Origin of the sequence: Streptomyces sp. SudanB52_2052, from assembly GCF_964272415.1 — a bacterium.
GTDB lineage: Bacteria > Actinomycetota > Actinomycetes > Streptomycetales > Streptomycetaceae > Streptomyces > Streptomyces olindensis.
On sequence record NZ_OZ186796.1, the window covers coordinates 5,517,501 to 5,632,843 of the forward strand.

The 115,343-nt window shown below is 72.2% G+C and carries 85 protein-coding genes, 2 rRNA genes and 1 other RNA gene (1 of these 88 only partly in view); 55 read left to right on the forward strand and 33 right to left on the reverse strand.

All coding sequences use genetic code 11. The annotated features are described in order from the left end of the window. Together ACSUPV_RS24695 and rrf are read left to right on the forward strand one after the other, a co-directional pair. Positions 1-2,030 (forward strand): 23S ribosomal RNA (locus tag ACSUPV_RS24695); it begins 1,094 nt to the left of the window's first position. A gap of 85 nt (positions 2,031-2,115) precedes the next feature. Next, a 5S ribosomal RNA gene (rrf, locus tag ACSUPV_RS24700) occupies positions 2,116-2,232 on the forward strand. A gap of 90 nt (positions 2,233-2,322) precedes the next feature. Here rrf and ACSUPV_RS24705 read toward each other — a convergent pair. From ACSUPV_RS24705 to ACSUPV_RS24725, 5 genes are read right to left on the reverse strand one after another with little or no spacing between them, the layout of a single operon-like run. Further along, positions 2,323-3,633, reverse strand: a complete 1,311-nt coding sequence (locus ACSUPV_RS24705) for a DUF58 domain-containing protein (RefSeq protein ID WP_436948569.1) — start codon at positions 3,631-3,633, stop codon at positions 2,323-2,325. Then, positions 3,633-4,622, reverse strand: a complete 990-nt coding sequence (locus tag ACSUPV_RS24710) for an AAA family ATPase (RefSeq protein WP_359791889.1) — start codon at positions 4,620-4,622, stop codon at positions 3,633-3,635. The genes ACSUPV_RS24705 and ACSUPV_RS24710 overlap by 1 nt, the downstream gene beginning before the upstream one ends. After that, positions 4,622-5,818 (reverse strand): DUF4350 domain-containing protein, encoded by a 1,197-nt coding sequence (locus ACSUPV_RS24715; RefSeq protein ID WP_436948570.1) that lies wholly within the window; start codon positions 5,816-5,818, stop codon positions 4,622-4,624. The genes ACSUPV_RS24710 and ACSUPV_RS24715 overlap by 1 nt, the downstream gene beginning before the upstream one ends. Beyond that, complete coding sequence (locus ACSUPV_RS24720; RefSeq protein WP_031113025.1) at positions 5,815-6,582, reverse strand: DUF4129 domain-containing protein; 768 nt, start codon at positions 6,580-6,582, stop codon at positions 5,815-5,817. Before ACSUPV_RS24720 ends, ACSUPV_RS24715 begins: the two co-directional genes overlap by 4 nt. Before the next feature lie 4 nt (positions 6,583-6,586). Beyond that, positions 6,587-7,963, reverse strand: a complete 1,377-nt coding sequence (locus tag ACSUPV_RS24725; protein ID WP_436948571.1) for a glycerophosphoryl diester phosphodiesterase membrane domain-containing protein — start codon at positions 7,961-7,963, stop codon at positions 6,587-6,589. A 140-nt stretch (positions 7,964-8,103) separates the two neighbouring features. Between ACSUPV_RS24725 and mtnA the strand changes: the two genes are divergently transcribed. The 7 genes from mtnA (at position 8,104) to ACSUPV_RS24760 (ending at position 17,177) form a co-directional block, all read left to right on the forward strand. Next, positions 8,104-9,252 carry an S-methyl-5-thioribose-1-phosphate isomerase gene (gene mtnA / locus ACSUPV_RS24730; protein ID WP_037766872.1) on the forward strand — a complete coding sequence of 383 codons (1,149 nt, stop codon included), beginning with the start codon at positions 8,104-8,106 and terminating at the stop codon, positions 9,250-9,252. A 191-nt stretch (positions 9,253-9,443) separates the two neighbouring features. Next, positions 9,444-10,133, forward strand: a complete 690-nt coding sequence (gene mtrA, locus ACSUPV_RS24735) for a two-component system response regulator MtrA (protein WP_003990656.1) — start codon at positions 9,444-9,446, stop codon at positions 10,131-10,133. Between the two features lies 1 nt (position 10,134). Next, on the forward strand, positions 10,135-12,336 hold the full coding sequence (mtrB, locus tag ACSUPV_RS24740; RefSeq protein ID WP_436948572.1) for an MtrAB system histidine kinase MtrB: 2,202 nt from the start codon (positions 10,135-10,137) through the stop codon (positions 12,334-12,336). After that, positions 12,326-14,158 (forward strand): LpqB family beta-propeller domain-containing protein, encoded by a 1,833-nt coding sequence (locus tag ACSUPV_RS24745; RefSeq protein ID WP_031113033.1) that lies wholly within the window; start codon positions 12,326-12,328, stop codon positions 14,156-14,158. Before mtrB ends, ACSUPV_RS24745 begins: the two co-directional genes overlap by 11 nt. Before the next feature lie 168 nt (positions 14,159-14,326). Then, complete coding sequence (locus ACSUPV_RS24750; RefSeq protein WP_031113034.1) at positions 14,327-15,217, forward strand: ComF family protein; 891 nt, start codon at positions 14,327-14,329, stop codon at positions 15,215-15,217. 312 nt (positions 15,218-15,529) lie between these two features. Further along, entirely contained in the window at positions 15,530-16,225 is a 696-nt protein-coding gene (gene hpf, locus ACSUPV_RS24755) for a ribosome hibernation-promoting factor, HPF/YfiA family (RefSeq protein WP_031113035.1), read from the forward strand. A gap of 205 nt (positions 16,226-16,430) precedes the next feature. Beyond that, positions 16,431-17,177: a response regulator gene (locus tag ACSUPV_RS24760; RefSeq protein WP_031113037.1), complete on the forward strand. Its 747-nt coding sequence runs from the start codon at positions 16,431-16,433 to the stop codon at positions 17,175-17,177. A 27-nt stretch (positions 17,178-17,204) separates the two neighbouring features. Here the strand turns inward: ACSUPV_RS24760 and ACSUPV_RS24765 are convergent, their stop codons facing one another. After that, positions 17,205-18,377: a winged helix-turn-helix domain-containing protein gene (locus tag ACSUPV_RS24765; protein ID WP_359791872.1), complete on the reverse strand. Its 1,173-nt coding sequence runs from the start codon at positions 18,375-18,377 to the stop codon at positions 17,205-17,207. 159 nt (positions 18,378-18,536) lie between these two features. Further along, positions 18,537-19,103, reverse strand: a complete 567-nt coding sequence (locus ACSUPV_RS24770; protein ID WP_031113040.1) for a GNAT family N-acetyltransferase — start codon at positions 19,101-19,103, stop codon at positions 18,537-18,539. Between the two features lie 279 nt (positions 19,104-19,382). Between ACSUPV_RS24770 and secA the strand changes: the two genes are divergently transcribed. Next, complete coding sequence (gene secA, locus ACSUPV_RS24775) at positions 19,383-22,229, forward strand: preprotein translocase subunit SecA (RefSeq protein WP_031113041.1); 2,847 nt, start codon at positions 19,383-19,385, stop codon at positions 22,227-22,229. Between the two features lie 108 nt (positions 22,230-22,337). Here secA and ACSUPV_RS24780 read toward each other — a convergent pair whose 3' ends face one another. Next, positions 22,338-23,312 carry an Rv3235 family protein gene (locus ACSUPV_RS24780; protein ID WP_436948573.1) on the reverse strand — a complete coding sequence of 325 codons (975 nt, stop codon included), beginning with the start codon at positions 23,310-23,312 and terminating at the stop codon, positions 22,338-22,340. 331 nt (positions 23,313-23,643) lie between these two features. Between ACSUPV_RS24780 and ACSUPV_RS24785 the strand changes: the two genes are divergently transcribed. The 5 genes from ACSUPV_RS24785 to ACSUPV_RS24805 all read left to right on the forward strand — a co-directional run bounded on the left by ACSUPV_RS24785 (position 23,644) and on the right by ACSUPV_RS24805 (position 32,439). Continuing rightward, positions 23,644-24,159: a DUF6912 family protein gene (locus tag ACSUPV_RS24785; protein WP_382609858.1), complete on the forward strand. Its 516-nt coding sequence runs from the start codon at positions 23,644-23,646 to the stop codon at positions 24,157-24,159. 102 nt (positions 24,160-24,261) lie between these two features. Then, positions 24,262-24,927, forward strand: coding sequence for an HAD family hydrolase (locus ACSUPV_RS24790; protein ID WP_031113046.1), 666 nt, complete (start codon positions 24,262-24,264; stop codon positions 24,925-24,927). Between the two features lie 492 nt (positions 24,928-25,419). Then, complete coding sequence (locus ACSUPV_RS24795; RefSeq protein WP_436948574.1) at positions 25,420-30,381, forward strand: NAD-glutamate dehydrogenase; 4,962 nt, start codon at positions 25,420-25,422, stop codon at positions 30,379-30,381. Positions 30,382-30,518: 137 nt separating this feature from the next. Next, complete coding sequence (locus tag ACSUPV_RS24800) at positions 30,519-30,977, forward strand: GtrA family protein (protein WP_436948575.1); 459 nt, start codon at positions 30,519-30,521, stop codon at positions 30,975-30,977. Then, a complete protein-coding gene (locus ACSUPV_RS24805) occupies positions 30,961-32,439 on the forward strand; it encodes a membrane protein (RefSeq protein ID WP_031113051.1) in 1,479 nt (492 codons plus the stop codon). Before ACSUPV_RS24800 ends, ACSUPV_RS24805 begins: the two co-directional genes overlap by 17 nt. Here ACSUPV_RS24805 and ACSUPV_RS24810 read toward each other — a convergent pair. From ACSUPV_RS24810 to ACSUPV_RS24830, 5 genes are all read right to left on the reverse strand, one after another. Next, complete coding sequence (locus ACSUPV_RS24810) at positions 32,421-32,939, reverse strand: hypothetical protein (RefSeq protein ID WP_031113052.1); 519 nt, start codon at positions 32,937-32,939, stop codon at positions 32,421-32,423. The genes ACSUPV_RS24805 and ACSUPV_RS24810 overlap by 19 nt on opposite strands. A gap of 190 nt (positions 32,940-33,129) precedes the next feature. Then, on the reverse strand, positions 33,130-34,776 hold the full coding sequence (locus ACSUPV_RS24815; RefSeq protein WP_436949938.1) for a glycosyltransferase family 2 protein: 1,647 nt from the start codon (positions 34,774-34,776) through the stop codon (positions 33,130-33,132). A gap of 14 nt (positions 34,777-34,790) precedes the next feature. Then, positions 34,791-36,986 carry a CDP-glycerol glycerophosphotransferase family protein gene (locus ACSUPV_RS24820; RefSeq protein ID WP_436948576.1) on the reverse strand — a complete coding sequence of 732 codons (2,196 nt, stop codon included), beginning with the start codon at positions 36,984-36,986 and terminating at the stop codon, positions 34,791-34,793. 78 nt (positions 36,987-37,064) lie between these two features. Further along, positions 37,065-37,889, reverse strand: a complete 825-nt coding sequence (locus tag ACSUPV_RS24825; protein WP_037766889.1) for an ABC transporter ATP-binding protein — start codon at positions 37,887-37,889, stop codon at positions 37,065-37,067. After that, a complete protein-coding gene (locus tag ACSUPV_RS24830) occupies positions 37,882-38,808 on the reverse strand; it encodes an ABC transporter permease (RefSeq protein ID WP_031113058.1) in 927 nt (308 codons plus the stop codon). Before ACSUPV_RS24830 ends, ACSUPV_RS24825 begins: the two co-directional genes overlap by 8 nt. 185 nt (positions 38,809-38,993) lie before the next feature. On the opposite strand from ACSUPV_RS24830, the gene ACSUPV_RS24835 reads away from it, so the two are divergent. Next, positions 38,994-39,620 (forward strand): TetR/AcrR family transcriptional regulator, encoded by a 627-nt coding sequence (locus tag ACSUPV_RS24835; RefSeq protein WP_359791854.1) that lies wholly within the window; start codon positions 38,994-38,996, stop codon positions 39,618-39,620. 38 nt (positions 39,621-39,658) lie between these two features. Here the strand turns inward: ACSUPV_RS24835 and ACSUPV_RS24840 are convergent, their stop codons facing one another. Continuing rightward, a complete protein-coding gene (locus ACSUPV_RS24840) occupies positions 39,659-40,342 on the reverse strand; it encodes a Crp/Fnr family transcriptional regulator (RefSeq protein ID WP_031113061.1) in 684 nt (227 codons plus the stop codon). A 95-nt stretch (positions 40,343-40,437) separates the two neighbouring features. Between ACSUPV_RS24840 and ACSUPV_RS24845 the strand changes: the two genes are divergently transcribed. After that, positions 40,438-40,746, forward strand: a complete 309-nt coding sequence (locus ACSUPV_RS24845) for a YciI family protein (RefSeq protein WP_031113063.1) — start codon at positions 40,438-40,440, stop codon at positions 40,744-40,746. Here the strand turns inward: ACSUPV_RS24845 and galE are convergent. Next, positions 40,691-41,671: a UDP-glucose 4-epimerase GalE gene (gene galE / locus ACSUPV_RS24850; RefSeq protein WP_037766896.1), complete on the reverse strand. Its 981-nt coding sequence runs from the start codon at positions 41,669-41,671 to the stop codon at positions 40,691-40,693. The two genes, ACSUPV_RS24845 and galE, sit on opposite strands and share 56 nt — an antisense overlap. 90 nt (positions 41,672-41,761) lie before the next feature. After that, on the reverse strand, positions 41,762-43,354 hold the full coding sequence (locus ACSUPV_RS24855) for a glycosyltransferase family 2 protein (RefSeq protein ID WP_436948577.1): 1,593 nt from the start codon (positions 43,352-43,354) through the stop codon (positions 41,762-41,764). Between the two features lie 166 nt (positions 43,355-43,520). On the opposite strand from ACSUPV_RS24855, the gene ACSUPV_RS24860 reads away from it, so the two are divergent. Beyond that, positions 43,521-45,122, forward strand: a complete 1,602-nt coding sequence (locus ACSUPV_RS24860) for a glycosyltransferase family 39 protein (protein ID WP_436949939.1) — start codon at positions 43,521-43,523, stop codon at positions 45,120-45,122. On the opposite strand, the gene ACSUPV_RS24865 is transcribed toward ACSUPV_RS24860, so the two are convergent. Next, on the reverse strand, positions 45,052-45,540 hold the full coding sequence (locus ACSUPV_RS24865; RefSeq protein WP_436948578.1) for a MarR family winged helix-turn-helix transcriptional regulator: 489 nt from the start codon (positions 45,538-45,540) through the stop codon (positions 45,052-45,054). The two genes, ACSUPV_RS24860 and ACSUPV_RS24865, sit on opposite strands and share 71 nt — an antisense overlap. Positions 45,541-45,662: 122 nt before the next feature. Here ACSUPV_RS24865 and ACSUPV_RS24870 point away from each other — a divergent pair, with 122 nt between their 5' ends. After that, complete coding sequence (locus ACSUPV_RS24870) at positions 45,663-46,076, forward strand: organic hydroperoxide resistance protein (protein WP_031113075.1); 414 nt, start codon at positions 45,663-45,665, stop codon at positions 46,074-46,076. A gap of 11 nt (positions 46,077-46,087) precedes the next feature. On the opposite strand, the gene ACSUPV_RS24875 is transcribed toward ACSUPV_RS24870, so the two are convergent. The 9 genes from ACSUPV_RS24875 to ACSUPV_RS24915 all read right to left on the reverse strand — a co-directional run bounded on the left by ACSUPV_RS24875 (position 46,088) and on the right by ACSUPV_RS24915 (position 64,428). Continuing rightward, positions 46,088-47,647 carry a hypothetical protein gene (locus ACSUPV_RS24875; protein WP_436948579.1) on the reverse strand — a complete coding sequence of 520 codons (1,560 nt, stop codon included), beginning with the start codon at positions 47,645-47,647 and terminating at the stop codon, positions 46,088-46,090. 109 nt (positions 47,648-47,756) lie between these two features. Then, positions 47,757-49,562: a hypothetical protein gene (locus ACSUPV_RS24880; protein ID WP_436948580.1), complete on the reverse strand. Its 1,806-nt coding sequence runs from the start codon at positions 49,560-49,562 to the stop codon at positions 47,757-47,759. Continuing rightward, positions 49,559-51,799, reverse strand: a complete 2,241-nt coding sequence (locus ACSUPV_RS24885; protein WP_436948581.1) for a bifunctional glycosyltransferase/CDP-glycerol:glycerophosphate glycerophosphotransferase — start codon at positions 51,797-51,799, stop codon at positions 49,559-49,561. Before ACSUPV_RS24885 ends, ACSUPV_RS24880 begins: the two co-directional genes overlap by 4 nt. Before the next feature lie 8 nt (positions 51,800-51,807). Then, positions 51,808-54,009, reverse strand: coding sequence for a CDP-glycerol glycerophosphotransferase family protein (locus ACSUPV_RS24890; protein ID WP_436948582.1), 2,202 nt, complete (start codon positions 54,007-54,009; stop codon positions 51,808-51,810). Between the two features lie 193 nt (positions 54,010-54,202). Beyond that, positions 54,203-56,464 carry a bifunctional glycosyltransferase/CDP-glycerol:glycerophosphate glycerophosphotransferase gene (locus tag ACSUPV_RS24895; RefSeq protein WP_436948583.1) on the reverse strand — a complete coding sequence of 754 codons (2,262 nt, stop codon included), beginning with the start codon at positions 56,462-56,464 and terminating at the stop codon, positions 54,203-54,205. Positions 56,465-56,606: 142 nt separating this feature from the next. Beyond that, on the reverse strand, positions 56,607-57,521 hold the full coding sequence (locus tag ACSUPV_RS24900; protein WP_031113087.1) for a carbohydrate ABC transporter permease: 915 nt from the start codon (positions 57,519-57,521) through the stop codon (positions 56,607-56,609). Then, complete coding sequence (locus ACSUPV_RS24905) at positions 57,518-58,864, reverse strand: carbohydrate ABC transporter permease (RefSeq protein WP_436948584.1); 1,347 nt, start codon at positions 58,862-58,864, stop codon at positions 57,518-57,520. Before ACSUPV_RS24905 ends, ACSUPV_RS24900 begins: the two co-directional genes overlap by 4 nt. A gap of 4 nt (positions 58,865-58,868) precedes the next feature. Next, positions 58,869-60,272, reverse strand: coding sequence for an ABC transporter substrate-binding protein (locus ACSUPV_RS24910; protein ID WP_436948585.1), 1,404 nt, complete (start codon positions 60,270-60,272; stop codon positions 58,869-58,871). Positions 60,273-60,450: 178 nt separating this feature from the next. Continuing rightward, entirely contained in the window at positions 60,451-64,428 is a 3,978-nt protein-coding gene (locus tag ACSUPV_RS24915) for an FHA domain-containing protein (protein WP_436949940.1), read from the reverse strand. Between the two features lie 362 nt (positions 64,429-64,790). Here ACSUPV_RS24915 and ACSUPV_RS24920 point away from each other — a divergent pair, with 362 nt between their 5' ends. From ACSUPV_RS24920 to ACSUPV_RS24935, 4 genes are all read left to right on the forward strand, one after another. Further along, complete coding sequence (locus ACSUPV_RS24920; protein ID WP_436948586.1) at positions 64,791-66,482, forward strand: serine/threonine-protein kinase; 1,692 nt, start codon at positions 64,791-64,793, stop codon at positions 66,480-66,482. A gap of 122 nt (positions 66,483-66,604) precedes the next feature. Continuing rightward, entirely contained in the window at positions 66,605-67,852 is a 1,248-nt protein-coding gene (locus ACSUPV_RS24925; RefSeq protein ID WP_436948587.1) for a serine/threonine-protein kinase, read from the forward strand. Positions 67,853-67,923: 71 nt separating this feature from the next. Next, entirely contained in the window at positions 67,924-69,030 is a 1,107-nt protein-coding gene (prfB, locus tag ACSUPV_RS24930) for a peptide chain release factor 2 (protein ID WP_031113100.1), read from the forward strand. A 289-nt stretch (positions 69,031-69,319) separates the two neighbouring features. Then, positions 69,320-69,958, forward strand: a complete 639-nt coding sequence (locus ACSUPV_RS24935; RefSeq protein ID WP_436948588.1) for an LPXTG cell wall anchor domain-containing protein — start codon at positions 69,320-69,322, stop codon at positions 69,956-69,958. Between the two features lie 145 nt (positions 69,959-70,103). Here ACSUPV_RS24935 and ACSUPV_RS24940 read toward each other — a convergent pair whose 3' ends face one another. Then, positions 70,104-70,295, reverse strand: coding sequence for a hypothetical protein (locus tag ACSUPV_RS24940; protein ID WP_031113103.1), 192 nt, complete (start codon positions 70,293-70,295; stop codon positions 70,104-70,106). A gap of 237 nt (positions 70,296-70,532) precedes the next feature. Between ACSUPV_RS24940 and ftsE the strand changes: the two genes are divergently transcribed. The 5 genes from ftsE to ssrA all read left to right on the forward strand — a co-directional run bounded on the left by ftsE (position 70,533) and on the right by ssrA (position 74,436). Beyond that, the gene (ftsE, locus tag ACSUPV_RS24945) at positions 70,533-71,222 is read left to right on the forward strand and encodes a cell division ATP-binding protein FtsE (protein ID WP_003990615.1); all 690 of its coding nucleotides are present in this window, start codon (positions 70,533-70,535) and stop codon (positions 71,220-71,222) included. A 41-nt stretch (positions 71,223-71,263) separates the two neighbouring features. Continuing rightward, entirely contained in the window at positions 71,264-72,181 is a 918-nt protein-coding gene (gene ftsX / locus ACSUPV_RS24950) for a permease-like cell division protein FtsX (RefSeq protein WP_031113105.1), read from the forward strand. A gap of 68 nt (positions 72,182-72,249) precedes the next feature. Further along, a complete protein-coding gene (locus ACSUPV_RS24955) occupies positions 72,250-73,419 on the forward strand; it encodes a S41 family peptidase (protein WP_436948589.1) in 1,170 nt (389 codons plus the stop codon). A gap of 46 nt (positions 73,420-73,465) precedes the next feature. Next, positions 73,466-73,948, forward strand: coding sequence for an SsrA-binding protein SmpB (gene smpB / locus ACSUPV_RS24960; RefSeq protein WP_037767664.1), 483 nt, complete (start codon positions 73,466-73,468; stop codon positions 73,946-73,948). A 99-nt stretch (positions 73,949-74,047) separates the two neighbouring features. Then, positions 74,048-74,436, forward strand: a transfer-messenger RNA (tmRNA) gene (ssrA, locus tag ACSUPV_RS24965). 47 nt (positions 74,437-74,483) lie between these two features. On the opposite strand, the gene ACSUPV_RS24970 is transcribed toward ssrA, so the two are convergent. From ACSUPV_RS24970 to ACSUPV_RS24980, 3 genes are all read right to left on the reverse strand, one after another. Continuing rightward, on the reverse strand, positions 74,484-75,455 hold the full coding sequence (locus ACSUPV_RS24970; protein WP_436948590.1) for a LacI family DNA-binding transcriptional regulator: 972 nt from the start codon (positions 75,453-75,455) through the stop codon (positions 74,484-74,486). Then, a complete protein-coding gene (gene yicI / locus ACSUPV_RS24975; RefSeq protein WP_436948591.1) occupies positions 75,455-77,704 on the reverse strand; it encodes an alpha-xylosidase in 2,250 nt (749 codons plus the stop codon). Before yicI ends, ACSUPV_RS24970 begins: the two co-directional genes overlap by 1 nt. A 78-nt stretch (positions 77,705-77,782) precedes the next feature. Continuing rightward, a complete protein-coding gene (locus ACSUPV_RS24980; protein WP_436948592.1) occupies positions 77,783-78,991 on the reverse strand; it encodes an MFS transporter in 1,209 nt (402 codons plus the stop codon). A gap of 274 nt (positions 78,992-79,265) precedes the next feature. Here ACSUPV_RS24980 and ACSUPV_RS24985 point away from each other — a divergent pair, with 274 nt between their 5' ends. From ACSUPV_RS24985 to ACSUPV_RS25055, 15 genes are all read left to right on the forward strand, one after another. After that, complete coding sequence (locus tag ACSUPV_RS24985) at positions 79,266-79,511, forward strand: hypothetical protein (protein ID WP_031113114.1); 246 nt, start codon at positions 79,266-79,268, stop codon at positions 79,509-79,511. Positions 79,512-79,524: 13 nt separating this feature from the next. Then, positions 79,525-80,352: a hypothetical protein gene (locus ACSUPV_RS24990; protein ID WP_436948593.1), complete on the forward strand. Its 828-nt coding sequence runs from the start codon at positions 79,525-79,527 to the stop codon at positions 80,350-80,352. A gap of 95 nt (positions 80,353-80,447) precedes the next feature. Continuing rightward, a complete protein-coding gene (locus ACSUPV_RS24995) occupies positions 80,448-81,470 on the forward strand; it encodes a LysR family transcriptional regulator (RefSeq protein WP_436948594.1) in 1,023 nt (340 codons plus the stop codon). Positions 81,471-81,580: 110 nt separating this feature from the next. Beyond that, a complete protein-coding gene (locus tag ACSUPV_RS25000; RefSeq protein ID WP_436948595.1) occupies positions 81,581-82,576 on the forward strand; it encodes a hypothetical protein in 996 nt (331 codons plus the stop codon). 225 nt (positions 82,577-82,801) lie between these two features. Then, entirely contained in the window at positions 82,802-84,994 is a 2,193-nt protein-coding gene (locus ACSUPV_RS25005; protein WP_436948596.1) for a glycosyltransferase, read from the forward strand. After that, positions 84,991-86,172 (forward strand): acyltransferase family protein, encoded by a 1,182-nt coding sequence (locus ACSUPV_RS25010; RefSeq protein WP_031113122.1) that lies wholly within the window; start codon positions 84,991-84,993, stop codon positions 86,170-86,172. The genes ACSUPV_RS25005 and ACSUPV_RS25010 overlap by 4 nt, the downstream gene beginning before the upstream one ends. A 140-nt stretch (positions 86,173-86,312) precedes the next feature. Beyond that, a complete protein-coding gene (locus ACSUPV_RS25015) occupies positions 86,313-87,389 on the forward strand; it encodes a hypothetical protein (protein ID WP_436948597.1) in 1,077 nt (358 codons plus the stop codon). After that, positions 87,386-88,771, forward strand: a complete 1,386-nt coding sequence (locus ACSUPV_RS25020; RefSeq protein ID WP_031113125.1) for a nitrate/nitrite transporter — start codon at positions 87,386-87,388, stop codon at positions 88,769-88,771. Before ACSUPV_RS25015 ends, ACSUPV_RS25020 begins: the two co-directional genes overlap by 4 nt. Positions 88,772-88,888: 117 nt before the next feature. Beyond that, positions 88,889-90,040, forward strand: coding sequence for a uroporphyrinogen-III synthase (locus ACSUPV_RS25025; RefSeq protein WP_031113127.1), 1,152 nt, complete (start codon positions 88,889-88,891; stop codon positions 90,038-90,040). A 174-nt stretch (positions 90,041-90,214) separates the two neighbouring features. Continuing rightward, complete coding sequence (locus ACSUPV_RS25030) at positions 90,215-90,808, forward strand: CGNR zinc finger domain-containing protein (RefSeq protein WP_436948598.1); 594 nt, start codon at positions 90,215-90,217, stop codon at positions 90,806-90,808. A 352-nt stretch (positions 90,809-91,160) separates the two neighbouring features. Beyond that, positions 91,161-91,682: a sigma-70 family RNA polymerase sigma factor gene (locus ACSUPV_RS25035; protein WP_010039908.1), complete on the forward strand. Its 522-nt coding sequence runs from the start codon at positions 91,161-91,163 to the stop codon at positions 91,680-91,682. Then, complete coding sequence (locus tag ACSUPV_RS25040; protein WP_359793676.1) at positions 91,682-92,515, forward strand: anti-sigma factor family protein; 834 nt, start codon at positions 91,682-91,684, stop codon at positions 92,513-92,515. Before ACSUPV_RS25035 ends, ACSUPV_RS25040 begins: the two co-directional genes overlap by 1 nt. Before the next feature lie 60 nt (positions 92,516-92,575). After that, complete coding sequence (locus ACSUPV_RS25045; RefSeq protein ID WP_359793677.1) at positions 92,576-94,861, forward strand: HelD family protein; 2,286 nt, start codon at positions 92,576-92,578, stop codon at positions 94,859-94,861. A gap of 331 nt (positions 94,862-95,192) precedes the next feature. Continuing rightward, positions 95,193-96,626: an NAD-dependent malic enzyme gene (locus ACSUPV_RS25050; protein WP_037767457.1), complete on the forward strand. Its 1,434-nt coding sequence runs from the start codon at positions 95,193-95,195 to the stop codon at positions 96,624-96,626. A 365-nt stretch (positions 96,627-96,991) separates the two neighbouring features. Further along, positions 96,992-97,273, forward strand: a complete 282-nt coding sequence (locus ACSUPV_RS25055) for an HU family DNA-binding protein (protein WP_003990598.1) — start codon at positions 96,992-96,994, stop codon at positions 97,271-97,273. A 163-nt stretch (positions 97,274-97,436) separates the two neighbouring features. Here the strand turns inward: ACSUPV_RS25055 and murA are convergent, their stop codons facing one another. After that, positions 97,437-98,777 (reverse strand): UDP-N-acetylglucosamine 1-carboxyvinyltransferase, encoded by a 1,341-nt coding sequence (murA, locus tag ACSUPV_RS25060; RefSeq protein ID WP_031113138.1) that lies wholly within the window; start codon positions 98,775-98,777, stop codon positions 97,437-97,439. Positions 98,778-99,030: 253 nt separating this feature from the next. Between murA and ACSUPV_RS25065 the strand changes: the two genes are divergently transcribed. The 11 genes from ACSUPV_RS25065 to ACSUPV_RS25115 all read left to right on the forward strand — a co-directional run bounded on the left by ACSUPV_RS25065 (position 99,031) and on the right by ACSUPV_RS25115 (position 113,073). Then, complete coding sequence (locus ACSUPV_RS25065; protein WP_031113139.1) at positions 99,031-99,603, forward strand: YqgE/AlgH family protein; 573 nt, start codon at positions 99,031-99,033, stop codon at positions 99,601-99,603. Positions 99,604-99,632: 29 nt separating this feature from the next. Next, a complete protein-coding gene (locus tag ACSUPV_RS25070) occupies positions 99,633-99,914 on the forward strand; it encodes a DUF3039 domain-containing protein (protein ID WP_031113140.1) in 282 nt (93 codons plus the stop codon). Positions 99,915-100,125: 211 nt separating this feature from the next. Continuing rightward, complete coding sequence (locus tag ACSUPV_RS25075) at positions 100,126-101,424, forward strand: extracellular solute-binding protein (RefSeq protein ID WP_037767454.1); 1,299 nt, start codon at positions 100,126-100,128, stop codon at positions 101,422-101,424. 341 nt (positions 101,425-101,765) lie between these two features. Next, positions 101,766-102,704, forward strand: a complete 939-nt coding sequence (locus tag ACSUPV_RS25080) for a carbohydrate ABC transporter permease (protein WP_037865458.1) — start codon at positions 101,766-101,768, stop codon at positions 102,702-102,704. Further along, positions 102,701-103,546 (forward strand): carbohydrate ABC transporter permease, encoded by an 846-nt coding sequence (locus ACSUPV_RS25085; RefSeq protein ID WP_436948599.1) that lies wholly within the window; start codon positions 102,701-102,703, stop codon positions 103,544-103,546. Before ACSUPV_RS25080 ends, ACSUPV_RS25085 begins: the two co-directional genes overlap by 4 nt. Position 103,547: 1 nt before the next feature. Continuing rightward, entirely contained in the window at positions 103,548-105,173 is a 1,626-nt protein-coding gene (locus ACSUPV_RS25090) for a beta-N-acetylhexosaminidase (protein WP_382609762.1), read from the forward strand. A 260-nt stretch (positions 105,174-105,433) separates the two neighbouring features. Next, the gene (locus ACSUPV_RS25095; RefSeq protein ID WP_031113147.1) at positions 105,434-106,327 is read left to right on the forward strand and encodes an FAD binding domain-containing protein; all 894 of its coding nucleotides are present in this window, start codon (positions 105,434-105,436) and stop codon (positions 106,325-106,327) included. Beyond that, entirely contained in the window at positions 106,324-108,891 is a 2,568-nt protein-coding gene (locus tag ACSUPV_RS25100; protein WP_436948600.1) for a 2Fe-2S iron-sulfur cluster-binding protein, read from the forward strand. Before ACSUPV_RS25095 ends, ACSUPV_RS25100 begins: the two co-directional genes overlap by 4 nt. Next, positions 108,888-111,197 (forward strand): xanthine dehydrogenase family protein molybdopterin-binding subunit, encoded by a 2,310-nt coding sequence (locus ACSUPV_RS25105; protein WP_359793688.1) that lies wholly within the window; start codon positions 108,888-108,890, stop codon positions 111,195-111,197. Before ACSUPV_RS25100 ends, ACSUPV_RS25105 begins: the two co-directional genes overlap by 4 nt. Beyond that, positions 111,197-111,736, forward strand: a complete 540-nt coding sequence (locus tag ACSUPV_RS25110) for an AAA family ATPase (protein ID WP_031113152.1) — start codon at positions 111,197-111,199, stop codon at positions 111,734-111,736. Before ACSUPV_RS25105 ends, ACSUPV_RS25110 begins: the two co-directional genes overlap by 1 nt. Positions 111,737-111,906: 170 nt before the next feature. Continuing rightward, complete coding sequence (locus tag ACSUPV_RS25115) at positions 111,907-113,073, forward strand: SUKH-4 family immunity protein (RefSeq protein ID WP_436948601.1); 1,167 nt, start codon at positions 111,907-111,909, stop codon at positions 113,071-113,073. A gap of 18 nt (positions 113,074-113,091) precedes the next feature. On the opposite strand, the gene ACSUPV_RS25120 is transcribed toward ACSUPV_RS25115, so the two are convergent. Continuing rightward, positions 113,092-113,865: a MerR family transcriptional regulator gene (locus tag ACSUPV_RS25120; protein ID WP_037767437.1), complete on the reverse strand. Its 774-nt coding sequence runs from the start codon at positions 113,863-113,865 to the stop codon at positions 113,092-113,094. Beyond that, positions 113,859-114,632, reverse strand: coding sequence for an alpha/beta fold hydrolase (locus ACSUPV_RS25125; protein ID WP_436948602.1), 774 nt, complete (start codon positions 114,630-114,632; stop codon positions 113,859-113,861). The genes ACSUPV_RS25120 and ACSUPV_RS25125 overlap by 7 nt, the downstream gene beginning before the upstream one ends. A 122-nt stretch (positions 114,633-114,754) precedes the next feature. Between ACSUPV_RS25125 and ACSUPV_RS25130 the strand changes: the two genes are divergently transcribed. Beyond that, positions 114,755-115,243 (forward strand): DUF6083 domain-containing protein, encoded by a 489-nt coding sequence (locus ACSUPV_RS25130; RefSeq protein ID WP_037767431.1) that lies wholly within the window; start codon positions 114,755-114,757, stop codon positions 115,241-115,243. The last annotated feature ends 100 nt before the right edge of the window (positions 115,244-115,343 follow it).

Below are 115,343 nucleotides of genomic sequence, written 5' to 3' on the forward strand. Positions count from 1 at the left end.
ATCGACTAAGGCCCCTAAGCGTACGCTAAGTGGGAAAGGATGTGGAGTCGCAGAGACAACCAGGAGGTTGGCTTAGAAGCAGCCACCCTTGAAAGAGTGCGTAATAGCTCACTGGTCTAGTGATTCCGCGCCGACAATGTAGCGGGGCTCAAGCGTACCGCCGAAGTCGTGTCATTGCGATATATACCCCCAACGGGGATCGTGATGGGTAGGGGAGCGTCGTCTGCCGGGTGAAGCAGCCGCGTAAGCGAGTTGTGGACGGTTGACGAGTGAGAATGCAGGCATGAGTAGCGATTCACACGTGAGAAACGTGTGCGCCGATTGACTAAGGGTTCCTGGGTCAAGCTGATCTGCCCAGGGTAAGTCGGGACCTAAGGCGAGGCCGACAGGCGTAGTCGATGGATAACCGGTTGATATTCCGGTACCCGCTGTGAAGCGTCAAACATCGAGCATCGTGATGCTAAGGCCGTGAAGCCGCCGGTGATCCCTTCGGGGTGAGTCGGAGTGGTGGAGCCGCTGAACCAAGCGGTTAGTAGGTGAGTGATGGGGTGACGCAGGAAGGTAGTCCATCCCGGGCGGTGGTTGTCCCGGGGTAAGGGTGTAGGCCGGACGGTAGGTAAATCCGCCGTTCATTAAGGCTGAGACCTGATGCCGAGCCGATTGTGGTGAAGTGGATGATCCTATGCTGTCGAGAAAAGCCTCTAGCGAGTTTCATGGCGGCCCGTACCCTAAACCGACTCAGGTGGTCAGGTAGAGAATACCGAGGCGTTCGGGTGAACTATGGTTAAGGAACTCGGCAAAATGCCCCCGTAACTTCGGGAGAAGGGGGGCCACATCCGGTGACGGCACTTGCTGCCAGAGCTGGGGGTGGCCGCAGAGACCAGCGAGAAGCGACTGTTTACTAAAAACACAGGTCCGTGCGAAGCCGTAAGGCGATGTATACGGACTGACGCCTGCCCGGTGCTGGAACGTTAAGGGGACCGGTTAGCTCTGATTCGTCAGGGCGAAGCTGAGAACTTAAGCGCCAGTAAACGGCGGTGGTAACTATAACCATCCTAAGGTAGCGAAATTCCTTGTCGGGTAAGTTCCGACCTGCACGAATGGCGTAACGACTTCTCGACTGTCTCAACCATAGGCCCGGTGAAATTGCACTACGAGTAAAGATGCTCGTTTCGCGCAGCAGGACGGAAAGACCCCGGGACCTTTACTACAGTTTGATATTGGTGTTCGGTTCGGCTTGTGTAGGATAGCTGGGAGACTGTGAAGCGCTAACGCCAGTTAGTGTGGAGTCGTCGTTGAAATACCAGTCTGGTCGTGCTGGATGTCTAACCTGGGTCCGTGATCCGGATCAGGGACAGTGTCTGATGGGTAGTTTAACTGGGGCGGTTGCCTCCTAAAGGGTAACGGAGGCGCCCAAAGGTTCCCTCAGCCTGGTTGGCAATCAGGTGTTGAGTGTAAGTGCACAAGGGAGCTTGACTGTGAGACCGACGGGTCGAGCAGGGACGAAAGTCGGGACTAGTGATCCGGCGGTGGCTTGTGGAAGCGCCGTCGCTCAACGGATAAAAGGTACCCCGGGGATAACAGGCTGATCTTCCCCAAGAGTCCATATCGACGGGATGGTTTGGCACCTCGATGTCGGCTCGTCGCATCCTGGGGCTGGAGTCGGTCCCAAGGGTTGGGCTGTTCGCCCATTAAAGCGGTACGCGAGCTGGGTTTAGAACGTCGTGAGACAGTTCGGTCCCTATCCGCTGTGCGCGTAGGAGTCTTGAGAAGGGCTGTCCCTAGTACGAGAGGACCGGGACGGACGAACCTCTGGTGTGCCAGTTGTTCTGCCAAGGGCATGGCTGGTTGGCTACGTTCGGGAGGGATAACCGCTGAAAGCATCTAAGCGGGAAGCCTGCTTCGAGATGAGGACTCCCACCCACTTGATGGGGTAAGGCTCCCAGTAGACGACTGGGTTGATAGGCCGGATATGGAAGCACGGTAACGTGTGGAGTTGACCGGTACTAATAGGCCGAGGGCTTGTCCTCAGTTGCTCGCGTCCACTGTGTTGGTTCTGAAACCACGAACAGCCCCGTCATTGTTGGCGGTGTGGCGTTCACAGTTTCATAGTGTTTCGGTGGTTATAGCGTAGGGGAAACGCCCGGTTACATTCCGAACCCGGAAGCTAAGCCTTACAGCGCCGATGGTACTGCAGGGGGGACCCTGTGGGAGAGTAGGACGCCGCCGAACAATTATTGAGAAAACCCCCGCATCGTTTGATGCGGGGGTTTTCTGCGTTCGGGCCCCTATCCCGGTCCTTTCTCCGGGGCCCTTCGTTCGTTATAGGCGTCCTGCTGCCTTCAGTGCCAAATACGCGTCCGCCAGTGCCGGTGCGAGGTCGTCCGGTGTGGCGTCCACGACCGTGACGCCATGGCGGCGGAGTTGTTCTGCGATGCGGTGGCGCTCTGATTGGGCCTGGGCGGCTGCGGCGGCCTCATAGACGGCGTCGACGTTTCCGCGGGCTTTCGCCATTTCGGTGATGTGCGGGTCCGCTACCGATGCCAGCAGGACCGTGTGCCGCTGAGTGAGCTGGGCGAGGACCGGGAGCAGGCCCTCTTCGATGGGGGCCGCGTCCAGCGTGGTCAGCAGGACGATCAGGGAGCGTCGGGGGGACGTACGCAGTGCCGTGGCCGTGAGGCCCCGGGCGTCCGTCTCGACGAGCTCGGGTTCGAGCGTGGCCATCGCGTTCACCAGGGACGGCAGGACATCGCCTGCCGTGCGGCCCTGGACAAGGGCGCGGACCTTGCGGTCGTAGGCGAGGAGGTCGACGCGGTCGCCGGCGCGGGACGCGAGGGCCGCCAGGAGCAGAGCCGCGTCCATGGAGGCGTCGAGGCGGGGGGCGTCGCCCACGCGGCCCGCCGAGGTGCGGCCGGTGTCGAGGACCAGGAGGATGTGGCGGTCGCGCTCAGGACGCCATGTACGTACCGCGACGGCGGACTGGCGGGCCGTGGCGCGCCAGTCGATGGAGCGGGTGTCATCGCCGGGGACGTACTCGCGCAGGCTGTCGAACTCGGTGCCCTCGCCGCGGGTGAGCACGCTGGTGCGGCCGTCCAGTTCACGCAGGCGCGCCAGCTTGGAGGGCAGATGCTTGCGGCTGGTGAACGGGGGCAGGACCCGTACCGTCCACGGGGCCCTGTGCGTGCCCTGGCGAGAGAAGAGGCCCAGAGGGCCGTAGGAGCGGATGGTGATCCGGTCGGCCTGGCGGTCGCCTCGGCGGGTGGGGCGCAGGCGGGTCGTCACGCGGCGGCGTTCGCCCGGCGGGACCGTGAGGCGGTGGCGGGAAGCCGTCGTTTCCGTGCCGGACTGCCAGCTGCTGGGCGGCCAGGCATCGCGGAGCCGGGCGCGGAGGGGACGGCGGGACGGGTTGATGATAGTGAGGGTCACGTCCGCCGTGTCCCCGAGGCGTACGGAGGTGTCGCCGGAGCGGGTCAGGCCCAGGCGTCGTACGGGGGCGGCCAGGGCGAAGTCGCAGGCGCAGGCCACGACCAGGGGTGCGTTGACCGCCAGGATGCCCGTCCAGCTGGGCTCCCAGATGCCTACGGGGAGGGAGCCCAAGGCCGCGAGGAGGGCGGCGCGTCCGGTGAGTGCCATCAGCGGGGAACGGGGACGTGGGCGAGGATCGCGTTGATGACGGAGTCGGCCGTCACGCCTTCCATTTCGGCCTCCGGGCGGAGCTGGACGCGGTGGCGGAGCGTGGGGAGGGCGAGGGCCTTCACGTCGTCGGGGATGACGTAGTCGCGGCCGGTCAGCCAGGCCCAGGCCCGGGCGGTGGCCAGGAGGGCCGTGGCGCCCCGGGGGGAGACACCCAGGGTCAGGGACGGCGATTCGCGGGTGGCGCGGCAGATGTCGACGACGTAGGCGGTGATCTCCGGGGAGATCGTCGTCTTGGCGACCGCGGCGCGGGCGGCTTCCAGATCGGCCGGGCTCGCCACGGGGCGTACGCCGGCGGCGTGGAGGTCGCGTGGGTTGAAGCCCTCGGCGTGGCGGGTGAGGACGTCGATCTCGTCCTGGCGGGAGGGGAGGGGGATGGTGAGTTTGAGGAGGAAGCGGTCCAGCTGGGCTTCCGGGAGGGGGTAGGTGCCCTCGTACTCGACCGGGTTCTGCGTCGCGGCGACCAGGAACGGGTCGGGGAGGGGGCGGGGGGTGCCGTCGACGGTGACCTGGCGTTCCTCCATGGCCTCCAGGAGGGACGACTGGGTCTTGGGAGGCGTGCGGTTGATCTCGTCCGCGAGGAGGAGGTTGGTGAAGACCGGGCCGGGCTGGAAGGAGAACTCGGCGGTGCGGGTGTCGTAGACCAGGGAGCCGGTGACGTCGCTCGGCATGAGGTCGGGGGTGAACTGGACGCGCTTGGTGTCGAGTTCGAGGGCGGAGGCGAGGGCACGGACCAGGAGGGTCTTGGCGACGCCGGGGACGCCTTCGAGGAGGACGTGGCCGCGGCAGAGCAGGGCGACGACGAGGCCGGTGACGGCGGGGTCCTGGCCGACCACGGCCTTGGCGATCTCGGCGCGCAGGGCCTCCAGGGAGGCGCGGGCGGCGCCCGGGTCCCCGGTCTGCCCGGCGTTGTCAGTGGTCGGGTCCATCATGGACGGCGTACCTCTCTTTCGAGGGCGTCGAGTCGGTCGGCGAGTGCGATGAGTGCTGCGTCGTCGCTGGGCGGTGGTCCGAAGAGGAGGGCGTGCAGGTCCTGGCCGTCGCCGTGGATGTGGGCGGACAGGGCGGGGATCAGGGCCTCGGGCGTGTGCGCCTGGGTGACGGGGACGCCGGTGAGGGGGGCGAGGCGGGTGCGGGTCGTGGAGCGAAGAGCGTTTGCCGCGCGGTCGCGGGCGTCGGCCTTGCGGTAGAGGCGGGCGCGGCCTTCGGCGGTTTCCGAGGCGCGGATCGCGACGGGGAGTTTTTCGGGCACGAGGGGGCCGAGTCGGCGTGCCCTCCAGAGGGCGGCCAGGGCTGCGGCGAAGAAGAGCTGCAGGGTGCCCCAGAGCCAGCCCGAGGGGAGCAGGTCGAAGAAGCCGCGTTCGTCGTCGGCGCCGGTGGCCGACGCGTCGGAGAGCGAGGGGAGGTACCAGACCAGATGGGGGCGGGAGCCGAGGAGTTGGAGGGCGAGCGAGGCGTTGCCCTGCTCGTCGAGGCGGTCGTTGAGGAGGATGTCGGGCGCGCCGAGGACGACGGTGTCGCCGTCCCCGCGGTCGGCCGGGATGCGCAGCAGGGTGGACAGGCGCTCGCTGGGGTAGCACTCGTCGGCGTCGAGGTGCGTGGTGGTGTAGCGGACGCCGCCCGTGTCGGCGGTGCCGGCGCGCCGGGCGGCGGGCAGGTCGCAGTCGGGGGAGAGCGTCGAGTCGAGGCTGGTGGCGGGGTCGGCGGTGACGCCGGGGGCGAGTCGTTCGACGGACGCGCTGCCGGAGGCGACCAGGACGGTACGGCCTCCCGCGTCGGTGAAGGCGTCGTGCAGGCGGGACTGCTGACTGCGGGTCAGCAGGTCGGGGACGGCGACCAGGAGGGTCGTGTCGGGGCCGGCCGCGGTGGCGGCCTCGTCCAGGGTGGTGACCACGCGGGTGTCCACGCCCCGGTCCGCGAGGAGCTCGGCGACGGCGCGGCTGCCGTTGGGGTCGACGGAACGCGGGTCGAGTTCCCCGTGCCGGGCGTCGGAGCGGATCACGGCGATGGCGATGGCGCCCGCGAGGAGCACCACGAGAGCGAGCGCGATACCGCGCGCACGGGTCCAGACCTGGCGTGCGGTGGGCGAGGCCGAGGTGGACGGGAGCGTGGCCTCGGTGGTCATTCGGCGGCTCCCTGGCGGGTGTTGGGGGCCGTGTTGGCGCTGCTGGCGGCGAGCTGGGGCTTGGTGCGTTCCAGGTCGCGGTCGAGTTCGGCGATGCGGTGGTACGACTGCTCGGTCGCGGACCGGCCGCCGTATGTGACGTCGTCGAAGTCGCGGGCGGCGGTGCGCAGTCGGTCGGTGTGGGCGGGCAGGGCGCGGCCGGCTTCGGCGGCGGCCTCGTCGGCGGTGCGGCCGGGGCGGGCGTCGAGCAGGGCGCGTTCCTCCAAGGCGCGGACGAGGGCGCGCATGCGTTCCTGGACGGCCTGGTTCCAGTGGCCCTGGGCGGCGTGTGCCTCGGCGGCGGCGCGGTGGTCGGCGGCGCTGCGGGGGCGGTCGTCGAACAGGGCGGCGGACGAGGTGGGTTGGCGGCGCGGGGTGCCCAGGCGCCACCACAGGGCGCCCAGGACCGCGAGGACGGCCAGGATGATGACGACCAGGCCGAGTGTGCCGCCGGGTGTGGCGGTCGAGGCGGCGTTGAAGAGTTTGTCGAGCCAGTCCCAGAAGGCGTCGAGGGCGCGTTGGAACAGGCTGGGGTCGTCCTCGTGGTACATCCGCTTGGACAGCTCGCGCCGGGCCGCCTCCCGTGCGGGGTCGCGCGGGATGGTGAGCGGCGGCTCGTCGGCGGAGCGGGCCGGCGACAGCACGGAGGTGTCGCCGGCGCGCAGCAGCGTTCGTATGGCGGCGCCGGGCAGCGCCGTTGTGAGCAGTTCCCCCGCCGGGCTCACCGCATCAGCTCCCCGGTGTGGCGCCGGGGGCGGTGGGGCCGTAGCCCTGGACACCGGCGGCGCGGGCCAGTTCGAGGTCGAGGGCCTCGCGGCGGATGCGCTGGTCGATGTAGAGGAGCACGGTGACGCCCGCCGTGATCGGGAACGTGATCATGGAGCCGATCACCGAGCCGATGCCGCTGACGATGAGGAACGTCCAGCCCAGGCTGGCCACACCGGTGTTGAGCCAGCCGGTGATGCCGTCGCCGCTGAGGGCCGCGGCGAGGAAGGTGAAGGGGATGACGATGATCGAGGCGACGACGTTCGCGATGATCGTGGCGAGCAGCTGGATGCCGAAGATCCGCCACCAGGTGCCCCGGACCAGCTTCGCGGAGCGGCTCATCGCCTTCTTGATGCCCTGCTTCTCCAGCATCAGGGCGGGCGAGGCCAGGGAGAAGCGGATCATCAGCCACAGGGCGACGATGCCGGCGCCGATGACGCCCAGGACGGTCAGGGCGACGCCCGGCCCGGTGCTCCCGGCGGCGGCGATGAGGATGCCGGGCAGGGTGCCCACGGTGACGATGCCGGCGGTGATGAGCAGCAGCAGGCAGATGAGGCCGAACAGTTTGAGGACCTGAGGGCGGGCGTCCCGCCAGGCCTCGCCGATGGTGACCGACTTGCCGAGCACGGCGCGGCTGGTGACGGTGGTGAGCAGGGCGGTCGCGATGACGGTGCCGACCAGGGAGATCACGAAGATCACGCTGGAGTTGAGCAGCGCGTCGCCCATGGCGCGGCTCAGCTCGCTGAGGGTGGCGCTCGGGTCGTCGAGGGCCTCGGTGCTGGAGTCGTCCAGGACGAGGCCCTGGAACAGCACGACGATGACCTCGGTGAGGACGGCGACGGTCAGGGAGATGCCCAGGACCGTGCGCCAGTGGGTGCGCATGGTGGAGACGGCGCCGTCGAGGATCTCGCCGACGCCGAGCGGGCGGAGGGGGATGACGCCGGGCTTGGCGGCCGGCGGGGGGCCGCCCCAGCCGCTTCCCCAGCCGCCGTAGCCACCGGGGTGTCCGTGGTTGCCGGGGCCGCCGGGGCCGTAGCCGCCAGGGCCACCGGGGCCGTACCCGCCGGGCGGCTGGGTGTCCCAGCCCGGGCCGGGCGGCGGGGGCGGGGGAGCCTGGCCGGGGCCGGCCGGGCCGCTCGGGGCGGACCACTGGGCCGGTGGCGGCTGCTCCTTGGACCACTGCGGGCCGGGGCCCTGCGGGGTCTGGCCCGGCTGGCCCGGCTGGTCGGCGGGCTGTGCGGGACCGGGGCGGTCTTCGGGCTCGGCAGGGCCGGACGCGTCAGGCTTCTGCCCGTCGGACGGGGCGGATCCGGGCGAGGCCCAGCCCGGAGTGTCGTTCATCGTCGCTCCTTCACGGTGCCCGTCCGCGGTCGCGGCGGCAGGTTGGCAGCCATCGTGCCATGGGGTGGTCTTGGTGTGACCGGCCGCGGTATGGGCTGCGTACCTTCAATTGTCCGCTCGAAAGGGGGCAGACTGACCGCATGGCTGATCAGTACGCGTACAGCGGCGATGACAAGCGGCCGACCGAGATCCCGGCGATCCGCTGGGAAGAGCCACCGGAAGGGCCCGTTCTGGTTCTGCTGGACCAGACGAGGCTGCCCGCGGAGGAGGTCGAACTGGTCTGTACGGACGCGCCCGCGCTGGTGGAGGCGATCCGCTCGCTCGCCGTGCGCGGGGCGCCCCTGCTCGGCATCGCGGGGGCGTACGGCGTCGCGCTCGCCGCCGTGCGGGGCTTCGACGTGGACGAGGCCGCGGCCGCGCTGGCGAGTGCCCGGCCGACCGCGGTGAACCTGGCTGTCGGGGTGCGCCGGGCGCAGGCGGCCCACGAGGCCGCGCTCGCCAAGGGAGGCGACGTCCGGCAGGCGGCCGCGGCGGCGCTGGCCGCGGCGCGGCAGCTGCACCGGGAGGACGCCGAGGCCAGTGGGCGGATGGCCGAGCACGGGCTGGCGCTGCTGGACGAGCTGCTGCCCGGTGGTGGGCACCGGATCCTCACCCACTGCAACACCGGTTCGCTGGTGTCGGGCGGTGAGGGCACGGCGTTCGCGGTGGCGCTCGCCGCGCACCGGGTGGGCCGGCTGCGGCGGCTGTGGGTGGACGAGACGCGTCCGCTGCTGCAGGGCGCGCGTCTGACGGCGTACGAGGCGGCCCGCAGCGGGATGGCGTACACGCTGCTCACCGACAACGCGGCGGGGTCGCTGTTCGCCGCGGGTGAGGTGGACGCGGTGCTGATCGGGGCGGACCGCATCACGGCGGACGGTTCGGTGGCGAACAAGGTCGGGAGTTATCCGCTGGCGGTGCTGGCGCGGTACCACCATGTGCCGTTCATCGTGGTGGCGCCGGTGACGACCGTGGACCTGGACACGGCGGACGGGGCGTCCATCGAGGTGGAGCAGCGTCCTGGGCACGAGGTGACGGAGGTGGTGGCGCCGCAGGTGCCGGTGGCCGGTGCGGAGGCGGGCGGTGGGATTCCGGTGGCGCCGCTGGGGACGCAGGCGTACAACCCGGCGTTCGACGTGACGCCGCCGGAGCTGGTGACGGCGATCGTCACCGAGGAGGGTGCCGTTTCGCCCGTCACGGCCGAGGCGCTCGCCGAGGTGTGTGGCCGGTCGCGCCGGGTGGCGTCGGGCTGAGTCGAGCGGCTGCCGGAGCGTGTGCCCGGGGGGTGCGGGCTCCGGCGTGCCTGCCCGTCATGCCGTGGCCGCGGAGGTCGTCGAAGATCGGCGGCGGCGGGAAGGAGGGCAGACAGTGGCGCTCCCTGCGACTATGGTCACTGGCCGGTGACCTACCTCACCACTGCCTTCGCCACTGTTATGAGAATGGGATGATGTCGTTTATGAAGGGACGAGTCCTTGTCGTCGACGACGACACCGCACTGGCCGAGATGCTCGGCATCGTGCTGCGTGGTGAGGGTTTCGAGCCGTCTTTCGTGGCCGACGGCGACAAGGCGCTGGCCGCCTTCCGCGAGTCCAAGCCCGATCTGGTGCTGCTTGACCTGATGCTGCCCGGCCGGGACGGGATCGAGGTGTGCCGTCTGATCAGGGCGGAGTCCGGGGTGCCGATCGTGATGCTCACGGCGAAGAGCGACACGGTCGACGTCGTCGTGGGCCTGGAGTCGGGCGCGGACGACTACATCGTGAAGCCGTTCAAGCCGAAGGAGCTGGTGGCCCGGATCCGGGCGCGCCTGCGGAGGTCGGAGGAGCCCGCTCCGGAGCAGCTCGCCATCGGTGACCTGGTCATCGACGTGGCCGGGCACTCCGTGAAGCGGGACGGGCAGTCGATCGCGCTGACGCCGCTGGAGTTCGATCTGCTGGTCGCGCTGGCGCGCAAGCCGTGGCAGGTGTTCACGCGCGAGGTGCTGCTGGAGCAGGTGTGGGGTTACCGGCACGCGGCGGACACGCGTCTGGTGAACGTGCACGTGCAGCGGCTGCGCTCCAAGGTCGAGAAGGACCCGGAGAAGCCGGAGATCGTGGTGACGGTCCGTGGTGTCGGGTACAAGGCAGGGCCGAGCTGACATGTCCGGCGACAGTGCCGCTTCGGCGCCCGGCCGGTCCGGGGCCCGCCCGGGGCGGCCTGTCGGGCGGAAGAAGCCCGGCTCCCGCTGGGCGCGGTTCCTGGAGAGCGGGCTGCTGCAGGGCGGCGTCCAGGGCAGTCCGGTCATCCGGCTGTTCATGCGGTGGGTGCGTCGGCCGTTGCTGCCCGTCATGCGGCTGTGGCGGCGCAACATCCAGCTCAAGGTCGTCGTCACCACGCTGCTGATGTCGCTGGGCGTGGTCCTGCTGCTGGGCTTCGTGGTGATCGGGCAGGTACGCAACGGCCTGCTGGACGCCAAGGTGAAGGCGTCCCAGAGCCAGGCCACGGGCGGGTTCGCGGTGGCCAAGCAGCGGGCCGAAGAGGCGCCGAGCGGCTCCGGCGACGATGTGACCACGGTGGACGGCCGTCCCGCGCAGAACGTCATCCAGTGGATGAGCGACCTGGTCTCCTCGCTGTCCAGCGGCGGTCAGGGTGCCTTCGACGTGGTCACGCTTCCGGCCTCCGACGCGGACGGCACGGGCGGACGCGGGCCGCGTGCCTCCGGTGAGGTCGACTGGAGCAAGAGCGTGCCCGCCGACCTGCGCGAGCGGATCGGCAGCAGTACGACGGCCGCGCAGAGCTACACGCGGATCACCTACAACAACGCGACCAAGGACTCCCAGCCGGGCCTGGTCATCGGCAAGCAGGTCAACGATCCGAACGGCGACCCGTACCAGCTGTACTACCTCTTCCCGCTGACGCAGGAGGAGAAGTCGCTGAGCCTGGTCAAGGGCACGCTGGCGACGGCCGGGTTGTTCGTGGTGGTGCTGCTGGGGGCCATCGCCTGGCTGGTCGTGCGGCAGGTCGTCACGCCGGTGCGGATGGCGGCGGGGATCGCGGAGCGGCTGTCGGCCGGGCGGCTCCAGGAGCGGATGAAGGTCACCGGCGAGGACGACATCGCGCGGCTCGGCGAGGCCTTCAACAAGATGGCGCAGAACCTCCAGCTGAAGATCAGCCAGCTGGAGGACCTGTCGCGGATGCAGCGCCGGTTCGTCTCGGACGTGTCGCACGAGCTGCGCACGCCGCTGACGACGGTGCGGATGGCCGCGGACGTCATCCATGAGGCGCGGGAGGACTTCGACCCGGTGACCGCGCGGTCGGCGGAACTGCTCGCGGACCAGCTGGACCGGTTCGAGTCGCTGCTCGCGGACCTGCTGGAGATCAGCCGTTTCGACGCGGGCGCCGCGGCGCTGGAGGCGGAGCCGATAGACCTCAGGGACGTCGTACGGAGGGTGGTCAGCGGGGCCGAGCCGCTCGCGGAGCGCAAGGGCACGCGGATCCGCGTCCTCGGCGACCAGCAGCCCGTCGTCGCCGAGGCCGACGCCCGGCGCGTGGAGCGCGTGCTGCGCAACCTGGTCGTCAACGCCGTCGAGCACGGCGAGGGCAACGACGTGGTCGTCAAGCTCGCCGCGGCCGGCGGCGCGGTCGCGGTCGCGGTGCGGGACTACGGGGTCGGACTCAAGCCGGGTGAGGCGACCCGGGTGTTCAGCCGCTTCTGGCGGGCCGACCCGGCACGCGCGCGTACCACGGGCGGTACGGGGCTGGGGCTGTCCATCGCCCTGGAGGACGCGCGGCTGCACGGCGGCTGGCTGCAGGCGTGGGGCGAGCCGGGCGGCGGCTCGCAGTTCCGGCTGACGCTGCCCAGGACCGCCGACGAGCCGCTGCGGGGCTCCCCGATACCGCTGGAGCCCAAGGACTCACGGCGGAACCGGGGGTTCGACGACGCGGGACTGCCGTGCGGCGGCGGGGACGGCGAGAAGCGGGCGACCGTGCCGGCGCAGCCCGCGAACGGGCCGGTGCCCCCGCGGGCGAAGCAGGACCCCATACCGCCGCGGGCGGCTGCCGCCGCGGCCGATCCGACGGCCCTGCCGGGCAACGGCGCGCGCGTGGTGCCACGGCCCGCCTCGGGGACGCGACGGCAGGACGACGCGGGGGCGGCGGAGCCGTCGACGCGTGACAGGGATGTGAGTGGTCCGGCGGGGGCCACCGGCGACGGCGTGGCGGGCGACCCGGCCGGCGCCGAACGGGGACCTGTCGTGAACGGGCCCCGGGAAGCGCACCGGGACGAGGAAACCGCAGCCCCGGGCGGGGAGACCGAGCCGGGGGACGCGAAGAGGCAAGGGGAGGCATCACGTGGGCGCTGACCGCGAGGGGCGCGGCAGGCGTACGCCCGCGCGTGTGATGGCGTACGCCGCCGGCGGCGTCCTGCTGCTGGCGGGGTGTGCCTCGATGCCGGACGGCGGGGACCTGCGCAGTGTGGAGTCCACCCCGCGCCAGGAGAGCCAGGTGCGGGTGTTCGCCGTCCCGCCCGGCGAGGACGCGCCCCCCTCGGAGATCGTGCAGGGCTTCCTGGAGGCGCTCACCAGCGACGATCCGGACTACAAGACGGCACGCCAGTACCTGACGGGCGAGGCCGCGAAGACCTGGCGGCCGGAGCTGTCCGCGACGGTGCTGAAGGATGGGCCGGGCGCCAAGCCCGAGGGGACGGGTGGCCGGGAGGACACCGGCGACATCACGTACCGGCTGACCGGTACCAAGGTCGCCACCGTGGACGCGCAGCAGGCGTACGCGCCCGCCACCGGGGAGTACGGCAGGACCGTGCACCTGACGCAGGACGACAAGACCGGGCAGTGGCGGATCGACGTGCTGCCGCAGGGCGTCGTCATGGGCGAGTCGGACTTCCAGCGCAACTACATGTCCGTCGACAAGTACTACCTCGCTTCGAACACCGTTGCGGCCGGGGAGGACTCGCAGCCCACGGCGGTCGCCGACCCCGTCTACGTGCGGCGGCGCGTGGATCCCATGACGCAGACGGTGCGGTCCCTGCTCAACGGACCCACGCGCTGGCTCGGGCCCGTGGTCCGGTCCAGCTTCCCCACCGGTACGGCGCTGGCCAAGGACGCCGGCACGCTGACGCCCGACGACCGGAACAAGCTGACGGTCCCCCTCAACGACAAGGCCGCGGGCATCGGAACCAACCGGTGCCATGAGATGGCGGCCCAGATGCTGTTCACGCTGCGGGACCTCAGCCCCGCGGTGGACGAGGTGGAGCTGCGGGCCGACGGTACGGAGCTGTGCGCGCTCACGCAGGGGGCGGCCGAGGCGGCGGCCTTCCGCAGCTCGGCACGGCCACCCGACTACCTGTACTTCGTCGACGGCAAGGACCGGCTCGTACGCATCCCCGCGGGCAACAGCGGCACCAAGCCGGACCCCGCGCCGGGGGCGCTCGGCGAGGGCGACACGGCGCTGCGCTCGGTCGCGGTCTCGCGCGACGAGCACACCGCGGCCGGCGTCAGCCTCGACGGCAAGTCGCTCTACGTGGGGTCGCTGGTCTCGGGCGGTTCGCTGGGCGAGCCGGTGCTGCGCAGCCACGGCCGGACCGAGTCGGACCGGCTGACCACCCCCAGCTGGGACGCGGACGACGGCCTGTGGGTGGCCGACCGGGACCCGGAGGATCCCCGGCTGCTGCTGTTCGAGGACGGCAAGGGCGAGCCCCTGGAGGTGCGCACGCCGCACCTGGACGGGCGGATCCAGGCCGTGCGGGTGGCCGCCGACGGGGTGCGGATCGCGCTCGTCGTGGAGAAGGGCGGCAAGAAGACGCTGCTCATCGGGTTGATCGAGCGGGACGAGAAGCCGGGCGAGAAGCCGGCCGTCAGGGTGGTCGAACTGCGCTCCGCGACTCCGGAGCTGGAGAAGGTCACGGCCATGTCGTGGGCCGGGGACAGCCGCCTCGTGGTGGTCGGACGCGAGCACGGGGGCGTGGAGCAGATGCGGTACGTCCAGGTCGACGGCTCCACCCCGGACGTGCCGGCACCCGCGGCCCTGACCGGCGTCAAGGAGGTCACGGCCGCCGAGGACGACCAGCTGCCGCTGGTGGCGTACTCGGTGGACGGGATCGTCCGGCTGCCGTCGGGTGCGCAGTGGCAGAAGGTGACGGAGGGGACGGCGCCGGTCTATCCGGGGTGAGGCGTGGGCACCGCGGGCACCCGGGGGCCCCGGATTGGCCCCCGGCAGGACGGCCATCACTCGTGTGAGGGACGGGCGGATCGGCGAGCCGTGACTTGTCCACAGGCGCTCGTCGGTGGTTTTCCACAGGGGTGGCCGGGGCGGGCCCGGGTCGGCACAGTGGTGTCCATGCGGGGGTGGTGGCAGGACCTCACCGACCTGGTGCTGCCGGGGGAGTGCGGGGGCTGTGGGAGGCCTCGTGCGGTGCTCTGCGCTCAGTGCCGTGCGGTGCTGAGCGCAGCCGCGGTGAGTCGCGTGCGGCCAGTGCCGGAGCCGCCCGGGTTGCCGGTGGTGCACGCGGCCGCTCGGTACGCGGACGAGGTCCGGGCGACACTGCTGGCCCACAAGGAGCGGGGCGCCCTGGCACTCGCGGCTCCGCTCGGGGTGGCCCTGGCCGGAGCGGTCATGGCCGGTCTTCAGGGGGCCTCGGCCTCGGTGGGGGCCGGGATGGTGTCGTCGCGGTGGAGCGGGGCTCCCGTGCTGCTCGTGCCGGTGCCGTCCGGGCGGCGGGCGGTGCGGGCCCGGGGACATGATCCGGCGCGGCGGATCGCGCTCGCGGCGGCGGGCCGGCTGCGCGGGAGCGGGATCCCGGCCCGGGTGCTCGGCGTGCTGCGGCAGAAGCGGGCCGTGGCCGACCAGTCGCGGCTCAACTCCAGCCAGCGGCAGGGCAATCTCGCGGGCGCGCTCGCGGTGGCGCCCGGTGCCGCCCGGCTGCTCTGCGAGGGCCCGGTCGTCCTCGTCGACGACGTGATGACCACGGGAGCGTCCCTGGCGGAGGCCGCGCGGGCGGTGCGGGCGGCGGGGCCGATTTCGAACGCTGGGTGGACCGCGGCCGTGTACGAGGGAGAGACATGGGAAAGCAGAGAGGAACAGAACGTCGGATCAACGCGAGAGAGGACGGGCCGGCGGCCCGGCCGGCCGGGAATCGCGGGCGCGGGCGGCGCCGGCGGAGTCGTTGACGTGGTGTGCGCGGCAGTGGTCGCGGCGTCACCGGAGTCTTTCCAAATAAACCGGAACTGACTGAGATCTTGCGTCGTTGCAGGTAACGAGAGGGCCTATTCACCTGAACGGAGGTACGCCGCGGTAGAGGGTGACGACATCCGTCCGGGCGAGATATGTTCGGTTGAGAGGGAAAGCCGCAGGCCACACCTCTCAAATCCGAATGCCGTGCTGCGGGTTTTTCTTCATCACTCGCGCCGGTGGAGTGGAGATCTCGCCCCCGGGGGAGGAGGTGGAAGTCACCGAGTCCGAGGTTCCGGGGTTCACCGGAGCCTGGTGCAAAAAGGGAGATGCTCCGCAGCGAGGCGGAGCGATCCGGGAACGGAGTTCTGCGTGGACATCGTCGTCAAGGGCCGCAAGACCGAGGTGCCCGAGCGGTTCCGGAAGCACGTGGCCGAGAAGCTGAAGCTGGAGAAGATCCAGAAGCTCGATGGCAAGGTGATCAGCCTCGACGTCGAGGTGTCCAAGGAGCCCAACCCGCGGCAGGCCGACCGCTGTGACCGAGTGGAGATCACCCTCCGCTCCCGTGGTCCGGTGATCCGGGCGGAGGCAGCGGCGAGCGATCCGTACGCGGCGCTCGACCTGGCGGCGGAAAAGCTGGAAGCCCGACTGCGCAGGCAGCACGACAAGCGGTTCTCGCGCCGTGGCGCGCGCCGGATTCCGGCCGCCGAGGTCGCCGACCACGTCCCGGGTGTGGCGACGCTCAACGGGAACGGCCTGGTGACGGCCTCCGAGGAAGAGCCGGAAACCGTGCCCACGAAGAAGATCGGCTCGCTGGAAGTACAAGGTGACGGCCCCATCGTCGTCCGCGAGAAGACCCACGTCGCAGCCCCCATGACCCTCGACCAGGCTCTCTACGAGATGGAGCTGGTCGGGCACGACTTCTACCTGTTCGTCGACTCCGAGACCAAGGAACCGAGTGTCGTCTACCGACGGCACGCCTATGACTACGGCGTGATCCATCTCAGCACGGACACGATGGTCACACAGGCGCACTCCCCCGAGGCGGGCGGTGCGCTCGGCGGCTGACCGTGCCGGGTGACAGCGGAGAAGGTGCCCCTGGAGCGCGTGTGCGCCCCCAGGGGCACCCCTGTGCGACCACTTCGCGCCCCGCTCCGTCACCCCGGCGCCGCCCGGGCATGAAATCATGGTGGCCACAGCCCAACCGGTGGGTCGTTGCTCTGGGTTGGCGATGGCTCAGGACCACAGGCCACAGCCTTCAGGGGGAGGAACGATGGCGGACAGCTTCGGACCGATGCGTGACGGGGATGCCGACGACGGCGTCGTCGGCATGGGCCCGGACACGGAGACTCCACGCAAGGAACCCATCAGAGTCCTTGTCGTGGACGACCACGCCCTGTTCCGCCGTGGCCTGGAGATCGTGCTCGCCGCCGAGGAGGACATCCAGGTCGTCGGCGAGGCGGGCGACGGCGCCGAGGCGGTCGAGAAGGCCGCCGATCTGCTGCCCGACATCGTTCTGATGGACGTACGGATGCCCAAGCGCGGTGGCATCGAGGCGTGCACCTCCATCAAGGAGGTGGCACCCAGCGCCAAGATCATCATGCTGACGATCAGCGACGAGGAAGCCGATCTCTACGACGCCATCAAGGCGGGCGCGACCGGTTATCTCCTCAAGGAGATCTCCACGGACGAGGTGGCCACCGCCATTCGCGCGGTCGCCGACGGACAGTCGCAGATCAGCCCGTCCATGGCGTCGAAACTGCTCACCGAGTTCAAGTCGATGATCCAGCGCACGGACGAGCGCCGGCTGGTGCCGGCGCCGCGTCTGACCGACCGTGAACTTGAAGTCCTCAAGCTCGTCGCCACGGGAATGAACAACCGTGACATCGCCAAGGAGTTGTTCATCTCCGAGAACACCGTGAAGAACCACGTGCGCAACATCCTGGAGAAGCTGCAGCTGCACTCCAGGATGGAGGCGGTGGTGTACGCGATGCGGGAGAAGATCCTCGAGATCCGTTAGCTCTCGGTCTCGGTCTCGGTCTCGGTCTCAGCCGAGAATGCCGGCCAGTTCCTTCACGAGGGGTTCGCGCAGGTCCGGGGCGTCGACGCGGTCCACGCGCACGTCCGTGCAGTCGACCCAGGTCGCCGCCTCGGCCAGGGCCTGGGCGACGGACGGGACCGCCTTCGGGCCGTCGAGCGTGACCTGCTTGGCGACCAGCGTGCGGCCCTCGCGGGCGGGATCCACGCGGCCCACGAGCCGGCCGCCGGCCAGGACCGGCATCGCGAAGTAGCCGTGCACCCGCTTCTGCTTGGGGACGTAGGCTTCCAGGCGGTGCGTGAAGCCGAATATCCGCTCCGTGCGCGCCCGCTCCCAGATCAGGGAGTCGAAAGGCGACAGCAGCGTTGTGCGGTGACGGCCGCGCGGGGGTGTCTCCAGAGCCGCGGGATCGGCCCAGGCGGGCTTGGCCCAGCCCTCGACCGTGACCGGGACCAGGCCCGAGTCGGCGATCACCGCGTCGACCTGCTCGCCCTTGAGACGGTGGTAGTCGGCGATGTCCGCGCGGGTGCCGACGCCGAGGGCCTGGCCCGCCAGGCGGACCAGGCGGCGCAGGCACTCGGTGTCGTCCAGCTCGTCGTGCAGCAGGTCGTTCGGGATGGCGCGTTCCGCGAGGTCGTAGATCCGCTTCCAGCCGCGGCGTTCCACGCACACCACCTCGCCGTACATCAGGGCGCGTTCGACGGCGACCTTGGAGCCGGACCAGTCCCACCAGTCGTTCGTCTTCTTCGCGCCGCCCAACTCGGTCGCGGTCAGGGGGCCTTCGGCGCGGAGCTGTGCGATGACCTGGTCGTAGGCGCCGTCCGGGAGTTCGTGGTTCCAGTGCGGGCGGTTGCGGTAGGCGCGGCGGCGGAAGGCGAAGTGGGGCCACTCCTCGATGGGGAGGATGCAGGCCGCGTGGGACCAGTACTCGAAGGAGTGCGTGTCCTTCCAGTACGCGTTCTCCACTGTCTTTCGGCCCACCGCGCCCAGGCGGGCGTACGGGACGAGTTCGTGGGAGCGGGCCAGGACCGAGATCGTGTCGAGCTGTATCGCGCCCAGGTGGCGGAGGACGCCGCGGACGCCGGAGCGGCGGTCGGGGACGCCGAGGAAGCCTTGGGCGCGGAGGGCGATTCTGCGGGCCTCGTCTGCGGTGAGCTCTGCTGTGGGGCGCGGGGTGGTCATGGGTCCGCACGATAGGGGGTGGGACTGACAGTGGGGGGTGCCTGCGGGGTTGGTTCGTGGTGCAGGACGTGGCGGCTGGGGCGGGGTGGGTGCGCGACCCGGCGCAGCGGGGCGCCGCTGCGCCGGCCCGTGCCGCCCTAGCGGCACGATTGCCCGCAGCTAGGGAGCGGGTAGGTACGGTGCCGTCGACGGGAGGCCCAGGTCCGATGGGAGCAAGGAGCCGATCCAGGTGTCTCGGCGTACTCCCTTGTTGTTCGTCGCGGCGCGCAGCGTGCCCTCGATCGTGAAGCCCGCTCTTTCCGCCACCGCGCGCGAGGCCCGGTTGCCCACCTCCGCGCGCCATTCGATGCGGTCGAGCGCGGCGTGGACGAAGGCCCAGCGGCAGGCGGTGAGGGCGGCTTCCGTGATGTAGCCCCGGGAACGGTGCTGCTTCGCGGTCCAGAAGCCGATCTCGCCCATGCCCAGGGCGCGCAGGGTGATGCCGAGCATGCCCGCCAGCTCCCCGGAGGGGAGGAAGACGCCGAAGGTGAACATGGAGCCGTCCGCCCAGCCGTCGGGAGCCAGCTGTTCCGTGAAGCTCTGGGCGTGCTCGCGGAGGTAGGGGGAGGGGATCGTGGTCCAGCGCTGGATGTCGGGGTCCTGACAGGCGTCGTACACCGCGTCGGTGTCCTGGGGTCCCACCGTGCGCAGCAGGAGGCGGTCCGTGGTGAGGGTGACGGGGTCCATCGGCCGATTCTCTCGGAGGCGGCCATAGGTGCCATGTGTTTGCCCTCGGTGAGGGAGTGATCACGCCTGGTGCAATTCGGTGGCGGGATGCGGCACTATCCGTGGGGCGCGGACGTTGTCCCCTTTGAAGCAGACGTGAATCAGAATGGAAGCAGCGGACGGTCGCCGTCACGGCAGGCCCTCCCGGCGCGGTGGGGTCCTCGCATACGATGGCCGTTGCTCAGTAAGTCAAGTGGTAACCGACCGTCCCAGGCCCGACCGGCAAGGAGACCAACCCCCGTGTCCGTCCTCTCGAAGATCATGCGTGCAGGCGAAGGCAAGATCCTGCGCAAGCTGCACCGCATCGCGGACCAGGTCAACTCCATCGAAGAGGACTTCGTCGACCTCTCCGACGCCGAGCTGCGGGCCCTCACCGATGAGTACAAGCAGCGGTACGCCGACGGTGAGAGCCTGGACGACCTGCTGCCCGAGGCCTTCGCCACCGTCCGCGAGGCCGCCAAGCGCGTCCTGGGCCAGCGTCACTACGACGTGCAGATGATGGGCGGCGCCGCCCTGCACATGGGCTACGTGGCCGAGATGAAGACCGGTGAGGGCAAGACCCTCGTCGGCACGCTGCCGGCGTATCTGAACGCGCTGTCCGGCGAAGGCGTCCACATCATCACGGTCAACGACTACCTGGCCGAGCGCGACTCCGAGATGATGGGCCGCGTCCACCGCTTCCTGGGTCTGAGCGTCGGCTGCATCCTCGCCAACATGACGCCGGCTCAGCGCCGAGAGCAGTACGCCTGCGACATCACGTACGGCACGAACAACGAGTTCGGCTTCGACTACCTGCGCGACAACATGGCGTGGTCCAAGGACGAGCTCGTCCAGCGCGGCCACAACTTCGCCATCGTCGACGAGGTCGACTCCATCCTCATCGACGAGGCCCGTACGCCGCTGATCATCTCCGGCCCGGCCGACCAGGCCACCAAGTGGTACGGCGACTTCGCCAAGCTGGTGAAGCGCCTCAAGCGCGGCGAGGCCGGCCAGCCCCTCAAGGGCATCGAGGAGACCGGCGACTACGACGTCGACGAGAAGAAGCGCACGGTCGCCATCCACGAGTCCGGTGTCGCCAAGGTCGAGGACTGGCTGGGCATCGACAACCTCTACGAGTCGGTGAACACCCCTCTGGTGGGCTACCTGAACAACGCCATCAAGGCCAAGGAGCTCTTCAAGAAGGACAAGGACTACGTCATCATCGACGACGAGGTCATGATCGTCGACGAGCACACCGGACGTATCCTCGCCGGCCGCCGTTACAACGAGGGCATGCACCAGGCGATCGAGGCGAAGGAAGGGGTGCCGATCAAGGACGAGAACCAGACGCTCGCCACGATCACCCTGCAGAACTTCTTCCGCCTCTACAAGCGCCACGACCACAACGGCAAGGAACAGCCCGGTCTGTGCGGCATGACCGGTACGGCCATGACCGAGGCCGCCGAGTTCCACCAGATCTACAAGCTCGGCGTGGTGCCGATCCCGACCAACCGGCCGATGATCCGCAAGGACCAGTCGGACCTGATCTACCGGACCGAGGTCGCCAAGTTCGAGGCGGTCGTCGACGACATCGAGGAGAAGCACCGCAAGGGTCAGCCGATCCTCGTCGGAACCACCTCCGTCGAGAAGTCCGAGTACCTCTCGCAGCAGTTGAGCAAGCGCGGCATCCAGCACGAGGTGCTCAACGCCAAGCAGCACGACCGGGAGGCGACGATCGTCGCCCAGGCCGGCCGCAAGGGCGCCGTCACGGTGGCCACGAACATGGCCGGTCGTGGTACGGACATCAAGCTCGGAGGCAACCCCGAGGACCTCGCCGAGGCCGAGCTGCGCCAGCGCGGCCTCGACCCCGAGGAGCACATCGAGGAGTGGGCGCACGCCCTGCCCGAGGCGCTGGAGCGGGCCGAGAAGGCCGTCAAGGCGGAGAAGGATGAGGTCGAGAAGCTCGGCGGGCTCTACGTGCTCGGCACCGAGCGGCACGAGTCGCGGCGGATCGACAACCAGCTGCGCGGTCGTTCCGGCCGTCAGGGCGACCCGGGCGAGTCCCGCTTCTACCTCTCCCTCGGGGACGACCTGATGCGGCTGTTCAAGGCCCAGATGGTCGAGCGCGTGATGTCCATGGCGAACGTGCCGGACGACGTGCCGATCGAGAACAAGATGGTCACGCGCGCGATCGCCTCCGCCCAGTCGCAGGTCGAGCAGCAGAACTTCGAAACGCGTAAGAACGTCCTGAAGTACGACGAGGTCCTCAACCGCCAGCGCGAGGTCATCTACGGCGAGCGCCGTCGTGTCCTGGAGGGCGAGGACCTGCACGAGCAGATCCAGCACTTCATGGACGACACCATCGACGCCTACGTCCAGGCCGAGACCGCGGAGGGCTTCCCGGAGGACTGGGACCTCGACCGGCTGTGGGGCGCCTTCAAGCAGCTCTACCCGTGCAAGGTCACCGTCGAGGAGCTGGAGGAGGCGGCCGGCGACCGGGCCGGGCTGACCGCCGAGTTCATCGGCGACTCCATCAAGGACGACATCCACGAGCAGTACGAGGCGCGTGAGGCGCAGCTCGGCTCCGAGATCATGCGTGAGCTGGAGCGCCGGGTCGTGCTGTCGGTCCTCGACCGCAAGTGGCGTGAGCACCTCTACGAGATGGACTACCTCCAGGAGGGCATCGGCCTGCGCGCGATGGCGCAGAAGGACCCGCTGGTCGAGTACCAGCGTGAGGGCTTCGACATGTTCACCGCCATGATGGAGGGCATCAAGGAGGAGTCCGTCGGCTACCTGTTCAACCTGGAGGTCCAGGTGGAGCAGCAGGTCGAGGAGGTCCCGGTCGAGGACGCCAAGCCCGTGGCCGACCTGGAGAAGCACGACGCCGTGCCGGCGCAGACGGGTGGTCGGCCGGAGATCCGTGCCAAGGGGCTCGACGTCCCGCAGCGGCGCAACCTCCACTTCTCCGCGCCGACCGTCGACGGCGAGGGCGGCACCATCGAGGGCGACTTCACCGAGGACGGCGAGCCGGTGCGTTCCGAGGCCGACGGCCTCACGCGCGCGGAGCGCCGCAAGCAGGCGAAGAGCCGGGGCCGCCGCAAGAAGTGAGTGACGGTGGCTGAGACACCGTAGTGGCTTGAAGGGCCGGACACCCTGAGGGTGTCCGGCCCTTCGGCATGAGGGGACCGGGGCGGTGGCCCCGGGCGGGCCGGAGGGTCAGTCGGCCTCGGCGCGGGGTGGGCGGGGGCCGCCCAGTTCCACCGCCGTGCAGCGCCAGCGGAGGTCCTGGCCGAGTTCCAGGCGGAAGGCCATGGCGCGCAGTTGGTCACCGGCGCCGATGCGGGCGAAGGCCTCGATGGCGCCGGGGCGGGGTTCGAAGTAGCCGATGTCCCGGACGACGGGGCGGGCGCCGCGTGTGCGCAGGGGGCCGCGCTCGGCCAGCCAGGCCAGTTCGTCGTAGGCGCGGCCACGGGTGTGGCGGAGCATCGAGTGGACGGGGCGGTGGCCGCTCAGGACGGCGAGGAGGAGGTCGGCGAAGAGGTCGGTGGGCAGGAGGTGGGGGTTCGCGGCGGCTCGGTGGGAGCGGGAGCCCTGCGCCGGAAGGCCGGGGGTGGGCTCTGAGGTGGGCCGGGTGGTGGCTGCCGTGGACGGCGGGGTGGTGCCGGCTGTCGTCCTGCGGGGTGTTGTGCGGGAGCGCGTGAGGGTCGGTGGGCGGGTGTCGGTGGGGCGGGTGTGAGGGCGTGGGGACCGGGAGGTCGCCGGGGGCCGCCCGCCGGCTGCGGCCCGGGTGCGGCCGGAGCCGCCGCCGGGGGTGCGGGGTGGTGCGGCGTTGCCGGAGGTCTGCGGTGGGGTGTCGGCTGCTGCGGCGTTGCCGGAGGTCCGCGGCGGGGTGCCGCCTGCTGTGGCCGGTGGGGTGGCGGAGCGAGGGTTCGCGCCTGCGGCGGCTCGGGGCGGGGTGTGGCCTGCTGCCGCTGGTGGGGTGGTGGTGCACGGGGTGGGCGGAGTGGTGGTGCGCGGGTTCGGGCTTCCGGCGGCTCCTGGCGGGGTGTGGCCTTCTGTCGCTGGTGGAGTGGAGGCGTTTCCGGTGGCCCGCGCGGAGGTGTTGTCCGTGGCGCGTGGGGTGGTGGCGCCGGGGGTGCGCTGGTCTCGGCGGGACGGTGGGCGGGTGGTCGGGCGGTGTGCCCTGGTCATGACCTTGTGCATGGGGGGTCCCCGTTCCGTGGGCCCGGCTGATACCGGGGAGTAACTTCGAGTTGCTGATCTTGTACGGGGCCGACGGGGGCAGGGGCAAGGGAGCGGGCTTCGGGTTCTGGGCGCCGAAATGTTCACCTATCCGGGTGATACGGGGGACGTGGAGCCCGTCAGTGCCGGGCCGCGCCGGGTGAATTCCGGGCCTGAGGTGGACGCGTTCGGCGTCAGCGGCCGGGACTCGAAAGGGGACGCCCCGCACGTATCCTGAAGGCCGTCCGGAGCTCTTGACCTTGAACACCGACCCTGAAACCGACCACGAAAGCGGCCAGCCATGCGTGTCTACGTGCCCCTGACCCTCCCCGGTCTCGCCGAGGCGTACAAGACGGGTGAGCTGGGAGCCGGGCCGTTCGTCGCGTACGCCGTGACGCCCGGGCTGCGCGAGTGGTACCTCTCCGACGACATCGAGGAACTGGAGTACGCCGCGCTGAGCCGGGCCGCGCTGGCCTCGCTGAGGCTGCTGGCGGCCGACCCGGAGGCGCCCCGGCGCCGGGTCGTGGTCGCCGTCGACATCGCCGACCGGGCCGCCGGCGCCGACCCCGACCGGGGGCTCGATCCGGCGGCGCTGGGTGAGGTGCGGGTCGCGGGTGCGGTACCGCTCGCCAAGGCGGCGTCGGTGCACGTCGACGCGGCGGACGCGGAGGCCGACGTGACGGCGGCCGCGGACGCGCTGCCGGCGGCGGACGGCGGGGACGACGACGCGCAGTTCGTCGTGGACGGCGCCGAGGACCACGAGCTGCTGTGGTTCGCCACGCAGGAGATCCCCAACCTGGTGGGCCGCGGGGACTGAGACGCTCCTGACCGGGGGCGCGTTTCGGGGACGCTCCTGACCGGGGGGCGCGTTGAGGTGCCGTTCTCTTGATTGTCAGTGGGGGCGGGTACGTTTTCGGGCATGGGGATGAAGACGGGCGCGCACATTGTCTGGGACTGGAACGGGACGCTGTTCCATGACATCGACGCGATCATCGGGGCGACGAACGCGGCCTTCGCCGAGCTGGGGCTGGAGCCGCTGACGCTGGAGAAGTACCGGGAGCTGTACTGCGTGCCGGTGCCGAAGTTCTACGAGCGGCTGATGGGGCGGCTGCCCACCGAGGCCGAGTGGGAGCTGATGGACGACATCTTCCACCGGTACTACGCGGAGCACCGGGTGACGTGCGGGCTGACGGTGGGCGCCGAGGAGCTGCTGGCCGGGTGGCGGTCGGCCGGGCGCAGCCAGTCGATCCTGAGCATGTACGTGCACGAGGAGCTCGTGCCGTTGGTGCGGGGGTTCGGCATCGAGCCGCACTTCATCCGGGTGGACGGGCGGACCGGGCCGTCCGGGGGCAGCAAGGCCGAGCACATGGTGCGGCATCTGGGGTCGCTGAGTGGGGTGGATCCTGAGCGGACCGTCGTGATCGGGGATGCGGCGGACGACGCGGTGGCCGCGCTGCATGTGGGGGCGCGGGCCGTGCTGTACACCGGGGGGTCGCACAGTCGGGCGAGTCTGGAGGCGGTGGGGGTGCCGGTGGTGGACACGCTGGAGGAGGCGGTCGAAGAGGCGGAGCGGCTGGCGGCGTAGGCAGAGTGCTCGGCGTTGCCGCTGATGCCGGGTGGACGCAGCCAGGTGCATCCGGCGTAGCGGCACTGTGCAGAACGTCAAACTTCCACGGCTGGTTTTGTACACATACGGCTCATGACGGGGGCCCTGTAAGGAGCGATAGCCTTGGTGGCGTGATCAGCGCGATAGTTCGCGGGGACGCCGACGTCCCTGCCCTGCGCCCGGAGAGCACGGACGACATCCGTGTCCGGGCGGCGGTCGCTGGTCTTCGCGGGCGGGACGGGGCATCGAGGACGCCCGGGACGCCGAGCACCACCCGGACCCAGGCGTCGCAGAGAGCAGCGTCACACCGGTGGAGCAGCTCAAGAATGGCTCAGACACCCCCGCTCTTCTCACCTTGCGGCATAGCGTCGGAACAGACCGGATACCCCGAGTCACGACGTGACGTCGCAAGCGCAGAGGCCGTACTTCCTTCTACGTCACGCAACGGCGCGCGACAGGAGCCAGAGGACAATGCAGACCAAGCTGGACGAAGCCAAGGCCGAGTTGCTCGAGAGGGCCGCCCGGGTAGCTGAGAACAGCCCGGTCGGGGGGCACCTACCGACCGGGTCGACGGGCGAGGAGACCCCAGACGCCCAGGAAGCTCCGGACCGCGAGTCCCTGCTCACGTTCCTCCAGCGTTACTACCTGCACACGGCCCCGGAGGACCTCACCGACCGCGACCCGGTCGACGTCTTCGGAGCCGCCGTATCGCACTACCGGCTGGCCGAGAACCGCCCCCAGGGCACGGCCAACGTGCGGGTGCACACCCCCACCGTGGAGGAGAACGGGTGGACGTGCAGCCACTCCGTCGTGGAGGTCGTCACCGACGACATGCCCTTCCTCGTCGACTCCGTCACCAATGAGCTGACGCGGCAGGGGCGAGGCATCCACGTCGTCATCCACCCCCAGTTCGTCGTCCGGCGCGATGTCACGGGCAAGCTCATCGAGGTGCTGCCCACGCCCGCGACCGGCGCCGGAGGCCTCCCGCACGACGCGCACGTCGAGTCCTGGATCCACGTCGAGATCGACCGCGAGACCGACCGGGCCGATCTGAAGCAGATCACCGCCGACCTGCTGCGCGTGCTGTCCGACGCCCGCGAGGCCGTCGAGGACTGGGGCAAGATGCGGGACGCGGCCATCCGGCTGGCGGAGGGGCTGCCGGACGAGTCCATCCCCGGCGACCTGCCCGGACCGCAGGTCGAGGAGGCCCGCGAGCTGCTGCGCTGGCTGGCCGACGACCACTTCACGTTCCTCGGCTACCGCGAGTACCAGCTGCGCGACGACGACTCCCTGGCCGCCGTCCCCGGCACCGGCCTCGGCATCCTGCGCGCCGACCCGCACCACTCCGACCAGGAGAGCCACCCGGTCAGCCCGTCCTTCGAGCGGCTGCCCGCCGACGCCCGCGCCAAGGCCCGCGAGCACAAGCTCCTCGTCCTGACCAAGGCGAACAGCCGGGCGACGGTGCACCGGCCGTCGTACCTGGACTACATCGGCGTCAAGAAGTTCGACGCCGACGGCAACGTCGTGGGCGAGCGGCGGTTCCTCGGGCTGTTCTCGTCCGCCGCGTACACCGAGTCCGTGCGCCGCGTCCCGGTCATCCGGCGCAAGGTCGAGGAGGTCCTCGAACAGGCCGGGTTCTCGCCCAACAGCCACGACGGGCGCGACCTGCTGCAGATCCTGGAGACGTACCCGCGCGACGAGCTGTTCCAGACCCCGGTCGACGAGCTGCGGTCCATCGTCACCTCCGTCCTCTACCTCCAGGAACGCCGGCGCCTGCGCCTCTACCTGCGCCAGGACGAGTACGGGCGCTACTACTCCGCCCTCGTCTACCTCCCGCGCGACCGCTACACCACGGCCGTCCGCCTGCGGATCATCGAGATCCTCAAGGAGGAGCTCGGCGGCATCAGCGTCGACTTCACGGCGTGGAACACCGAGTCGATCCTGTCCCGGCTGCACTTCGTGGTCCGGGTCCCGCAGGGCACCGAGCTGCCGGAGCTGTCCGACTCCGACAAGGAGCGCATCGAGGCCCGCCTGGTGGAGGCCGCCCGCTCCTGGGAGGACGCCTTCGCCGACGCGCTCAACGCCGAGCTCGGCGAGGAGCGCGCGGCCGAACTGATGCGCCGGTACGCGCACGCCTTCCCCGAGGGCTACAAGGCCGACCACAACCCCCGCGCCGCGGTCGCCGACCTCGTCCACCTGGAGCAGCTGAACGCCGAGGAGGGCAAGGACTTCGCGCTCAGCCTCTACGAGCCGGTGGGTGCCGCCCCCGAGGAGCGCCGCTTCAAGATCTACCGCACGGGCGACGCGATCTCCCTGTCGGCGGTGCTGCCGGTCCTCAACCGGCTCGGCGTCGAGGTCGTCGACGAGCGGCCGTACGAGCTGCGCTGCTCGGACCGCAGCGTGGCCTGGATCTACGACTTCGGCCTGCGCATGCCCCGCGCGAAGAGCGGCGGGGTGGACTACCTCGGCGACGACGCCCGCGAGCGGTTCCAGGACGCCTTCGCGGCCACCTGGACCGGCCAGGCGGAGAACGACGGCTTCAACGCCCTGGTGCTGAGCGCCGGGCTGAGCTGGCGCCAGGCGATGGTGCTGCGGGCGTACGCGAAGTACCTGCGCCAGGCGGCGTCGACGTTCAGCCAGGACTACATGGAGGACACCCTCCGCAACAACGTCCACACCACCCGGCTGCTCGTCTCCCTGTTCGAGGCGCGGATGTCGCCGGACCGGCAGCGCGCGGGACACGAGATCGTGGACGCGCTGCTGGAGGAGGTCGACGCGGCCCTCGACCAGGTCGCGAGCCTCGACGAGGACCGGATCCTCAGGTCCTTCCTCACCGTCATCAAGGCGACCCTGCGGACGAACTTCTTCCAGGAGGCCGCGGGCGGCAGGCCGCACGAGTACGTCTCCATGAAGTTCGACCCGCAGGCCATCCCCGACCTGCCCGCGCCGCGCCCGGCGTTCGAGATCTGGGTGTACTCGCCCCGGGTCGAGGGCGTGCACCTGCGCTTCGGCAAGGTCGCGCGCGGAGGCCTGCGCTGGTCCGACCGGCGGGAGGACTTCCGCACCGAGATCCTCGGCCTGGTCAAGGCGCAGATGGTGAAGAACACCGTCATCGTGCCGGTCGGCGCGAAGGGCGGCTTCGTCGCCAAGCAGCTGCCGGACCCGGCCGTGGACCGGGACGCCTGGATGGCGGAGGGGATCAGGAGCTACAAGACCTTCATCTCCGCGCTGCTCGACATCACCGACAACATGGTCGCGGGCGAGGTCGTGCCCCCGGCCGACGTCGTCCGGCACGACGAGGACGACACCTACCTCGTCGTCGCCGCCGACAAGGGCACCGCGACCTTCTCCGACATCGCCAACGAGGTCGCCGAGAAGTACAACTTCTGGCTCGGCGACGCCTTCGCCTCCGGCGGCTCCGCCGGCTACGACCACAAGGGCATGGGCATCACCGCCCGCGGCGCCTGGGAGTCCGTCAAGCGGCACTTCCGGGAGCTGGGCGTCGACACCCAGACCGAGGACTTCACGGTCGTCGGCATCGGCGACATGTCCGGTGACGTGTTCGGCAACGGCATGCTGCTCTCCGAGCACATCCGCCTGGTCGCCGCCTTCGACCACCGGCACATCTTCATCGACCCGAACCCGGACGCCGCCACCTCCTACGCCGAGCGCCGCCGCCTGTTCGAGCTGCCCCGCTCCAGCTGGGAGGACTACGACAAGGAGCTGCTGTCGCCCGGCGGCGGGATCTTCCCGCGCACGGCCAAGGCGATCCCGGTCAACGCGCACATCCGCGAGGCCCTCGGCATCGAGGCCAAGGTCACCAAGCTGACCCCGGCCGACCTGATGAAGGCCATCCTCCAGGCACCGGTGGACCTGCTCTGGAACGGCGGCATCGGCACGTACGTCAAGTCCTCGGCCGAGTCCCACGCCGACGTCGGCGACAAGGCCAACGACGCCATCCGCGTCGACGGCAAGGACCTGCGCGTCAAGGTCGTCGGCGAGGGCGGCAACCTCGGCCTCACCCAGCTCGGCCGGATCGAGTTCGCGCTGCACGGCGGCCGGATCAACACCGACGCCATCGACAACAGCGCGGGCGTGGACACCTCCGACCACGAGGTCAACATCAAGATCCTGCTCAACGGCCTGGTCACGGACGGCGACATGACCGTCAAGCAGCGCAACAAGCTGCTCGCCGAGATGACCGACGAGGTCGGCCGCCTGGTCCTGCGCAACAACTACGCGCAGAACACGGCGATCGCCAACGCCCTCGCCCAGTCCAAGGACATGCTCCACGCGCAGCAGCGCTTCATGAAGCACCTGGTCAGGGAGGGCCACCTCGACCGGGCGCTGGAGTTCCTCCCCACCGACCGGCAGATCCGCGAGCGGCTCGCCCAGGGCCAGGGCCTGACCGGGCCGGAGACGGCGGTCCTGCTGGCGTACACGAAGATCACGGTCGCCGAGGAGCTGCTGCACACCTCGCTGCCGGACGACCCGTACCTCAAGGGCCTGCTGCACGCCTACTTCCCGACCGAGCTGCGCGAGCAGTTCCCCGACCGGCTCGACGGCCACCCGCTGCGCCGTGAGATCACCACGACGGTGCTGGTCAACGACACGGTCAACACGGGCGGTACGACGTATCTGCACCGGCTGCGCGAGGAGACCGGGGCGTCGCTGGAGGAGATCGTGCGGGCGCAGACCGCGGCCCGGGCGATCTTCCGCCAGTCCCCGGTGTGGGACGGGGTCGAGGCGCTCGACAACAAGGTCGAGGCCGAGGTCCAGACCCGTATCCGGCTGCACGCCCGCCGCCTGGTGGAGCGCGGCACGCGCTGGCTGCTCAACAACCGGCCGCAGCCGCTGGAGCTCGCCGGGACCGTCGACTTCTTCGCCGAGCGGGTCGAGCAGGTCTGGTCGCAGCTGCCGAAGCTGCTGCGCGGCGCCGACCTGGAGTGGTACCAGAAGATCTACGACGAGCTGACGGGCGCCGGCGTCCCGGACGAGCTGGCCACGCGGGTGGCCGGCTTCTCCTCGGCCTTCCCGACGCTCGACATCGTCTCGGTCGCGGACCGCATGGGCCGGGAGCCGCTGGACGTCGCCGAGGTCTACTACGACCTGGCCGACCGGCTGCGCATCACCCAGCTGATGGACCGCATCATCGAGCTGCCCCGCGCGGACCGCTGGCAGTCCATGGCCCGCGCGGCGATCCGCGAGGACCTGTACGCGGCGCACGCGGCGCTGACCGCCGACGTCCTGGCGGTGGGCAACGGCACCTCGACGCCCGAGCAGCGCTACAAGGCGTGGGAGCAGAAGAACGCGGCGATCCTCGGCCGGGCCCGGACGACGCTGGAGGAGATCCAGAGCTCGGACGCGTTCGACCTCGCCAACCTGTCGGTGGCGATGCGCACGATGAGGACGCTGCTGCGGACGCATTCATGACGCTGCTGCGGAAGCATTCGTAGGGCGTACGGCATGGTGAGCGCCCCGGGCCGGCTGCCGGCCCGGGGCGCTCGTTCTTGGCCCGCCTTAGGGCGATTCGAGTGGAGGACTTACCGAATCCGGCTAAGGCTTGAGGCGTGACTGTGAACCTGTCCGAGGAGCGAGCGGCCGCTCCCGCCCTCCCCGTCAAGCGCGTCGTCCTCGAAGTGGTGAACTTCGCGGTGGTCGGCGGCAGCGGCGTCGCGGTGAACTTCCTGGTGTTCAACGTGCTCCTGCACGGCCTGCACTGGGCCGCCATGGTGGCGACCGTGCTGGCCAGCCTGGTCGCCATGGGAAGCAACTACCTCGGCTTCCGGTACTTCACCTACCGCGACAGGGCGTCGCGGACGAGGCGCCAGATCGCGCTGTTCTTCGTCTTCAGCGGAATCGGCGTCGCCCTGGAGAGCGGGCTGTTCTACGCCGGCTACCACGGGCTCGGGCTGGCCGGGCCCGTGGAGTCGAACCTGGTCAAGGCGGTTTCCATCGTGCTGGCGTCGGCCTTCCGGTTCCTCGTCTACCGCACCTGGGTGTTCCAGCACGATGCGCGCCGCGCCTAGACCGGCCGTCCTCGCCGCGCAGGCCGCCGCCGCGGTGGCCGTCCTGCTGCTGCTTCTCGTGATCGTCCGGCTGCCGTGGGCCGGGGACCTCGGGATGCACGCCGCCACCGTCCAGCGGCTGCGGCACGATCTCGTCGACCCGGGCAATCCGCTCGTCGACGCGGACACGCCGAGCCCGTACTACTCGCCCTGGATGCTGGTGCTCGGATGCGTCGCGCGGGTGAGCCGGCTGTCGGTCTTCGTGGTGCTGCGACTGGGGGCGCTGGCCGGTCTCGGGCTGCTGGTGACGGGGGTGTGGCGGTACGTACGGACGCTCGACGGCCATCGCGCCGCGCCCGCCCTGGCCGTGCTGAGCCTGCTGTTCCTGTGGGGGACGGCCCTGTTCAACTGGAGCGGCTTCCACGGGCTCAACTCGCTCGCGCTGACGGTGTCGTATCCGAGCGTGTTCGCGCTGGGCCTGGCGTTCCACCTCTGGGCGTGGCTGGGGCGGGCGGTGCGTCGGGACGCGGGGTGGAGGACGTGGCTGGGGCTGGGGGCGCTGTGGGCCGTGATTCTGCTGTGCCATCAGTTCTCCGGCGTGGTGGCCTCGCTGGGGGCGGTCGCGACGGTGCTCGCCGCGCGGCCGGGGCGGGGCACGTGGCTGCGGCTCGGGGGCGGGGTCGCGGTGGCGCTCGGGGTGCTGCTGCTGTGGCCGTACTACGACTTCTTCGCGCTGTTCGGAGCGGGGGACGGGCTGGAGGCGGTGCACCGGCCGCTGTACGAGGACCTGCTCGGGCGGTACTGGCTGGTGCTGCTCGGGGTGGTGGCCCTGGGGATGCGGTGGCGGCGGGACCGGTGGGATCCCCTGGTGCTGTTCTTCCTGCTGGGGGTGGTCGTGGTCGCGGCGGGCGGGCTGAGCGGGCACTACGCGTGGGGCCGGGCGCTGCCGGCCGCGCTGATCCCGGCGCAGCTCGCGGCGGCGCTGGAGGCGGTGACGGCCGGGCGGCGTGCGGTGCGGGCCGGGTGGGCGTGCGTGCTGGGCGCGGCGCTGGCCGCGGGGGCGTGGACGCAGGCCGGGACGCTCGGGTACGTGGTGCCGCGGGGGGAACTGCCGGAGGCCGTCGCGGAGAAGTACCGGCAGCCGTGGGCCGGGTACCACTGGATGACGCCGTGGGTGAGGTACGGGGACGTGGTGATGGCGCGGGCCGGGCGGCCGGCCCGGCAGATCCCGGCGTACGGGGCGTACACCGTGGCGCCCGGCTATCCCGACTTCTTCCTGCCGGACGAGGGGCGACGGGCGGAGGCCGTGCGCCGGTACTTCGCGGAGGGGACGCCGGACGGGGAGCGGGGGGAGATCCTGCGGGCGTACGGCGTGCGGTGGGTCGTGGCGGGGGCCTGGCTGGGGGAGGGTGCGCGGGGCGCCGGCTTGCGGGAGGTGGCTCGGGGGCCCGGAGGACAGGTGCTCTACGCCGTGGTGCGGTGACGCGTGCGGCGGCGGTGGTACGACAGCGTGACGGCGGCGAGGAGCGGCCCCCACAGGACCAGGGGCTGGTAGAGGATGCCGACGACCAGGTGGCCGGTGTCCGTCATGCCGTCGTGCGGGTACGTCCACCACCAGGGGATGCCGGCCCAGAGCGCGGTGAGGGCCAAGGCGCCGAGGCCGGCCGTGACGACGACGGGCCGGGTGGGGACCGCGCGTCCGCCGACGTACGGGACCCAGCGGGGCAGGGTTTCGCCCCAGGGGCGGACCAGGCCGATCGTCAGCAGGGCGAGGAGCTCGCTGACGACGCTGAGGACGACGAGCCAGAGTCTGGCGTCGGGTGACTGGAAGTCCGCGAAGCCTTCGGCCGTGTAGCCGGCGGGGTGGCCCAGGGCCAGGGCGATGCGCCAAAGGCCGCTGGGGAGTACGAGGAGGGCGGTGGCATGGGCCGCCCGGACGGCCCAGCGGGGTGGGGTGGTCGAGGTGGTCGGCGGTGGGGTCATGCGGATGATGCTGCCGAGTCGCGTGCCCTCGGGGCGTCCGCCTGGTGGGCGGGCCCGGCAGCCGGGGGGCGGAGGGGCGGGCGGGGTTCTCGTCCCTGGGGAGGAGCCGCAGGACCCCAGCCGGGAGCCGCGATACCGCAGCCAGGAGCCGCAGGACCCCAGCCAGGAGTCGCAGGACCGAAACCAGGCGCTACTTCAGCGCGCTCGCCACCAGCCGCGCCGCCCTCTTCACCCGGGGCCGGGCCAGGTGGCGTACCGCGGGGCGGATCAGAGTCGCCGTCATACCCGTCGGCTCCCAGCGGACCTGGAGGCGGCCGGGGCCGTGGCCCTCGGGTTCGAGGGTGAGGCGGTGGTGGGGGACGTGAGTGGTCAGGGTGGGGAACGTCAGGGGGGCCAGGAGGAGGCCCGTGTTGGTCAGGCCCTGGTGGTGCAGGCGGAGCAGGGGGTGGCGGATCCCGGTGAAGCCCTGGAGGGGGAGGGACGCCGCCGCCAGGTCCAGGTGGGCATGGCCCTCGAAGACGCCGGGGCGGACGGGCGAGAGGCGGAGGTCCACGCGGAGCCGACGGCCGCCCGGGGCGATGAGGAGTGTGGCCCGCTGGGGCCCTACGGGGAGGCGCAGGGCCGGGTCGTGGGTGCGGATCGTGAGGTCGATCGAGGCGCCGGGGCCCCGGGTGATCTCCGTGATCTCGTGGCGGAACTGGGCGCTCGGGAAGGGCCGCGTCTCCAGTTCCAGGTCCGAGATGTCGAGTTCGCGGCGGGACCAGGCGGAGGCGGGGATCCGGTCGCCCCAGTAGGTGCGGCCCTCCGCGTCCGTCGTCACCCGCCTGGGGGCGACCCCGTGGCCCAGCCCTCGGGCCGCCAGCGTGGCTTCCCGCAGGCGGCGGTCGCGGATCAGCTGGATCACCACGCGTTCGGCGCGCGGGAGGCGGGCGAACGCGCCGGGGGTGAGCGTGTCGAGGTAGGGGGTGACGAGGTCCGCGAAGGACGTCAGCCAGGCGTCGTCCCGGTAGGGCAGGTCACCGGCGTACATCCGGAAGTCGTGCTTGAGGAACTTGTGGTCCTTGTCCTCGCGGAGCGACTCGTGGCCGCTCTCGGCCAGGAACCTGTCGATGAGGTGCTGGACGTGGATCCGGTCGCGGACGTTGGCGAGCTTGTGCCGCTGGTTGGATATCGAGGCCGCGTCGGAGGACGCGTACGGCGCCACGTACCAGCGGTAGACCGGCTCCGGGATGATCGTGAAGCGCTTGGCCAGGCAGTACGCCTGCGCCGAGAACAGCTGGTCCTCGTAGTGGATGCCCTCCGGGAAGCGCAGGCCGTGCCGGTCGAGGAAGGAGCGGGCGTACATCTTGCTCGTCGACAGGTGCTCGAAGAGCAGACGCGGGTCGGCCTCGATGCCGTCGAGGGTGCGGCGCTCGGCGACCAGGTGCGGCATCCAGGTCGAGCGGCGGCCGCTGTCCGCCCGGATCCGCTGCACCGCGCCCATCGCGAAGTCGATCTCGCGCTCGCGGTGCGCGGCGAGCAGCAGTTCGACGGCGTCGACGGGGAGTTCGTCGTCGCTGTCGAGGAACATCAGATACGGCGCCCGGGCGATCTCCAGGGCGCGGTTGCGCGGGGCGCTGCAGCCGCCGCTGTTGCGCTCCAGGCGGAGGTGGCGGATGCGGGGGTCCTCGGCCGCCAGCCGCTGGGCCACCGCCGGGGTCGCGTCGGTGGAGTGGTCGTCGCTGATGACGATCTCGATGTTCGCGTGAGTCTGGCGGCGGACCGACTCGACCGCGCGGGGGAGGCGCTCGGCGTCGTTGTAGACGATGACCGTCACGGTGACGTCGGGGGTGCCCATGACGTCCTGGGTGCTCATGCGGTCGCCTCCTGCGGGGTCGGGGCCGGGGTGCGCTCCTCGATCGGCAGGACCGGAGGCAGCTCCTTCTCGTCCTGGCCGAGGAAGACCCGGCGGACGACGCGCTCGGCGGCGCGTCCGTCGTCGTACTCGCAGAACCGGCGCCGGAAGACGGCCCGGGCCTTCGCCGCGCCCTCGTCGTGCCAGGCGTCGGTGGTGAGGATCTCCGTCAGCTCCTCCTGGGTGCGGGCCACCGGGCCGGGGGCCTCGGCCATCAGGTCGAAGTAGACGCCGCGGGTGGTGCGGTACGTCTCCCAGTCGTCGGCGTGGATCACCAGCGGCCGGTCGAGGTTGGCGTAGTCGAACATGATCGAGGAGTAGTCCGTGACCAGGGCGTCCGCCGCCAGGCACAGCTCCTCGACCGGGTCGTAGGAGGAGACGTCGATGATGCGGCCCGTGCGGCGCAGGTTGGTGAGCGGGGAGGCCGCGCCGCCGTAGAAGTAGTGGCCGCGGACGAGGAGGACCGTGTCCTCGCCGAGCCGGTCGGCGAGGGCGGCGAGGTCCAGGCGCGGCGTCCAGCCGGCCTCGTAGTCGCGGTGGGTGGGCGCGTAGAGGACGGCCCGGCGGCCGGGCGCGATGCCGAGGCGGTCGCGGATCGCCCGGATGTCGGCGGCACCGGCCGTGTAGTACACGTCGTTGCGCGGATAGCCGTGGTCCAGCGAGACGTAGTGCGAGGGGTACGCGCGCTGCCACATGCGGGTGGTGTGGCTGTTGGACGAGACGCTGAAGTCCCACTTGTCGATGCGCTCCAGCAGCGCCTGGAAGTCCAGTCCCTGCGCGGCGGCCGGGTATGCCATCTGGTCGATGCCCATGCGCTTCAGGGGCGTGCCGTGGTGGGTCTGGACGTGGATCGCGTCGGGGCGCTTGACCACCGCGTTGGGGAAGTTGACGTTGTTGACGAGGTACTTGGCCGTCGCCAGCACCTCCCAGTAGCGGCGGCTGCCGGGCACGACGTGGTCGGTGCCGGGCGGCAGCAGGGCCGCGTTCTCCTCGGACACCACCCACACGGCGTGGATCTGCGGGGCGAGTTCGGCGAGCTTCGCGGCGATCGCGGCGGGATTGCAGGCGACGCCGCGGTTCCAGTACGCCGAGAACACCGCCAGGTTGGGGTTGACCGGGCGGCCCAGCGCCCTGCGGTACTGGTGGTCGCGGAGCTTGGCGCCGACCTGGCGCCTGCGGGTCCGTACGGCCGACCTGGCGGTGCGGCGCGTGCGGTTGACGGCCTGGAAGGCCCGGTACTTGGTGTACGCGCCCTCTTCGAGCAGGGAGCGGCGGACGCCTTCCAGACCGGCCGGGCGCCGGTAGTCCTCGGGGCGGCGGCGCAGGGCGGCCAGGGACGCCCGGCGGAAGAACTCCCGCGCGACCTCCTCCGGCATGCCGCCCCGGGTGAAGGTGCGCAGGCAGTCGCGGACCATCACGTCGTAGAGGACGGTGTGGGCGGCGCGGCGGTCGCGGGCGAGGTCGATGAGTGACTCGTAGCGCTCGACGAGGCCGTAGCGCTGCTCGGGCGTGACGGGGGGCAGGCTGGCGGGGCGCAGCCTGCGGTCCTCGTAGGCGACGTGCGGCAGGCAGGCGACGCGGTCGGCGAGCAGCAGGGCGGCCAGGGCGGCGTACGGCTCGTCGTCGGTGGTGAGCCGTGGCTCGTGCGCCCGCCAGAAGTCCGCGCGCAGGGCGCGGGTGCCGAGCAGCGGGGTCAGCCGCAGCAGGGGCGCGCAGTCGTCCAGGGCGACGTCGGCCCGGCCCGCCCGGGCGAGCAGCGAGCCGTCCGGGGAGGGCATGCCGGAGGTGTGCCAGGTGCTGCGGACGTGGTCGAGGAGCAGGACGTCGACCTCGCCGGGCAGTTCCGCCACCCGCTCGGCGACCGTGCGCGGGGCACCGGCGGGCAGGCCGTCCTTGGCGTGGACGAAGTGCAGCCACCGCCCGGAGGCCCGTGCCGCGCCCGCCGCCCGGGCCGCGGCGTCGCCCGTGCCGTCCGGCAGCGCCAGCACCTGGACGTCCGGGGTGTGGTGCTCGGCGGTCTCCCGGGCCCAGTCGCCGACCGCGGCCACGATCACCTCGGCGTCCGGGAGGGGATGGGCGGCGAGGGAGTCGAGGAGTTCCGTCAGATGGTCCTGCACGTTCGGCCCGTGGACGATGACGCTGAGCTCGGCCATCACGGGGACTCCTTCTCGCGGCTGCACCTATGCGGTCATGGTGCCATCAATGAGACAAAAGGGCCGATCGAGTGGGCCTCACGAGGGAACCGCCGCCTTGGGCTTGGGCTTCGGGGACTTGTCCCCGGTGAACGCCTCGTACTCCTTCAGGACGTCCTCCGTCGGCCCGTCCATGCGCAGCTCCCCGCGCTCCAGCCACAGCACGCGGTCGCAGGTGTCGCGGATCGACTTGTTGTTGTGGCTGACCAGGAAGACCGTGCCCGCGTGCTTGCGCAGCTCCCGGATGCGGTCCTCGGAACGCTTCTGGAAGGAGCGGTCGCCGGTGGCCAGGGCCTCGTCGATGAGCAGGACGTCGTGGTCCTTGGCGGCGGCGATGGAGAAGCGGAGTCGGGCGGCCATGCCGGAGGAGTACGTCCGCATCGGCAGCGTGATGAAGTCGCCCTTCTCGTTGATGCCCGAGAAGTCGACGATCTCCTGGTAGCGCTCCTTGATCTGCTCCCGGGACATGCCCATGGCGAGACCGCCGAGGTGGACGTTGCGCTCGCCGGTGAGGTCGTTCATCAGGGCCGCGTTGACGCCGAGGAGGGAGGGCTGGCCGTCGGTGTAGATGTGGCCGTTCTCCACGGGGAGGAGACCCGCGACGGCTTTCAGCAGGGTGGACTTGCCGGAGCCGTTGGTGCCGATCAGGCCGATCGCCTCGCCCCGGTGGGCGACGAAGGACACGTTCTTCACGGCGTGCACCCGGCGCACGCCCGCCGCCTTCTCGGTCTGCTTGCGGCGCAGCATGCGGTTGAGGGCGGCGGTCGCGGAGCCGCGTCCCGCGCCGGTGCCGTTGACGCGGTAGACGATGTCGACGCCGTCGGCGACGACGGTGGGGATCTTCTCGCTCGGGTGCTCAGCCACGGCCGTACGTCTCCTCAGCCTTCCAGAAGTAGATGAAGCCGCCCACGCCGGCGACCAGCGCCCAGCCGGCCGCGATCGCCCACACGTGGGCGGGGAGCTGGCTCGCGTGAAAGCTGTCGATCAGGGCGAAGCGCATCAGGTCGATGTAGACGGCGGCCGGGTTGGCCGCCAGGGCGACCGTCACCACGTGGGGCAGGCTGTCCTTCTGCGCCAGCTTGTCGATGCTCCACATGACACCCGAGACATACATCCAGGTGCGCAGCACGAACGGCATCAGCTGGGCGATGTCGGGGGTCTTGGCACCCATCCGGGCCATGACCATGGAGACGCCCGCGTTGAACGTGAACTGCAGGAACAGCGCCGGCACCGCCAGCAGCCAGGACGCGCCGACCGGCACCCCGAAGCAGAGCAGGATCACCACCAGGGCGCCCATCGAGAACAGCAGCTGCTGGAGCTGCTGGAGGCAGAACGACAGCGGCAGCGCGGCGCGCGGGAAGTGCAGGGCGCGCACCAGGCCGAGGTTGCCGGAGATGGCGCGGGTGCCCGCCATGATCGAGCTCTGCGTGAACGTCCAGATGAACACGCCCGTGACCAGGAACGGGATGTAGTCGGGCACGCCGTGCTTGGTGCCGAGCAGCACGCCGAAGATGAAGTAGTAGACCGCCGCGTTCAGCAACGGGGTCATCACCTGCCAGACCTGGCCGAGCTTCGCCTGGCTGTACTGGGCGGTGAGCTTGGCGGTGGCGAACGCGGTGATGAAGTGGCGGCGGGCCCACAGCTGGCGGACGTACTCGGGCAGGGAGGGGCGGGCGCCGCTGACGGAGAGGCCGTGGCGGGCGGCGAGGGCCGCGAGGTCGTGTTCGGCCGGGGCCGGGTTCTGGCTCCGGGGCTGGGGCGGTGTGTGGAGGACCTGGCTCACATCCGCTGCTTTCGCTCGGGGGGAGGGGTGGGGCCTGAGGGGTCACAGGGGCCGGAACGGGTGGTCTTTACCGGACCCTGGACGACTCTTTACGTCGGGACGGGACCGTATCGTCGTGACGTGAGCGTAAGCCGTTTGAGCGTCGGAACGCAACCGTTTCGTCGTGACGCCCTATGCTGTCCGGCATGACGACGAAGCCCGACGAGCCCCAGCAGCCCCCGCGCCGCCGGGCCCCCGCGGGGGCGGCCGTACTGCGGGAGGACGTGACGGAAGCCATCCGGGCGGCCGTCTTCGAGGAGCTCGCGGCCGTCGGCTACGCGCGGATGTCCATCGAGGGGATCGCGCGCCGGGCGGGCGTCGGGAAGACGGCGGTCTACCGCCGCTGGCGCTCGAAGCTGCACCTGGTCCTGGACATCGTCTCGGCGCTCGCCGTGCAGGGCCTGCCCGCGCCGGACACCGGCTCCCTGGAGGGCGACCTGCGGCTGCTGTACGAGGTGACGTCCCGTGCCCTGCGTCACCCCGTCGCCTCGCAGATCATCCCGGACCTCCAGGCCGAGGCGGCCCGCAACCCCGACATCGCCGAGGCCCTGCAGAAGGCCCTGCGCGAGGGGCAGGACGGCGTCGCCACCGGCATCGTCACGGCGGCGGAACGCCGCGGCGAACTCCGCGAGGGCCTCGACCACGACCTGGCCCTCGACCTGATCTCGGGCCCGCTCTACTGGCGCTCGGTGGTGATCCGCAGCCCGAAGCTGCCGAAGGGATACCTGGGATCCCTGGCCCGGGCCACGTCGGCGGCGCTGCGGGCGCTGTAGGAGCCGTCACCCCCGGGGGGCCCTGCGGAAGCGGAGCGTCAGCCGCGTTCCGCCGTCGCCCGCAGCGCGAGCAGCTCCGGCGCGAGCAGCTCGATCCGGCCGTCCGCCGCCGGCCCGACGAGGCCGTCGCGCCGCAGCCGGGACAGGGCGCGGTTGACCGTCACCCGGGTGACGCCCAGCAGGTCGGCGAGCTCCTGCTGCGACCCGGGCAGGGACACCACCCGCCCGCCGTCCGCCGCCGCGTGGAGCAGCCAGGCCGCGAGACGCGCCTCGCACGGCAGGGCGACGGTGTCCGTCAGCCGTTCCTGCTGGGCACGGGCCTGGGCGGCCAGCAGGCGCAGGACATGCGCGCGGACCGCCGCCGAGTCGTCGAGCAGAGCCATGAAGCGGGCCCGCGGCACGGCCCGCACCGCGCACCGTCCGACCGCCGTGTACGTCGCCGTGTGGCCCGCCCGGTCGAGCAGCGCCACCTTGTCCAGGGCGCACGGCCCGCTCCACGTGCCGAACCGCACCACCCGCCCGTTCGCCGTCGCCGCGGACGCCGCCGTGCTCCCGCTCAGCAGCACCAGCAGGTGATCGGCCGGCGCGCCCTGCACCCGCAGGACCTCACCGGCGGCGTAGCGGCGCGGCACCGACCCGTCCCACAGGGCGATCAGACCGGCGTCCGGCAACCGCGCGAACAGCGGTACGTCCCGCAGCCGCCGCCATCCCTGCGTGTCCACCCCGACTCCCGTCTGTATCGCGCGATACAGCAGCATCCGGCGCGCCGAGCCTAACCTCACCGCCGTCCCCGCACACCGGCTAGGAAAGGACCCCCGTGTTCGTCGTCGAACTCGCCTTCACACCCGCCCCGGAGCGCCTCGCCGCCCGCCCCGCCCACCGCGAGACCCTGGCCCGTCTGCACGCCGACGGGGCGCTCGCCGCCGCCGGTCCCTGGGCCGACGACACCGGCGCCCTCCTGATCTTCACGGTCGGCCGGGCGCGGCTGGACGAGATCCTCCACGAGGACCCGTACTACCGGCGCACCCCCGGCGTCGAGGTCCGCTCGGTGCGCGAGTGGTCCCCGCTCGTCAGCCCCGCCTCGCCTCCGGGTGCAGCCGCACCCACCCCTCCCACGCCGAGGTGATCATGTCCTGGACGTCGTGCCGGGCCTTCCAGCCCAGCTCGGCGGCGGCGCGGTCGGCGGAGGCGACGACGCGGGCCGGGTCGCCCGGGCGGCGGGGCGTGACCGTGGGCGGCCGGTCGTAGCCGGTGACGGCGTTGATGCGGTCGATCATCTCGCGGACGGAGACGCCCTCGCCCCGGCCGATGTTGACGGTGACGTCCCGGCCGGGGGAGGAGCGCAGCGCCCGGGCCGCCGCGACATGGGCCTCGGCCAGGTCGACGACGTGGATGTAGTCGCGCACGCAGGTGCCGTCCGGAGTCGGGTAGTCGGCACCGAAGATCCGCGGCGGCGCGTTCTCCGTGAGCTTCTCGAAGACCATCGGGACGAGGTTGAAGACGCCGACGTCCGCCAGCTCCGGGCTCGCCGCCCCGGCCACGTTGAAGTAGCGCAGGGACGCGGTCGACAGCCCGGTCGCCCGGCCCGTCGCGCGGACCAGCCACTCGCCGGTGAGCTTCGTCTCGCCGTACGGCGACATCGGCACGCAGGGCGTCTCCTCGGTGACCAGGTCCACGTCCGGCATGCCGTAGACCGCCGCCGAGGAGGAGAAGACGAAGGACGGCACCCCGGCCGCCGTCACGGCGTCCAGGAGGATCCGCAGGCCCTCGACGTTCTCCCGGTAGTAGCGCAGCGGCTGCTCGACCGACTCGCCGACCTGCTTCTTCGCCGCGAGGTGGACGACACCGGTGACCGCGTGGTCCGCGAGGGTGCGCGCGAGCCGCTCGGCGTCCAGCGTCGAGCCCACCACCAGCGGCACCCCGTCGGGCACGCGTTCGGCGATGCCGGTGGACAGGTCGTCGTACACCACCGCCTGTTCGCCCGCCGCGGTCATCGCCCGTACGACGTGCGCTCCGATGTAGCCGGCGCCGCCGGTGATCAACCAGGTCATGTGCGGCCGTCCCCTCGTCAGTTGGCCCGTGGTGGTGCCCATGGTGGTGCCTGTGGTGATACGTCGTGGTGCGTCGTGTTCGTCGTGCTCTCAGTGAAGCAGGCGGCGCAGTCTCCCGCGTGCGACCGACAGCACCCCGCGTACGCCGGGGGCCACCCGCAGCGCCAGCGCGCCGGAGTGGGTGGTGTACGGCTGTACGAGTACCACGCCGTACCGGGCGCTCGGGACGGCGCTGCGGCGCAGCAGACCGGCGCCCGTGAGGGCGTGCGCCGTGACGTCGCGGCTCACGCCGTCGCGGAAGCGCAGCCGAAGGCGCAGGTCCCAGGTGCCCGCGCCGGGCGCGGCCAGGGCGGGGAGGTCCACGGCCGTCTCCGCCGACCAGGCGCCCGCGGCCGGCACGAGCGGGGTGGCACGGCAGGCGACGACGGTCCCGTCGTCCCGGTGCCGCCACTCCGCCTCCACCGTCTCCGGCCCCGCCTGTGCCACCCGCCCGTACAGCTCGTGCAGGCGCAGCCGCAGCCGGGTGCCACGCGCGCGTGGCCGCAGCGCCGCGTCGACGGCCAGGGGCAGCTCCCGCACGGGCCGGGTCAGCAGGGGTTCCAGGGAGATCTGCGGGAGGTCCTCCGACCAGACGGGCGTGCCGTCGGCGGCCCGGGCGTACGGCGGGCGGAGCCGGGCCGGCCGGGCCGCCAGCTCCCGCAGCCGGGGCAGGTCGCGCGGCTCCGGGCTGGCCAGGACGACCCGCCCGGCCAGCCGGCCGGGAGCGGCCGGGTCGCGCGCCCAGTCGTCCGCGTCGTACTCCGCGAGATACGCCCGCGTGAGCTCCCACCACGCGCGCTGGTAGGAGGCGTCGCGCAACCCCAGTTCACGCAGGTACATCCGCAGGTCGTGGTCGAGGAACTTGGCGCGCGCGGCCCGCGCGAGTTCCTTCCGCCCGGCGCCCAGCAGGATCTCGTACGCCTGCCGGCACGCCTCCGTGCGGGCCCGCCAGTTGACGACGCCGGTCCGGTCCAGCGAGATCGACAGCCGCTCGGCGGACCGGCGCACGTGCCAGACGTAGACCCGGTCCGGGACCAGGGCGATCCGCGGGTCGGCGGCCAGCACGCGGGCGGTGAAGACGACGTCCTCGTACGGGAAGCGGCCCTCGGGGAAGCGGATGCCGTGCTCGCGCAGGAAGCCGGTGCGGTAGAGCTTGTTGACGCAGAGCGTGTCGTGGACCAGGCGCGGCCGCCGCGCCGGGTGCGGTACGACGGCGTGCAGCGCGTAGAGGCGCGGCTGCCAGGGGACTTCGCGCCCCGAGGGCAGTTCCCGGCGTACGCACAGCCCGCCCGTGACCTCCGCGCGCGCCCCCGCGGCCGCCGCGAGCAGCGCGTCGACCGCGCCCGGTGGCAGGACGTCGTCGCTGTCCAGGAACATGACGTACGGGGAGGTCACCGCGTCGAGCCCGGTGTTGCGCGGGGTGCCGCAGCCGCCGCTGTTGACCCGGCGCCGGATCACCTTCAGACGGGGCTCCGACGCGGCGAGCCGGTCGAGCAGCCCGGCGGTGCCGTCCGCCGAGCCGTCGTCGACGGCCACGACCTCGCGCACGGCCGGGCCCTGGGCGAGCGCCGAGCGCACGGCGTCCGCCACATGCGCGGCGTCGTCGTAGCCGATGACCACGACGGCGACCTGAGGGGCAGGCATCACGGCATTCATCGCGGCATTCATCACGGCGGATCTTAATCCGGGCGAATGACACGAAAGTGATAACACACCATCAAACGACTCTAACGCCTGCGCAGCGGCACAGAATCGGCACGTGACGATCCGACATCCGGGGGGCACGGGCCCGGTGCCCGTGGCGGTTCCCATGGCGGCGATGCTCGGGATCGGGCTGTGGGGCCTGGACCGCGGCGGCATGTGGGGCGACGAGAGCGTCACCTTCCAGGTCGCCCGGCGCACGGTCCCGCAGATCTGGCGGCTGCTGCACGACGTGGACGCGGTGCACGGCCTGTACTACCTGTTCATGCACGCCGTCCTGGCGGTCCACCCGGGCGAGGTCGTGCTGCGCCTGCCGTCGGTGTGCGCGGCGACCGTGACCGCCGGCCTGGTCGCGGCCCTGGGCGTGCGGCTGGCCGGACCGCGGATCGGCCTGTGGGCCGGTCTCCTCTACGCCATCACGCCGATGACCGGCCACTACGCCCAGGAGGGGCGGTCCTACGCGCTGGTCGCGGCGGGCGTGGCCGGGGCGACGCTGCTGCTCCTGAGGGCCGTGGACGCGGCGACCGCGCGGGCCTGGTGGCCGTACGGCACGGTCGTCGCCCTGACCTGTCTGCTGCACGAGCTGGCGGTGCTGGTGCTCTGCGCGCACGCGGTGACGCTGGCCCTGACGCGGGTGCCGCGGCGGGTGTGGTCCGGCTGGGGGTGCGCGGCGGCGGCCGTGGTGCTGCTCCTGCTGCCGCTGGTGTGGGTGTCGCAGGGGCAGGCCGGGCAGGTGGCGTGGCTGGCGCCGCCGGGGTGGGACCGGGTGGAGCGGCTGGCACGGAACTTCTCGCCCGGCCCGGACGGGGCGGTGTTCCGGGGATCGTTGCTGCTGATGGCCCTGGGGCTCCGGGAGCGGCGCCTGGCGGCGGTCGCGCTGCCGCTGCTGCTCGTGCCGCCGGGGATCCTGATGACGGTCTCGCAGGTCCGTCCGCTCTACCACGACAGGTACGTGCTCTACGCGCTGGCGGGAGGGTCGCTGCTGGTGGCGGCCGGGGCCGGGCGGGTGGCCGGGGCGCTGGGGCGGATGCGGTTCGCCGGGCGGCAGGTGCGGATCGCCGGGCGGCGGGTGCGGATCGGCAGGCGGCGGGTGCGGATCGGCGGGCGGCGCGTGCGGATCGGCGGTCGGCGGGTGCACGCCCTGCTGGGCGTCACCGGCGTCCTCGCCCTCACCGTCACCTTCCTGCACCACCTCCCGGTGCACCGCCAGGACCGCTCGGCCGCCCAGCGCCCCGACAACCTCGCCGTCGTCTCCGCGCTCGCCGTCCGCCAGATGCGCCCCGGCGACCCGGTGCTGTTCGTGCCGTCGGTCGGCCGGCTCGCCGCGCTGGCCTACCCGAAGGGGTTCCGGCGGGTGCGGGACATCGCGCTGCGGGAGTCGGCGCCCCGGTCCGGGACGCTGTGGGGCCGTGAGGCGACCCCCGGGGAGCTGCGGCAGCGGCTCGCCTCGGTGGACCGCGTCTGGGTCGTCGCCGAGCGCGACGCGCTGGACCCGCGCCGGCCCCCGTCCGACCCGGTCGAGCGCACCAAGCTCGCCGTCCTGGCGGAGGAGTTCACGGTCCGGGAGGAACACGCGCGGGACGGAGTGACCCTCCGCCTCTACGTCCGCCCGTCGGCCGGGGACGTGCCGCCCGGCACCGCTACGACCGCGCGTCTGCCGGAGAGCCGCCCGGCGTCTCCGACAGCGCGGCCGCGTCCAGCGCGGTGGTGAGGTCGTCGAGGCGGGCGCGCAGGGCGCGGATCTCGGCGGCCGCGAAGCCCGTCGAGGCGGCGATCCGGCGCGGCACCTGAAGCGCCCGCCGCCGCAGCGCGGTGCCCTCCTCGGTCAGCCGCACCTGGACCGACCGCTCGTCGCGCGCACTGCGCTCCCGCGTCACGAGGCCGGCCGCCTCCAGCCGCTTGAGCAGCGGCGACAGCGTGCCGGAGTCGAGCCGCAGATGCTCCCCGAGCTTCTTCACGGGCAGCTCGCCGTGCTCCCACAGCACCAGCATCACCAGGTACTGCGGGTAGGTGAGCCCCAGGTCCTTGAGGATCACGCGGTAGACGCCGTTGAAGGCGCGCGAGGCCGCGTGCAGGGAGAAGCAGATCTGCTGGTCCAGGCGGAGCCAGTCGTCGTCGGGCGTGTCCATGGTTCCAGGGTAGCTCGTGCCCGCCATTCAATTGTGTGCAACTTAATTGTGTGCTCTAATTCTGGGTGTCAGGCGGCCCGGAAGCGGGCCGCCGAACGTTGACGTGAGAGGGAAGGACTTCCATGGACGCGCTCTACACCGCTGTCGCCACCGCCACCCATGGCCGCGAGGGCCGGGCCGTCAGCTCCGACGGCGTGCTGGACCTGGCGCTGGGCATGCCGCAGGCACTGGGCGGCAACGGCCAGGGCACCAACCCCGAGCAGCTCTTCGCCGCCGGTTACGCCGCGTGCTTCGGCAGCGCCCTCGGCCTCGTCGGCCGCACGGCGAAGGTCGACGTCAGCGACGCCGCCGTGACCGCCGAGGTCTCCATAGGCAAGCAGGGCGAGGGCTTCGGGCTCGCCGTCACCCTCCGCGTGGAGCTCCCCGACAGCGTGGACGAGGCGACCGGCCGCAAGCTGGTCGAGCAGGCCCACCAGGTCTGCCCGTACTCCAACGCCACCCGCGGCAACATCGACGTCGACCTGGTCATCGAGTAACCACCAGGACGTCACCCCCCGACCCGCGCCAGCACCTCCCCGGTCCGCCTGCTCCACGCCACCACCACCGCCTCCTCGGGCACCGGGTGCCAGCGCGTCAGCAGCAGCCAGCGCACGTGGTAGCGGCGGACCACGGCGGCCCGCCCGGAGCGGGTCGAGTCAGGGGCGAGGTAGGCGCGCACGTCGGCCGCCCGGCGCTTGCGCTCCGCCTCGTCCAGGGCCGGGTCGGGCCAGATGGGCGCGGCGAGGTTGGGCCCGTACCCGGCGATGGCGTGACTGGCGAAGTACCCGTCGGTGATCACCACCTCGCCCGGCCCGATGTGCCGCGCCGCCCAGTCGTACGACGGCCAGCGCGTCGGCTGCGCGAACCCCACCGGGTCGACCGAGCGCGGCACGACGGCTCCGGCGTGCACGGTGACGAACCCGACGCACACCCCGACCGCCGCCGCCCCGCCCAGCACCCGCCGCGCCCGCCCCCAGGGCCGGGCCGCCGCCAGCTCCACCGCCAGGGCGAACTGCGGCGGCACCAGTACGGCCCACAGCGCCCGGGCGTACGTGTAGTGCCCGCTGAGCCAGCCGTACGCCACCAGCAGGCACTCCAGCAGGAACAGCAGCACCAGCGGATCACGCGCCGAGCGGCGGGACCGCACCCACAGCGCGGGCAGGCCGAGCAGCGCCAGCCAGGAGTTGGCGAGCATCCGCTCGTACAACTGCCGGTGCATCGCGTCCATACCGGTGTCGCCCACCAGCGTCAGCACTTCGTAGTACGGCCAGGTCAGGGCGACCGTCGCGCAGGCCGCCCCGGTGACCGCCCAGCGCGTCACCACCGGCCGGCGCCAGCCGCGCTGCCGGGACGCCACGATCGCCACCGCCCCCGTGAGCGCCGAGGCGGCCGTGACGGGATGCGTGAGCAGGATCAGCCCGTACAGGGCGCCGATCCCGGCGTACCCCCACCAGCCGCCGAGCCCGCTCGGTCCGACGAACCGCACGGCCGGGGCGTCCTCACCGGCGCGGGTGCTCGTCCAGGCCCACGCCCAGAAGGTCAGGCCGATGGCGAGGGCGGACGGATACCCCAGGTTCGTCGTCATCGACATCAGCCCGAGGTAGCCGCTCCACAGGATCCGTGCCGTGCCCCACAGCAGCGTCATGAACAGGAGGGCCAGCACCGGCGCCCAGGGGCGTGCCGTGAGGGTCCTGACGAAACGGCCGACCCCCGTCAGCAGCACCAGCAGGTGCACCGGCCCGGCGAGTTTCACGACCTCCCAGCCGGACAGCCCCGTCAGCCGCGCCAGCACGCCCTGCGCGACGGCGTACGGGCCGTAGTAGGGGCTGCCCTCGCCCGGCAGGTCTGCCATGGTGTGGGCCGGGTGCAGCAGGTCGTCCTTGAGGCGCTCGATCACCGCCGCGTGCTGTCCGGCGTCGCAGCACAGCGGGACCCGCCAGAACGCCAGCGTCATCACCAGCCAGAACAGGGCGCCGTAGAACTGGTACGGGGTGGGCCGCCCCACCCGGCCGCCGCGCAGCGCCGTCGCACCGCGCACGGCCCGCCGGACGAGGACCGGGGCGCTCACAGGAGAGGGGGAAGGGTCTGGGGCATGCGCCGAATGTTCCCGGCCCTCCGCACGTCCTGACCCCGGGTCACTTCATCGGGTGAGGCGGCTACGCCCACCTGCCGTCAGGTCAGTCGCACAGCGCCTTCTCGGCCGCCGCCGGCCAGCGTGCGAACCGGAACCGCGTCCGCTCGAAGGCCCCGGTGAGGTTGTGCCAGAACCGCTCGGCGGTGAGCGGCGCGCGCACCGACTCCCTCAGCTCCGCGAGCGCGCCGCAGCCCAGCGCGGCCCGGGCCGCCTCGACCGCCTCCCGCGAGGCCCCGGCCCGCAGCAGGTCGCGGTGCGGCGGGTGGTCCATCGCCCACTCCGCGAAGATCCAGTGGTTGCGCAGGAACTTCTCGTGGCCCGGCCAGCTCCACCGCTCCAGCGCGAGGTGCGCGCCGATGGGACTGGCCAGGCCCCAGGCGTCGTTGACGTAGGCGTCGAGCGGGGCGGCGGCCCCCGTGACGCCGAGATGCCGTCCCACGATGACGACGTGGTACGGGGAGTCCGGGCGCATCGGCGTGGCGTGCAGCCGCCGCTCGGCGTCGAAGTAGAGCAGCGTCGGACGGTCCGCGCGCTCGGCCTTCGCCAGCATGGCGCGGCCCTCCGGCAGGGCGGGCCAGCGGTCCACCCAGGTCGCGGTGCGCACCGGGTTGTGGTCGCCGAGGCCCTCCACGTCGGAGCTGCGCACGTTGAACGAGCCGGGCGTGCTGCGCACGTCGAACGGCGTCCGCAGCGGACTGACCGCCGCGCACAGCCACACCACCAGCAGCGCGCCCGCCACGCCGGTGACCCGGTTCGCGGGCACGACCAGCAGCGGCAGGAGCAGCAGCAGGAGCGCGGGGAGGATCATGCGGGCGTGCATGTAGTCGCCGCCGACGCGGACGACGTACCCGGCGAGCAGCGCACCGGCCGCGAGGGGCGCCAGCAGCACCGCGAGCGAGGCCCGGCCCGGGGCCCGGTCCCGCCGCTGCCGCCGGGTGCGGCGCACCAGCAGGGCGGCCAGCGCGCCGAGCACGGGGACGACCGGCCACAGCCAGTACGGCCCGAGCGTCTCGTGCACGTACCCGGCGCCCCGGCCCCAGTCGCTGGCGCTCGCCTCCTTGGCGATGGCGGGCAGCGGCACCAGGATCCCGTAGTACCCGGCCCGGAACACCTCGTACGCCAGCGGCACGGCCCCCGCCGAGGCCAGCAGCGCCGCGACGCCCCGCCGGGACGGGCGCAGCACCCACCACTGCGCCGCCAGGAAGCACCCGGTGACCACCGCGAGGTCGGGCCGGACCAGCGGCCCCAGCCCGAACACGAACGCCGCGAGGTACGTCTCCCGGGCCTCCTGACCACGCCGGACGCGGGTCAGCAGCCACCACGACAGCCCGGTCCAGAAGGCGCCGAGCCCGCTCTCCAGGCCCGAGGTCATGTACGACCAGAACGGCGGCACGGCCAGCAGCACGAACACCCCCGCCGGGAGCAGGAGCCCCGCGCTCCGGTGCAGCCGGCAGGTCGCGTACAGGGCGAACGCGAACCCGGCCGTGCTCAGCAGCAGGCCCAGCCCGACCGCGAGGAACGCCGGGTCCTCGCCGGTGACCCAGGTCGCGAGCGCGAGCAGCCACTGCCACAGGGTGCCGGTCGAACTCTCCGCCCGTTCCCCGACGTTGAACACGGGCCCGTTGCCCGCCAGGATCTGCCGCACCGGGCGCAGGTAGATCAGCCCGTCGTCGCAGATCCAGCGGCGCCGGTAGCCCAGCACGAACAGGGCCGCGGTGGGCACGGCGACCAGGGCCGCGTGCCACCAGTGCACCGGCCGTGGCCGCTCGTCGGCCGCCGGGGGCCGCGCCGAGGAGCCCCGCTGGCCGGGCAGGGAGGGGACGGCCTCGGGACCGACGGGGGTTCTCATCGCTCGACCAGCGCCTCGGAACGGTCGCGGACGCCCTCGGTCCGGCGGGCCGCGGGCAGCAGCGCACCACCCCGCTCGCCCAGCATCAGCAGCCGCACGACCCGCTCGGCAGCCCGCCCGTCCTCGAACTCGCAGTACCGCTCCCGGAAGCCGGACCGCAGCCGCGCCGCCTCCGCGTCCCGCCAGGTGCCCGACGCGAACAGCCAGGCCAGCTCCCGGTACGAGCGCGACACATGGCCGGGCGCGTCGGCGGTGATGTCGAAGTAGGCCCCCCGGCTCGCCGCGAACGCGCCCCAGTCGTCGGCGTGGATCACGATCGGCCGGTCCAGCAGCACGTAGTCGAACATCAGGGCGGAGTAGTCGGTGACCAGGACGTCGGACGCCAGCAGCACGTCCTCGACGTGCGGTTCGTCGGTCGCGTCCACCAGCACGCCCCGCCGGTGCAGGTCGGACAGGCCGAGACCACGCGCCACCCCTGCCGCCAGCGACGGGTGCAGCCGGACCACGAGGGTGTGGCCGGGTCCGAGGTCCGCCGCGAACCGGGCCAGGTCGAAGCGGTCGACGTGGCCGCCCCGCCGGTAGTCGCGGCGCGTCGGCGCGTACAGCACCACCGTGTGGTCGGCCGGGATGCCGAGCCGCTCGCGCACCGCCCGGCCCCGCTCCGGCCCGGCCCCGACCAGTACGTCGTTGCGCGGACTGCCGGTCCGCAGCGAGGTGAAGTGACACGGGTACGCCCGCTCCCAGGCCCGCTCCGCGTGCCGTCCGGCGACCAGGCTGTAGTCCCAGCGGTCGGCCCGGCGCAGCATCTGCGGCACGTCGAAGCCGTGCCGGGCGCCCGGCTTGGTCAGCAGGTCGGCGCCCATGTACTTCAGCGGGGTGCCCTGGTGGGTGTGGATGTGGACGCTGCCGGGCCGCTTGGCGAGGGTGCCGGGCCAGTTGACGTTGTTCACCCAGTACGTGGCCCGCGCCATGACCTCGTGGTAGCGCCGCGAACCCGGCGTCACATGGTCGACGCCGGGCGGCAGCGCGTCCACCGCGTCCTCCCGCACCACCCACACGCCCCGGATGTGCGGGGCGATCTCGCGCGCCTTCTCGTAGATCGCGGCCGGGTCGCCGGACACCCCGCGGTGGTGGGTCGCCGAGTAGACGGCGAGGTGCGGATCGAGCGGGCGCTTCGACTGGACCCCGTACCAGCCGCGCAGGGCGGTCTCCGAGGCCTTCCGCGCCACCCGCCGCCGCCCGGCCAGGGCCGCCGCGCGCAGCTCCCGCATCCCCCGTGCCGCGGCGTACGACGCGTAGGGCGCCGACGCCAGCAGCCGCATCTCGACCCCGCGCCAGCCGTCCGGCTCCCGGAAGCCGCCCTCGGGGAGGTGCCGCCGGTGGAAGGAACGGATCTCCCGGTAGAAGTCGCCCCGGTCCGCCGGTCGCACCCGGTCCTCACGGGCCAGCACGAACAGCATGTGGTCCAGGGCCCGCTCCAGCAGCAGCGGCCGCGCCCAGTCCAGGTCGGGGCGCTGCTCCAGGAACGCGAACAGGCCCTCGTACTGCGGGAAGATCTCGAAGTGCCGGCGCCCCGGCGTCTTGGTGATCGCGCCCTGCCGGCGCTGCCGGTACTCCACGCCGATCCGGTCCAGACAGGCGATGCGCTCCGCCAGCACCATCGACCGGTAGGTGACCGGCGCGTCCTCGTACAGCCCCGGCGCGTACCGCAGGCCGTGCTCCTGGAAGAAGGTTCGCCGGTACGCCTTGTTCCAGGCGACCAGGAACAGGTTCAGGTACTGCGGGCTCTCCCGGACGGAGAACGTCTCCAGGCCCGCCGCCGCCAGCAGGTCCGCCGCCTCGCTGCGCCCGCCCCGGCCCCACCAGTGGGTGCGCACATGGTCGAAGACCAGGATGTCCGGGTCGCCGGTCGTCTCCAGGCGCGCGGCGACGGCCGCCAGCAGGCCGGGCGTGTAGCGGTCGTCGCTGTCGAGGAACAGGACGTAGTCGCCGGCCGCCTCCTCCAGACCGGCGTTGCGGGCCCGGCCCAGGCCGACGTTCTCCGGCAGGTGCAGCACCCGCACCCGGGCGTCGCGGGCGGCATACTCGTCGAGGATCTGTCCGCTGCCGTCCGGCGAGCGGTCGTCCACGGCGATCACCTCGAAGTCGCCGTAGGACTGGCCGAGCACCGAGTCGAGGCACTCGCGCAGGAAGCCCTGCACCTTGTAGACGGGGACGATGATGCTGAAGCGGGGCACTTCTTCGGTCAGCTCCTTACGAGGGTGGCGGCCGCGGGGGCCGGGACGCGCTCCGCGAGCGGGATCACGGGCGGGATCGACTCGGGCGGCTCCCCCAGCAGCACCCGGCGCACGACGCGCTCGGCGGCCCGGCCGTCGTCGAACTGGCAGAAGCGCTCCCGGAACGCGGCGCGCAGGGCCGTGGCGGACGCGTCGGCGTACGTGCCGTCGCGGAAGACGGACGCCAGCTCCTCCGGCGTACGGGCGACCCGGCCGGGCGGGGACTCCATCAGGTCGAAGTAGACGCCCCGGGTCTCCCGGTAGACGTCCCAGTCGTCGGCGTACACGACGATCGGCCGGTCCAGGTTGGCGTAGTCGAACATGATCGACGAGTAGTCGGTGATCAGCGCGTCCGCCGCCAGGCACACGTCCTCCGACGAGCGGTGCCCGGTGACGTCGATGATCCGGCCGCCGCCCCGGGACGCGCCCCGGTCGTAGAAGTAGTGGGCGCGCAGCAGGACGACGTACTCGTCGCCGATCGCCTCGCAGAACTCCGCCAGGTCCGGGCCGGAGGCGAAACCGGTGGCGTAGTCGCGGTGCGTGGGGGCGTAGAGCAGGGCCTTCTTGCCGTCCGGGACGCCGAGTTCCTTGCGGACCCGGGCCACGTCCTCCGCGGACGCCGTGCAGTAGACGTCGTTGCGCGGATAGCCGTACTCCAGTGTCTCGTGCGCGCCGGGGAACGCCCGCTCCCACATCTCGGTGGAGTGGCGGTTGGAGGTGAGGTTGTAGTCCCAGCGGTCCACCCGGGCCAGCAGTTTGGTGAAGCTTCCGGTCGCCGCGGCCACGACCGGGTACGTCGACTGGTCGGCGCCCATCGTCTTCAGCGGCGTGCCGTGCTGCGTCTGCAGGTGCACGCTGCCCCGGCGCTTGACGACGGCGTCCGCGAAGTTGGCGTTGTTGACCAGGTACTTCGCCCGGGCCAGCACCTCCCAGTACTTCCGGCTGCCGATCACCGCGTACTCCACGTCCGGCGGCATGCTGTCCACCGCGTCCGGCTCGACCAGGAACACCGCACGCAGGTGCGGGGCGAGTGCGCGGGCCTTGGCGTGGATCGCGGCCGGGTTGCAGGCGTAGCCGCGGCCCCAGTACGCGCAGTACACGACGAGGTTCCGGTCGAGGGGCAGGCGCAGGTGCGCCGCGTAGCGCAGCCGGGTGCGCAGCCCGCGCGGGCGGGGCAGCAGCGCGGCGGCCCGCAGCGCTCCCCGGTTCGCGGCACGCAGGGCCCGGAACGCCGCGTACGAGCCGGACGCCAGCAGGCGGTGCTGGACGCCGAGGCTGCCGCCGGGCGCCTGGTACCCGGCGGGGCGGTGCCGCCGGTAGAGCGCGCTCGCCCGCCGGAAGAAGGCCCGCCGCCCGGCCGGCAGCCGCCGCGGGTGCGCGGCCGTCTTCAGCACGGCGGCGAAGAGCTGCTCGAACAGCGGCTTCAGCCGGTCCGTCGGCAGCCCCTCCTCGGCGGCCCGGGTCAGCACCAGCTCGGTCTGGTCGAGCAGTTCGGTGTGGTGCCCGCCCGGCAGGTTCAGCCGGTTGCCCTGCCGGCGCAGCAGATGCCGGACGACGACCGTGCGCAGGGCCGCCACCCGCTCCGCCCGCAGGGCGACCAGCCCCTCGAACCCGACATCGGTGAAGTGGTCCCCGGGGAACGCGATGTCCCGCTCGGTGAGGAAGGCCCGCCGGTAGACCGCGCTCCACGCCGGGAGCGCCACGCCCGTCAGCTGCGGGGCCTCGCCGGGGGCGAAGGCCCGGTCCGGGGTCCTGGCCAGCAGCGGGGCCGCCGGGTTGGTCGGCTCGCCCTCCCACCAGGGGGTGCGCTCGTGCTCGAAGTACAGGACGTCCACGTCACCGGTCTCGCCCAGCCGGGCGTCCAGCGCCGCCAGCGCCCCCGGGGCCAGGACGTCGTCGCCGTCGAGGAACAGCACGTGGCCGCCGACCGCCGACCGCAGCCCGGTGTTGCGCGCCCCGGCCAGACCGGCCGACGGCGGCGAGTGCACCGGCGTCACCCGGGAGTCCCGCTCGGCGTACCCGGCGACGACGTCCGCCGCCGGTGCGTCGGGTGCGTCGCACACCGGGATCAGCTCGAAGTCGCCGAACGACTGGGCGAGGATCGAGTCCAGCGCCTGGGACAGCCGGCCCGCGACCCCATGGGACGGGACGACGATGCTGAAGCGGGGCATTCTGCTCTTTCTGTCGAGGGCCTTCAGGAGCGGGTCTGGCGGGTCCGTCGCGGGCGGGCCCCGCACGCGGCAGGCCGCCTCATGCGGTGCGACGGCGTCGGGGCCGCCCGGACGGGCGCCAGGACGGCGGCCGGCTGGGTGTCGGCCGCGACGGGCTGGAGGGCATGTGGACTCCCCGGAGTGAGAACCGTGTTCAGAGGCGGTCGGTGACGGCCGCGGAACCGGCCGGCTGCGGCACCGTGGCGAGCGGCTCCCGCGTCAGCGAGGCCGCCGCCGACGGCACCGGGCGGCGCTCGTCCAGCGGGACGACCGGCGGCAGGTCCGACTCCCCGAGGACCACCCGGCGCACGACCCGCTCGGCGGCCCGGCCGTCGTCGTAGGTGCAGAACCGTTCGCGGAACGCCGCCCGCAGCTGGGCCGACCGGGAGCCGCGCCAGTGGCCGGTGGCGAAGATGTCGATCAGCTCGTCCTCGCCCCGCGCGATCGCGCCGGGTGGGAAGGAGCGCAGGTCGAAGTAGGTGCCGCGGGCCGCCTCATAGGCCTCCCAGTCGTCGGCGTGGATCACGATCGGCCGGTCCAGGTTGGCGTAGTCGAACATCAGCGACGAGTAGTCCGTGACCAGGGCGTCCGAGGCCAGGCAGAGCGACTCCACGCTCGGGTGGTCGCTGACGTCGACGACCCGGCCGCAGGTCGTGGTCAGCGGGCCGCCGTAGGCGTGGTGGGCGCGGGCCAGGACGACGAAGCGCGGGCCCAGGCGGCGCACGATCCGCTGGAGATCGAGGGGGTGGCGCGGGGAGCGGCGGTAGTCGCGGCGGGTCGGCGCGTACAGGATCGCCACCGCGCCCTCGGGGACGCCGAGCGAGGCGCGCAGCCGGGCCACGTCCGCCTCGGTCGCCGTGCGGAACACGTCGTTGCGGGGGTAGCCGTACTCCAGCGTGGTGTAGCGGCCGGGGTGGACGCGCTCGTGGGTCAGGGTCGTGTGGCGGTTGGCGGACAGCACGTAGTCCCACTGGTCGACGCCCTTGAGGAGCCGGGCGAAGTCCCGGCCGCGGGCCGCCGCCGGGCGCTCCTGGAGGTCCAGCCCGAGGTGACCGAGCGGGGTGCCGTGCCCGGTCTGGATCAGCACCTGGCCCCGGCGCTTGACCAGGCGGTCGTCGAAGTCGGTGTTGCTGACCAGGTACCGGGAGCGGGCGAGCGCCGTCCAGTAGGCGGCCGTGCCGGGGACGAGCCGGCGCGGGCCGGGCGGGATCGTGTGGTGGTGCTCGGGACGGGCGACCCACGCCGTGCGGATGTGCGGCGCCAGGTCGCGGAACGCGCTCTCCAGCGCGCCCGGGTTGCAGCTGTGGCCGCGGCCGTCGTACGCGGTGAAGACGGCACGGTCGGCGCGCAGCGGGAGGCAGCGCTGCACGCGGTAGTGGGCCCGGAGCGCGGCGGCCCGCAGCCCGCGCCCGAGCCTGCCGGTGATCCGGCCGACGGAGCGGTGCGCCGCCGACGCCAGCTTCAGGGCGCGGTAGGTGCGGTGCAGGCCGAAGCGGATCAGCGTGTGGTGCACCCGGGCGCGCAGGGGACCGGGCGCGCCGGGGGTGCGGTAGCGGCGGTAGTGGGCCCGGGCCCGGCGCAGGAAGGCCGCGCGCGAACCCCGGGGCAGCCGGTCCCGGCGCGAGTACACGATCGCCAGGTGGTGCACCATGCGCCGGAACAACACCGGCCGCCACCGCGCCAGTTCGGGCCGCTCGTCGAGGAACGCGAAGACCCGGTCGTACTGCTGGAAGACGTCGAAGTGCCGTTCGCTGGTGGTGCGCAGGATGCTGCCCTGCCGCCGCTGCCGGTAGTGCACGCAGACCCGGTCGAGCGTCGCGATCGACTCCGCGGTCATCAGCACCGGGTACGTCCACGGCGTGTCCTCGTACCAACCGGGCGGGAAGGCGAACCCCTTCTCCTCGACGAACTCCCGCCGGTACGCCTTGTTCCAGGCCACCATCAGCAGCCGCAGCAGCCCCGGCCGGTCCTCCAGACGGAACGGGGCCGGGCCCTCCTCGGTGAGCTGCAGGGCCGCCTGGTTGCGGACCGCCTCGCCCGTCCAGTAGGTGCGCGCGTAGTCGAAGACCAGGACGTCCGGATCGCCGGTCTCCTTCAGCCGGTCCGCGATCGACCGCAGCGCGTCCGGCGTGAGGGTGTCGTCGCTGTCGAGGAACAGCAGGTAGTCGCCGCTCGCGTGCGCCACGCCGGCGTTGCGGGCGCGGCCCAGGCCGACGTTCTGGGGCAGGTGAACGGGGAGCACGCGCGCGTCGCGGGCGGCGAACTCGTCGATGATCGCCCCGCACGCGTCCGGCGAGCAGTCGTCGACGACGATCAGTTCCAGATCGGGACAGGACTGGGAGAGCACCGATTCGAGGCACTCGTGCAGGTACGCCTGAACCTGGTACGCGGGGACAATGACACTGAACCTGGGCAAGAGGCCATCCATCGGTCGGCGCGGGCGTTCGGCCCGGGAACGGCCGGTGGGGTGAGTTGGTTACGGCGGCTACGGCATCCGGGGGATCGCCGGAGGGGCGGACCGCTCCCGGCCCGCCCCTCCAACTCCCTTTCTCTGCACGCTACTTGACGGCCCCTGCCATCACGCCGGACACGAACTGCCGCTGGAACGCGAAGAACACGGCCAGCGGGACCACCATCGAGATGAACGCGCCGGGGGCCAGCACGTCGATGTTGTTGCCGAACTGCCGTACCTGCGTCTGGAGCGCGACCGTGATCGGCTGGCTCCCGGAGTCCGAGAAGATCAGCGCGACCAGCATGTCGTTCCACACCCACAGGAACTGGAAGATGCCCAGCGAGGCGATCGCCGGAGCGCCCAGCGGCATCACGACACGGAAGAACAGGCGCAGTTCGCCCGCCCCGTCCAGCCGCGCGGCCTCCAGCAGCTCCCGGGGGATCTCCGCGAAGAAGTTCCGCAGCAGGAACACCGCGAACGGCAGGCCGAAGCCGACGTGGAAGAGCACCACGCCGGTCACCGAGCCGAAGATGCCGATGTTGCCGAAGAGTTCGGCGATCGGGATCAGCGCGACCTGCACGGGCACGACCAACAGGCCGACCACGCCCAGGAACCACCAGTCGCGCCCCGGGAACTCCATCCAGGCGAAGGCGTAGCCCGCCAGCGAGCCGATGATCACGACCAGCAGCGTCGCCGGGACGGTGATCCACACCGTGTTGAGCAGGCTGCTGGTGATGTCGTCGTTCTCCAGCAGCTTGGAGTAGCTGTCGAAGGTGATCTGCGACGGCTCGGTGAACACCTTCCACCAGCCGCTCGCCGCGATGTCCTCCGGCGAGCGGAGACTGGCCAGCAGCAGACCGATCGTCGGCACCAGCCAGAACAGGCCGACCACGATGAGGAACACCCGCACGAGCCCGCCGCTGACCCCCTCGACCAGCCGGGACCCCAGCGAGCGCCTCGCCTTCACCGAGCCGGTGGGCCGCGCCGCCTTGCCGGGCAGACTGCCCGCGTCCGCGGTCATCGCCGCACCTCCCGCCTCAGCCGCCGTACGTTGAACCACATCACCGGGATCACGAGCAGCAGCAGGAACACCGAGATGGCGCTGGCGATGCCCGGCTGGTCCTCGGAGAAGCCCTTGCGGTACAGCTCCAGGGCGAGCACGTTCGCGTCGTCCTGCGCGGAGCCCGGGGCGATGATGAAGACCAGGTCGAAGATCTTCAGCACGTTGATCATCAGGGTGACGGTGACGACCGCGAGGACCGGCGCCAGCAGCGGCACCGTGACCCGTCTGAACACCTGCCACTCGCTCGCGCCGTCGACCCGGGCGGCCTCCAGCAGTTCCCGGGGCACGCCCGCGAGCCCGGCGGCGATCAGCACCATCGCGAAGCCCGCCCACATCCAGATGTACGCGCCGATGATGGCCGGGGTGACCAGGGACGGGCCGAGCCAGTCCAGGCCGTTGTACGGCTCCTTGAAGTTGCTCGCCGGAAGCCGGAGTTGGGCACCGTCGGCGGAGGCCGGGAGGGTGAAGGTGCCGTCGCCCGCGGCCGTCGTCGAGGCCACGACCCTGCCGTCCTTCACGGCCTCGATCCGCATGCCCGCATAGCCCAGTTCGGACGCGTCGACGCTGTTGAGCGTGCCCACGCCCTTGCCGCGGGTGAAGTCCTGCCAGGTCGTGCCGGTGACCTTGTCCGGCTCGGCCTTCGGCGCCACGGCCGCCTTCGCGTCGTCCGGCATCAGGTCCGGCGCCACACCCACCAGGGGCAGCGAGACGGTCTCGCCGGCGCGGACGGGCGACTTCGTGATGAACGCGCCCCCGCCCGCCGCCTGAAGCGGCGACTCACGGCCCGGGTGGGCCTTCGGGAACGCCGACGACTGGGCGAAGGTGTCGTGCACGCCCACCCACACCGCGTTCGCCACGCCCTTGTCCGGGTCCTGGTCGTACACCAGGCGGAAGATGATGCCCGCCGCCAGCATCGAGATCGCCATCGGCATGAAGACGACCAGCTTGAACGCCGTTCCCCAGCGCACCCGTTCGGTCAGCACCGCGAAGATCAGGCCGAGCGCCGTCGCGACCGTCGGCGCGAACACCACCCAGAACACGTTGTTCTTCAGCGCGGTGCGGATGCCCTCGTCGGTGAAGAGGGCCTGGTAGTTGTCGACTCCGGCGAAGCCGTCGCCGGACTGGTCGTAGAAGCTGCGGACCACCGAGTACCCGATCGGGTACACCACGAGCGCGCCGAGCAGGACGATCGCGGGCAGCAGGAACAGCGCCGCGACCATCCTGCGGGTGCCGGTCACACTCTTGCGCGACTTGGGAGCGGCAGGGGGCTTGACGCCCCCTGCCGCCGTGGCCGACGTCATGCCGTCAGCCTCCGTAGGCCGCGGCCGCTTCGGCCTCCAGCTTCTGCTGCGTGCCCGCCACGTCCTTCGGGTTCTTCAGGAAGTCCTGGAGGATCTTCCACTCACCCTTGCCGGGCGTGCCGCCGAAGGCCTGCGGGGCCTGGTCGGACATGTCGAAGCGGAAGTCGTCACCGGCGTCGATGAGCGCCTTGGCGATCCGCTGCTGCACCGCGTTCGGGTACGCGGAGTTCGGCACGTTCTTGTTCGGCGACAGGTAGCCGCCCAGCTCGGCCTGGATCTCGGCCGCGTCCGGCGAGGCGAGCCAGGTGGCCAGGGCCTGCGCCCCCTTCGAGTCCTCCAGGATCACGGCCGCGTCACCGGCCGAGACCACCGGTCCCGTGTCACCCACCGCGGGGAACGGGAACACCTTCGCGTCGGTCCCGATCTTCATGTCCTTCGGGATGTTGACCTGCGCGAAGTCGCCCGCCGCGACCATGGCCGCCTTGGGCTGGTCCCCGCCGGTGAAGACCTGCGTGACGGAGGCCGGGAAGTCGGTCTGCAACGCCCCGGTCGCGATGTAGTCGGCCTTGCCCCAGACCTGCGCGAGGGTGGTCAGCGCGTCCTTCACGGACGGGTCCGTCCACTTGATCTCGTGCTTGGCCAGCTGGTCGTACTTCTCCGGCCCGGCCTGGGAGAGGTAGACGTTCTCGAACCAGTCGGTCAGCGTCCAGCCCTCGGCGCCGCCGACGGAGAACGGGGTGACGCCGGAGTCGTAGACCGTCTGTGCCGTCTTCAGCAGGTCCGGCCAGGTCTCGGGCTCACTCGCCCCGGCGTTCTCGAAGACCTGGTTGTTGTACCAGATCAGGGACTTGTTGGCGGCCTTGTAGTAGACGCCGTACTGCTTGTCGCCCACCTTGCCGATGTCCTGCCAGCCCTGCGAGTAGTTCTCACCGAGCTCCTTGAGGGCCTCGGCGCCGAGGGGCTTGGCCCAGCCGCGGTCCACGGCCTGTTTGATGGCGCCTGGCTGCGGCAGCATCGCGATGTCCGGCGGCTGCCCGCCGGCCACCTTCGAACCGATGAAGTTGATGATCGGGTCCTGGGCGGGCACGAACGTGACCTTGGCGCCCGTGCGCTTCTCGAACTCCGCCAGGACCTTCTTGAAGTTGGCCTGTTCCGCGCCGGTCCACACGGCGGCGATCTCCAGGCTCGTCCCCTCCAGCTTGGGAAGGGTGACGTTGTTGCCGGTCTCCTCGGTGTTGCCCTGGGTTCCACTGTTCCCGTCGTCGTCGCCTCCGCAGGCGGTGAGCGAGAGCGCGAGCGCTCCCGCGGCGACGGCTGCCGCGGCCTTGGCGGCTCTGCGGTGCTGGGGGGTCGCCTTGTCCCGCTCGGGCGACCAGCGTTTCCGGATGGTGCTGCTCGTCATGCGCATGACTGCCCCGTTCTTCGTTCCTCGTCGAACGTCGAGCGCGCTCCCGTGCGATCTGGTCTACGCCCGGGTGTGCGGGGGCGGCAAGATGGCGTCGGCTGTCAAGCGGGGGATCGTGACTCCCTCGTGACCAGGGGCGCGGCCCCCGTGACGCCGGGTGCGGCCGGGCGGCCGTCCCGTGTCACAGAAGGGACGGCACCTTCGCAGCCGAGACCTCCCGCGCCGCCCTTTCCAGCGCGCTGGCCAACAGTGCCAGGTCGGTCGGGCCGTTTCCGAGCTCCCGCACCGGACGCCGGGCCGGAGGGTCACCCATGCGGTGCCATTCCAGGGGGACGACCGTGGGGCGCAGCGTCGCCGTCCGGGGGATGCGGCCGGTGACACGACCGCCCTGGAACGGGGTCGTCCGCCCGTCCGCGGACGTGAGGCTGCCCCGGCCGGGCGCCGGCTCGTCCGGGCCGGGGGCCGGGGTGTCGAGCGTGACGCGCAGGGTGGCCCGGCGCGCCGGTTCCGTCTCCGCCGTGCGGGGGCAGGGCCCGGTGGCCGCCACCAGGTGCACGCCGAGCCGCTCGCCCTCCCGGGCCACGGCCTCCAGGGCGCGCATCACCGACCCGGCCGCGGGGCGCCCGGTCGAGCCGAGCGCGGGGGAGACCAGCGCGTCCAGGTCGTCGACGACCACGACGAGCCGGGGGAGCGGGGGCGCCGCCGCCTCCGTCTGCCGCCGGGCCCCGCCGGGCCGCAGCCGCAGGGTGGAGCTGGGCGGGCTGTCGAGGTCCCCGGCCCCGGCCTCGGCCGGGGCGCCGCCCCGGGCGGTGGCCGTGCGCTGGGCGACCATACGGCCCGACAGCTCGCGCCCGGTGTGCCACTCGGCGAAGTCGGACCGCCCCAGCAGCTCGGCGCGCCGCTTCAGCTCGGCGGTCAGGGACTGCGCGAACTCGCGCATCCGCACCGGGTCGTGCGCCGTGAGGTGCGTGGTGACATGCGGTACGTCCGTGCAGATCCGCAAGCCCTCGCCGTGCCCGCCGCCCGCGCCCGGGCCGCCCCGGCCGTCGACCAGCACGATGCCCAGGCGATCCGGCCGCTCGGCGGCGGCCAGCGAGGCGACGACCGCCCGCAGCAGCTCCGTACGGCCGCTGCCCGGCGGGCCCTCGATCAGCAGGTGCGGTCCCTGGACCGCGAGGTCCGCGCAGACCGGGCCGCGCGGCCCGGCGCCCAGCACCGCGCGCACCCGTCCGCCCAGCGCGTCGGTGTCGTCGGCGGCGTCCGCCCAGCGCGCCATCAGCGAGGCCGGGGTGGCCCGGGCGAGGCCCAGCTCGTCCAGCAACCGGGCCGCCTGGGGCAGCGGTGCGGAGACGCGGGGCTGGCGGTCGCTCGCCGTGCCGTCCGTGCGCAGCGGCGCCAGCGCCCGGGCGAACCGCTCGGCCCAGGCGGGGGAGACGGCGTCGACGGTGGCGATGGTGCCGTGGCCGACGGGGCCGGCCGGCGAGCCGTCGCCGCCGGCACGGGCCACGCGCATCAGCCGCAGGGCCGTCGCCACGTCACCGCTGAGCAGCGCGACGGCACCGCACTGCCGGAACGTGGGCGCCACGGAGCAGGCCGCCTCGTAGGTGTCCGTCACGGGGGAGGCCGGGGAAGCGGCGGCGGTCTCGGCCAGGCAGACGACGTGGATCCCGGCCCGGGGGCCCTCCAGCGCCAGCCGCGCGACGGCGTCCCGCAGGCCGGCCCCGCCCGGGTCGCCGTCCACGACGAGGACGGTGTAGGGCCCGGGGAACGCGGTGGTCGGGTCGGGGGCGTCGTCCCGGACGGCCCAGGACGGGCGGTGGGCTCGCGGGGGAACGGGGGCGTCACCCCCACGGGGGCCGGTCACCGGGGTGCTCGCCGCTGAGGCCGGGGCGCTCGGCGCCGCGGCCAGGGTGCTCGGCGCCGTGCCCGAGGTGGCGGCGACCGGGCCGTTACTCCCCGCTCCCGCATCGGCCAGCTGGTCCTCCAGGCGGCGCAGCAGCTCGTCGGTGCGGGCCGCGGCCTGTTCGCGGTCGTGGGCGAGGAGCAGCCGGCAGTCCTGGCCGTGTCCCGGGCGGACATGCGGGAGCCAGCCCAGCCAGGACCACTCGGCGGTGCGCTCCTCCAGGGGACGGGAGCGGTCCGCTGCGATCAGGACGATCTCCAGCGTGTCGGGGGAGTGCAGCGCCGCGAGCTGCGCCAGCACGGCACGGGCCAGCCCGGCGAGCCGCGTCCGCGGCCCGGCCAGCCCCAGCGCGCCGACCTCCCGCAGCCCGGCGGTCACCGGCACGGCGGGCAGCAGGCCCGAGCCGTCCGGGGCCGCCCGGTCGGCCGTGCCGAGCCGCACGGCGAGCGCCTCCGGGTGGCCCGGCCCGCGCTCCCACAGCCGGGGGCCCGGGCCCAGCGCCGTCAGCAGCAGCGCGGCCGGGTCCGGCCAGGTCTCCGGCACCGCCGGCGCGAGGGCCGGGTGCTCGGCGACCACGTCGGCCGGCTCGTCCTCGTACGCCTCGGGCCCGGCCGCCGGCTGCTCGCCTCGCCCTCCGGCCCAGCGCCGGGCCCAGGCCCCGAGCCCACCCCGCCTGCGCGTCCCCGACGGCACGTCGGTGCCCCGGAGAGGAGTGCCCTTGCGCCCACGACCGGCGCGCTCGTCCGGCGACTCCGCCGGTTCCTCGGCCCCCGCACGACCTCCCGCCTCCCGGGCGGCGGACCCGGGGGTGCCGCGGAGAGGGGTGCCTTTGCGTTCCTGTCCGGAGGGTTGGTCCGGGTGGTGGGTGGGGGTGCCGGTGCCGGTGGGTGGCGTGGCCGGTCCGTTGGTGCGGGTGCCGGTCGGGGCAGCCGGCCCATGAGAGCTGTGGTGTCCGCGCCCGGCGCGTTCGTCCGGGTGGGTCGGGTTGTCGGTGCCGGTGGGAGAGGCCGCGTTCGGAGCCCCCGGATCGTCCACGCCCCGGGGGCGGGGGCCGGTGCTGTCCGTGGCTCCGGCACGGAGGGGCCCGGTGCCGTACGTCCGCTCGGCGTGCGCACGCGTGCCGTCCGAGCCCGTGTGGCCGTACGCCCCGGCCCCGGAGCGGCCCGCGTGCGTGTCACCGTCACCGCTGCCCGGCCGCGCCGGACCTCGCTGGTGGGGAGCCCGGAGCCAGAGCTCCGGCGAACCCGGGCGCGCTCCCTGCGGTCCAGGAGAGGGCTGCGCAGCCCCGGCCCCGGCCGCCGACGGCGACCCGTCCCCGGCTGCCCGCGATCCCGCCTCGCCGCCGGCGCCCGGAGAGGGCACCCCGCCCCGGCTGTCTCCCGCGGGGGCGCCGCCTCCGGCACCCCGGGAGGGCGCCCCGCCCTCGATCCGTGGCGCCCCGCCCTGGCCCGGCACCACGGCCTCGCCGGAGCCCTGCCCCTCGACGGCCGGCGTGGCACAGGCCGCCGAGCCGTGGGCGTGGTGCGTGGCTCCGGACGGGCCGGCCGGTGCCGGGGACGCCACGGGCGCGTACGAGGGCGCGCTGTCGGCGTGGCGGGGCCCGGGCACGCGCACGTGCCCCTCCCCGTCCGGGGTCGTCTCCACCCGGCCCCCCGGCCCCCCGGCGGGAGCCAGCCGCAGGGCGGACTCGCCGATCCGCAGCAGCGCGCCCGGCGCGAACCGCACCGCACGGCTGCCCACGCGCGTGCCGTCCAGCGTCGTGCCGTTCGTGGAGTCCAGGTCGGCGACCGAGACGCGGCCGTCCGCGCCGACCGTCACCGCGCAGTGCAGCCGGGACACGTCCGGGTCGTCGAGGGGCACGTCAGCGTCGGCGGAGCGGCCGATGCGGATCTCACCGCCGTGCAGCAGGTGGACGCCGCCCGCGTCGGGGCCGGCGACCACCTGGAGTTGGGCCGGGGCGTCGTCCCACTCGGGATGCGGCTCCGGCTCCCCGGGCGCGCCCACGGACAGCACGGCACCGTCGGTCAGCGGCGGCTCGCCCAGCGTGCAGCGCTGCGCGTCGAGCCGCTGCTCCCCGGCGTACAGCACGGGCGTGCCCGAGCCGTCGCCGCCGGAGACCGCCTGGGCGAGCGCCGACGCCACCGCCGCGAGCGCCGTGCCGGCCGGCGCCGTGACCAGGACGTCGCTGCGCGGGGCGCGGTCCCGCCCCGGAGCCGATGCGCCCAGCGGGTCTACGACGGTCAGCCGGATCTGCATCGCCGTCAGCGGTCCCTTCTGCCCGGGCGCGGAGTCCCCCACCCCGCCCCAGCACGTCGGCCAGTACTGCACGCATCCTCGCACCTGCCACTGACACCGCGCCCCTCGCTCCGGGACAAGTGATCTTGATTGGTCGGCTCTGCCCGCAAAAGTGCCTGAGAGATGACCCACAGCCGACCGGTTGAGATCAGTCACGTTCGTTACCGGCAACCACAAGACCGAGGTGAGCGTCTTTCCTTCGAACGGGTGTGGGAACCGGTACGTAAGACCCACAGAAAGACGACACTCCGGTCCTCGGCCGCCCGGCACTACAGTGGGGCGGACAGGCCAGCAGGCAAGGCAAGCACCAGGGAGCGCATGACGTGCGGCCGGTAGGCAGCAAGTACCTGCTCGAGGAGCCGCTCGGACGCGGCGCCACGGGCACCGTCTGGCGAGCCCGCCAGCGCGAGACCGCGGGCGCCGAGGCGGCCGTGCCCGGACAGCCCGGCGAGACCGTCGCGATCAAGGTCCTCAAGGAGGAGCTGGCCGGCGACCCCGACATCGTGATGCGGTTCCTGCGGGAGCGCTCCGTCCTGCTCCGGCTGACGCACCCCAACATCGTCCGGGTCCGTGACCTGGTCGTCGAGGGCGAGCTGCTGGCGCTGGTCATGGACCTCGTCGAGGGCCCCGACCTGCACCGCTACCTGCGCGAGAACGGGCCCTTCACGCCCGTCGCCGCGGCGCTGCTCACCGCCCAGATCGCCGACGCGCTCGCCGCCAGCCACGCCGACGGCGTCGTCCACCGCGACCTGAAGCCGGCCAACGTGCTGCTGAAGCAGTACGACGGGCAGATGCACCCGCTGCTGACCGACTTCGGCATCGCCCGCCTCGCCGACTCCCCGGGCCTGACCCGCACCCAGGAGTTCGTCGGCACGCCCGCGTACGTCGCCCCGGAGTCCGCCGAGGGCCGCCCGCAGACCTCCGCCGTCGACATCTACGGCGCCGGCATCCTGCTGTACGAGCTGGTCACCGGCCGCCCGCCGTTCGCCGGCAGCTCCGCCCTGGAGGTGCTGCACCAGCACCTCAGCGCCGAGCCGCGCCGCCCCTCCACCGTCCCCGACCCGCTGTGGACGGTCATCGAGCGCTGCCTGCGCAAGAACCCGGACGAGCGGCCCAGCGCCGAGAACCTCGCCCGCGGCCTGCGCGTCGTCGCCGAGGGCATCGGCGTGCACGCGAACTCCGCGCAGATCGCCGCCGCCGAGGGCGTCGGCGCGCTCCTCGCGCCCGACCCGGCCCCCGCCCCCGTGCCGGACACGCCCGGCGCGGCCGACCCCACCCAGGTCCTCCCGCAGGGCGCGGGCTCCTACGACCCGAACGCCGCGACCAGCGTCATGGGGCACACCGGCGGCCCGGCCGGCGCCGCCGACCCCACCGCCGTGCTCCCCAACCGGGGCGCGGCCGACCCGACCGCCGTCATGCCGCCGGTCCCGCCGGGCGCGCCCGGTCACCCCGGCCAGCAGGGCCAGGGCGGCCCGGAGGACCCGCACCCCTGGCAGAACCAGCTGCGGGCCGCCCGCGACCGCAACGAGCAGACGCAGGTCCAGTACCTCGACCCCGGCCAGGACCCGCTGCGCCGCCGCCCCCAACGCCAGGTCGCCCGGCCGCAGCAGCAGCCCCCGCGCCACCAGGCGCCCCCGCCCGGGCCCGGCTACGGCCACCCGCAGCAGCAGCCCCAGCAGTACGCCCCCCAGCCCCAGCGGCCGCAGCCGCCGCAGCGCTACGCCCCGCCGGCGCCCCCGGCCCAGCCTCAGCAGCCGCAGCGGCCCCAGCGCGAGCCCCGGCAGCCGCGGCAGCGCAGCGCCAACCCGATGCGCATCCCCGGCCTGGGCTGCCTGAAGGGCTGCCTGTTCACGATCGTCATCCTGTTCGTGGCCGGCTGGCTGATCTGGGAGCTGAGCCCGCTCCAGGAGTGGATCGGCACCACCAAGGGCTACTGGGACCAGCTCACCGACTGGTTCTCCACGGTGACCGGCTGGTTCGAGAAGCTCGGCGGGAGCGGTTCGGGCACGAACTGACCCGAACCACCCTGCGGGGTTGGTGATTTGTCGACACCTGGCGGGTGATTTCCGCCCGGGCGGTGAAGGTTGGCTCCCCGGACGCGTAGTTTTAGCGACAACACGCGTCGGTAGGAGCAGCCTTGGCACGGAAGATCGGCAGCCGGTACACCGCCCACCAGATCCTGGGGCGGGGCAGCGCCGGCACGGTGTGGCTGGGCGAGGGCCCCGAAGGTCCCGTCGCCATCAAGCTGCTGCGTGAGGACCTCGCGTCCGACCAGGAACTCGTCGGACGCTTCGTCCAGGAGCGCACGGCCCTGCTCGGCCTGGAGCACCCGCACGTGGTGTCCGTGCGCGACCTGGTCGTCGACGGCAACGACCTGGCCCTCGTCATGGACCTCGTCCGCGGCACGGACCTGCGCACCCGGCTGGAGCGGGACCGCCGCCTCGCCCCCGAGGCGGCCGTCGCGATCGCGGCCGACATCGCCGACGGGCTGGCGGCCGCGCACGCCGCCGGGGTCGTCCACCGGGACGTCAAGCCGGAGAACGTCCTCCTGGACATGCAGGGCCCCCTCGGCCCCGGCGGCTCCCACCGCGCGCTGCTCACCGACTTCGGCGTGGCCAAGCTCATCGACACCCCGCGCCGCACCAAGGCCACGAAGATCATCGGCACGCCGGACTACCTCGCCCCGGAGATCGTCGAGGGCCTGCCCCCGCGCGCGTCGGTCGACATCTACGCCCTCGCCACCGTCCTCTACGAGCTGCTCGCGGGCTTCACCCCGTTCGGCGGCGGCCACCCGGGCGCGGTCCTGCGCCGGCACGTCACGGAGACGGTCGTCCCGCTGCCCGGCATCCCCGACGAGCTGTGGCAGCTGCTCGTGCAGTGCCTGGCCAAGGCCCCGGCCTCCCGGCTGCGGGCCTCCGAGCTCGGCGCCCGCCTGCGGGAGCTGCTGCCGATGCTGGCGGGCATGCCGCCGCTGGAGGTCGACGAGCCGGACACCGAGCAGGCCGAGGAGGCCGACCGCGAGGAGCAGCCGGCCGGCCCGGCACCGGCCGGCAAGCAGGCCAGGCGGCGGGGCGCGGTCCCCCTGGTGCCGGGCGCGAAGCCGGCCGACTCCAACCGGGACACCCACACCTCGATGCGCGTCCCGGCCCCCGACGAGCTGGCCGGCGGCGCCCACGGCACGGCCCGGGCCCCGCGCGCCTCGGGCGCCCCCCGCCCCGGCTCGGCCCGCAACCGCGCCGCGACCCGGCGCCGCCGGGTGGCCCTGGGAGCCGGCGCGGTCGCCCTGGCGGCGGCGGTCGGCGTCGGGGCCTGGCTCTCCACGTCGGACGACGACGGGGGAGCACCTCCCCAGGACACGAAGAACTCGGCGCCCCAGTCCCCCTGACCCCCGGGCTCCGCCCGCCCGCACCGGCCGCCCGGCGCTGCCCGCCGGGCGGAGCCGTTACGCTGGAGGGCGTGGCAGTCGTCGACGTATCCGAAGAGCTCAAGTCCCTCTCCTCGACCATGGAGTCGATCGAGGCCGTTCTGGACCTCGACAAGATGAGGGCAGACATCGCCGTGCTCGAGGAGCAGGCGGCCGCGCCGTCCCTGTGGGACAACCCCGATGAGGCGCAGAAGATCACCAGCAAGCTGTCCCACCTCCAGGCCGAGGTGAGGAAGGCCGAGGCCCTGCGCGGTCGTATCGACGACCTCGGCGTCCTCTTCGAGATGGCCGAGGAGGAGGACGACCCGGACACCCGCGCCGAGGCCGAGTCCGAGCTCGCCGCCGTGAAGAAGGCGCTCGACGAGATGGAGGTCCGCACCCTCCTCTCCGGCGAGTACGACGCGCGTGAGGCCCTGGTGAACATCCGTGCCGAGGCCGGTGGCGTCGACGCCGCCGACTTCGCCGAGAAGCTCCAGCGCATGTACCTGCGGTGGGCCGAGCAGCGCGGCTACAAGACCGAGATCTACGAGACGTCGTACGCGGAGGAGGCCGGCATCAAGTCGACCACCTTCGCCGTCCAGGCGCCCTACGCGTACGGCACGCTCTCCGTCGAGCAGGGCACGCACCGCCTCGTGCGCATCTCGCCCTTCGACAACCAGGGCCGGCGCCAGACGTCCTTCGCGGGCGTCGAGGTCCTGCCCGTGGTCGAGCAGTCCGACCACGTCGACATCGACGAGAGCGAGCTGCGGGTCGACGTGTACCGCTCCTCGGGCCCCGGCGGCCAGGGCGTGAACACCACGGACTCCGCGGTGCGCATCACCCACATCCCGACGGGCATCGTCGTCTCCTGCCAGAACGAGCGCTCGCAGATCCAGAACAAGGCCACGGCGATGAACGTCCTCCAGGCCAAGCTGCTGGAGCGGCGCCGCCAGGAGGAGCAGGCCAAGATGGACGCCCTCAAGGGCGACGGCGGCAACTCCTGGGGCAACCAGATGCGTTCCTACGTGCTGCACCCGTACCAGATGGTCAAGGACCTGCGCACCGAATTCGAGGTCGGCAACCCCGAGTCCGTCTTCAACGGCGAGATCCAGGGATTCCTCGAAGCCGGAATTCGCTGGCGCAAGCAGCAGGAGAAGTAAGTTTGTCGACAAGGCAACTGCCGCCCTCGGGGCGGTGGTTGCCTTTTCTGTACCTGCATGTCTGGGTTTTACATCACACTCACAGGCTCAGAGTCCCGGCATAGCTCCCGTAGTTGGACATGGCGCACGCAAACGCCCTTGACGTGTCTTTGAAAAATGGGAAGGGTAAAGCGCGGCATGCGTGTCTCTGGGGCGCATGTGAACCGGGGGGCTTTTCACCGCAGCTGTCCCCGTCGAGCACAGCCCCGACGCTGCCTAATGACGATGAGCTACTGGGGGTAGCAACCACATGACGAAGAAGACGCGGATCCGTGTCGCGCGGATAGCGGCCGGTGCCGTGATCGCCGCCGGTGCCTCGCTGACCGCCGCCGGTGCCGCATCCGCCGCGGAGACCGAGGACTGCCTGCTCGGCATCCTGTGCGCCGAGGAGTCGCCCGTCCCGACCCCGCCGACCACGCCGCCGGTTCCGACCGAGCTTCCCACGGACCCGCCGACCGGTCTCCCGACCGACCCGCCGGTGACCGACCAGCCCACCGATCCCACGGACGAGCCCACCGAGCCGACCGAGGACCCGACGAGCCAGCCCACCGACCCGGGCAACGGGAACGGCAACGGGAACGGCGGCGGTAACGGCAACGGCAACGGCAACGGCAACGCCAACGGTGGCAACAACGGCGGCGGCAACAACACCGGCCCCGACGGCGGCACCTCCCCGCAGCAGGAGGGCTCCTCGTCCCTCACCGACATCGGCTCGGACAACACCCCGGCCCCGCAGCAGCAGGCCCAGGCCGACGGCCCGGAGCTCGCCGAGACGGGTGCCGCGCAGACCACCTTCCTGGTGATCGGCGCCGCCACGATGATCGCCGGCGGTGTCGGCTTCCGCGTCCTGCCGCGCCTGATGGGCGGCCGGGGCGGCGCCGCCGCCTGACGGTAGGCGCGCCCCTACGGACCGTAGGCGCAGTGCGACGTTCGAGGGCCCGGAGCGAAACGCTCCGGGCCCTCGGCCGTGTCCTCGGAGGGCGTGCGTACGCCCTGGCGCGCTCTGGTGCGCCGTCAAGCGGTCCGGTGCACCGTCAAGCCGTCTGGTGCGCCAGCAGGGCCACCGCCGCGATCAGCACTGTCAGCAGGGCGATCAGCGCCATCGGGTTCAGATTCGCGAGGAAGTTCTCCTGCTGCAGCCGCTCGCGGTTCGCGCGGCACACGGGGCAGCGGCCCTCGCTCACGGGGGCCGCGCAGTTCGCGCACACCAGCCGGTCGTACGTCATGCGCTTGCCCTCCTTGCGCCGGTTCCACGTACCCAACGTTCGTGGGGACGGGAATGTTCCCCCCTCCACTGTGCCAGGTTCCTCCGGAGGCCGCGCGGTCCACTGTCACAGGAGTGGTGGTGCGGGGATCGGTACAAAACGGCACATCCATGGCGCAACCATGGTCGGTGACTGCGGTCCCCTACCCGGTTCGCGTATGGTCACGCTCATCTACCCCCGGCGACCCGTGGTGCATCCGTGATCCGATTCGACAATGTCTCCAAGGTCTACCCCAAGCAGACCCGCCCCGCCCTCAGGGATGTCTCCCTGGAGGTCGAGAAGGGCGAGTTCGTCTTCCTCGTGGGGTCCTCCGGCTCCGGAAAGTCCACCTTCCTGCGGCTGATCCTCCGCGAGGAGCGGTGCAGTCACGGGCAGGTGCACGTGCTGGGCAAGGACCTCGCCCGCCTCTCCAACTGGAAGGTGCCGCAGATGCGGCGCCAGCTGGGGACGGTCTTCCAGGACTTCCGCCTGCTGCCGAACAAGACGGTCGGCGAGAACGTCGCCTTCGCGCAGGAGGTCATCGGCAAGTCCCGCGGCGAGATCCGCAAGTCCGTGCCGCAGGTGCTCGACCTCGTCGGGCTCGGCGGCAAGGAGGACCGGATGCCCGGCGAGCTGTCCGGTGGTGAGCAGCAGCGCGTCGCCATCGCACGGGCCTTCGTCAACCGGCCGAAGCTGCTCATCGCCGACGAGCCCACCGGCAACCTCGACCCGCAGACCTCCGTCGGCATCATGAAGCTGCTCGACCGCATCAACCGGACGGGCACGACCGTGGTGATGGCCACGCACGACCAGAACATCGTGGACCAGATGCGCAAGCGCGTCATCGAGCTGGAGAAGGGCCGCCTCGTCCGCGACCAGGCCCGCGGTGTCTACGGCTACCAGCACTGAGACCGCACCCGAGATCCACCGGAAAGGCATAACCAGCCGCCATGCGCGCCCAGTTCGTCCTGTCGGAGATCGGCGTCGGTCTCCGCCGCAACCTGACGATGACCTTCGCCGTCATCGTCTCCGTCGCCCTGTCGCTCGCCCTGTTCGGCGGGTCGCTCCTGATGAGCGACCAGGTCAACACCATGAAGGGCTACTGGTACGACAAGGTCAACGTCTCGATCTTCCTCTGCAACAAGAGCGACGCCGAGTCCGACCCGAACTGCGCCAAGGGCGCGGTGACGGACGACCAGAAGAAGCAGATCAAGGCCGACCTCGACAAGATGGACGTCGTCCAGACGGTCACGTACGAGTCGCAGGACCAGGCGTACAAGCACTACAAGGAGCAGTTCGGCGACTCCCCGCTGGCCAGCTCCCTCACGCCGGACCAGATGCAGGAGTCGTACCGCATCAAGCTGAAGGACCCGCAGAAGTACCAGGTCATCGCGACCGCCTTCGACGGGCGGGACGGCGTGCAGTCCGTGCAGGACCAAAAGGGCATCCTGGATAATCTGTTCGGGCTTCTCAACGGCATGAACTGGGCCGCGCGCGCGGTGATGGCGCTCATGCTCGTCGTCGCGCTGATGCTGATCGTCAACACCGTGCGCGTCTCGGCGTTCAGCCGGCGGCGCGAGACCGGCATCATGCGCCTGGTCGGCGCCTCGGGCTTCTACATCCAGGCGCCGTTCATCATGGAGGCCGCGGTCGCCGGACTCATCGGCGGCACCCTCGCGTGCGCCTTCCTGCTGGTCGCCCGGTACTTCATCATCGACCACGGTCTGGCCCTGTCCGAGAAGCTGAATCTGATCAACTTCATCGGCTGGGACGCCGTTCTCACGAAGCTGCCGCTCATCCTCGCCACGAGCCTGCTGATGCCCGCGTTGGCCGCGTTCTTCGCGCTGCGCAAGTACTTGAAGGTGTGACGCATACCAAGAGGGGCCGTGCGGTCAACCGACCGTACGGCCCTTCCCCTTGTCCTAGACTCACCGGCATGTCAGGTCGTGACCCGTTCTGTCAGCCCCGCCGCATGCGCCGCGGGGCCGCCCTGACCTTGCTGTTCGCGAGCGTGCTCGTCGCCGGTGCGGCCACCGGGGCGTTGCCGCAGGCCGACCGGAAGTCCACGCCGGACGAGGCCGGTTCGGCCGCCTCGGCCGGGCACCACGCGGCGGTCACCAGGGCGGCCGAGGAGGCCCTGGCCGACGGCAAGTCCCCGATGGAGGCCGCGAAGCGCGCCGTCAGCCGCAGCGGGGACCGCTGGGGCGCCGTCTACTCCGAGGGCGAGTACGAGGAGTTCGAGGACGCGCTCGACGGCCAGTACACCGGCGTCGGCCTGTGGGCCCGCAGCGAACGGGACGGCCGGGTCGCGGTGACGAAGGTACGCGCCGGCTCGCCCGCGGCCGCCGCCGGGATCCGCCCGGGAGATGTGCTGCGCAGCGTCGACGGCCGGAAGACCGACGGAAGGCCCGTCACGGAGGTCGTCTCCTTACTGCGCGGGGACGCCACCGACGCCCCCGCCGGCACCACCGTCCGCCTCGGCCTGGAGCGCGGCACGCGCGCGTGGACCGAGACCCTGCGCCGCGCCCAGCTGTCCACCGACTCGGTCACCGTCCGGCAGGTCGCCGGCCCGGTCACCGTCATCCGGGTCGACACCTTCACCAAGGGCTCCGGCGACCAGGTCCGCGAGGCCCTCGGGCAGGCCCCGCCCGGCACCGGCGTCGTCCTCGACCTGCGCGGCAACTCCGGCGGCCTGGTCACCGAGGCCGTCACCGCCGCCTCCGCCTTCCTCGACGGCGGCCTCGTCGCCACCTACGGCGTCGACGGCGAACAGCGCGCGCTGCACGCCGAGCCCGGCGGCGACACGACGAGACCCCTGGTCGCGCTCGTCGACGGCGGGACGATGAGCGCGGCCGAGCTCCTCACCGGCGCCCTGCAGGACCGCGGACGCGCGTTGGTCGTGGGCTCCCGCACCTTCGGCAAGGGCTCGGTCCAGATGCCGAGCCGGCTGCCCGACGGCTCCGTCGCGGAGCTGACCGTCGGGCACTACCGCACCCCCTCCGGCCGCGGGGTCGACGGCCGGGGCATCACGCCCGACCTGGAGGCCGACGAAGGGGCCCTCCAGCGGGCCGAGGCCGTCCTGCGCGGCCTGGCGAGCCCCTCGTAATCGACTTCCCGCGGGCCCCCTCCGTAGTGCGAAAATGGGCGGCACTATGGCTAAGGAAAAAGGGCGCAAGCTGATCGCGCAGAACAAGAAGGCGCGGCACGACTACCACATCATCGACACCTACGAGGCCGGCCTGGTCCTCACCGGCACCGAGGTGAAGTCGCTGCGTCAGGGACGGGCGTCGCTGGTCGACGGCTTCGTGCAGCTCGACGGGAACGAGGCGTGGCTGTACAACGTGCACGTGCCGGAGTACAGCCAGGGCACGTGGACCAACCACAGCGCCCGCCGCAAGCGGAAGCTGCTGCTGCACCGCGCCGAGATCGACAAGCTGGAGTCGAAGTCGGGCGAGACGGGCCACACCATCGTGCCGCTCGCGCTGTACTTCAAGGACGGCCGGGCCAAGGTCGAGATCGCGCTGGCGAAGGGCAAGAAGGAGTACGACAAGCGGCAGGCGCTGCGGGAGAAGCAGGACCGCCGGGAGACCGACCGCGCGATCGCGGCGGTGAAGCGGAGGCAGCGCGGGGCGTAGGGAATACGCTGGCACCGACCTGCGTTGGTCACGTACGATGGTGTCTGCACCCCACAGCGGGTGCGCGCCCCTCTCCGGAGGGGATTGTCAACACAACATGGGGATGATCGGTTTCGACAGCGGCTGTCGAAGCAGGGGAAGCGTGTCGAGGAAGCGGCAATGATCTCGTAAACCATATGTCGCAAAAAATAATCGCCAACACCAAGCGCGATTCCCAGGCCTTCGCCCTCGCTGCCTGATAAGCAGTGACTGAAGGCCCCTAAATGGGTGTCAGCCCGGGAGCGTTCCCGGCCCGGATCCTGGCATAAGCTAGGGAACTAAACCATCGAGCCCGGTCACGGGGCTCGGTGGGAAATCAAACAGTGACTGGGCCCGTCGGCGACTTGTTCGCGTGATCGCCGGGGCCGAGAAAATCGCAGCGAACTGCACACGGAGAAGCCCTGGTTCTGCACCGTTGGACGCGGGTTCGATTCCCGCCATCTCCACTCATCCCATGTGGGCGCAGGCCCCGTCGCTTCGAGCGGCGGGGCCTTCGTCATGCCTGGCTCGTGCTGCCCCGCTCCGCCAGGCGCGGCGGCAGCAGGGTCGTCCCCGGCACGGGTGCGCCGCTGTGTTTGCGCATCAGCAGGTGCACCGCGCGCGTGCCCAGTTCCGCCGTCGGTACGGGGATCGCGGTGATGGTCGCGGGGGTGTCGGTGCCGACGGCCATGACCGACAGGTCCTCCGGGATGCGCAGGCCGAGCTGCCGGAAGGTCGTGAGCAGGGGGTCCAGCAGGGGATCGTTCTGGACGATCACGGCCGTCGGGGCGGGGTGGGCGCGCAGCAGGCGGTCCGCGAGGGCGCGGGCCGCGGGCGGGGACGGCTCGGTGGGGTGCGCCGACGAGGCCAGGCCGTGCCGGTGGGCCGCGGTGGTGACGCCCTCGACCAGGCGGCGGGCCGAGGCGGTCTCGCGGAGGTAGACCTCCGGCGGCGAGCCGGCCAGGGCCACCGATCGGTGGCCGAGGCCGGCCAGGTGCCGCACGCACGCCTCGCCCGCCGCGCGGTAGTCCAGGTCGACGCAGGTCAGATCCCGTGGTTCGGTGGGGAGGCCGAGCAGCACCAGCGGGTGGTCCAAGGAGCGGAGCAGGGGCAGGCGCGGGTCGTGGAGGGCGATGTCCAGGACCAGGAGCGCGTCGGCCGGCGCCGACCCCCGGAGCCGGGTCAGGCCCTCTTCATGGGTGAGGAGCAGGACGTCGTGGTCGTACGCGCGGGCCGCTGTCACCACCGACTGCGTCAGCCGCATCGTCGCCGGTACGTCGACGCCGCCGCGCAGCGGAGCCGCCACGGCCAGGACCTTCGACCCGCCGTGCGACGGCGCTGCCGTCCGCGGCCGGTAGCCCAGCTCCCGGGCCGCCGCCTCCACGCGGCGCCGGGTCTCCGGGGAGATCGGGCGCTTGCCGCTCAGCGCGTAGGAGACGGTGCTGGGGGAGACCCCGGCCCGGCGGGCCACGTCCGTGATCCTGACCATCAGGCCGGCTCCAGCGTCAGGGTGCCCGTCCCCGCCGCCGCCCGCACCTCGCGGTGGCCGTCGGCCAGGGCCCAGGGCGCCGACGGGTCGCTGCAGGAGGCCCGCAGGGTGCCCCCGTCGCACACGACCGTGAAGGTCACCTCCCCGATCCGTACCGTCCGCTCGTCGCCCGGCCGCAGGCCGTACGCCCGGAGCGTCACCCCGTCGGCGTGGACGTAGTCCGGGCGGTCGTCCCGCGCGCCCACCGGGAGCACCGCTCCCGGCCGGACCAGCAGCGGGACGCTCAGGAAGTCGTGCCGCTCGCGCACCCAGCGCGGCCCGGTCACCGTCTCGCCGGTGAGGAAGTGCGTCCAGGTGCCCTCGGGGACGTAGTACGAGACGTCACCCTCGTCGCTGAAGACCGGCGCGACCAGCAGGTCCGGGCCGAGCATGTACTGCCGCTCCAGGTGCGCGCAGCCCGGGTCGTCCGGGAACTCCAGCACCATCGCCCGCATCACCGGCACGCCCTCGGTGTGGGCCGTGCGGGCCGCCTCGTACAGGTACGGCATGAGGCGCAGCTTCAGCCGGGTGAACCGCCGGGCCACCTCGACGGACTCGTCGTCGAAGAGCCAGGGGACCCGGTAGGAGCTGCTGCCGTGCAGGCGGCTGTGGGAGGAGAGCAGGCCGAAGGCCAGCCAGCGCTTGAACAGGGCCGGGGTCGGGGTGCCCTCGAAGCCGCCGATGTCGTGGCTCCAGAAGCCGAAACCCGACAGGCCGAGGGACAGGCCGCCGCGCAGCGACTCCGCCATCGACTCGTAGGTGGCCTCGCAGTCGCCGCCCCAGTGCACCGGGAACTGCTGGCTCCCCGTCGTCGCCGAGCGGGCGAAGAGGACCGCCTCCGCCTCGCCGCGGTGCTTGCGCAGCACCTCGAAGACCGTGCGGTTGTACAGGTACGTGTAGTAGTTGTGCATCCGCTCCGGGTCGGAGCCGTCGGACCAGACCACGTCGAGCGGTACGCGTTCGCCGAAGTCGGTCTTGAAGCAGTCGACGCCCTGCGCGAGCAGCGCCTCCAGCTTCGCGGCGTACCAGTCGCGGGCGGCCGGCGAGGTGAAGTCGACCAGGGCCATGCCCGGCTGCCACATGTCCCACTGCCAGACACTGCCGTCCGGGCGTCTCAGCAGGTGCCCGAGCGCCTTCCCCTCGGCGAACAGCGGGGAGCGCTGGGCGATGTACGGGTTGATCCAGACGGAGACCCGCAGGTCACGGTCCTTCAGGCGGGCGAGCATGCCCTCCGGGTCGGGGAAGACCCGCTCGTCCCACCGGAAGTCGCACCAGTGGTACTCGCGCATCCAGAAGCAGTCGAAGTGGAAGACGGACAGGGGGAGTTCGCGTTCCCGCATGCCCTCGATGAAGGACGTCACCGTCTCCTCGTCGTACGAGGTGGTGAAGGACGTCGACAGCCACAGGCCGAACGACCAGGCGGGCGGCAGGGCCGGGCGGCCGGTCAGGGCCGTGTACTTGCGCAGGATGTCCTTCGGGGTGGGGCCGTAGATGACGTAGTACGTCAGCTCCTGCGTCTCGGCGCTGAACTGCACCCGGGAGACGACCTCCGAGGCGACCTCGAAGGACACCTTGCCGGGGTGGTCGACGAAGACGCCGTAGCCCGCGTCCGTGAGGTAGAAGGGCACGTTCTTGTAGGCCTGTTCGCTGCACGTGCCGCCGTCGGACTGCCAGATGTCGACGACCTGACCGTTCTTCACCAGCGGACCGAAGCGCTCCCCGAGGCCGTAGACGGACGTGCCGACCTTCAGGACGAGCTGTTCGCGCAGGTGGTGCCCGCCGTCCGGGTCCCGCATGATGCCCGTGCTTTTGTGGCCGCTGCCGGTGAGCGTGCGGCCGTGCGCGAGGAAATCGACCTGCCAGGGGCCGCCGCGGGAGAGCCGGACCGACAGGTCGCCCGAGGTCAGGGTCGCGTGCTCGTCGTCGTACGAGAGCCGCGGGGCGGTCTCCGACGCCGTGATCCCGAACGCGGGGCCCTGGGGGCGGCCGCCCGTGAAGTGCGTCAGCGTCAGGCCGATGACGTCGGGCATGGGCGTGTGGGCGGTGACCGTGAGGACGGGGCCCGTCATCAGGTCGCCGCGGGAGCGGATGGGCCGGGTCGGAGCGTGCATCTCCAGCGTGCCGTCCGACTCGATGACGTCGAGGACTTCGGCCGGGTAGGCCGCGGTGACGCCCTCGCGCAGGAGCCAGTAGCCGTCGGTGAACTTCATGTGGGGGGTCCCTCGCTTCACGGCGCGTGTTGTCGAAGCGCTTCGACAGCCGAACGTATGGGGGGTTGCGTGAGGCCGTCAATGGGTCGTGCGGGTACGGGTGAAGCGATTCGACGCGACCGTCAGGGACAGCGCCAGGGCCAGGGCCGCCGCCGTCACCGGGACGCCGTATCCGGCCGTCGCCGACACGTGCTCCGCCGTCCAGCCGCCGAGTGCGCTGCCACCGGCGATGCCGCCGAGCAGACCGGTCACCGCGAGGGTCATGCCCTCGTTCAGCCGGCCCTCGGGGGTGCGCTCCTGGACCAGCGTCATGGTGGTGACCATCGTCGGGGCCGTCGCCATCCCGGCCACCAGCAGGGCGCCCGCCAGGAGCGGGAGCGAACCGGTGAGCGCGGCGGCGAGCAGCGGCAGGGTCAGCAGGACGCCCATCGCGGCCACGCACCACGACAGGCGGGCCGCGGCCGGGCGGGCCGGCTTCGCCGCGCCGTAGAGCAGGCCCGCGGCGCAGGATCCCGCCGCCTGGAGCGCGAGCACGGCACCCGCCGCCGCACCGTGGCCCCGCGCGTCCGCGAACGCCAGCGTGACGACCTCCGTCGAGCCGAAGATCCCGCCCATCGCCAGGCAGACCGCGAGCAACGGGGGCATGCCGGGAGAGCGCAGCGGCGCCTTCGCGGGTATCCGCTCGCGGACCGGCGGTTCCGTCGCCCGCCGGGACGTGAACAGGAGCATGCCGGTCAGCAGCAGCACCGCGCCGGCCAGCGTGCCCGCCTCCGGGAAGAGCGCCGCGCACAGGAAGGCCGCGAGCACCGGGCCCAGCATGAAGCACAGTTCGTCCGCGGCCTGCTCGAAGGAGTTGGCGGTGTGCAGGGCCTTGGCGTCACCGGCCAGCAGATGGGCCCAGCGGGCCCGGGACATGCCGCCGGTGTTGGGGGTCGTGGCGGTGGCGGCGTAGGCGGCGAACAGGGTCCAGTCCGGGGCGTCGTGGCGGACGCACAGCAGCAGCGCGAGGGAGCCGAGCACGGCGATCACCGTGGCGGGCAGGGCCACCCGGGCCTGGCCGTACCGGTCGACGAGCCGCGCGGTCCAGGGCGCGACGACCGCGGTCGCCGCGAGCCCCGTCGCCGTGACGGCGCCGGCCAGGGCGTACGAGCCCCGCGTCCCGGCGATCATGACGACGGCGCTGACGCTGAACATGCCCATCGGCAACCGGGCGATCAGGTTCCCGGCGGTGAAGGCGCGGGCGCCCGGCAGCCGGAACAGGCGGCGGTACGGGGAGAGTGGCGGCATGCGCCCACCGTCGCCCGGGGGTGATCAAGCGGTCCAACACCTGTTCCGCGCGGAATCACGCACCTGGGTTGTGAACGGCCGGAACCCATGGCGGCCGTCGAGGGAAACCCGTGGCGGGAAACCCCGTGGCGAGAAATGTTCGCTCCCTGTTTTTCATACAGAAATATGGAGATTACTGATGTTCCTCATGATGCATGGAAAAGATGCTCATTCGGGACAATCCTTCACTCGTTTGCCGCGCATCCGGCGAAGTGGGCAGGCGGTTAGTCGGTACATGACCGAGGCGACCAGGAAAGACGGTTGGGCGGTAACGCTCGGCCCGTACACCTACATTCCGGCTCCAGTGCACTCGTCGGCCACCGTCAACGGCACCCTCACCAAGGCCGGTTGCCCGGTCACGCTGCAGGTGACCGAGCCGGTGCTGCGCGATTTCATCGACGCCATGAGCGCGCTGGAAAAGGATCTCGCCCGGCGGTGGATCAGTGCGACGGAATGGCCCGCTTTCGCGCTCGCGGAATAGTCGGGCCGCCGACATGTACGACAATGGAATCGAGGGCACGGGACGGCACCGGGCTCCGGCCCGGGATTTCGTCACCCCCCTGACACCGCCGGATCCGACCTGGGACCCGGCCGAGGAACTGGCGTTCATCCTCCAGGAGGCCCTCGGGGAACAGGCGGCGCGGATTCCCGGCCCCCGGGACGAGGAACCGGCCGAGGTCGAGGAGCCGGCCCCGGCGCCGGGCGCGCACATGAGGCGGCTCCAGGACATCACCGAGGAACTGCCGCCCGTACGGGACGTCCCCCGCCGCCACCGCAAGGTCCGCCCCCGCAGGGCCCCGGGCCTGCTGCGCACCACCAGCTTCCTCGTCGCCGCCCTGGCGGCCGTCATCGCCTCCGCCGTGAGCGTGCTGAGCGGCATGGTCGCCTACGACCCCCTGCGCATGGTCGCGGCGTCCCCCGCGGAGCGGAACCTCCGCACCTGGTGGCCCCTCCTCGTCTACGGGCCCTGGCTGGTGGCCTCCCTGTCCGTGCTGCGGGCCGCGCTGCACCAGCGCCGTGCCGCGCACTCCTGGTGTGTGGTCGTGGTCTTCTCCTGCGTGGCCGTGCTGCTGTGCGTCGTCCAGGCGCCCAGGACCGTCCTCGGCACCGCGGCGGCCGCGCTGCCCGGGCTCGCCGCGCTGGCGTGCTTCCAGCAGGTCGTCCGGCAGATCACGCTGACGCGTCCGCCGCTGCGGTCGGTGCCCCGCCACCGGGTGGGGCAGGGTGCGCCGAAGGAGGCGCCCGGGGGTGACGCCGAGACCGCGGCCGGCGGTGAGGCGACCGGCGGGGAGGGGGCTACGCGGCGGGGCGCCGACTCCTGAGACGGTGCCCCGGGTGCGCGAGGCCTGCCCTTGGGTGACGGGCGCAGGTCACCGTCCCCCGCCCCGCCGATCCGCCCCCGCTGTAGTTTCACCCCATGCCCGCCCACCTCGACCCCCGTCTCCTGCGTGCCTTCGTCACCGTCGCCGAGGAACTGCACTTCACCCGTGCCGCGGTGCGCCTCCACCTGGCGCAGCAGGCGCTCAGCCGGGACGTGCGGCGGCTGGAGCGGGAGCTGGGTGCCGAACTGTTCGTGCGGACCACCCGGCAGGTGAGCCTCACGCCCGACGGGGAGCGGCTGCTGCCGTACGCCCGGCGGGTGCTCCGGGCGCAGGACGACCTGCTCGCCGCCTTCGACCAGGCCCGGCCCCTGCTGGTGGACCTCAACTCCCCGGGCCTGGCCACGCCGCGCCGCGTCCTGCACCTGGCCCGCGAACTCGCCCCGGAGCACGAACTGATGGCCCGCTACGAGAGCGGCCTGACCGGAGCCGCCGGCGAGCTGCTCGCGGGCCGGCTGGACGCGTCGTTCGGACGGTTCGCCGGGCTGGACACGGCGCTGCGGGCCGGGCTCGACCACCAGCCGGTGCGGTACGAGCCGATGGCCGTCGTCCTGCCCGAGGACCACCGGCTGGCCGGGCGGGCGCGGGTGCCGCTCGCCGAACTGGCCGGCGAGACCGTCTACGCGGGCGCCGGCAACGCGCGCACACCGGAGTGGACCGACCTCGCACGGCTGCTGTTCGAGGGCCGGGGCATCGAGATCGCGCCACCCGCGCCGCTGGCCGTGGGCGAGGAGGAGTTCCAGCGGGTCATGGCCAGAACGCGCCATCCGGTCCTGGCCGTTGTGGGATTTCCGGCCATGCCGTCGACGGTGTCACGGCCCCTGGTCGACCCCGTCCCGCTGTCCCCCGTCTCACTGGTGTGGCGCAGGGGCCTGACCCACCCCGCGTTCGACGCGCTGCGCCGGGCCGCGGCCCGGCTCGCGGCGGAGGAGGGCTGGCTGCGAAGGCCCGCCGGGACATGGATTCCCGCTGGTGACGATGTCCTCATGAGGTCTCGCGAACGAAACGATTCGACACGGCGTCCACACACAACCTCCGCGTGCGCTACATTCGACGCCTGAGCACGGTGTGGTAATAGGGGGGCGCTCGGACGGGTGGGGGGCCCGGTCCGACGACGGGTGCTCAGGTCGTACGCGCACCTGAACCATCCCGTGGGGGGAAGTGCGTACGCGTGACACAGTGGCGAGAAGACGCCCAACCCGAATGGCCCGAGGCCGCGACGGCCACCGGTGAAGTCCCCGCGGACGGCATGGGCCGGGACCGGAGAGTCACCCAGGTCTTCGCCGGTGACGTCCGGCCGACCGACCGCCGGCGGCCCGACGTGACGGAGATACTGCGCGGGATTCCGCGGCAGAGCGAGGGCGAGGCCGACTCGCTCGCCCCGGGCGCCAGTTTCCGGACCGCCGCCCGCGACCCCTGGCGGGAGCCGGAGGAAGCCGACGAAGCCGTCGCGTCCGGGCCCGGCCGCGACGCCGCCGAACACACCCACGATCCGCACGAGGTCACCGTCCAGCTCGACGCCGTTCAGCTCGGGGACGGTTTCGTACGGCAGGTCAAGGAAGGCACCGGCGCGGGCCCGGCCGCCGCCGACCGGCCCGTCTTCGTCGACGAGTCCGGCCGCCGCAGCCGCCGCTTCCGGCGGATCGGCATGGTCATCGCCCTGGCCTGCGGCGTCTACGCCGTCGTCATCGTCGCCACGCTGCTGTCGGGCAACTCCAACGCGCCCTGGCTGCCCGTGCCCAGCAAGAAGGAGGGCCCGCCGGCCGGGCAGGTCGACACCCCGCCGCTGCCCGCCGAGTCCGCCCCGGCCGACGGCACCGGCGCCACCGCCCCGGGCAGCACGCCGACGACCGACGAGGTCACGGCCCCCTCGCCCGGCCCCAGCGCCCGCGAACCCGTGGCCACCGCCGGCCCCGGCCGCGCCGGCACGACCGCCGACCCCACGCCGACGGCGACCCGGACCGCCCCGGCCCCGGGCACCGGCGCGACCGCCCCGGCCCCGAGCAAGCCGGCGAACCCGCCGAGCCCGCCCGTGTCCTCCCCGGCGCCGACCGGCGCCACCACGCCCGATCCGCCGACCGAGACCACGGGCACCGGCGGCGACGGCGGCACCGTCGCCGACGGACCGGCCGCGACCCAGCCGATCGCCCAGACGCCCGCCGCCTAGGCCTTGTCGCACAAGGCTCAGGGGATCTCCGCACCGTCGCGCCCGTCCCGCGACGCCTGGCGCGCCGAGAGCACACCAGACGCCGCAGGGCCCGCCCTCCGGGCGGGCGATGCGCCCGAGCGGCCCCCAGGGCCACCCGTACCGACCGCCTGCCCGGGCGCGCCCGGCATGCCGCGTGACCGTCCCCGCACCCCCCTCCCCGCACCACCCGGAGTACCACCACCCATGGCATCCCGTACCAGCCGTCCCGGGCCGGCGCCCCGAGCCCGTGGCGGCTCCAGGCGACGCCGCCTGCCCCTGCGCCTGCTGCTGCCCCTGCTCGTCCTCGTCGCGCTGATGGCGATGCTCATGCTGCGCGGCTACGTGCACAGCGAGATCCTCGCCGACCACCGCGTCGGGCCGCCCGCGGCCAACGACCGCGTACCGCAGGACATCCTCAAGGGCGGGCCCGTCATCGACACCCGGGACGGGAAGCCCGCCAGCCTGGAACTCCCGGACCACGAACTGGTCCTGACCTTCGACGACGGCCCGGACCCGGTCTGGACGCCCAAGGTCCTCGACGTACTGAAGAAGCACGACGCCCGGGCCGTCTTCTTCATCACGGGCACCATGGCCTCCCGCCACCCGGACCTCGTGCAGCGCATGGTCGACGAGGGCCACGAGATCGGGCTGCACACCTTCAACCACCCGGACCTGTCGCTGCAGAGCAAGAGCCGCATCGACTGGGAGCTGTCGCAGAACCAGCTCGCGCTGGCCGGGGCGGCCGGCATCCGCACCTCGCTGTTCCGCCCGCCCTACTCGTCGTTCGCGCACGTCATGGACAACAAGTCCTGGCCGGTGACCGAGTACATCGGCAGCAAGGGCTACATCACCATCGTCAACGACACCGACAGCGAGGACTGGCGCCGGCCCGGCGTGCAGAAGATCATCAGCAACGCCACGCCGAAGAACGGCGAGGGCGCCATCGTGCTGATGCACGACTCCGGTGGCGACCGCTCCCAGACCGTGGCCGCACTCGACCGGTTCATCACCGGGCTGCAGGACCAGGGCTACCGCTTCGACACCCTCACCGCCGCACTGGACGCCCCCAGCGCGCACACCTCGGTCGCGGGGCTGGAGTCGATCAAGGGCGAGGCGTGGGTCTTCCTGGTGCAGGCCTCCGAGAAGACGACCGGGATCCTCGTCGCGGGCCTCGCCGTCGTCGGCGTGCTGGTCTTCGGGCGCCTCGGGCTGATGCTGATCCTCTCCGTCGCGCACGCCCGCCGCGTCCGCCGCCGGAACTTCAGCTGGGGCCCGCCCGTCACGGAACCGGTGTCGGTGCTGGTGCCCGCCTACAACGAGGCCAAGTGCATCGAGCAGACGGTCCGTTCCCTCGTCGCCGGCGACCACCCCATCGAGGTGCTGGTCATCGACGACGGCTCCAGCGACGGCACCGCCCGCATCGTCGAGAACCTCGGCCTGCCCGGCGTACGCGTCGTCCGCCAGCTCAACGCGGGCAAGCCCGCCGCCCTCAACCGCGGGATCGCCAACGCCCGCCACGACATCATCGTGATGATGGACGGCGACACCGTCTTCGAGCCGACCACCGTCCGCGAACTCGTGCAGCCCTTCGGCGACCCGCGCGTCGGCGCCGTCGCCGGCAACGCCAAGGTCGGCAACCGCGACTCGCTCATCGGCGCCTGGCAGCACATCGAGTACGTGATGGGCTTCAACCTCGACCGCCGCATGTACGACGTGCTGCGCTGCATGCCCACCATCCCCGGCGCGGTCGGCGCGTTCCGGCGCAGCGCCCTGGAACGCGTCGGCGGCATGAGCGACGACACGCTCGCCGAGGACACCGACATCACCATGGCCCTGCACCGCGACGGCTGGCACGTCGTCTACGCGGAGAAGGCCGTCGCCTGGACCGAGGCCCCCGAGTCCGTGCAACAGCTGTGGTCCCAGCGCTACCGCTGGTCGTACGGCACGATGCAGGCCATCTGGAAGCACCGCCGGGCCCTCGTCGACCGCGGACCCTCGGGCCGCTTCGGCCGCGTGGGACTGCCGCTGGTGTCGATGTTCATGGTCGTGGCGCCGCTGCTGGCCCCGCTGATCGACGTGTTCCTGCTGTACGGGCTGGTGTTCGGCCCGACCGAGAAGACCATCGGCGCCTGGCTGGGCGTCCTCGCGGTGCAGGGCGTGTGCGCGGCCTACGCGTTCCACCTCGACAAGGAACGCATGACCCACCTCATCTCCCTGCCGCTCCAGCAGCTCCTCTACCGGCAGCTCATGTACGTCGTCCTGCTCCAGTCCTGGATCACCGCGCTCACCGGCGGCCGGCTGCGCTGGCAGAAGCTGCGGCGCACCGGCGCGGTGGGGCTGCCCGGGGGCGGAATGGCCGCGCCCCACCAGCAGATGGACGGGCGGCCGGTCGCATGACCACGGTTCCCGCGACGACCGAGGCTCCGCGCCAGGAGCAGGCCCCGTCACCCCGGCCCGGCCGCGACCGGTACTTCGACCTGCTGCGCGCCCTCGCCCTGTTCCGTGTCGTGCTGTACCACCTGACGGGCTGGGCCTGGCTGCCGCTGGTGTTCCCGTCCATGGGCGTGATGTTCGCCCTCGCGGGCAACCTCATGGCCCGCTCGCTCAAGCGCCCGGCCGTGCAGGTGATCCGCGGCCGGCTGCGGCGGCTGCTGCCCCCGCTGTGGCTGCTGGGCGTCGTCGGCGTCACCGGCATGGTCCTCCAGGGCTGGGGGCCGGACGCGGACGGGCACCCCGGCTGGTGGTGGCTCCACCTCACCTTCTGGATCGTGCCGTTCAGCGACCCGCCCTACGCCGAGGGACTGCCCGGCGTGCCCGGCTTCATCGGCGAGAACTGGGCCGCCGACCTCGCGGGCCCGCTCTGGTACATCCGCGCCTACCTCTGGTACGTGCTGCTGTCCCCGCTGCTGCTGAAGGCCCTGCGCGCCCTGCCGGTCGTCACGCTGTCCGCGCCGATCGCGCTGGCCGTCGCGTTCGAGCAGGGCTGGCTCACGCTGCCCGGCGAGCGGATCCCCTCGGCGCTCACGGACTTCTCCACCTTCGGCGCCTGCTGGATCCTCGGCATGGCCCACCAGGAGGGCATCCTGCGGCGACTGCCGCGCTACGTCGTCCCGTCCGTGGCGCCCGTCATCGCCCTGGTCGGCCTCTGGTACGCGCTGCGCCACGACTTCGGCACCGGCAACGACCTGGACAGCATGCCCCTCGCGCAGGCCCTGTGGTCCTTGGGCACCGTGCTCCTGCTGCTCCACATCAGCCCCTCCTGGTCCGAGTGGCCGGACAGGCTGCGCCGCTTCGCCCGGCCGATCGGCCTGCTCAACTCCCGGGCCGTGACCATCTACCTGTGGCACAACACCTGCATCCTGGTCGCCGCCACACTGTGGGACCGGCTGTGGGGCTTCCCCGTGCTGGAGCAGAACGTCCCCGGCCTGCTGGAGAGCCCCTGGCCGGTGCTGGTCCTGGTCTGGGTACTCATAGCCGGCTGCGTCCTGGCGTTCGGCTGGATGGAGGACCTGGCGGCGCAGCAGAAACCGCGGTTGTGGCCGAGGAGTGAGCCTCGGGTGAGAAAGCGACGGTGAGGGAGTTCCGACAGCGCGGCCGGCCCGCGGAGCCTCCCGAGCCGGCCGCCCGGCCCGCCGGCCCGTTCCTCTGGTTGCGCCGGTATGGAAAACTGCCCCGGTCGCGCTGGTGAACAAAGCGGCCGGTGGGAGCGGTGGGGATGAGTAAGCGGCAGACACAGAAGATGCTGTGGCTGATGGCGAGCGGGGAACCGGTCGAGCTCACCAGCCCGATGGCGTCCGTGAAGAAGCTGGCCCGGCTGGCCTTCGTCGCCCAGCAGTTCGGCTACGAGTACGCCGACGTCCGGCAGAGCGGCCGCAACGGCGCGCTGACCATGCTGATCCTGCCCGACCTCAGCCCGCAGGCCAGGGCCCGGGCCGCGCAGAACCGGGCGCAGTACCCCAACGCCGGTGACGGTGTCTCCCTGCCGCCCGTCGTGCCCGACGCGTTCGAGCTCCTCAAGGCCCGCATCAACTTCGACCTCACCGGCAGGCACGCCGAGAAGCGCATGTGGTTCGGGGCGCTGGGCGTCACCGTCGGCTGCGTGGTCCTCGCCTTCCGTTTCGGGGGCGAGTCCTCCGACTTCGTCGTGGCCGGTGTGGTGTGGCTGCTGCTCATGGCGGTCTTCGGCGTCGGTCTGCTGGTCACGCGCAAGCGCAACGCCAAGTTCGCGGCCCGGTTGCAGGCGTCCGGCTTCCTGCCGGTGACGGACGAGAACGGGCGGACCCGGTACCTGCCGCCGGGAACACCAGGCCTCTACGCCCAACCGACGCCGGGCCCCTACGGTGCTCAGCCCGCGCCGGGCAGCCCGTACCCCGCTCAGCCCCAGCCCGGCCCGTACGGCGCCCAACCCGCGCCGGGCCCTTACCCCGGCCAACCCGCGCCAGGCCCGTACGCCGGTCAGCCCGCAGCAGGCCATTACCCCGGTCATCCCGCACCAGGCCCGTACGCGGGACATCCGGCGCCCGGCCCCTACCCCGCCAGCCCGCCCCGGGCTCCTACGGCGCCCAGCCCCCCACCCCCCACAACCCGCCGTATCCTCAGCAGAACCCTCACTGGCAGCCCCCGCGGCGATGACCCGAAACCGACGGAACCTCTCATCCCGCCCGGACGCGGGGTGAGAGCAAAGTTCCCTCGCGGTCACTCACTGGCACAGGCAGGAAACGCGCCCTCCCTACCTTCGGGATCAGTCACTCGAGGTACGACCGAGTCCTGGAGCACAGTGGAGGCGTCATGACAGGCCCTGGCACGGCACCCGCACCCCCGAGCAGGGGCGGACGCTGGATCCAGCACTGGGATCCGGAGAACGAGACCTTCTGGCAGGAGACGGGAGAGAAGATCGCCCGCCGGAACCTCTTCTTCTCCGTGCTGTCCGAGCACATCGGCTTCTCGATCTGGACCCTGTGGTCCGTGCTGGTGCTCTTCATGGGCCCGGAGTACGGGCTGACCCCGGCCGACAAGTTCATGCTGACCTCGATGGTCACGCTGGTCGGCGCGGTCGTCCGCGTCCCCTACACCTTCGCCGTCGCCATCTTCGGCGGGCGGAACTGGACGATCATCTCGGCCGCCATGCTGCTGATCCCGACCGTCGCCGCGTTCACCGTGATGGAGCCGGGCACCAGCTTCTCCACCTTCCTGCTCGTCGGCCTCCTCGCCGGCGTCGGCGGCGGCAACTTCGCCTCCTCCATGACCAACATCAACGCCTTCTTCCCGCTGCGGAAGAAGGGCTGGGCCCTCGGCCTGAACGCCGGTGGCGGCAACATCGGCGTCCCGGTGATCCAGCTGGCCGCGCTCGCGATCATCGGCGCCGGCGGCGGGCCGCGCGTGCTGCTCGGGATCTACATCCCGCTCATCGTCGTCGCCGCCGTCATGGCCGCGCTCTTCATGGACAACATCGAGAACGTCAAGAACGACACCGGTGCCGCCAAGGACGCCGCGAAGGACGCCCACACCTGGATCATGTCCTTCCTCTACATCGGCACCTTCGGCTCGTTCATCGGCTACAGCTTCGCCTTCGGCCAGGTCCTGCAGAACCAGTTCGGACGCACCCCGCTGGAGGCGGCGTACGTCACCTTCATCGGCCCGCTCCTCGGCTCCCTGATCCGCCCCGTCGGCGGCTGGCTCGCCGACCGGTACGGCGGCGCGAAGATCAGCCTGTGGAACTACGTGGCCATGGGTGTCGCGACGGCGATCCTGATCGGTGCCTCGATGGAGAAGTCGCTGGCGCTGTTCACGGTGGCGTTCGTGGTGCTGTTCGTCCTCAGCGGCCTCGGCAACGGCTCGACGTTCAAGATGATCCCGGGCATCTTCCAGAACAAGGCCCTCGCCCAGGGGCTGAAGGGCGAGGAGGCCGCGGCCTACGGGCGCCGGCTCTCCGGAGCCTCCATGGGCCTGATCGGCGCGGTGGGCGCGCTCGGCGGCGTCGGCATCAACCTCGCCTTCCGCCAGTCCTTCCTCTCCTACGGCTCCGGCACCGGCGCGTTCGTCGCCTTCCTCGCCTTCTACGTGGTGTGCTTCGCGGTCACCTGGGCCGTATACCTTCGCCGTACGGCTCCCCGGGTACCCGAAACGTCGACGGCCTCGGAGAAGAAGCAGCAGCTCAGCTACGCAAGGGTGTGACGTAACACCGCCGACATCAAGCCGATCCGGGCCTGTCACGAGCCGTTGACAGGCTCGATCGGCATGTAGGTACGCCGTACCCATGAAGTACGACGACTCGAGTGCGGGACGAGAGCCATGTACGAGGAAGAACAGCGACCGGACCACGGACCCCTGGCGGGTTTCACCGTGGGTGTGACGGCCGCGCGCCGTGCCGACGAGCTGGGGGCGCTGCTGCAGCGACGCGGTGCCGCCGTCCTGCACGCCCCCGCCCTGCGGATCGTGCCGCTCGCCGACGACAGCGAACTGCTGGCCGCGACCAAGGAGATCATCGAGCAGGTTCCGGACATCGTCGTGGCCACGACCGCGATCGGGTTCCGGGGCTGGGTCGAGGCCGCGGACGGCTGGGGCCTGGGCGAGGACCTGCTCTCGCGACTGGCCGGCGTACGGATCCTGGCGCGCGGGCCGAAGGTGAAGGGCGCGGTCCGGGCCGCCGGGCTGACCGAGGAGTGGTCGCCGTCGTCGGAGTCCATGGCCGAGGTGCTCGACCGGATGCTGGAGGAGGGCGTCGAGAACCAGCGCATCGCGATCCAGCTGCACGGCGAGCCGCTGCCGGGCTTCGTGGAGGCGCTGCGGGAGGGCGGCGCCGAGGTCGTCGGCGTGCCCGTCTACCGGTGGATGCCGCCGGAGGATCTCGGCCCGGTCGACCGGCTCCTGGACGCGACGGTGTCCCGCGGCGTGGACGCGCTGACGTTCACCAGCGCCCCGGCCGCGGCCTCCTTCCTCTCCCGGGCGGAGGAACGCGGGCTGCTCCCCGAGGTGCTGGCCGCCCTGAGCCACGACGTCCTGCCGGCCTGTGTCGGCCCGGTCACCGCCCTGCCCCTGCAGTCCCGCGGCATCGACACGAGCCAGCCCGAGCGCTTCCGGCTCGGGCCCCTCGTCCAGCTGCTCTGCCAGGAACTGCCCGCGCGGGCGCGCTCGCTGCCCATCGCCGGGCACCGGGTGGAGATCCGCGGACACGCCGTCCTGGTCGACGGCGACCTCAAGCCCGTGCCGCCCGCGGGCATGTCCCTGCTGCGCGCCCTGTCCCGCCGCCCCGGCTGGGTCGTCTCCCGCGCCGACCTGCTGCGCGCCCTGCCCGGATCCGGCCGCGACGAGCACGCGGTCGAGACGGCGATGGCCCGCCTGCGCACGGCCCTCGGCACGCCGAAGCTGATCCAGACGGTGGTCAAGCGCGGCTACCGCCTCGCGTTGGACCCGGCGGCGGAGACGAAGTACGCGGACGCGTAGACCCGCGCCGGGGTTGATCGGAATCGCGCCGGAGTCCGGAGGGGGCCGCATCGCGCGCCGTGACCGCCCGTCGCGCGGGGGGTTTCCCGCGCGCCGCTGGGCAGGCACTGTAAGAGGGAACGGTTTCCCAGCCCTCTCACTGGCGTCTCACCGACCCTAGGCGGTGACAGGCACATGGCACTGGGTACGGCCACGGCCCCCTACGAGCTGCGGTTCGACGCCGGGCGGATCTGCCTGGATCTGCTCTCCACCACGCACCCGGAGGAGCGGCTGGACTCCGTGGACGTGCTGGGCGCCTGGATCACCGGCTCCGGACTCGTCCCGGCAGGCACGTCCCTCGCCCACGCGGACGCCGGCTGGCTCGTCGCCTTCCGCGAACTGCGCGGCCAGATCGACCGGTTGGTGCGCGGCCGACCGAGGCCCGGCGTCCCGGCGTACGACCTCGCCCTGGCGCGCGTCAACGACCTGGCCCGGACCGCGCCCCCGGCCCCGCGTGCCGTCCGTGACGAAGACGGCGATCTCGTACGGCGGTTGGACGGCCCGCCCGGCCGCGCGGCCCTGCTCGCGGCCGTCGCCCGGGACGCCGTCGATCTCCTCACCGACCCGGTGGCCCGGGCGGCCCTGCGCGAGTGCGAGGGCGACAACTGCCCGATCGTGTACCTCGACACCTCGCGGGGACGCCGGAGGCGCTGGTGCTCCAGTGAAGTCTGCGGGAACCGCGAAAGGGTCGCCCGGCACCGCCGCCGCGCGGCACTCGCCCGCGCCTGAAACGCAATTGGGTGCCCGCTGCATTCAATTTCCCTGTCCTAATTGCGACTTCTGCGACCGCACTGTCGAAGTGATTTCGATTACATCCCGTTTACCTACGGTCCCGTAGGGAAGGCGTGGCTTGAACTTGCCGTTGTGGCGGAAATGTAAAGAACGCGGGGTGGGAATGTGGCCGCATGTCCCCCTCGTCACGTCACTTCGAAGAAATCTGTCACGCCTCTTTGAACACCCAACGCCTCGTGTCCGTACGGCTTGTGGAGCGACCGACTGGGGGAACCCCCGGACATCGGAGGTGGGCGTGCGCAAGGATTCCGTCGTGGCCAATGAACGTGCACCGAGGGCCCGACATCGCATGTCCCAGCCCTCGGAACCCGACGAGGAGCTGATGCGTGCGCTCTATCGCGAACACGCCGGACCCCTGCTGGCGTATGTCCTGCGCCTGGTCGCCGGAGACCGGCAGCGCGCCGAGGACGTCGTGCAGGAGACGCTCATCCGTGCCTGGAAGAACGCCGGTCAGCTCAATCGGGCGACCGGATCGGTACGCCCCTGGCTGGTGACGGTCGCCCGGCGCATCGTCATCGACGGCCACCGCAGCCGGCAGGCCCGGCCGCAGGAGGTCGACCCGTCGCCGCTGGAGGTCATCCCCGCGGAGGACGAGATCGACAAGGCGCTGTGGCTGATGACTCTCTCGGACGCACTCGACGACCTGACCCCCGCGCACCGGGAGGTGCTCGTCGAGACGTACTTCAAGGGGCGTACCGTCAATGAGGCGGCCGAGACCCTGGGCATACCCAGCGGCACCGTCCGCTCCAGGGTGTTCTACGCCCTGCGTTCGATGAAGCTGGCACTGGAGGAGCGGGGGGTGACGGCGTGATGAGTGTTTACGGGGGTAACCAGGGGTTCGGTACGGGAGGCATGGGTATGTCTGGTCCCATGCAGGAATCCCCGGTGCCGAACGAGCACGAGACCGTCGGCGCCTACGCCCTCGGCATCCTCGACGACGCCGAAGCGACCGCCTTCGAAGCCCACCTCGCGACCTGCGAGTGGTGCGCCCAGCAGCTCGACGAGCTGGCCGGCATGGAGCCCATGCTCGCCGCCCTCGCCGACCTGCCGGGCTCCGGCAGCACACCCGCGATCGGCGAGTCGCTGTCCGCGAAGCCCAGGCCGCGCCTGGTGGAGAAGCTGGTCGACGAGGTCGCGGAGCGGCGTGCCCAGAAGCGCCGCCGCAGCTTCTACATGGTGGCCGCGGCCGGCGCGCTGATCATCGGCGGCCCCTTCGTCGCGGTCGCGACGAACGGCGGAGGCGGCGACGGCGGCGGCGCGGAGAACCGCCCGCTCGCGGCGAGCCCCGCCAAGGAGGCCTTCGACGGCATCTCCGACAAGATCTCCGCCACCGACCCGAACACCAAGGTCTCCGCGACCGTCGCCCTCCAGAAGAAGGACTGGGGGACCAGCACGGTCACGGAGCTGAAGAACGTCAAGGGCCCGCTCAAGTGCGCCCTCGTCGCGGTCGGCAAGAACGGCGAGCGGGAGACCCTGGCCTCCTGGTCCGTCCCGGAGTGGGGCTACGGCCTCCCCGACGCCAAGACCGAGAAGGCCAAGCAGCCCCTCTACGTCCAGGGCGGCGCCGCCTTCGAGCCGAACGAGATCGACCACTTCGAGGTCGTGACCTTCGACGGCAAGCGGCTGGTCGAGGTCGACGCGTAGCCTTACCGGGTCCCCTTCGCGTACGGTGGACGGCTGCCCAGCACGTCAGAAGGGGGCCCGGTGGCCGCTCAGGCACCTCAGGAAACCGCGCTCGACTCCCTGAGAGACAGAGAGATCGGCGTCGAACAGGAACACCTGGACCGGGTGTACCGGCGCCTCGAGGAGAAGATCCACGAGGCGGAGTTCCTCATGAACGACGCCGCCCAGCGCGGCCAGGTCGGCACGCCCGGCGCGCTCGCCGAGCGGGACGCGCAGGTCTTCCGGGCCGGCATCCACCTGAACCGGCTCAACAACGAGTTCGAGGACTTCCTCTTCGGCCGCATCGACCTGCTGCTCGGCAAGGACGGCAAGAAGGGCCCCGACGGCGCGTACACCGCCGTCGAGCCCGCCGAGGGCGCCGTCCGCGAGGACAACACCGCCGACATCGCCGAGACCCTGCACATCGGCCGCATCGGCGTCCTCGACCAGGACTACGCCCCGCTGGTCATCGACTGGCGCGCCCCGGCCGCCGCCCCCTTCTACCGCTCCACCCCGGTCGATCCCGGCCGGGTCGTGCGCCGCCGGGTCATCCGCTCCAAGGGCCGCAAGGTGCTCGGCGTCGAGGACGACCTGATGCGCCCCGAGCTGACGGCCTTCCTCGACGGCCGCGAGCTGCCCGTCATCGGCGACGGCGCCCTGATGGCCGCCCTCGGCCAGGCCCGCAGCCACACCATGCGCGACATCGTCGCCTCCATCCAGGCCGAGCAGGACCTGGTCATCCGCGCCCCCGCCGCCTCCGTCACGTACGTCGAGGGCGGCCCCGGCACCGGCAAGACCGCCGTCGCCCTGCACCGCGCCGCCTACCTCCTCTACCAGGACCGGCGCCGGTACGCGGGCGGCATCCTGATCGTCTCGCCGACCCCGCTGCTCGTCGCCTACACCGAGGGCGTCCTGCCCTCCCTCGGCGAGGAGGGCCAGGTCGCCATCCGCGCCATCGGCTCCCTGGTCGAGGGCGCCGAGGCCACCCTCTACGACTCCCCGTCCGTGGCCCGTGCCAAGGGCTCCTCGCGCATGCTCAAGGTGCTGCGCAAGGCCGCGCGCGGAGCACTGGAGCTGAACGATTCACCGACCCGGCTGCGCGTGGTCGCCTTCGGCCGCCGCCTGGAGCTGGAGGCCGACGAACTGGCGGGCATCCGCCGCGCCGCCCTCGGCGGCACCGCCCCCGTGAACCTGCTGCGCCCCCGCGCCCGCAAGCTCCTCCTGGACGCCCTGTGGGAGCGGTCCGGCGCGGCCGGCCGGCACACCGACCCGGAACTCGCCGCCGAGCTGCGCTCCTCCTTCGACGAGGACATCACCTCCGAGGACGCCTTCACCGCCTTCCTCGACGCCTGGTGGCCGGAGCTGACCCCGGCGGCCGTCCTCACCGCCATGGCCGACGAGCGGCGCCTCGGCCGCTGGGCCCGGCGGATCCTCAACCCCGGCGAGGTCCGCAAGGTCGCCCGCTCCCTCAGGCGCGACGGCTACTCCGTGCACGACATCGCCATGCTCGACGAGCTCCAGGCCGTCCTCGGCGCGCCCGCCCGGCCCCGCAAGAAGCGCGAACTCGACCCGCTGGACCAGCTCACCGGCCTGGAGGAGCTGATGCCGGTGCGCGAGGAGTCCCAGCGCGAGCGCGCCGAGCGACTGGCGGCCGAGCGCACCGAGTACGCCCACGTCATCGTCGACGAGGCCCAGGACCTCACCCCGATGCAGTGGCGCATGGTCGGCCGCCGTGGCCGGCACGCCACCTGGACGGTCGTCGGCGACCCGGCCCAGTCCTCCTGGTCCGACCCGGACGAGGCGGCCCAGGCCCGCGACGAGGCCCTCGGCACCCGCCCCCGCCGCCGCTTCGAACTCACCGTGAACTACCGCAACCCGGCCGAGATCGCCGAACTCGCCGCGAAGGTCCTCGCCCTCGCGATGCCCGGCTCCCAGGCCCCGAAGGCGGTCCGCTCCACCGGCGTCGAGCCGCGCTTCACGGTCGTGCGGGACACCCTGGGCGAAACCGTCCGTGACGAAGCCGCCCGGCTGCTGGAACGCGTCGACGGCACGGTCGGCGTGGTCGTCGCCATGCAGCGCCGCGAGGAGGCCCGCCGCTGGCTCGCCGGGCTCGGCGACCGCGTGGTGGCGCTCGGCAGCCTGGAGGCCAAGGGCCTGGAGTACGACGCGACGGTCGTGGTCTCCCCGGCGGAGATCGCCGACGAGTCCCCGGCCGGCCTGCGCGTGCTCTACGTCGCACTGACCCGGGCCACCCAGCAGCTCACGGTCGTCTCGGCCGAACGTGACGAGCCCGACGGGGCGGGAATCCCGGACCTGCTGAGGGACTGAGCCGGGTTACCCACTCGACGGCGAAATGAACTCCCGGTACGGGAATCGCCTTACGGGATCTGTTTGTTAGCCTGGATGTGGCACCGGCTCGATCCAAGCCCCCGGGCCCAACCTTCGTCGCTACGAGCGACCACTTGCCGCGAGGCGAGCATGGCGGGTCGGTGCCACCTACTTCCGAAGAGACCCACGTCCACGTGACGTGGGTCTCTTTTTGCTGGCCGGTTCCGCGAACAAAACGTTCGCAATCGAGGGCGGCTACCCGCTACCGAGCGGTAGGTGCGACGATCGGACGGCACAACTCAGCGTCAGGTGAAAGCAGAGGAAGTCGGCCATGGCAACGGCGCCCAGCGTCTCCTACTCGATGACGGTCCGGCTGGAGGTGCCCGCGAGCGGAACCGCCGTCTCGCAGCTCACCACCGCCGTGGAGTCCTCCGGAGGCTCGGTGACCGGCCTCGACGTCACGGCGTCCGGTCACGAGAAGCTCCGCATCGACGTCACCATCGCGGCGACGTCGACCGCGCACGCGGACGAGATCGTCGAGAAGCTCCGCGGCATCGAGGGCGTCACCCTGGGCAAGGTCTCGGACCGGACCTTCCTCATGCACCTCGGCGGCAAGATCGAGATGGCGTCGAAGCACCCCATCCGCAACCGTGACGACCTCTCCATGGTCTACACGCCCGGTGTCGCCCGCGTCTGCATGGCGATCGCCGAGAACCCCGAGGACGCCCGCCGCCTCACCATCAAGCGCAACTCCGTTGCGGTCGTGACGGACGGCTCCGCCGTGCTCGGTCTGGGCAACATCGGCCCCAAGGCCGCGCTGCCCGTCATGGAGGGCAAGGCGGCCCTCTTCAAGCGGTTCGCCGGCATCGACGCCTGGCCGATCTGCCTCGACACCCAGGACACCGACGCGATCGTCGAGATCGTCAAGGCGATCGCCCCGGGCTTCGCGGGCATCAACCTGGAGGACATCTCCGCCCCCCGCTGCTTCGAGATCGAGGCCCGGCTGCGCGAGGCCCTCGACATCCCCGTCTTCCACGACGACCAGCACGGCACGGCGATCGTCGTCCTCGCCGCGCTCACCAACGCGCTGCGCGTCGCCGGCAAGGCCATCGAGAACATCCGGGTCGTCATGTCCGGCGCCGGCGCGGCCGGTACGGCCATCCTCAAGCTGCTGATCGCCGCGGGCGTCAAGAACGCCGTCGTCGCCGACATCCACGGCGTCGTGCACGCGGGCCGCGAGGACCTGGTGGACGCCGCCCCGGACTCGGCGCTGCGCTGGATCGCCGACAACACCAACCCCGAGGGCCTCACCGGCACGCTCAAGGAGGCCGTGCGCGGCGCCGACGTCTTCATCGGCGTCTCGGCCCCGAACGTCCTCGACGGCGACGACGTGGCCGCCATGGCCGACGGCGCCATCGTGTTCGCGCTTGCGAACCCGGACCCGGAGGTCGACCCGGCAATCGCCCGCCAGACCGCGGCCGTTGTCGCCACGGGCCGCTCGGACTTCCCGAACCAGATCAACAACGTGCTGGTCTTCCCGGGTGTCTTCCGCGGCCTGCTGGACGCCCAGTCCCGTACCGTCAACACCGAGATGATGCTGGCCGCCGCGACCGCCCTCGCGGACGTGGTGACCGAGGACGAGCTGAACCCGAACTACATCATCCCGAGCGTCTTCAACGACAAGGTCGCGGGCGCGGTGGCCGGGGCGGTGCGCGAGGCCGCCAAGGCGGTGGGCGCGGCGGCGGTCAGCCCGTCCGGCGTCTGAGGGGCAAGCCCGTCCGGCGGCTGAGGGAGCGGGCCGGACAGGCGGCGCCAGGGTCCGGGGGCGGCCGCCCCCGGACTGTGAGCATCCCCACGGCGGCCCGGGGACCGGCGCGTCGCGAAACCCTGGTCAGCAGGGGGCTCTATCGTGTCGGCCAGGCTCAGGCCCTCTTTTCGTGTGACTCCCCAAGGGTGTTCCCACGACTCCTGCGGGTGCCGGATTGGCTTTCCCGCCGCAGGTAGAGGCAGGATGCGTCCCTGGGCGCGAGGGTCTGACGACGGACCCGGGTCCGGGGACTCATGGAGGACCCTGGCAGCATCGGCTTCGATCTGACGCCTCAACGGCAAGATGAACACGGGAGTAACAACATGAACCGCAGTGAGCTGGTGGCCGCGCTGGCCGACCGCGCCGAGGTGACCCGCAAGGACGCCGACGCCGTGCTGGCCGCGTTCGCCGACGTCGTCGGCGACATCGTCTCCAAGGGCGACGAGAAGGTCACCATCCCTGGCTTCCTGACCTTCGAGCGCACCCACCGTGCCGCTCGCACCGCCCGCAACCCGCAGACCGGCGAGCCCATCCAGATCCCGGCCGGCTACAGCGTGAAGGTCTCCGCGGGCTCGAAGCTCAAGGAAGCCGCCAAGGGCAAGTAAGCGTTCCATCGCGTGCGCCGTGGGCAACTGCGGGCCGCCTGTGGCTGGTCGCGCAGTTCCCCGCGCCCCTTCGGGGCGCGAGCCGCCGAGAGCCGCATGAAATGCCGAGGGGCGGCCACCTGGTTCAGGTGGCCGCCCCTCGGCGTGCACGGTCCGGCCGGGACTACCCGAGCGCCTTGCCCGGCAGCTCGACCTTCGCGCCCAGCTCGACGAGCTTCTCCATGAAGTTCTCGTAGCCGCGGTTGATGAGACCGATGCCGTGGACCCGGGACGTGCCCTGGGCCGCCAGGGCCGCGATGAGGTACGAGAAGCCGCCCCGGAGGTCGGGGATGACCAGATCGGCGCCCTGGAGCTTGGTGGGGCCGGAGACGACCGCCGAGTGCAGGAAGTTGCGCTGCCCGAAGCGGCAGTCGGAGCCGCCCAGGCACTCGCGGTAGAGCTGGATGTGCGCGCCCATCTGGTTCAGCGCGGACGTGAAGCCGAGGCGGGACTCGTAGACCGTCTCGTGGATGATGGACAGGCCCGTGGCCTGCGTCAGGGCCACCACCAGCGGCTGCTGCCAGTCGGTCTGGAAACCGGGGTGGACGTCCGTCTCCAGCGCGATGGACTTCAGCTGGCCGCCCGGGTGCCAGAAGCGGATGCCCTCGTCGTCGATCTCGAAGGCACCGCCCACCTTCCGGTAGGTGTTCAGGAACGTCATCATCGAGCGCTGCTGCGCGCCGCGGACGTATATGTTGCCCTCGGTCGCCAGCGCCGCCGACGCCCAGGACGCGGCCTCCAGCCGGTCCGGCAGGGCCCGGTGGGTGTAGCCGCCGAGCTTGTCCACACCGGTGATGCGGATCGTCCGGTCGGTGTCCATCGCGATGATCGCGCCCATCTTCTGCAGCACGCAGATGAGGTCCTCGATCTCCGGCTCGACGGCCGCGTTGGACAGCTCCGTGACGCCCTCGGCGAGGACGGCCGTCAGCAGCACCTGCTCGGTCGCGCCGACGGACGGGTACGGCAGTCGGATCTTCGTGCCGCGCAGCCGCCGCGGAGCCTCCAGGTACTGGCCGTCCGCCCGCTTCTCGATCTTCGCGCCGAACTGCCGCAGCACCTCGAAGTGGAAGTCGATGGGCCGGCCGCCGATGTCGCAGCCGCCGAGACCGGGGATGAACGCGTGGCCGAGACGGTGCAGCAGCGGGCCGCAGAACAGGATCGGGATACGGCTCGAACCCGCGTGGGCATCGATGTCGGCGACGTTCGCGCTCTCCACGCGCGTCGGATCCATCACCAGTTCGCCGGGCTCGTCACCCGGACGGACCGTCACACCGTGCAGCTGCAGCAGACCCCGTACGACCCGAACGTCGCGGATGTCCGGAACATTGCGCAGCCGGCTCGGAGCGCTGCCCAGCAGCGCCGCCACCATGGCCTTCGGTACGAGGTTCTTCGCACCGCGGACACGGATCTCGCCCTCCAGCGGGGTTCCGCCGTGGACAAGCAGGACATCGTCGTTGACGGTCATGAATCTCGCGTTCCGTGGAGTCGGGCAGGGGCCAGGAGGGAAAGGGTAATCGCCCTCCACCCCCCTTCTGTAAGCCTGAGTCAGACCCAGCCACGTCATAGCTCTGTCACAACACGAACCGTTCCGTGCCGGGCACATGGGGTCACGGTCACACCCGTGCGCGTGAGACGCATCGGTGCGCCCCTGAGCTGCACGCACTCCGGTCGCCCGCATTGCTCCCCACGGAAAGGGAAGATGCGGGATCATGTCTGGCATGACCGAGGTGTCCTCGCTCACAGGGCGGTTGCTCGTGGCCACGCCCGCCCTGGCGGACCCCAACTTCGACCGTGCGGTGGTGCTCCTCCTCGACCACGACGAGGAGGGCTCCCTCGGCGTCGTCCTCAATCGCCCCACCCCGGTGGACGTGGGCGACATCCTGGAGGGCTGGGGGGATCTAGCCGTCGAGCCCGGTGTGGTCTTCCAGGGCGGCCCGGTGTCGCTGGACTCGGCCCTCGGGGTCGCCGTCGTCCCCGGCGGTGCGAGCGGGGAGGCGGCGCCGCTGGGCTGGCGCCGGGTGCACGGCGCGATCGGGCTGGTCGACCTGGAGGCCCCGCCGGAGCTGCTGGCCTCCGCCCTCGGCTCCCTGCGGATCTTCGCCGGGTACGCCGGCTGGGGCCCGGGCCAGCTGGAGGACGAGCTGGTCGACGGCGCGTGGTACGTCGTCGAGTCCGAGCCCGGCGACGTGTCCTCCCCGTCCCCGGAGCGGCTCTGGCGCGAGGTCCTGCGCCGCCAGCGCAACGAGCTGGCGATGGTGGCGACGTACCCCGACGACCCTTCGCTCAACTGATGTCTGTGACCTTCAGTACCCTTGGGCCTATGAGCACTCTCGAGCCCGAGCGCGGGACTGGTACGGGGACCCTCGTAGAGCCGACGCCGCAGACCTCCCACGGTGACGGTGACCACGAGCGCTTCGCCCACTACGTCCAGAAGGACAAGATCATGGCGAGCGCCCTCGACGGCACCCCCGTCGTGGCGCTGTGCGGCAAGGTCTGGGTGCCGGGCCGCGACCCGAAGAAGTACCCCGTGTGTCCCATGTGCAAGGAGATCTACGAGTCCATGGGCTCCGGCGGCGACGACAAGGGCAAGGGCGACAAGTAGGCCCGGTCCGCGTGGCGTAAAGCCTCCAGGGTGCGTTTTGCGCGCCCTGGAGGCTTTTGTGCTGTCCGGGCGTTGCACGGGGTGCGTCTGCCGGTCACAGAGTGGTTGAGACCTCTTGTGGGCGTGTTCATGCAGTCCCTAGCCTCCGATGTGTTGTGCACAGCGAAACCTTCATTGCGCATGCTGCAACACCCTCTCGGAGGAGCACTCCATGAAGCTGTCCGTCCGTCTCGCCGGCCTCAGCGCGCTCGCCGCCCTCCTGGCCACCTCCTGCGCCCCCCAGACCTCCGGCAACACCTCCTCCGACAAGGACGAGAAGACCGGCACGCTGCGCGTGTGGCTCTTCCAGGAGGTCGGCAACACCCCCAAGGAGAAGGTCGTCGACTCGGTCGTCGCCGACTTCGAGAAGGCCCACCAGGGCACCGAGGTCAGCGTCGAGTACATCCCCGTCGAAACCCGCGCCCAGCGCGTCAAGGCCGCCTTCAACGACCCCGCCTCCGCGCCCGACGTCATGGAGTACGGCAACACCGACACGGCCGGCTATGTGAAGGACGGCGGACTCCTCGACGTCACGAAGGAGTTCGGCGACTGGAGCGAGGCGAAGGACACCGACCCGACGGCCAGACAGTCGGTGACGGTGGACGGCAAGGTCTACGGCGCGCCGTTCTACGTGGGCGTCCGCGCGCTGTACTACCGCACGGACGTGTTCGAGGAGCTCGGACTGTCCGTCCCGAGGACGATGGCCGAACTCGCCTCCACCGCCCGCGAGATCCGCGCGGCGAAGCCCGAGCTGTACGGCCTGGTCGTCGGCGGGGCCTACACCTACGGCGCGATGCCGTTCGTGTGGGCCAACGGCGGTGAACTCGCGAGCGGCAAGGGCGGCTCCTACGCCTCCGGCATCGACAGCCCGAAGGCCCGCAAGGGCATCGAGGCGTACACCTCCCTCTTCGGTGACGACAACTGCCCGGCCGCCAAGTGCGCGGGCATGGGCGGCAACGACACGATCTCCGCGTTCGCCGCGGGCAAGGCGGGCATGGCGATCGGCGGCGACTTCAGCCACACCGCCGTCGAGGCCGGGAAGGTCAAGGGCAAGTACGCCGTCGTCCCGCTGCCGGGGGTGAAGCCCGGCTCGATCGCACCGGCCTTCGCCGGCGGCAACAACATCGGCGTCCTGAAGAGCACGTCCCACCGCACGCTCGCGGTGCGGCTGATGGAACAGCTCGCCTCGAAGAAGACCCAGGCCGAACTCTTCGACGCGATGGGCTTCCTGCCGACCTTCACGGACGTCCGCCGGCAGGTCGCGCAGGAGGAGCCGTTCGTGAAGCCCTTCGTCCAGACCCTCTCGGCCGGCACCAAGTTCGTCCCGGCGTCCCCCGCCTGGGCCCAGATCGACTCCCAGCTCGTCCTGCCGACCATGTTCCAGGAGATCATCAGCGGCAAGAAGAACGTCGCCCGGGCCTCCGAGGACGCCGCGAAGAAGATGAACACGGCGTTCGGCTCCGCGGGGTGAGCGGGGTGAACGACAGCAGGGAGTCGGCGGCGGCCGAGGCGGTCGGCGCGGACCCAGCGGGGCCTGACGTGGATCCGGCGGGGTGTGACGCGAGGCCGAGCGGGGCGGCTGGGGCCGCTGCGGGCGGATCCGCCGCGGCCGGGGACGCTAGGGGCGGATCCGCCGCGGCCGGGGTCGCTACGGCCATGGCGGGTCGTTCTGCGGATCCCGCCGCGGACGGGCCCTCCGAGCCCAGCGCCTCCGCGCGGCCCGGCGAGTCCCGCGTATCGGCCGTGCGGCCGCCGGTCGGGCCACCCCCGGGCCGCTCTCCGGATCCCGCCGCTCTCGGGCCCGCGTCGGCGGTGCCGTCACCGGGCGGAGGGGGCCGTGGGGGGCGCCGGGGTCCGGTCGGTGTCTCGCCGCTCGTGTCCGGGAGGTGGACGCCCTGGCTGTACCTCGCGCCCGCGCTCGTCGTGCTCGGGGGGCTGCTCGTCTACCCGATCTACCAGCTCGGGCTGATCTCCTTCTTCCAGTACACGCAGGCACAGGTGAGCGGCGGGGAGCCGGCCACCTTCGAGGGGTTCGGGAACTACACCGAGCTGTTCGGGGACCCGCAGTTCTGGCAGGTGCTGCTCGCCACCGTGCTGTTCGCGGTGGCCTGCGTCGTCTCCACGCTGGCGGTCGGCTGCGCCCTGGCCGTGCTGCTCACGCGCGTGCGGGCCGTGCCGCGGCTCGCGCTGATGCTCGCCGCGCTCGGGGCGTGGGCGACCCCGGCCGTGACCGGCTCCACGGTGTGGCTCTTCCTCTTCGACCCGGACTTCGGCCCGGTCAACCGGGTGCTGGGCCTCGGCGACCACTCGTGGACGTACGGCCGGCTCAGCGCCTTCCTCCTCGTCCTGCTCGAAGTGGTCTGGTGCTCCTTCCCGTTCGTGATGGTGACCGTGTACGCCGGCATTCGCGCCGTACCCACCGAAGTGCTGGAGGCCGCCTCCCTCGACGGCGCCTCGCAGTGGCGGATCTGGCGTTCCGTCCTCGCCCCGATGCTGCGGCCGATCCTCGTCGTCGTCACCATCCAGTCGGTCATCTGGGACTTCAAGGTCTTCACGCAGATCTACGTCATGACGAACGGCGGCGGCATCGCCGGCCAGAACCTGGTCCTGAACGTCTACGCCTACCAACAGGCCTTCGCGTCCTCGCAGTACGGCCTCGGCTCGGCGATCGGCGTCGTGATGCTGCTGATCCTGCTCGCCGTCACGCTGGTGTACCTGCGGCTGCTGCGCCGGCAAGGGGAGGAACTGTGAATCCGCTGCGCGCCCGTGTCCGCCGCCCGGGCCGGCCGGCCGCCGAGGCCTCCGCCCTGCTGATCGCGCTCGTCGTCGCCTTCCCTCTCTACTGGATGGTGCTGAGTGCCTTCAAACCGGCCGGGGAGATCGAGTCCAGCGAGCCCCGGCCGTGGACTCACGCTCCCTCCCTGGATTCCTTCCGACGCGTCTTCGGGCAGCAGGAATTCGGCCGTTACTTCCTCAACAGCCTCATCGTCGCGGGCTGTGTCGTGATCGCCTCCGCACTGATCGCGTTTCTCGCCGCGACCGCCGTGACACGATTCCGCTTCCGCCTCCGGACCACCTTGCTGATCATGTTTCTGGTGGCCCAGATGGTGCCCGTGGAAGCCCTCGCGATCCCCCTCTTCTTCCTCATGCGGGACGCCGGTCAGCTGAACACGCTGGGCTCGCTGATCCTGCCCCACATCGCCTTCTCGCTGCCCTTCGCGATCTGGATGCTGCGGGGGTTCGTGAAAGCCGTTCCCGAGGCGCTGGAGGAGGCCGCGTACATCGACGGGGCGAGCCGGGCGCGATTCCTCTGGCAGATCCTTTTCCCGCTCGTCCTGCCGGGTCTCGTGGCCACCAGCGTGTTTTCCTTCATCTCCGCCTGGAACGACTTCCTGTTCGCCAAGTCGTTCATCATCAGCGACACCTCCCAGTCGACGCTCCCGATGGCGTTGCTGGTCTTCTACAAGCCCGACGACCCGGACTGGGGCGGCGTCATGGCGGCGTCCACGGTGATGACGATTCCGGTGCTGATCTTCTTCGTGCTCGTGCAGCGACGGCTGGTGTCGGGGCTGGGCGGGGCGGTAAAGGACTGACGTGACTGAACTGATCCCGGCTCCCCGCAGTGTCGTCGCCGGTGAGGGGGAACTACGGCTGACGGCCCACTCCCGGCTCCACGCCGGCACCGGCACGGAGGGCGTCGGCCACTGGCTGCGCACCGTCCTGCGCGATGCCACCGGCCTGCCCTTGCGGGAAGGGCGGGAACCCGACGACGCGGGCGGCGACGGCGTCCGGCTCCGACTCGACGCGGGGCTCGGCGCCGAGGAGTACCGCCTCGTCAGCGACCGTGACGGTGTCCTCATCGAGGGCGGCGGCCCGGCCGGTGCCTTCTGGGGCGCCCAGACGCTGCGCCAGCTCCTCGGCCCCGACGCGTACCGCAGGGCCCCGCTCGTCAGCGACCGGGTCTGGGCCGTGCCCCACCTCACGATCGAGGACGGGCCCCGCTTCCCCTGGCGCGGTCTCATGCTCGACGTCGCCCGGCACTTCACGCCCAAGGAAGGCGTCCTGCGTTACCTCGATCTGATGGCGGCGCACAAACTCAACGTCTTCCACTTCCATCTGACGGACGACCAGGGCTGGCGCATCGAGATCGAGCGGCATCCGCGGCTGACCGAGATCGGCTCCTGGCGCACCCGGACCAAAACCGGCCACCGCGCCTCCCCCTTGTGGGAGGAGAAGCCGCACGGGGGCTACTACACCCAGGACGACATCCGCGAGATCGTCGCCTACGCCGCCGAGCGGCATATCACCGTCGTCCCCGAAATCGACGTGCCGGGACACTCGCAGGCCGCCATCGCCGCGTACCCGGAACTCGGCAACACCGACGTCATCGACACCACCGCCCTCTCCGTCTGGGACACCTGGGGAATCAACCCGAACGTACTCGCCCCCACTGACAACACCCTGCGCTTCTACGAGGGCGTCTTCGAGGAAGTGCTGGAGCTGTTCCCCTCGGAGTTCGTCCACGTCGGCGGCGACGAATGCCCGAAGGACCAGTGGCGGCGGTCGGCGACCGCCCAGGAACGCATCCGGGAACTCGGGCTCGCGGACGAGGACGAGCTCCAGTCCTGGTTCATCGGGCACTTCGACACGTGGCTCACCGCGCGCGGGCGCCGGCTCATCGGCTGGGACGAGATCCTCGAGGGCGGCCTGGCCGAGGGGGCGGCCGTGTCCTCCTGGCGCGGCTACGCCGGGGGCATCGCCGCCGCCCGGGCCGGCCACGACGTCGTCATGTGCCCCGAGCAGCAGGTGTACCTGGACCACCGTCAGGCGCCGGGCCCCGACGAGCCGGTACCGATCGGGTGGGTGCGCACCCTGGAGGACGTCTACCGGTTCGAGCCCGTTCCCCCGGAGTTGACGCCCGAGGAGGCCCGGCACGTGCTGGGCACCCAGGCCAACCTGTGGACCGAGGTGATGGAGGACCAGGCGCGCGTGGACTACCAGGCGTTCCCCCGGCTCGCCGCCTTCGCCGAGGTCGCCTGGAGCGCCCTGCCCGCTCCGGCGGAACGGGACTTCGCCGGCTTCGAGCGCCGTATGGCCGCCCACTACCGGCGGCTCGACGCCCTGGGCGTCGCTTACCGGCCACCCGCCGGCCCGCTGCCCTGGCAGCGCCGACCCGGGGTGCTGGGCCGCCCGATCGACGGCCCGCCCCCGAACCGGTAGCACCCGGCCGCCGCTACCGAACAGCTCGAACAGGCCACGGAAAAAGCGCACAAGGGTCACCGAAAGTGCCAATCGGCGCGCACTGGCGAACCCATGCGAAAACGGACTATCTCGCCGGTGAGGTGGGCGAATGCCTCCTAGCGGACCCGTGTCTTCGGCTCTCGCCAAGATGTGCCAGAGTTGCCACGTCCGCCCTGTCAGCACGTACCGTACGGCAGCACAGGTGGGACCAGGTGGGGCAGCGGGAAGGGGCAGCCGGTTTGACCACGCACGCACCGCAGGCGGCGCAGGCCGTCACGCTGCCCACGACGCTGGACGAGGCCGTCGCGGCACTCACCGCCGTGCCCGCCGCCGTGCCCGTCGCGGGCGGCACCGACCTGATGGCCGCCGTCAACTCCGGGCAGCTCAGGCCCGCCGCGCTCGTGGGACTCGGCCGCATCAGCGAGATCCGCGGCTGGCAGTACCAGGACGGCCACGCGCTGCTCGGCGCGGGCCTCACGCACGCGCGCATGGGCCGCCCCGACTTCGCGGCCCTGATCCCGGCGCTCGCCGCCGCCGCGCGCGCCGCGGGCCCGCCGCACATCCGCAACGCGGGCACCCTGGGCGGCAACATCGCCTCGGCCGCCCCCACCGGGGACGCGCTGCCGGTGCTGGCCGCCCTGGAGGCGACCCTGATCATCGCGGGCCCGGGCGGAGCCCGCCGGGAGATCCCGGTGTCGCACCTGCTCGCCGGGATGGACATGCTGCGCGCCGGGGAACTCATCGGCTACGTGCGCGTGCCGCTGCTGCACGCCCCGCAGGTCTTCCTCAAGGCGACCGGCCGCACCGGGCCGGGCCGCGCGGTCGCGTCCGTGGCGCTGGTCCTGGACCCCGCGCGCCGGGGCGTGCGCTGCGCGGTGGGCGCCATAGCGCCGATGCCGCTGCGGCCCCTGGAGGCCGAGCAGTGGGTCGGCCGGCTCATCGACTGGGACAACAACCGCGCGCTCGTCCCGGAGGCCCTGAACGCCTTCGGGGAGTACGTCGCCGCGGCCTGCATCCCCGACGCGGCCCCGGGCGAGGACGGCTCCGTACCGCAGCTCCCGCCCGCCGTACTGCACCTGCGGCGCACCGTCGCCGCGCTGGCCCGACGAGCACTGGGGAGGGCGCTGTCGTGACCGACGACCAGCACGGAGAGGGCACGCCCCGGGGCGGGAGCCGCTGGGACCCGCTGCCCCAGGGCGAGTACGACGACGGCGCCACCGCCTTCGTGGAACTGCCCGAGGGGGGCGTCGACGCCCTGCTGGCCGCCGACAGTCCCCTCGCCGCGCCCGGCCACGGCTACGTACCGCCGCAGATAACGGTCAGCCCCGCGACGACCGCCGGCACCGACCCGGCCGCCACGGGCGCGTGGCCGGTGCCCGGCGCGCCGGTCGACGGCGCCCAGTGGCACGACCCGCACGACCTGCACGACCCCCGCGCGGCGCACCAGCAGGGGCAGGACGCGGGGGAGCAGCCCTACGGCTCCGAGACGGCCTACGGCTCCGGCGCGCCCTACGGCTCCGGTACGCCGTACGGCACCGACGCGGGGCCGCGGCCGCACGGCGGGAACGACCGCTTCACGTACAACCCGGGCACCACCGGGCAGTGGAACTTCGAGGACGCCACGGCGACCGAGGCCGCACCCGGCCATGACGTCACCGGGCAGTGGTCCATCCCCGTCGCCGGGGGAGACCTCCCGGACGAGTCGGGCGAGTTCACCACGTCCTCCCTGGTCGAGCAGTGGGGCGGCATCCCACCGGCCACGCTCCCCGGCGGCGCGCCCGCACCGTGGGCGACCCAGGCGGCCGGGCAGCCGTGGGACCGGCAGACCCCACAGGAGGCCGCCGGGCAGGACCAGCCCGGCGCGGGTTACCCGCACGGCGCCGAGCAGGGCCGGGGGTACGACCAGGGGCACGGGCACGCGCCCGAGCAGGGCCACGGGCACGACCAGGACCATGGCCACGGGCCCGGGCCCATGGAGGCACAGGGGCACGGGCAGCCGGGAGCACCCGGGCCGGCCTCCGGATACGCAGCCCCGGACCAGGAAGCGACGCACGGCGGCCACCTGCCGCCCGAGGCGGACCCGGCCCACGGTGGCCATCTGCCCGAGGCGGGCCCCGGCGAGTTCGTGCCCGGGCAGCCGACGGCCGGTCACGCCCCGGGGGAGCCCACCGGACCCGGCCACGCCGCCGAACCGTCGGTGACAGGACACGCGCCGGAGCCGTCCCGCTACGCCGACCCCGGGGCGGAATCCCCGGGCTTCACCGACCCCGCCTCGGAGCCCTCGGGGTACGCCGACGGGTCGGGACGCGCGGGTGCCGTCGGACAGGGGCCGGAGCCGTCCGGCTTCCCCGACCACGCCCCGGAGGACGCCGGCTTCGCCGACCACCCTTCGGAGCCCCGCCACTTCACCGGCCACGGTGCGGAGCCCTCCCACTTCACCGGCCACGACCCGGAGCAGACGGGCGCCCCCGGCCACGGGCCGGACCAGACAGGTGTCCCCGGCCACGGGCCGGACCAGACAGGTGTCCCCGGCCACGGGCCGGACCAGGCGGGCGCACATGCTCCGGAGGACTACCCGGACTACGCCGGGCCCGACGCGCACGCCCCCGACCGACCCGCTCACGCCGCTCCCGCCGGTCACGGCGCCGAGCAGCCGTACGCCGAGCACCCCGGGGAGCTCCCCGAGGAGACCGCGCCCTCTCCCGAGGCGGACGCGGCGGACTCGGCGGACGCGGAGGCCGTCGGGCCCGCCCAGGGCGCTCAGGAGGCCTCACAGTCCGCTCCCGGGCCCGGTGAGTCCGCCGAGGGCGCCCCAGGGGCCGCGGAGGGCGCTGACGGCCCCGCCGAGCCGTCCGCCGGGCCCCTCCCGGCCATGGCGGACGCGGAGGCCGGACCGGAGGCCGCCGACGCCCCGGGCGCCGACGGCGAGGCGCCCGACGACCCGGCGCCGGAGGAGCCTGCCGCCGCCCCGCACGACGCGGCGGACACTCCGGACGACCCCTCCGCCGCCCCACAGGACACACCGTCCACGACCCCGCAGGAGGAGCACCCCCTCGCCTCCTACGTCCTGCGGGTCAACGGCACCGACCGCCCCGTCACCGACGCGTGGATCGGCGAGTCCCTGCTGTACGTGCTGCGGGAGCGGCTCGGGCTCGCCGGTGCCAAGGACGGCTGCTCGCAGGGCGAGTGCGGGGCGTGCAACGTCCAGGTCGACGGGCGCCTCGTCGCGTCCTGCCTGGTCCCGGCCGTGACCGCCGCCGGCAGCGAGGTCCGTACCGTGGAGGGCCTGGCCGAGGACGGGCAGCCCTCGGACGTGCAGCGGGCGCTCGCGCGCTGCGGCGCCGTGCAGTGCGGCTTCTGCGTCCCGGGCATGGCGATGACCGTGCACGACCTGCTGGAGGGCAACCCGGCCCCCACCGAGCTGGAGACCCGCCAGGCGCTGTGCGGCAACCTGTGCCGCTGCTCCGGGTACCGGGGCGTGGTGGACGCCGTCAAGGAGGTCGTCGCCGAGCGCGAGGCGCATGCCGCCCCGGGTGAGGGCGACGGCGACGAGCCCCGGATCCCGCACCAGGCGGGCCCGGGCGCCGGTGGCGTGAACGCGTCGGCGTTCGGGGTGGCCCCGGAACCGCACGGGCCCGAACCGCACTCCCCGGAACCGCATGACCAGCCCTACGGCCAGGACGGAGGCCAGGCGTGAGCAACGAAGCAGCCACCGCGCAGGCCGCGGAGGCCGCCCCCGCCCCAGAACCGCTGCCGCACGGCCTCGGCGCCTCCCTCCCGGCCGCCGACGCCCGCGCCAAGACGGAGGGCACCTTCCCGTACGCCGCCGACCTGTGGGCCGAGGGCCTGCTGTGGGCGGCCGTGCTGCGCTCACCGCACCCGCACGCGCGCATCGTGTCCATCGACACCACCCACGCGCGCGAGATGCCGGGCGTCCGCGCCGTCGTCACCCATGAGGACGTCCCCGGCGCTCCGCTGCACGGCCGCGGCAAGGCCGACCGCCCGGTCTTCGCCTCCGAGGTGGTGCGCCACCACGGCGAGCCCATCGCGGCCGTCGCCGCCGACCACCCCGACACCGCGCGCATGGCGGCGGCCGCCGTCATCGTCGAGTACGAGGTGCTCGACCCGGTGACCGACCCGGAGCAGGCCTTCGAGGCCGAGCCGCTGCACCCCGACGGCAACCTGATCCGGCACATCCCGCTGCGCCACGGCGACCCGGAGGCGGCCGGCGAGATCGTCGTCGAGGGGCTGTACCGCATCGGCCGCCAGGACCCCGCGCCCATCGGCGCCGAGGCGGGCCTCGCCGTACCGCGCCCGGACGGCGGCGTGGAGCTGTACCTCGCCTCCACCGACCCGCACGCCGACCGCGACGCGGCCGCCGCCACCTTCGGCCTGGAGCCCGAGCGCGTCAAGGTCGTCGTCACCGGCGTCCCCGGCGCCACCGCCGACCGCGAGGATCAGGGCTTCCAGCTGCCCCTCGGCCTGCTGGCGCTGCGCACCGGCTGCCCGGTGAAACTCACCGCCACGCGCGAGGAGTCCTTCCTCGGGCACGCCCACCGGCACCCCACCCTCCTGCGCTACCGGCACCACGCCGACGCCGAGGGCAGACTCGTCAAGGTCGAGGCGCAGATCCTGCTCGACGCGGGCGCCTACGCCGACACCTCCGCCGACGCCCTCGCCGCCGCCGTCGCCTTCGCCTGCGGCCCGTACGTCGTCCCGAACGCCTTCATCGAGGGCTGGGCCGTCCGCACCAACAACCCCCCGTCCGGCCACGTACGCGGCGAGGGGGCCATGCAGGTCTGCGCCGCCTACGAGGCGCAGATGGACAAGATCGCCAAGAAACTCGGCCTCGACCCGGCCGAGGTGCGGCTGCGCAACGCCATGGCGACGGGCGACGTGCTCCCCACCGGCCAGACCGTGACCTGCCCGGCCCCGGTGGCCGAACTGCTCCAGGCCGTACGCGACGTCGACCTGCCGCCCCTCCCGAAGGACACCCCCGAGGACGAGTGGCTGCTGCCCGGCGGCCCCGAGGGCGCGGGCGAACCGGGCGCGGTGCGCCGGGGCGTGGGCTACGGCGTGGGCATGGTGCACATGCTCGGCGCCGAGGGCGCGGACGAGGTCTCCACGGCGACCGTGAAGGTCCACGACGGCGTGGCCACGGTGCTGTGCGCGGCCGTCGAGACCGGCCAGGGCTTCACGACGCTGGCGCGGCAGATCGTCCAGGAGACCCTCGGCATCGACGAGGTGCACGTGGCGCCCGTCGACACCGACCAGCCCCCCGCGGGCGCGGGCTGCCGCGGCCGGCACACCTGGGTGTCGGGCGGTGCGGTGGAGCGCGCGGCCAAGATGGTCCGCACCCAGCTCCTCCAGCCGCTCGCGCACAAGTTCGGCATGTCGACGGAGCTGCTCCAGATCACCGACGGCAAGATCACGTCGTACGACGGGGTCCTCTCGACGACCGTCACCGAGGCGATGGACGGCAAGGAACTGTGGGCCACCGCCCAGTGCCGCCCGCACCCCACCGAGCCGCTGAACGAGGCCGGCCAGGGCGACGCCTTCGTGGGCATGGCCTTCTGCGCGATCCGCGCGGTGGTGGACGTCGACATCGAGCTCGGCTCCGTACGGGTCGTGGAACTGGCCGTCGCCCAGGACGTGGGCCGGGTGCTGAACCCGGCCCAGCTGGCCGCCCGGATCGAGGCGGGCGTGACCCAGGGCGTGGGCATCGCGCTCACCGAGAACCTCCGCACGCCACGCGGCCTGATCCGCCACCCGGACCTCACCGGATACGCCCTCCCGACCGCCCTCGACGCGCCCGACATCCGCATCGTCCGGCTGGTCGAGGAACGGGACGTGGTCGCGCCGTTCGGGGCGAAGGCGGTCAGCGCGGTGCCGGTCGTGGCGTCCCCGGCGGCCATCGCGTCCGCCGTCCGGGCCGCGACGGGCCGCCCCGTGAACCGGCTGCCGATCCGTCCGCAGGCCGCGGTGGTCACGGACCGCTCCTGATGCCCCTCGCGAGCGGGGTCGTCCTGGTCACCGGCGTCATGGCGGCCGGCAAGTCGACGGTCGCGCAGGCGCTGGCGCAGACACTGCCGAGGGCCGCGCACGTCCGCGGGGACGTGTTCCGGCGCATGATCGTCACGGGCCGGGAGGAGTACCTCCCCGGCGCGGACGGCGAGGCGCGGGCACAACTGCTCCTGCGGTACCGGCTGTCGGCGGCGACGGCCGACGCGTACGCCGAGGCCGGCTTCACGGCGGTCGTCCAGGACGTGGTGCTCGGCGAGGACTTGGGGACGTACACCGGCCTGGTGCGCACCCGCCCGCTGTACGTGGTCGTCCTCGCGCCGCGCCCCGAGGCGGTGGCCGCGCGGGAGGCGGAACGGCAGAAGACGGGCTACGGCGGCGGCTGGACGGTCGGGGCGCTGGACGAGGAGCTGCGCGCGCGGACCCCGCGGATCGGACTGTGGCTGGACACCTCGGAGCTGACGGTGGGGCAGACGGTCGAGGCGATTCTGGCGGGAAGGGAACGCGCCAGGGTCGTCTGAGCGTCATGGGAGACGGACGCGTTGTGCTCGCTGGGCACGCGTCGCTGTTCCGGGGCGTTGTCAGTGGTGGGGCGTAGTGTTCTGGGCAGTGGGGGACGGCTGCCGGGCCTGGCCGGGCGGTCTGCCGTGCTCCGCCAGGGGATGGTGAGCAAGCACATGCGGGGGAGCCCATGAGTACGACCGACGCCGGTGCCCCGGTGATCACCCTGACCGAGGCCGAACTGGACCCGTGGGTGACGCACGCGTCGACGCGCCACTGGCTGACCGGCCCCGGACTGCCGTCCGACAGCGGCGTGCTGAGCTTCGCCGAGCTGCGCCGGGAGGGCCTGCGCACGGTGGCGGACTCGACGGGCGACCCGGAGGACCGGCTCTCGGCCGAGCTGCGCGAGCAGCTGGTGATAGGCGGACTCCTCGGTCCCGCGGGCCTGGAGACCGAATCGGTCCTGCTGGACGGCGCGACGGGCGAGGTCTCGACGACGCACCTGCTGCACGACCGGCCCGACCTCATGGACCGCCGCCCCCTGGCCCCCTCCCTGCGGACACTGGTCCGCTTCGCGGAGGCGACGGACGAACTGGCGGGGCTGCGCGGCCAGTTCGCCGCCTACGCCGGCCGATACGGCCCGAAGGCGGTGGCGGAGGCGTCCCAGCACCTCCTGGCGGTCTTCCGGGACGGCGCGGACGGCGAACCGGCCCCGTTCTGGAAGATGGCGGCCCTGATCCGCCCCCTGTCCCTGGTCGCGGGCCGCGGCGGCGCCTCCGGCCTCTCCTTGGACCTCCCGCACCGCCTGCTGGACCAGGAGTTCGGCCCCCGCGAGGTGGCGCGCTTCGAGGACGTCGACTTCCCGGCCACGCTCACGCACGAGCCGACCCGCCGCTTCCTGCGCGAGGTGGGCCTCCCGGAGGACGCCCACGTCTTCTCCCTGGACACGGACGTCCCGCTGGCCACGCTCGCCGAGTTCCACGCCGACGCGGACACTCCGGCGCACCTCCCCGCCGGGGCCGACCGTCTGATACGCCTCGGCCACCTGGTCGAGGACAACAGCCTGGTCGTCGACGGCGCGACGGGCGCGGTCCTGAACTGGAGCGAGCCCGAGGCGGCGCTGTACCCCCTGAACACGGACGTGTCGACGCTCGCCTTCACACTCTGGCTCCTGCACCGCGAGCGCGCGATCGACGAGCAGTCGGCCCACGAGCTGACGACCGACACCTACGACCAGCTGGCCATGACGATGCTCCAGGTCCTGTCGGCGGTCGACCCGACGGGCGTCGCGGCGGGCAGCTCGGGCCGCCACTACTGGACGGACGCGTTCCAGGACGAGGCGGGCGGGGTGCTGTGAGACACCCCGGGCCCGCGGTCACGTCGGTGTGACCCGTTCCAGCCGGGTCCAACCCGCCCACCCGCGCTGGTTGAGCAGCTCGATCAGCCGACGGGCGGAGGGCACGGTGTCGAACGCCAGCGTGTCCATCAGCTCGGCGAGCGCCGGTTCGACGCCGGCATCGCCGACGTACTCCTCGCCCCGTTCCTCGGCCAGCCTGGTGAGGTAGGCGGCCACCCTGTCGGCCAGCGCGACCAGCCGCGGGTCGTCGTCGCCCCGGTCGAGCGCCTCGCCCAGGGTCAGATAGAAGTCGATGAACTCCGGGTCGGTGAGCTGCTCCCGCTTGCGTGCGATCCATTCCGCGACGCGCTCGGGCGAGCGTGCGGCCAGCGGGATCCACCCGTCGCGCTCGGCCCGGACGATCCGCTCGTCGACGCCGAGCGCCCGCAGCCGGTCGAGGAAACCGACGACCTCGACGGGCAGGGCCAGACCGTCCCCCGAAGCGAGCCGGGCGATGCGCTCGCGGTGCCGCTGCCGCTCCCGGATCTCGGCCTCCAGCCGCCGGTCGATGTCCGCGACCGCCGCGGCGAACTCCTCCCCACCGGCTTGGAGCATGTCGCGCACACGCGCCAGCGGGACCCCGGCCTCGGCGAGGGTGCGGATCCGCAGCAGCTCGACCACGGCACCGGCGTCGTACCGCCGGTATCCGGAGTGGTCGCGCTCGGGCTCGGGCAGCAGTCCCTTGGCGTGGTAGTGCCGCACGGCGCGCACGGTGACTCCGGCGTACGCCGCCAGTTCGCCGATGGTCAGCATGGGGCCAGTCTGCTCCGGATGATCTCGGCGATGTCAGGGGCATGCGAGAAGACCAGCCCATGGTCGGCGTCGATCCAGTCCGCCGAGACGTGTGGCCGCTCGCGCAGGAGCCGCTCGACACCGGCACGCCAGAGTCGGTTGTGGCGAGGGGCCCGCCCTTCGGCGCCGTCGCCGGCGATCGAGGTGGACATGATGACGTGCACGGGCAGGTCGATCCTCTGATACCGGTCGAGGATCCCGCCCCGGACCACATCCATCTCCAGGCCCAGGACGAAGACGTCCTCGGCGGTGAGCGACACGTCAGGCGTCGCGCCCTCCTCCGCCATGGCCCGGAACTCCGCGAGATCGGCGTCCGTGAGGAACGGCTCCGGCAGCGGATTCGCCCCGTCGATGAGCACCAGCCCGGCGAGGGTCTCGGAACACTCGGCCGCGTAGTGCACCGCGAGGTCAGCGCCCAGGGAGTAGCCCACGAGCACAGGCGCCGAGGGCAGGTCGAGTGCCGCCATCACGGCGCTGAGATCACTCAGGAAGGCGTCGAAGGAGTACCGCTCGGCGGGGGACGCGGAACCGTGCCCCCGGAGATCGAAGGCCACCACGTCGTGGTCACGCCGCAACAGCCCGATGAGCTCGTCCAGGTCGGCCTGCGTACAGCTCAGCCCCGGACACAGCACCAGAGGCCGCCCTCGGCCGCCGCGGGACACCGGGAGGGTGACACCGTCGTGCCGCACGGTGAACCACGTCAGGGAGTTGTCGCTTCTGTCAGCCATACCGGCCATGCTCGGAGGCTGCCCCTGCGTCAGGGTCAAGCGCGGCAGCGGCCGTATCGAGCCCCCGTTGCGCCCTGGACGCGCCCTCCCCTCCTCCTGGACGCCTCCCGCATGCTCACACCATGGGGGACACAGGAGAGTCGACCATCATCCCGTTACCCGACCCCGACGGACACCGCCAACCGCCGCCCGACGCGCCGCAGCCGTGGGAGAAGACCGACCGTGCCCAGGCGGCACTGGAGGGCGCCACCGGCCCGGAGCCCCCCGCTCCACCGCTCTGCCCCAACTGCGGACTCGTGGGCGACCGACGTGTCACCTACTACGGCTGGCACGTCCTCCTCGAACCGGACCTGCCCGTGCCCGCGCACATGGTGCCCGCGTGGCACCGCTGGTACGTGGACGCCAACGGCACAGCCTGGAACAGCCGCGAGGACGAGCCCGCGCCGGGCGCGGTGTGCCGCGTACCGCACCGGATCGCCTGCCCCGGTCTGAGACTGGAGGAGATCGGCCTCTGGCGTTGGCTGGACGCCGTACGCGCGGAGAACGCACGCCGGGCCCGGCGACAGGCCGACAGGGAAGCCGACCCGGGGGCCCTGCCGAACGCCGGCTGACGAAGCCTTCACCGTCGCGTCCGGCTGCTCATGGAGGCCGTGGCGGGATTCGAACCCGCGTAACTCCCCGCGAGCGGAGCTCGCTGATGTATGCGGCGCA

Bases quoted from the DNA above. Each gene is read 5' to 3' on its own strand.
- ACSUPV_RS24705 (WP_436948569.1), bottom strand. From the start codon at position 3,633: ATGGCACTCACCGGACGCGCCGCCCTCCTCGCGGCCTTGGGCTCCCTC.
- ACSUPV_RS24710 (WP_359791889.1), bottom strand. From the start codon at position 4,622: ATGGACCCGACCACTGACAACGCCGGGCAGACCGGGGACCCGGGCGCC.
- ACSUPV_RS24715 (WP_436948570.1), bottom strand. From the start codon at position 5,818: ATGACCACCGAGGCCACGCTCCCGTCCACCTCGGCCTCGCCCACCGCA.
- ACSUPV_RS24725 (WP_436948571.1), bottom strand. From the start codon at position 7,963: ATGAACGACACTCCGGGCTGGGCCTCGCCCGGATCCGCCCCGTCCGAC.
- mtnA (WP_037766872.1), top strand. From the start codon at position 8,104: ATGGCTGATCAGTACGCGTACAGCGGCGATGACAAGCGGCCGACCGAG.
- mtrA (WP_003990656.1), top strand. From the start codon at position 9,444: ATGATGTCGTTTATGAAGGGACGAGTCCTTGTCGTCGACGACGACACC.
- mtrB (WP_436948572.1), top strand. From the start codon at position 10,135: ATGTCCGGCGACAGTGCCGCTTCGGCGCCCGGCCGGTCCGGGGCCCGC.
- ACSUPV_RS24750 (WP_031113034.1), top strand. From the start codon at position 14,327: ATGCGGGGGTGGTGGCAGGACCTCACCGACCTGGTGCTGCCGGGGGAG.
- ACSUPV_RS24760 (WP_031113037.1), top strand. From the start codon at position 16,431: ATGGCGGACAGCTTCGGACCGATGCGTGACGGGGATGCCGACGACGGC.
- ACSUPV_RS24765 (WP_359791872.1), bottom strand. From the start codon at position 18,377: ATGACCACCCCGCGCCCCACAGCAGAGCTCACCGCAGACGAGGCCCGC.
- ACSUPV_RS24770 (WP_031113040.1), bottom strand. From the start codon at position 19,103: ATGGACCCCGTCACCCTCACCACGGACCGCCTCCTGCTGCGCACGGTG.
- ACSUPV_RS24780 (WP_436948573.1), bottom strand. From the start codon at position 23,312: ATGACCAGGGCACACCGCCCGACCACCCGCCCACCGTCCCGCCGAGAC.
- ACSUPV_RS24785 (WP_382609858.1), top strand. From the start codon at position 23,644: ATGCGTGTCTACGTGCCCCTGACCCTCCCCGGTCTCGCCGAGGCGTAC.
- ACSUPV_RS24790 (WP_031113046.1), top strand. From the start codon at position 24,262: ATGGGGATGAAGACGGGCGCGCACATTGTCTGGGACTGGAACGGGACG.
- ACSUPV_RS24795 (WP_436948574.1), top strand. From the start codon at position 25,420: ATGCAGACCAAGCTGGACGAAGCCAAGGCCGAGTTGCTCGAGAGGGCC.
- ACSUPV_RS24805 (WP_031113051.1), top strand. From the start codon at position 30,961: ATGCGCGCCGCGCCTAGACCGGCCGTCCTCGCCGCGCAGGCCGCCGCC.
- ACSUPV_RS24810 (WP_031113052.1), bottom strand. From the start codon at position 32,939: ATGACCCCACCGCCGACCACCTCGACCACCCCACCCCGCTGGGCCGTC.
- ACSUPV_RS24815 (WP_436949938.1), bottom strand. From the start codon at position 34,776: ATGGGCACCCCCGACGTCACCGTGACGGTCATCGTCTACAACGACGCC.
- ACSUPV_RS24820 (WP_436948576.1), bottom strand. From the start codon at position 36,986: ATGGCCGAGCTCAGCGTCATCGTCCACGGGCCGAACGTGCAGGACCAT.
- ACSUPV_RS24835 (WP_359791854.1), top strand. From the start codon at position 38,994: ATGACGACGAAGCCCGACGAGCCCCAGCAGCCCCCGCGCCGCCGGGCC.
- galE (WP_037766896.1), bottom strand. From the start codon at position 41,671: ATGACCTGGTTGATCACCGGCGGCGCCGGCTACATCGGAGCGCACGTC.
- ACSUPV_RS24855 (WP_436948577.1), bottom strand. From the start codon at position 43,354: ATGCCTGCCCCTCAGGTCGCCGTCGTGGTCATCGGCTACGACGACGCC.
- ACSUPV_RS24860 (WP_436949939.1), top strand. From the start codon at position 43,521: ATGGCGGCGATGCTCGGGATCGGGCTGTGGGGCCTGGACCGCGGCGGC.
- ACSUPV_RS24865 (WP_436948578.1), bottom strand. From the start codon at position 45,540: ATGGACACGCCCGACGACGACTGGCTCCGCCTGGACCAGCAGATCTGC.
- ACSUPV_RS24870 (WP_031113075.1), top strand. From the start codon at position 45,663: ATGGACGCGCTCTACACCGCTGTCGCCACCGCCACCCATGGCCGCGAG.
- ACSUPV_RS24880 (WP_436948580.1), bottom strand. From the start codon at position 49,562: ATGAGAACCCCCGTCGGTCCCGAGGCCGTCCCCTCCCTGCCCGGCCAG.
- ACSUPV_RS24890 (WP_436948582.1), bottom strand. From the start codon at position 54,009: ATGCCCCGCTTCAGCATCGTCGTCCCGTCCCATGGGGTCGCGGGCCGG.
- ACSUPV_RS24900 (WP_031113087.1), bottom strand. From the start codon at position 57,521: ATGACCGCGGACGCGGGCAGTCTGCCCGGCAAGGCGGCGCGGCCCACC.
- ACSUPV_RS24905 (WP_436948584.1), bottom strand. From the start codon at position 58,864: ATGACGTCGGCCACGGCGGCAGGGGGCGTCAAGCCCCCTGCCGCTCCC.
- ACSUPV_RS24910 (WP_436948585.1), bottom strand. From the start codon at position 60,272: ATGCGCATGACGAGCAGCACCATCCGGAAACGCTGGTCGCCCGAGCGG.
- ACSUPV_RS24915 (WP_436949940.1), bottom strand. From the start codon at position 64,428: ATGCAGATCCGGCTGACCGTCGTAGACCCGCTGGGCGCATCGGCTCCG.
- ACSUPV_RS24935 (WP_436948588.1), top strand. From the start codon at position 69,320: ATGACGAAGAAGACGCGGATCCGTGTCGCGCGGATAGCGGCCGGTGCC.
- ACSUPV_RS24940 (WP_031113103.1), bottom strand. From the start codon at position 70,295: ATGACGTACGACCGGCTGGTGTGCGCGAACTGCGCGGCCCCCGTGAGC.
- ftsX (WP_031113105.1), top strand. From the start codon at position 71,264: ATGCGCGCCCAGTTCGTCCTGTCGGAGATCGGCGTCGGTCTCCGCCGC.
- ACSUPV_RS24955 (WP_436948589.1), top strand. From the start codon at position 72,250: ATGTCAGGTCGTGACCCGTTCTGTCAGCCCCGCCGCATGCGCCGCGGG.
- smpB (WP_037767664.1), top strand. From the start codon at position 73,466: ATGGCTAAGGAAAAAGGGCGCAAGCTGATCGCGCAGAACAAGAAGGCG.
- ACSUPV_RS24970 (WP_436948590.1), bottom strand. From the start codon at position 75,455: ATGGTCAGGATCACGGACGTGGCCCGCCGGGCCGGGGTCTCCCCCAGC.
- yicI (WP_436948591.1), bottom strand. From the start codon at position 77,704: ATGAAGTTCACCGACGGCTACTGGCTCCTGCGCGAGGGCGTCACCGCG.
- ACSUPV_RS24980 (WP_436948592.1), bottom strand. From the start codon at position 78,991: ATGCCGCCACTCTCCCCGTACCGCCGCCTGTTCCGGCTGCCGGGCGCC.
- ACSUPV_RS24985 (WP_031113114.1), top strand. From the start codon at position 79,266: ATGACCGAGGCGACCAGGAAAGACGGTTGGGCGGTAACGCTCGGCCCG.
- ACSUPV_RS24990 (WP_436948593.1), top strand. From the start codon at position 79,525: ATGTACGACAATGGAATCGAGGGCACGGGACGGCACCGGGCTCCGGCC.
- ACSUPV_RS24995 (WP_436948594.1), top strand. From the start codon at position 80,448: ATGCCCGCCCACCTCGACCCCCGTCTCCTGCGTGCCTTCGTCACCGTC.
- ACSUPV_RS25005 (WP_436948596.1), top strand. From the start codon at position 82,802: ATGGCATCCCGTACCAGCCGTCCCGGGCCGGCGCCCCGAGCCCGTGGC.
- ACSUPV_RS25010 (WP_031113122.1), top strand. From the start codon at position 84,991: ATGACCACGGTTCCCGCGACGACCGAGGCTCCGCGCCAGGAGCAGGCC.
- ACSUPV_RS25015 (WP_436948597.1), top strand. From the start codon at position 86,313: ATGAGTAAGCGGCAGACACAGAAGATGCTGTGGCTGATGGCGAGCGGG.
- ACSUPV_RS25020 (WP_031113125.1), top strand. From the start codon at position 87,386: ATGACAGGCCCTGGCACGGCACCCGCACCCCCGAGCAGGGGCGGACGC.
- ACSUPV_RS25025 (WP_031113127.1), top strand. From the start codon at position 88,889: ATGTACGAGGAAGAACAGCGACCGGACCACGGACCCCTGGCGGGTTTC.
- ACSUPV_RS25030 (WP_436948598.1), top strand. From the start codon at position 90,215: ATGGCACTGGGTACGGCCACGGCCCCCTACGAGCTGCGGTTCGACGCC.
- ACSUPV_RS25035 (WP_010039908.1), top strand. From the start codon at position 91,161: ATGTCCCAGCCCTCGGAACCCGACGAGGAGCTGATGCGTGCGCTCTAT.
- ACSUPV_RS25040 (WP_359793676.1), top strand. From the start codon at position 91,682: ATGAGTGTTTACGGGGGTAACCAGGGGTTCGGTACGGGAGGCATGGGT.
- ACSUPV_RS25050 (WP_037767457.1), top strand. From the start codon at position 95,193: ATGGCAACGGCGCCCAGCGTCTCCTACTCGATGACGGTCCGGCTGGAG.
- ACSUPV_RS25055 (WP_003990598.1), top strand. From the start codon at position 96,992: ATGAACCGCAGTGAGCTGGTGGCCGCGCTGGCCGACCGCGCCGAGGTG.
- murA (WP_031113138.1), bottom strand. From the start codon at position 98,777: ATGACCGTCAACGACGATGTCCTGCTTGTCCACGGCGGAACCCCGCTG.
- ACSUPV_RS25065 (WP_031113139.1), top strand. From the start codon at position 99,031: ATGACCGAGGTGTCCTCGCTCACAGGGCGGTTGCTCGTGGCCACGCCC.
- ACSUPV_RS25070 (WP_031113140.1), top strand. From the start codon at position 99,633: ATGAGCACTCTCGAGCCCGAGCGCGGGACTGGTACGGGGACCCTCGTA.
- ACSUPV_RS25075 (WP_037767454.1), top strand. From the start codon at position 100,126: ATGAAGCTGTCCGTCCGTCTCGCCGGCCTCAGCGCGCTCGCCGCCCTC.
- ACSUPV_RS25110 (WP_031113152.1), top strand. From the start codon at position 111,197: ATGCCCCTCGCGAGCGGGGTCGTCCTGGTCACCGGCGTCATGGCGGCC.
- ACSUPV_RS25115 (WP_436948601.1), top strand. From the start codon at position 111,907: ATGAGTACGACCGACGCCGGTGCCCCGGTGATCACCCTGACCGAGGCC.
- ACSUPV_RS25120 (WP_037767437.1), bottom strand. From the start codon at position 113,865: ATGCTGACCATCGGCGAACTGGCGGCGTACGCCGGAGTCACCGTGCGC.
- ACSUPV_RS25125 (WP_436948602.1), bottom strand. From the start codon at position 114,632: ATGGCTGACAGAAGCGACAACTCCCTGACGTGGTTCACCGTGCGGCAC.
- ACSUPV_RS25130 (WP_037767431.1), top strand. From the start codon at position 114,755: ATGGGGGACACAGGAGAGTCGACCATCATCCCGTTACCCGACCCCGAC.